At 68.2% G+C, this 110,800-nt stretch carries 114 protein-coding genes, 2 tRNA genes and 1 riboswitch (1 of these 117 cut by a window edge); of the genes, 37 read left to right on the forward strand and 79 right to left on the reverse strand.

Annotated elements, in window-relative coordinates; all coding sequences use genetic code 11:
* Positions 1–84 precede the first annotated feature (84 nt).
* Positions 85–1,458, reverse strand: coding sequence for a histidine--tRNA ligase (hisS, locus tag ACFQ0E_RS16845; RefSeq protein WP_386825829.1), 1,374 nt, complete (start codon positions 1,456–1,458; stop codon positions 85–87).
* 141 nt (positions 1,459–1,599) lie between these two features.
* Between hisS and ACFQ0E_RS16850 the strand changes: the two genes are divergently transcribed.
* Positions 1,600–1,676: transfer RNA gene (locus ACFQ0E_RS16850), tRNA-Pro, on the forward strand.
* A 55-nt stretch (positions 1,677–1,731) separates the two neighbouring features.
* Here the strand turns inward: ACFQ0E_RS16850 and ACFQ0E_RS16855 are convergent.
* From ACFQ0E_RS16855 to ACFQ0E_RS16955, 21 genes are all read right to left on the reverse strand, one after another.
* The gene (locus ACFQ0E_RS16855) at positions 1,732–2,460 is read right to left on the reverse strand and encodes an adenosylcobinamide-GDP ribazoletransferase (RefSeq protein WP_386826251.1); all 729 of its coding nucleotides are present in this window, start codon (positions 2,458–2,460) and stop codon (positions 1,732–1,734) included.
* Positions 2,457–3,023: a histidine phosphatase family protein gene (locus tag ACFQ0E_RS16860; RefSeq protein ID WP_386825831.1), complete on the reverse strand. Its 567-nt coding sequence runs from the start codon at positions 3,021–3,023 to the stop codon at positions 2,457–2,459. The genes ACFQ0E_RS16855 and ACFQ0E_RS16860 overlap by 4 nt, the downstream gene beginning before the upstream one ends.
* Positions 3,020–4,105, reverse strand: coding sequence for a nicotinate-nucleotide--dimethylbenzimidazole phosphoribosyltransferase (cobT, locus tag ACFQ0E_RS16865; protein WP_386825833.1), 1,086 nt, complete (start codon positions 4,103–4,105; stop codon positions 3,020–3,022). Before cobT ends, ACFQ0E_RS16860 begins: the two co-directional genes overlap by 4 nt.
* Entirely contained in the window at positions 4,102–4,635 is a 534-nt protein-coding gene (cobU, locus tag ACFQ0E_RS16870; RefSeq protein ID WP_386825835.1) for a bifunctional adenosylcobinamide kinase/adenosylcobinamide-phosphate guanylyltransferase, read from the reverse strand. Before cobU ends, cobT begins: the two co-directional genes overlap by 4 nt.
* On the reverse strand, positions 4,623–6,107 hold the full coding sequence (locus ACFQ0E_RS16875; protein WP_386825837.1) for a cobyric acid synthase: 1,485 nt from the start codon (positions 6,105–6,107) through the stop codon (positions 4,623–4,625). Before ACFQ0E_RS16875 ends, cobU begins: the two co-directional genes overlap by 13 nt.
* Before the next feature lie 4 nt (positions 6,108–6,111).
* Positions 6,112–7,110, reverse strand: a complete 999-nt coding sequence (cobD, locus tag ACFQ0E_RS16880; RefSeq protein WP_386825839.1) for a threonine-phosphate decarboxylase CobD — start codon at positions 7,108–7,110, stop codon at positions 6,112–6,114.
* Positions 7,103–8,050 carry an adenosylcobinamide-phosphate synthase CbiB gene (cbiB, locus tag ACFQ0E_RS16885; RefSeq protein WP_386825841.1) on the reverse strand — a complete coding sequence of 316 codons (948 nt, stop codon included), beginning with the start codon at positions 8,048–8,050 and terminating at the stop codon, positions 7,103–7,105. The genes cobD and cbiB overlap by 8 nt, the downstream gene beginning before the upstream one ends.
* Positions 8,051–8,063: 13 nt before the next feature.
* Positions 8,064–9,356, reverse strand: coding sequence for a cobyrinate a,c-diamide synthase (locus tag ACFQ0E_RS16890; protein ID WP_386826253.1), 1,293 nt, complete (start codon positions 9,354–9,356; stop codon positions 8,064–8,066).
* Positions 9,357–9,361: 5 nt separating this feature from the next.
* On the reverse strand, positions 9,362–10,000 hold the full coding sequence (gene cobO, locus ACFQ0E_RS16895; RefSeq protein WP_386825843.1) for a cob(I)yrinic acid a,c-diamide adenosyltransferase: 639 nt from the start codon (positions 9,998–10,000) through the stop codon (positions 9,362–9,364).
* Positions 9,997–10,593 carry a hypothetical protein gene (locus ACFQ0E_RS16900; protein ID WP_386825844.1) on the reverse strand — a complete coding sequence of 199 codons (597 nt, stop codon included), beginning with the start codon at positions 10,591–10,593 and terminating at the stop codon, positions 9,997–9,999. The genes cobO and ACFQ0E_RS16900 overlap by 4 nt, the downstream gene beginning before the upstream one ends.
* A 37-nt stretch (positions 10,594–10,630) precedes the next feature.
* Positions 10,631–12,571, reverse strand: a complete 1,941-nt coding sequence (gene btuB, locus ACFQ0E_RS16905; RefSeq protein ID WP_386825846.1) for a TonB-dependent vitamin B12 receptor — start codon at positions 12,569–12,571, stop codon at positions 10,631–10,633.
* Positions 12,572–12,617: 46 nt separating this feature from the next.
* A riboswitch (cobalamin riboswitch) is annotated at positions 12,618–12,865 on the reverse strand.
* A gap of 84 nt (positions 12,866–12,949) precedes the next feature.
* Positions 12,950–14,230, reverse strand: a complete 1,281-nt coding sequence (locus tag ACFQ0E_RS16910) for a glutamate-5-semialdehyde dehydrogenase (protein ID WP_386825848.1) — start codon at positions 14,228–14,230, stop codon at positions 12,950–12,952.
* Positions 14,223–15,386, reverse strand: a complete 1,164-nt coding sequence (gene proB, locus ACFQ0E_RS16915; protein ID WP_386825850.1) for a glutamate 5-kinase — start codon at positions 15,384–15,386, stop codon at positions 14,223–14,225. The genes ACFQ0E_RS16910 and proB overlap by 8 nt, the downstream gene beginning before the upstream one ends.
* A gap of 5 nt (positions 15,387–15,391) precedes the next feature.
* A complete protein-coding gene (gene argH / locus ACFQ0E_RS16920; protein ID WP_386825852.1) occupies positions 15,392–16,678 on the reverse strand; it encodes an argininosuccinate lyase in 1,287 nt (428 codons plus the stop codon).
* A gap of 15 nt (positions 16,679–16,693) precedes the next feature.
* Positions 16,694–17,662 carry an N-acetyl-gamma-glutamyl-phosphate reductase gene (argC, locus tag ACFQ0E_RS16925; RefSeq protein WP_386825854.1) on the reverse strand — a complete coding sequence of 323 codons (969 nt, stop codon included), beginning with the start codon at positions 17,660–17,662 and terminating at the stop codon, positions 16,694–16,696.
* Positions 17,655–18,257: a GNAT family N-acetyltransferase gene (locus ACFQ0E_RS16930; protein WP_386825855.1), complete on the reverse strand. Its 603-nt coding sequence runs from the start codon at positions 18,255–18,257 to the stop codon at positions 17,655–17,657. Before ACFQ0E_RS16930 ends, argC begins: the two co-directional genes overlap by 8 nt.
* A gap of 3 nt (positions 18,258–18,260) precedes the next feature.
* Positions 18,261–19,628 (reverse strand): acetylglutamate kinase, encoded by a 1,368-nt coding sequence (locus tag ACFQ0E_RS16935; RefSeq protein ID WP_386825857.1) that lies wholly within the window; start codon positions 19,626–19,628, stop codon positions 18,261–18,263.
* A complete protein-coding gene (locus ACFQ0E_RS16940) occupies positions 19,625–20,725 on the reverse strand; it encodes an acetylornithine deacetylase (protein WP_386826254.1) in 1,101 nt (366 codons plus the stop codon). The genes ACFQ0E_RS16935 and ACFQ0E_RS16940 overlap by 4 nt, the downstream gene beginning before the upstream one ends.
* A 16-nt stretch (positions 20,726–20,741) precedes the next feature.
* A complete protein-coding gene (locus ACFQ0E_RS16945) occupies positions 20,742–21,944 on the reverse strand; it encodes an argininosuccinate synthase (protein ID WP_386825859.1) in 1,203 nt (400 codons plus the stop codon).
* A 26-nt stretch (positions 21,945–21,970) separates the two neighbouring features.
* Entirely contained in the window at positions 21,971–22,975 is a 1,005-nt protein-coding gene (locus ACFQ0E_RS16950; RefSeq protein ID WP_386825861.1) for an N-acetylornithine carbamoyltransferase, read from the reverse strand.
* 469 nt (positions 22,976–23,444) lie between these two features.
* Positions 23,445–23,834, reverse strand: coding sequence for a hypothetical protein (locus tag ACFQ0E_RS16955; RefSeq protein ID WP_386825863.1), 390 nt, complete (start codon positions 23,832–23,834; stop codon positions 23,445–23,447).
* A 114-nt stretch (positions 23,835–23,948) separates the two neighbouring features.
* Between ACFQ0E_RS16955 and cysS the strand changes: the two genes are divergently transcribed.
* The 3 genes from cysS to ACFQ0E_RS16970 all read left to right on the forward strand — a co-directional run bounded on the left by cysS (position 23,949) and on the right by ACFQ0E_RS16970 (position 27,257).
* On the forward strand, positions 23,949–25,373 hold the full coding sequence (gene cysS, locus ACFQ0E_RS16960) for a cysteine--tRNA ligase (RefSeq protein WP_386825865.1): 1,425 nt from the start codon (positions 23,949–23,951) through the stop codon (positions 25,371–25,373).
* A 105-nt stretch (positions 25,374–25,478) separates the two neighbouring features.
* Positions 25,479–25,928: a SufE family protein gene (locus ACFQ0E_RS16965; RefSeq protein WP_386825866.1), complete on the forward strand. Its 450-nt coding sequence runs from the start codon at positions 25,479–25,481 to the stop codon at positions 25,926–25,928.
* A gap of 12 nt (positions 25,929–25,940) precedes the next feature.
* Positions 25,941–27,257 carry an MFS transporter gene (locus ACFQ0E_RS16970; RefSeq protein WP_386825868.1) on the forward strand — a complete coding sequence of 439 codons (1,317 nt, stop codon included), beginning with the start codon at positions 25,941–25,943 and terminating at the stop codon, positions 27,255–27,257.
* Positions 27,258–27,280: 23 nt separating this feature from the next.
* Here the strand turns inward: ACFQ0E_RS16970 and ACFQ0E_RS16975 are convergent, their stop codons facing one another.
* Together ACFQ0E_RS16975 and dksA are read right to left on the reverse strand one after the other, a co-directional pair.
* A complete protein-coding gene (locus tag ACFQ0E_RS16975) occupies positions 27,281–27,982 on the reverse strand; it encodes a hypothetical protein (RefSeq protein WP_386825870.1) in 702 nt (233 codons plus the stop codon).
* Positions 27,983–28,067: 85 nt separating this feature from the next.
* Complete coding sequence (gene dksA / locus ACFQ0E_RS16980; RefSeq protein ID WP_386825871.1) at positions 28,068–29,138, reverse strand: RNA polymerase-binding protein DksA; 1,071 nt, start codon at positions 29,136–29,138, stop codon at positions 28,068–28,070.
* A gap of 137 nt (positions 29,139–29,275) precedes the next feature.
* Here dksA and yidD point away from each other — a divergent pair, with 137 nt between their 5' ends.
* The 3 genes from yidD to ACFQ0E_RS16995 are packed head-to-tail and all read left to right on the forward strand — an operon-like array spanning position 29,276 to position 31,772.
* Positions 29,276–29,539: a membrane protein insertion efficiency factor YidD gene (gene yidD / locus ACFQ0E_RS16985; RefSeq protein WP_386825873.1), complete on the forward strand. Its 264-nt coding sequence runs from the start codon at positions 29,276–29,278 to the stop codon at positions 29,537–29,539.
* A complete protein-coding gene (locus tag ACFQ0E_RS16990; RefSeq protein WP_386825875.1) occupies positions 29,536–30,891 on the forward strand; it encodes a dihydroorotase in 1,356 nt (451 codons plus the stop codon). The genes yidD and ACFQ0E_RS16990 overlap by 4 nt, the downstream gene beginning before the upstream one ends.
* Positions 30,891–31,772 (forward strand): M23 family metallopeptidase, encoded by an 882-nt coding sequence (locus ACFQ0E_RS16995; protein ID WP_386825877.1) that lies wholly within the window; start codon positions 30,891–30,893, stop codon positions 31,770–31,772. The genes ACFQ0E_RS16990 and ACFQ0E_RS16995 overlap by 1 nt, the downstream gene beginning before the upstream one ends.
* A 13-nt stretch (positions 31,773–31,785) precedes the next feature.
* Here the strand turns inward: ACFQ0E_RS16995 and ACFQ0E_RS17000 are convergent, their stop codons facing one another.
* Both ACFQ0E_RS17000 and ACFQ0E_RS17005 read right to left on the reverse strand, forming a co-directional pair.
* Positions 31,786–32,259 carry a hypothetical protein gene (locus ACFQ0E_RS17000; protein WP_386825879.1) on the reverse strand — a complete coding sequence of 158 codons (474 nt, stop codon included), beginning with the start codon at positions 32,257–32,259 and terminating at the stop codon, positions 31,786–31,788.
* A gap of 8 nt (positions 32,260–32,267) precedes the next feature.
* Complete coding sequence (locus ACFQ0E_RS17005) at positions 32,268–32,825, reverse strand: RNA polymerase sigma factor (protein WP_386825881.1); 558 nt, start codon at positions 32,823–32,825, stop codon at positions 32,268–32,270.
* A 156-nt stretch (positions 32,826–32,981) separates the two neighbouring features.
* On the opposite strand from ACFQ0E_RS17005, the gene ACFQ0E_RS17010 reads away from it, so the two are divergent.
* Both ACFQ0E_RS17010 and ACFQ0E_RS17015 read left to right on the forward strand, forming a co-directional pair.
* Positions 32,982–33,311, forward strand: a complete 330-nt coding sequence (locus ACFQ0E_RS17010; protein WP_386825883.1) for a hypothetical protein — start codon at positions 32,982–32,984, stop codon at positions 33,309–33,311.
* 95 nt (positions 33,312–33,406) lie between these two features.
* Positions 33,407–34,537 (forward strand): serine hydrolase domain-containing protein, encoded by a 1,131-nt coding sequence (locus tag ACFQ0E_RS17015; RefSeq protein ID WP_386825884.1) that lies wholly within the window; start codon positions 33,407–33,409, stop codon positions 34,535–34,537.
* A gap of 36 nt (positions 34,538–34,573) precedes the next feature.
* Here the strand turns inward: ACFQ0E_RS17015 and folE2 are convergent, their stop codons facing one another.
* The 7 genes from folE2 to efp all read right to left on the reverse strand — a co-directional run bounded on the left by folE2 (position 34,574) and on the right by efp (position 40,409).
* The gene (folE2, locus tag ACFQ0E_RS17020; RefSeq protein ID WP_386825886.1) at positions 34,574–35,506 is read right to left on the reverse strand and encodes a GTP cyclohydrolase FolE2; all 933 of its coding nucleotides are present in this window, start codon (positions 35,504–35,506) and stop codon (positions 34,574–34,576) included.
* Positions 35,507–35,620: 114 nt separating this feature from the next.
* Positions 35,621–36,295: a phytoene/squalene synthase family protein gene (locus ACFQ0E_RS17025; RefSeq protein WP_386825888.1), complete on the reverse strand. Its 675-nt coding sequence runs from the start codon at positions 36,293–36,295 to the stop codon at positions 35,621–35,623.
* Entirely contained in the window at positions 36,292–36,984 is a 693-nt protein-coding gene (gph, locus tag ACFQ0E_RS17030) for a phosphoglycolate phosphatase (protein WP_386825889.1), read from the reverse strand. Before gph ends, ACFQ0E_RS17025 begins: the two co-directional genes overlap by 4 nt.
* A 105-nt stretch (positions 36,985–37,089) precedes the next feature.
* Positions 37,090–37,803, reverse strand: coding sequence for a bifunctional 2-polyprenyl-6-hydroxyphenol methylase/3-demethylubiquinol 3-O-methyltransferase UbiG (gene ubiG / locus ACFQ0E_RS17035; protein ID WP_386825891.1), 714 nt, complete (start codon positions 37,801–37,803; stop codon positions 37,090–37,092).
* Positions 37,804–37,860: 57 nt separating this feature from the next.
* Positions 37,861–39,219 (reverse strand): TRZ/ATZ family hydrolase, encoded by a 1,359-nt coding sequence (locus tag ACFQ0E_RS17040; RefSeq protein WP_386826256.1) that lies wholly within the window; start codon positions 39,217–39,219, stop codon positions 37,861–37,863.
* A gap of 51 nt (positions 39,220–39,270) precedes the next feature.
* A complete protein-coding gene (locus tag ACFQ0E_RS17045) occupies positions 39,271–39,633 on the reverse strand; it encodes a hypothetical protein (protein ID WP_386825893.1) in 363 nt (120 codons plus the stop codon).
* A 209-nt stretch (positions 39,634–39,842) separates the two neighbouring features.
* Positions 39,843–40,409, reverse strand: a complete 567-nt coding sequence (efp, locus tag ACFQ0E_RS17050; RefSeq protein ID WP_386825895.1) for an elongation factor P — start codon at positions 40,407–40,409, stop codon at positions 39,843–39,845.
* 125 nt (positions 40,410–40,534) lie between these two features.
* Here efp and epmB point away from each other — a divergent pair, with 125 nt between their 5' ends.
* Positions 40,535–41,581: an EF-P beta-lysylation protein EpmB gene (gene epmB / locus ACFQ0E_RS17055; protein WP_386825896.1), complete on the forward strand. Its 1,047-nt coding sequence runs from the start codon at positions 40,535–40,537 to the stop codon at positions 41,579–41,581.
* A 117-nt stretch (positions 41,582–41,698) separates the two neighbouring features.
* On the forward strand, positions 41,699–43,783 hold the full coding sequence (locus tag ACFQ0E_RS17060; protein ID WP_386825898.1) for an EAL domain-containing response regulator: 2,085 nt from the start codon (positions 41,699–41,701) through the stop codon (positions 43,781–43,783).
* A gap of 73 nt (positions 43,784–43,856) precedes the next feature.
* Here the strand turns inward: ACFQ0E_RS17060 and htpX are convergent, their stop codons facing one another.
* Positions 43,857–44,759 carry a protease HtpX gene (gene htpX / locus ACFQ0E_RS17065; RefSeq protein ID WP_386825900.1) on the reverse strand — a complete coding sequence of 301 codons (903 nt, stop codon included), beginning with the start codon at positions 44,757–44,759 and terminating at the stop codon, positions 43,857–43,859.
* Between the two features lie 135 nt (positions 44,760–44,894).
* Between htpX and gluQRS the strand changes: the two genes are divergently transcribed.
* The 5 genes from gluQRS (at position 44,895) to ACFQ0E_RS17090 (ending at position 48,447) form a co-directional block, all read left to right on the forward strand.
* Entirely contained in the window at positions 44,895–45,806 is a 912-nt protein-coding gene (gluQRS, locus tag ACFQ0E_RS17070) for a tRNA glutamyl-Q(34) synthetase GluQRS (protein ID WP_386825902.1), read from the forward strand.
* Between the two features lie 72 nt (positions 45,807–45,878).
* Positions 45,879–46,619 (forward strand): beta-ketoacyl-ACP reductase, encoded by a 741-nt coding sequence (gene phbB, locus ACFQ0E_RS17075; protein WP_386825904.1) that lies wholly within the window; start codon positions 45,879–45,881, stop codon positions 46,617–46,619.
* A 248-nt stretch (positions 46,620–46,867) separates the two neighbouring features.
* Complete coding sequence (gene phaR / locus ACFQ0E_RS17080; RefSeq protein WP_386825906.1) at positions 46,868–47,368, forward strand: polyhydroxyalkanoate synthesis repressor PhaR; 501 nt, start codon at positions 46,868–46,870, stop codon at positions 47,366–47,368.
* Positions 47,369–47,474: 106 nt separating this feature from the next.
* On the forward strand, positions 47,475–48,215 hold the full coding sequence (gene phbB, locus ACFQ0E_RS17085; RefSeq protein ID WP_386825908.1) for an acetoacetyl-CoA reductase: 741 nt from the start codon (positions 47,475–47,477) through the stop codon (positions 48,213–48,215).
* A gap of 61 nt (positions 48,216–48,276) precedes the next feature.
* The gene (locus ACFQ0E_RS17090; protein ID WP_171008453.1) at positions 48,277–48,447 is read left to right on the forward strand and encodes a hypothetical protein; all 171 of its coding nucleotides are present in this window, start codon (positions 48,277–48,279) and stop codon (positions 48,445–48,447) included.
* A 103-nt stretch (positions 48,448–48,550) separates the two neighbouring features.
* On the opposite strand, the gene ACFQ0E_RS17095 is transcribed toward ACFQ0E_RS17090, so the two are convergent.
* Positions 48,551–49,777, reverse strand: coding sequence for a PQQ-dependent sugar dehydrogenase (locus tag ACFQ0E_RS17095; protein WP_386826258.1), 1,227 nt, complete (start codon positions 49,775–49,777; stop codon positions 48,551–48,553).
* 251 nt (positions 49,778–50,028) lie between these two features.
* On the opposite strand from ACFQ0E_RS17095, the gene ACFQ0E_RS17100 reads away from it, so the two are divergent.
* Complete coding sequence (locus tag ACFQ0E_RS17100) at positions 50,029–50,730, forward strand: tellurite resistance TerB family protein (RefSeq protein ID WP_386825910.1); 702 nt, start codon at positions 50,029–50,031, stop codon at positions 50,728–50,730.
* Between the two features lie 115 nt (positions 50,731–50,845).
* Here the strand turns inward: ACFQ0E_RS17100 and ACFQ0E_RS17105 are convergent, their stop codons facing one another.
* From ACFQ0E_RS17105 to ACFQ0E_RS17130, 6 genes are read right to left on the reverse strand one after another with little or no spacing between them, the layout of a single operon-like run.
* Positions 50,846–51,301 (reverse strand): type IV pilin protein, encoded by a 456-nt coding sequence (locus ACFQ0E_RS17105; RefSeq protein ID WP_386825912.1) that lies wholly within the window; start codon positions 51,299–51,301, stop codon positions 50,846–50,848.
* Between the two features lie 2 nt (positions 51,302–51,303).
* Positions 51,304–54,594: a pilus assembly protein gene (locus ACFQ0E_RS17110; protein ID WP_386825914.1), complete on the reverse strand. Its 3,291-nt coding sequence runs from the start codon at positions 54,592–54,594 to the stop codon at positions 51,304–51,306.
* A gap of 15 nt (positions 54,595–54,609) precedes the next feature.
* Positions 54,610–55,131, reverse strand: coding sequence for a pilus assembly PilX family protein (locus ACFQ0E_RS17115; RefSeq protein WP_386825916.1), 522 nt, complete (start codon positions 55,129–55,131; stop codon positions 54,610–54,612).
* On the reverse strand, positions 55,128–56,189 hold the full coding sequence (locus ACFQ0E_RS17120; protein WP_386825918.1) for a PilW family protein: 1,062 nt from the start codon (positions 56,187–56,189) through the stop codon (positions 55,128–55,130). The genes ACFQ0E_RS17115 and ACFQ0E_RS17120 overlap by 4 nt, the downstream gene beginning before the upstream one ends.
* The gene (pilV, locus tag ACFQ0E_RS17125; protein ID WP_386825920.1) at positions 56,186–56,671 is read right to left on the reverse strand and encodes a type IV pilus modification protein PilV; all 486 of its coding nucleotides are present in this window, start codon (positions 56,669–56,671) and stop codon (positions 56,186–56,188) included. The genes ACFQ0E_RS17120 and pilV overlap by 4 nt, the downstream gene beginning before the upstream one ends.
* Positions 56,671–57,270, reverse strand: coding sequence for a GspH/FimT family pseudopilin (locus ACFQ0E_RS17130; RefSeq protein WP_386825922.1), 600 nt, complete (start codon positions 57,268–57,270; stop codon positions 56,671–56,673). Before ACFQ0E_RS17130 ends, pilV begins: the two co-directional genes overlap by 1 nt.
* A gap of 167 nt (positions 57,271–57,437) precedes the next feature.
* Here ACFQ0E_RS17130 and ACFQ0E_RS17135 point away from each other — a divergent pair, with 167 nt between their 5' ends.
* A complete protein-coding gene (locus tag ACFQ0E_RS17135; RefSeq protein ID WP_386825924.1) occupies positions 57,438–58,502 on the forward strand; it encodes a sensor histidine kinase in 1,065 nt (354 codons plus the stop codon).
* 33 nt (positions 58,503–58,535) lie between these two features.
* Here the strand turns inward: ACFQ0E_RS17135 and ppnN are convergent, their stop codons facing one another.
* From ppnN to grxD, 5 genes are all read right to left on the reverse strand, one after another.
* Complete coding sequence (gene ppnN, locus ACFQ0E_RS17140) at positions 58,536–59,918, reverse strand: nucleotide 5'-monophosphate nucleosidase PpnN (RefSeq protein WP_386825926.1); 1,383 nt, start codon at positions 59,916–59,918, stop codon at positions 58,536–58,538.
* A gap of 177 nt (positions 59,919–60,095) precedes the next feature.
* Positions 60,096–63,539 carry a TonB-dependent receptor gene (locus ACFQ0E_RS17145; RefSeq protein WP_386825927.1) on the reverse strand — a complete coding sequence of 1,148 codons (3,444 nt, stop codon included), beginning with the start codon at positions 63,537–63,539 and terminating at the stop codon, positions 60,096–60,098.
* A gap of 357 nt (positions 63,540–63,896) precedes the next feature.
* Positions 63,897–64,484: a MarC family protein gene (locus tag ACFQ0E_RS17150; protein WP_386825929.1), complete on the reverse strand. Its 588-nt coding sequence runs from the start codon at positions 64,482–64,484 to the stop codon at positions 63,897–63,899.
* Between the two features lie 22 nt (positions 64,485–64,506).
* Positions 64,507–65,259 carry an SDR family NAD(P)-dependent oxidoreductase gene (locus ACFQ0E_RS17155; RefSeq protein WP_386825931.1) on the reverse strand — a complete coding sequence of 251 codons (753 nt, stop codon included), beginning with the start codon at positions 65,257–65,259 and terminating at the stop codon, positions 64,507–64,509.
* Positions 65,259–65,579, reverse strand: coding sequence for a Grx4 family monothiol glutaredoxin (grxD, locus tag ACFQ0E_RS17160; RefSeq protein ID WP_137852820.1), 321 nt, complete (start codon positions 65,577–65,579; stop codon positions 65,259–65,261). Before grxD ends, ACFQ0E_RS17155 begins: the two co-directional genes overlap by 1 nt.
* 137 nt (positions 65,580–65,716) lie before the next feature.
* Here grxD and sodB point away from each other — a divergent pair, with 137 nt between their 5' ends.
* A complete protein-coding gene (gene sodB, locus ACFQ0E_RS17165; protein WP_386825933.1) occupies positions 65,717–66,295 on the forward strand; it encodes a superoxide dismutase [Fe] in 579 nt (192 codons plus the stop codon).
* 173 nt (positions 66,296–66,468) lie between these two features.
* Entirely contained in the window at positions 66,469–66,885 is a 417-nt protein-coding gene (locus ACFQ0E_RS17170) for a hypothetical protein (protein ID WP_386825934.1), read from the forward strand.
* A 79-nt stretch (positions 66,886–66,964) separates the two neighbouring features.
* On the opposite strand, the gene ACFQ0E_RS17175 is transcribed toward ACFQ0E_RS17170, so the two are convergent.
* Positions 66,965–68,107 (reverse strand): 5-(carboxyamino)imidazole ribonucleotide synthase, encoded by a 1,143-nt coding sequence (locus ACFQ0E_RS17175; protein ID WP_386825935.1) that lies wholly within the window; start codon positions 68,105–68,107, stop codon positions 66,965–66,967.
* A gap of 43 nt (positions 68,108–68,150) precedes the next feature.
* On the reverse strand, positions 68,151–68,654 hold the full coding sequence (gene purE / locus ACFQ0E_RS17180; protein ID WP_386826260.1) for a 5-(carboxyamino)imidazole ribonucleotide mutase: 504 nt from the start codon (positions 68,652–68,654) through the stop codon (positions 68,151–68,153).
* A 75-nt stretch (positions 68,655–68,729) separates the two neighbouring features.
* Here purE and ACFQ0E_RS17185 point away from each other — a divergent pair, with 75 nt between their 5' ends.
* Together ACFQ0E_RS17185 and nadC are read left to right on the forward strand one after the other, a co-directional pair.
* A complete protein-coding gene (locus ACFQ0E_RS17185; protein ID WP_386825936.1) occupies positions 68,730–68,990 on the forward strand; it encodes a Trm112 family protein in 261 nt (86 codons plus the stop codon).
* On the forward strand, positions 68,987–69,856 hold the full coding sequence (nadC, locus tag ACFQ0E_RS17190) for a carboxylating nicotinate-nucleotide diphosphorylase (RefSeq protein ID WP_386825938.1): 870 nt from the start codon (positions 68,987–68,989) through the stop codon (positions 69,854–69,856). The genes ACFQ0E_RS17185 and nadC overlap by 4 nt, the downstream gene beginning before the upstream one ends.
* Before the next feature lie 36 nt (positions 69,857–69,892).
* Here the strand turns inward: nadC and ACFQ0E_RS17195 are convergent, their stop codons facing one another.
* The gene (locus ACFQ0E_RS17195) at positions 69,893–70,171 is read right to left on the reverse strand and encodes a cytoplasmic protein (RefSeq protein WP_386825940.1); all 279 of its coding nucleotides are present in this window, start codon (positions 70,169–70,171) and stop codon (positions 69,893–69,895) included.
* A 1-nt stretch (position 70,172) separates the two neighbouring features.
* Positions 70,173–70,928 carry an FHA domain-containing protein gene (locus ACFQ0E_RS17200; RefSeq protein ID WP_386825942.1) on the reverse strand — a complete coding sequence of 252 codons (756 nt, stop codon included), beginning with the start codon at positions 70,926–70,928 and terminating at the stop codon, positions 70,173–70,175.
* Between the two features lie 147 nt (positions 70,929–71,075).
* Between ACFQ0E_RS17200 and ACFQ0E_RS17205 the strand changes: the two genes are divergently transcribed.
* Positions 71,076–71,420, forward strand: a complete 345-nt coding sequence (locus ACFQ0E_RS17205; protein ID WP_386825943.1) for a DUF3301 domain-containing protein — start codon at positions 71,076–71,078, stop codon at positions 71,418–71,420.
* A gap of 10 nt (positions 71,421–71,430) precedes the next feature.
* On the opposite strand, the gene ACFQ0E_RS17210 is transcribed toward ACFQ0E_RS17205, so the two are convergent.
* The 6 genes from ACFQ0E_RS17210 to ACFQ0E_RS17235 all read right to left on the reverse strand — a co-directional run bounded on the left by ACFQ0E_RS17210 (position 71,431) and on the right by ACFQ0E_RS17235 (position 76,475).
* Entirely contained in the window at positions 71,431–71,874 is a 444-nt protein-coding gene (locus ACFQ0E_RS17210; protein WP_386825944.1) for a ClpXP protease specificity-enhancing factor, read from the reverse strand.
* 47 nt (positions 71,875–71,921) lie between these two features.
* Positions 71,922–72,539 carry a glutathione S-transferase N-terminal domain-containing protein gene (locus ACFQ0E_RS17215; RefSeq protein ID WP_137852829.1) on the reverse strand — a complete coding sequence of 206 codons (618 nt, stop codon included), beginning with the start codon at positions 72,537–72,539 and terminating at the stop codon, positions 71,922–71,924.
* A gap of 94 nt (positions 72,540–72,633) precedes the next feature.
* Positions 72,634–73,425 carry a cytochrome c1 gene (locus ACFQ0E_RS17220; protein WP_386826261.1) on the reverse strand — a complete coding sequence of 264 codons (792 nt, stop codon included), beginning with the start codon at positions 73,423–73,425 and terminating at the stop codon, positions 72,634–72,636.
* A 22-nt stretch (positions 73,426–73,447) separates the two neighbouring features.
* Positions 73,448–74,707, reverse strand: a complete 1,260-nt coding sequence (locus ACFQ0E_RS17225; protein WP_386825946.1) for a cytochrome b — start codon at positions 74,705–74,707, stop codon at positions 73,448–73,450.
* A gap of 3 nt (positions 74,708–74,710) precedes the next feature.
* A complete protein-coding gene (gene petA / locus ACFQ0E_RS17230; protein WP_386825948.1) occupies positions 74,711–75,346 on the reverse strand; it encodes a ubiquinol-cytochrome c reductase iron-sulfur subunit in 636 nt (211 codons plus the stop codon).
* Positions 75,347–75,572: 226 nt separating this feature from the next.
* Positions 75,573–76,475, reverse strand: a complete 903-nt coding sequence (locus tag ACFQ0E_RS17235; RefSeq protein WP_386825950.1) for a transglycosylase SLT domain-containing protein — start codon at positions 76,473–76,475, stop codon at positions 75,573–75,575.
* Between the two features lie 154 nt (positions 76,476–76,629).
* Between ACFQ0E_RS17235 and miaB the strand changes: the two genes are divergently transcribed.
* From miaB to ACFQ0E_RS17265, 6 genes are all read left to right on the forward strand, one after another.
* Positions 76,630–78,021 (forward strand): tRNA (N6-isopentenyl adenosine(37)-C2)-methylthiotransferase MiaB, encoded by a 1,392-nt coding sequence (gene miaB / locus ACFQ0E_RS17240; RefSeq protein ID WP_386825951.1) that lies wholly within the window; start codon positions 76,630–76,632, stop codon positions 78,019–78,021.
* Positions 78,022–78,797: 776 nt separating this feature from the next.
* Positions 78,798–81,128 (forward strand): glycosyl hydrolase family 18 protein, encoded by a 2,331-nt coding sequence (locus ACFQ0E_RS17245; protein ID WP_386825953.1) that lies wholly within the window; start codon positions 78,798–78,800, stop codon positions 81,126–81,128.
* A gap of 409 nt (positions 81,129–81,537) precedes the next feature.
* Positions 81,538–82,563, forward strand: coding sequence for a PhoH family protein (locus tag ACFQ0E_RS17250; protein WP_386825955.1), 1,026 nt, complete (start codon positions 81,538–81,540; stop codon positions 82,561–82,563).
* Entirely contained in the window at positions 82,560–83,051 is a 492-nt protein-coding gene (gene ybeY, locus ACFQ0E_RS17255) for an rRNA maturation RNase YbeY (protein ID WP_386825957.1), read from the forward strand. The genes ACFQ0E_RS17250 and ybeY overlap by 4 nt, the downstream gene beginning before the upstream one ends.
* 166 nt (positions 83,052–83,217) lie before the next feature.
* Entirely contained in the window at positions 83,218–84,120 is a 903-nt protein-coding gene (locus ACFQ0E_RS17260; RefSeq protein WP_386825959.1) for an HlyC/CorC family transporter, read from the forward strand.
* A complete protein-coding gene (locus ACFQ0E_RS17265; RefSeq protein WP_386825960.1) occupies positions 84,110–85,357 on the forward strand; it encodes a lipoprotein N-acyltransferase Lnb domain-containing protein in 1,248 nt (415 codons plus the stop codon). Before ACFQ0E_RS17260 ends, ACFQ0E_RS17265 begins: the two co-directional genes overlap by 11 nt.
* A gap of 175 nt (positions 85,358–85,532) precedes the next feature.
* Here the strand turns inward: ACFQ0E_RS17265 and ACFQ0E_RS17270 are convergent, their stop codons facing one another.
* The 8 genes from ACFQ0E_RS17270 to rsmD form a co-directional block, all read right to left on the reverse strand.
* Positions 85,533–85,931: an MAPEG family protein gene (locus tag ACFQ0E_RS17270; protein WP_386825961.1), complete on the reverse strand. Its 399-nt coding sequence runs from the start codon at positions 85,929–85,931 to the stop codon at positions 85,533–85,535.
* Between the two features lie 30 nt (positions 85,932–85,961).
* The gene (locus ACFQ0E_RS17275; protein WP_386825962.1) at positions 85,962–86,513 is read right to left on the reverse strand and encodes a DUF4166 domain-containing protein; all 552 of its coding nucleotides are present in this window, start codon (positions 86,511–86,513) and stop codon (positions 85,962–85,964) included.
* Entirely contained in the window at positions 86,510–87,400 is an 891-nt protein-coding gene (locus ACFQ0E_RS17280) for an MBL fold metallo-hydrolase (RefSeq protein WP_386825964.1), read from the reverse strand. Before ACFQ0E_RS17280 ends, ACFQ0E_RS17275 begins: the two co-directional genes overlap by 4 nt.
* A gap of 47 nt (positions 87,401–87,447) precedes the next feature.
* Positions 87,448–89,211, reverse strand: a complete 1,764-nt coding sequence (ggt, locus tag ACFQ0E_RS17285; RefSeq protein ID WP_386825966.1) for a gamma-glutamyltransferase — start codon at positions 89,209–89,211, stop codon at positions 87,448–87,450.
* Entirely contained in the window at positions 89,208–89,462 is a 255-nt protein-coding gene (locus ACFQ0E_RS17290; protein ID WP_137852842.1) for a YfhL family 4Fe-4S dicluster ferredoxin, read from the reverse strand. The genes ggt and ACFQ0E_RS17290 overlap by 4 nt, the downstream gene beginning before the upstream one ends.
* 104 nt (positions 89,463–89,566) lie before the next feature.
* The gene (locus ACFQ0E_RS17295; protein WP_386825968.1) at positions 89,567–90,058 is read right to left on the reverse strand and encodes a hypothetical protein; all 492 of its coding nucleotides are present in this window, start codon (positions 90,056–90,058) and stop codon (positions 89,567–89,569) included.
* 169 nt (positions 90,059–90,227) lie between these two features.
* Entirely contained in the window at positions 90,228–90,731 is a 504-nt protein-coding gene (gene coaD / locus ACFQ0E_RS17300; protein ID WP_386826263.1) for a pantetheine-phosphate adenylyltransferase, read from the reverse strand.
* Between the two features lie 81 nt (positions 90,732–90,812).
* The gene (gene rsmD / locus ACFQ0E_RS17305) at positions 90,813–91,421 is read right to left on the reverse strand and encodes a 16S rRNA (guanine(966)-N(2))-methyltransferase RsmD (RefSeq protein ID WP_386825970.1); all 609 of its coding nucleotides are present in this window, start codon (positions 91,419–91,421) and stop codon (positions 90,813–90,815) included.
* A gap of 35 nt (positions 91,422–91,456) precedes the next feature.
* Here rsmD and ftsY point away from each other — a divergent pair, with 35 nt between their 5' ends.
* Genes ftsY through ACFQ0E_RS17325 form a run of 4 tightly spaced genes read left to right on the forward strand, consistent with a single transcriptional unit; the run spans position 91,457 to position 95,388 of the window.
* Positions 91,457–92,650 carry a signal recognition particle-docking protein FtsY gene (ftsY, locus tag ACFQ0E_RS17310; protein WP_386825972.1) on the forward strand — a complete coding sequence of 398 codons (1,194 nt, stop codon included), beginning with the start codon at positions 91,457–91,459 and terminating at the stop codon, positions 92,648–92,650.
* Positions 92,647–93,918 carry a hypothetical protein gene (locus tag ACFQ0E_RS17315; RefSeq protein WP_386825974.1) on the forward strand — a complete coding sequence of 424 codons (1,272 nt, stop codon included), beginning with the start codon at positions 92,647–92,649 and terminating at the stop codon, positions 93,916–93,918. Before ftsY ends, ACFQ0E_RS17315 begins: the two co-directional genes overlap by 4 nt.
* The gene (gene mutY, locus ACFQ0E_RS17320) at positions 93,915–95,096 is read left to right on the forward strand and encodes an A/G-specific adenine glycosylase (RefSeq protein WP_386825975.1); all 1,182 of its coding nucleotides are present in this window, start codon (positions 93,915–93,917) and stop codon (positions 95,094–95,096) included. The genes ACFQ0E_RS17315 and mutY overlap by 4 nt, the downstream gene beginning before the upstream one ends.
* 13 nt (positions 95,097–95,109) lie before the next feature.
* Positions 95,110–95,388, forward strand: a complete 279-nt coding sequence (locus tag ACFQ0E_RS17325) for an oxidative damage protection protein (RefSeq protein WP_386825977.1) — start codon at positions 95,110–95,112, stop codon at positions 95,386–95,388.
* A 2-nt stretch (positions 95,389–95,390) separates the two neighbouring features.
* Here ACFQ0E_RS17325 and ACFQ0E_RS17330 read toward each other — a convergent pair whose 3' ends face one another.
* Entirely contained in the window at positions 95,391–95,873 is a 483-nt protein-coding gene (locus ACFQ0E_RS17330; RefSeq protein WP_386825979.1) for a DUF6491 family protein, read from the reverse strand.
* 146 nt (positions 95,874–96,019) lie between these two features.
* Here ACFQ0E_RS17330 and ACFQ0E_RS17335 point away from each other — a divergent pair.
* Together ACFQ0E_RS17335 and ACFQ0E_RS17340 are read left to right on the forward strand one after the other, a co-directional pair.
* A tRNA-Phe gene (locus ACFQ0E_RS17335) sits at positions 96,020–96,095 on the forward strand.
* Between the two features lie 135 nt (positions 96,096–96,230).
* A complete protein-coding gene (locus ACFQ0E_RS17340) occupies positions 96,231–96,575 on the forward strand; it encodes a RidA family protein (protein ID WP_386825981.1) in 345 nt (114 codons plus the stop codon).
* A 98-nt stretch (positions 96,576–96,673) separates the two neighbouring features.
* Here ACFQ0E_RS17340 and ACFQ0E_RS17345 read toward each other — a convergent pair whose 3' ends face one another.
* The 13 genes from ACFQ0E_RS17345 to ACFQ0E_RS17405 all read right to left on the reverse strand — a co-directional run bounded on the left by ACFQ0E_RS17345 (position 96,674) and on the right by ACFQ0E_RS17405 (position 108,008).
* Positions 96,674–97,036: a PilZ domain-containing protein gene (locus tag ACFQ0E_RS17345; RefSeq protein ID WP_386826265.1), complete on the reverse strand. Its 363-nt coding sequence runs from the start codon at positions 97,034–97,036 to the stop codon at positions 96,674–96,676.
* Between the two features lie 2 nt (positions 97,037–97,038).
* Positions 97,039–98,079, reverse strand: coding sequence for a DNA polymerase III subunit delta' (locus ACFQ0E_RS17350; protein ID WP_386825982.1), 1,041 nt, complete (start codon positions 98,077–98,079; stop codon positions 97,039–97,041).
* Between the two features lie 208 nt (positions 98,080–98,287).
* Positions 98,288–98,950 (reverse strand): dTMP kinase, encoded by a 663-nt coding sequence (gene tmk / locus ACFQ0E_RS17355; protein WP_386825984.1) that lies wholly within the window; start codon positions 98,948–98,950, stop codon positions 98,288–98,290.
* Positions 98,947–100,005, reverse strand: coding sequence for an endolytic transglycosylase MltG (gene mltG / locus ACFQ0E_RS17360; protein ID WP_386825986.1), 1,059 nt, complete (start codon positions 100,003–100,005; stop codon positions 98,947–98,949). The genes tmk and mltG overlap by 4 nt, the downstream gene beginning before the upstream one ends.
* Complete coding sequence (pabC, locus tag ACFQ0E_RS17365) at positions 100,002–100,829, reverse strand: aminodeoxychorismate lyase (protein WP_386825988.1); 828 nt, start codon at positions 100,827–100,829, stop codon at positions 100,002–100,004. The genes mltG and pabC overlap by 4 nt, the downstream gene beginning before the upstream one ends.
* Before the next feature lie 41 nt (positions 100,830–100,870).
* Positions 100,871–102,247 (reverse strand): aminodeoxychorismate synthase component I, encoded by a 1,377-nt coding sequence (locus tag ACFQ0E_RS17370; protein ID WP_386825990.1) that lies wholly within the window; start codon positions 102,245–102,247, stop codon positions 100,871–100,873.
* Between the two features lie 40 nt (positions 102,248–102,287).
* Positions 102,288–103,526: a beta-ketoacyl-ACP synthase II gene (gene fabF / locus ACFQ0E_RS17375; RefSeq protein WP_386825992.1), complete on the reverse strand. Its 1,239-nt coding sequence runs from the start codon at positions 103,524–103,526 to the stop codon at positions 102,288–102,290.
* 150 nt (positions 103,527–103,676) lie between these two features.
* Positions 103,677–103,913 carry an acyl carrier protein gene (gene acpP / locus ACFQ0E_RS17380; RefSeq protein WP_386825994.1) on the reverse strand — a complete coding sequence of 79 codons (237 nt, stop codon included), beginning with the start codon at positions 103,911–103,913 and terminating at the stop codon, positions 103,677–103,679.
* Between the two features lie 132 nt (positions 103,914–104,045).
* Positions 104,046–104,792 (reverse strand): 3-oxoacyl-ACP reductase FabG, encoded by a 747-nt coding sequence (gene fabG, locus ACFQ0E_RS17385; protein ID WP_386826267.1) that lies wholly within the window; start codon positions 104,790–104,792, stop codon positions 104,046–104,048.
* A gap of 67 nt (positions 104,793–104,859) precedes the next feature.
* Positions 104,860–105,816: an ACP S-malonyltransferase gene (fabD, locus tag ACFQ0E_RS17390; protein ID WP_386825995.1), complete on the reverse strand. Its 957-nt coding sequence runs from the start codon at positions 105,814–105,816 to the stop codon at positions 104,860–104,862.
* Between the two features lie 207 nt (positions 105,817–106,023).
* Complete coding sequence (locus tag ACFQ0E_RS17395) at positions 106,024–107,034, reverse strand: beta-ketoacyl-ACP synthase III (RefSeq protein ID WP_137852854.1); 1,011 nt, start codon at positions 107,032–107,034, stop codon at positions 106,024–106,026.
* 179 nt (positions 107,035–107,213) lie between these two features.
* The gene (rpmF, locus tag ACFQ0E_RS17400) at positions 107,214–107,408 is read right to left on the reverse strand and encodes a 50S ribosomal protein L32 (protein WP_386825998.1); all 195 of its coding nucleotides are present in this window, start codon (positions 107,406–107,408) and stop codon (positions 107,214–107,216) included.
* An 84-nt stretch (positions 107,409–107,492) separates the two neighbouring features.
* Positions 107,493–108,008, reverse strand: a complete 516-nt coding sequence (locus tag ACFQ0E_RS17405) for a YceD family protein (RefSeq protein WP_386826000.1) — start codon at positions 108,006–108,008, stop codon at positions 107,493–107,495.
* Positions 108,009–108,128: 120 nt separating this feature from the next.
* On the opposite strand from ACFQ0E_RS17405, the gene ACFQ0E_RS17410 reads away from it, so the two are divergent.
* Together ACFQ0E_RS17410 and ACFQ0E_RS17415 are read left to right on the forward strand one after the other, a co-directional pair.
* Positions 108,129–108,506, forward strand: coding sequence for a hypothetical protein (locus tag ACFQ0E_RS17410; RefSeq protein WP_386826002.1), 378 nt, complete (start codon positions 108,129–108,131; stop codon positions 108,504–108,506).
* A gap of 24 nt (positions 108,507–108,530) precedes the next feature.
* Positions 108,531–109,109, forward strand: coding sequence for a Maf family protein (locus ACFQ0E_RS17415; RefSeq protein WP_386826004.1), 579 nt, complete (start codon positions 108,531–108,533; stop codon positions 109,107–109,109).
* 124 nt (positions 109,110–109,233) lie between these two features.
* Here the strand turns inward: ACFQ0E_RS17415 and ACFQ0E_RS17420 are convergent, their stop codons facing one another.
* A protein-coding gene (locus tag ACFQ0E_RS17420; protein ID WP_386826006.1) for an ArnT family glycosyltransferase crosses the window boundary here: on the reverse strand, positions 109,234–110,800 show its 3' portion. The gene runs 320 nt beyond the window's last position; the window shows 1,567 of its 1,887 coding nt (coding positions 321–1,887); the start codon falls outside the window, past its right edge; the stop codon is at positions 109,234–109,236.

Below are 110,800 nucleotides of genomic sequence, written 5' to 3' on the forward strand. Positions count from 1 at the left end.
CGACGCGAGTCGCGACAGACCATCGGAACGGCGTCGCGACTTGCGTCGCTCCCACGAGCGGGCCCGAGACCGGATGATCCGGGCTCAGGACAGCGCGCGCAGCTGCTCGCGCTCGACCAGCAGGGTCCGGGCCAGCTCGGCCTCGGCGACCTCGAACTGCTCGCCGCGACGCAGGTCCTTCACCGCGACCACGCCCTTGGCCGCCTCGTCCTCGCCACGGATGACCACGAAGCGGATGCCGGCCTTGTTGGCGTACTCCATCTGCTTCCTGAACTTGCGGGGCTCCAGCTGGGTTTCGACGTTCAGGCCGGCCGCACGCAGGCGCTGCGACAGCGCCAGCGCGGCGTCCAGGCCGGCCTCGTCCATCAGCGAGACCAGCACGTCGACCGAGCTCTCGGCAACGTCCACCAGGCCCGCCTCGCGCAGCTGCCAGAACAGGCGGGTCAGGCCGATCGAGATGCCCACGCCGGGCAGCTTCGACTTGGTGTAGTGACTGGCGAGGTTCTCATAACGGCCGCCGGAGCAGATCGAACCGATCTCCGGGTTCGCGTTCAGCGTGGTCTCGTAGACGATGCCGGTGTAGTAGTCCAGCCCGCGTGCGATCGACAGGTTCAGCGCGAAGCGGCTGTCGGCCACGCCCAAGGCGCGGAGCTGGCGAAGCACGTCGCGCAGCTCGTCGCGGCCTTCCTCGAACAGCGGCGTGCCCGCACCCAGCGCGTCCAGCGCGGCCTGCGCCGCGTCGTGGCCGACCGCGCGCACCCGCGAGAAGGCCAGCAGGGTGTCGGCGACCTCGCCCGACAGACCGAAGCTCTCGCCCACCAGGGTCTCGCGCACCGCCGCCTCGCCGCGCTTGTCGAGCTTGTCGATCTCGCGCAGCACCGCGACCTGGCGCTCGCCCTCGCCGATACCCTGCCCCTCGAAGAAGCCGCGCAGCAGCTTGCGGTGGTTGAACTGGATGGTGAATTCGCCGATCGCCAGCGCCTCGAACACCGACGCGATCACCGCCGGCAGCTCGGCGTCGTAGCGCGTGCTCAGCGCGTCCTTGCCGATCACGTCGATGTCGCACTGGTAGAACTCGCGGAAGCGGCCGCGCTGCGCGCGCTCGCCGCGATAGACGCGCTGCATCTGGTAGCGGCGGAACGGGAACACCAGGTCGTGCTCGTGCTCGGCCACGTAGCGCGCCAGCGGCACGGTCAGGTCGAAGCGCATCGCCATCTCGGGCAGGCCGTCGGTCCCCTTGTCGAGCGAACCGGTCGACTGCATGAAATAGACCTGGCGCTCGGTCTCGCCGCCGGTCTTGGTCAGCAGCACCTCGGTCAGCTCCATCACCGGCGTCTCCACCGGCAGGAACCCGTACCGTTCGAAGGTGCGGCGGATGGTGTCCAGCATGCGCTGGAAGGCGATCTGCTCGCGCGGCAGCAGTTCGAGGACGCCGGGCGGGGTACGCGGCTTGATCAAGGGTGACTCCGGGGCCTGAAGCGGATGCCATCAGTGTAGCCGGAGCCCGGCCGGCCCGGCTCCGTCCCGCCGATCCACAGCCCATTCCGCCTGCCCTCTTGCCTAAGCCCGACACCCTCCTTACAATGCGCGGCTCGGCATCGGGGTGTAGCTCAGTCTGGTAGAGCGCTACGTTCGGGACGTAGAGGTCGCAGGTTCGAATCCTGTCTCCCCGACCAAATGATTCCGCGAAAAGGCCATCCGCAAGGGTGGCCTTTTCGTTTGCGCGGCGTCTCAGCCCGCGTATGCCAGCGCAACCAGCACGGCGGCCTCGACCAGCTCCGCCAGCGCACCGGCGGTGTCGCCGGTGAAGCCACCGAGTCGGCGCAGGCAGGCGCGGCGCCACAGCACGAAGACGACGAGCGCGGCCGCGAGCGCGCACAGGCCCGGCAGGCCGCAGGCGATGCAGGCCGCGACGGCGCACAACAGCGCGAATACGCAGGCGCCACGCGGCGCGTCCTTCAGCGCGCTGCCGAGTCCGCCGCTGCGGACATAGGGCGTGGTGACGAACGCGGCGGTCAGCGCCGACCGCGCAAGCAGCGGCGACAGCCACAGCAGCCACGCATTCTCGGCAGACAGGCTCGCCAGCGCGGCGGACTTGAGCAGCAGCAGGGACACGATCGCGGTCACACCGGCGGGGCCGCTGCGCGGATCCTTCATGATCGCCAATGTGCGCGCGCGGTCGCCGAACCCACCGACCCAGGCATCGGCGCTGTCGGCGAGGCCATCGAGATGCAGGCCACCGGTCAGCACAACCCAGGCGAGCAGCGTCAGCGCAGCGGACAGCAGCGCGTGTTCGCGTGGCAGCACGAGAAACAGGCCGGTCAGCAGCGCGCCGACGACGAGGCCGACCGTCGGATACCAGGCCAGCGATGTGCGCTGCGCCCGCGCGTCGTCGAACACGCGCGACGGCACCGGGATGCGGGTCAGAAAGCCCAACGCGACCAGCAGAGCGCGCATCAGATCGCGTCCGCGATGCGAACGGGCCACCGCAAGCGATGCAGCGAAGCATGCGGCACGTCGATGCCGGCCATGTCTCCGAAACCGCGCTGCTCGGCGACGCAGCGCAGCAGGCGGATCGCGCCGCCATGGGTCACGACCAGCACCCGCTTGCCGGCGAAGGTCGTCGCGATGTCGTCGATCACCGCGCACAGCCGCGTGCGGAAGGCTTCAAAGGTCTCGCCGCCCGGCGGCGGATGCGCGACCGGGTCGCGCCAGAAGCGCCCGAGCGCGTCACCGTCGATCTCGGCCAGCGTCTCCATCGACACGCCCTGCCAGCGACCGAAGTGGTATTCGACGAGTCGCGCATCCTCGTGCAGCGGCAGACCGCGCTGCGACGCGAGCTCGCGCGCGAACGCGGCGCAGCGCTGCAGCGTCGAGGCGACCACGACCTCCCACGCACCACCATCGACCGCCGCACGCAGCTGCGCCCAGCCGATGTCGGTCAGCGGATCGTCGAGCTGGCCGCGATAACTGCGTTGTCCGGTGTCGCCGTGACGCAGGAGATCGATGATGGCGGCGCTCACGACACCGACTCCGCAGGTATTTCAGCGGACGACGCGGTCTTCTCAGACACCCCCGCCTGCGCGAACGTCGCCATCCCGGCATGGAGCGCGCAGGCCATGCGCAGCAACGGCACCGCGACGGCGGCCCCGCTGCCTTCGCCGAGGCGCAGGCCGAGGTCGAGCAGCGGGTCGGCATCGAGCGCGTCGAGCAGGCGGGCGTGGCCGCGCTCGTGCGAGCGATGCGCGAACAGCAGCCAGTCGCGCACCGAGGGATTCATGCGCACCGCAGCGAGCGCAGCGGCGGTGACGATGAAGCCGTCGACCAGGACCGGCAGGCGCGCCTGCGCGGCGGCGATGCAGGCTCCGGCGAGCGCGGCAATCTCGAAGCCGCCGAGTCGGCACAGCAGCTCGATCGGCTCGACCGCATCGGCATGTCGTCGCAAGGCGCGCTCGATCACCGCGATCTTGCGCGCAATGCCGGCATCGTCGAGGCCCGTGCCCGCGCCCGCCAAGGTACGCGGTAATTCGCCGAGCAGCGCGCAAGCCAGCGCGGTCGCGGACGTGGTGTTGGCGATGCCCATCTCGCCGCCGATGAACAGGTCGGCGCCGGCCGCGCGTGCCTGCGCGACGCGCTCGGCACCGATGCGCAGCGCGGTCTCGCACTGCGCGCGAGTCATCGCCGGCGCATGGCAAAAGTTCGCCGTGGACGGCGCGATGATCGCGCGCAGCACGCCGTCGATCTGGCCGGGATCGTTGACCGTACCGAGGTTCACCACGTCCAGCGTCGCACCCAGCGTGCGCGCGAGCACGCTGATCGCCGCGCCGCCACCGGCGAAATTGCGCACCATCTCACCGGTGACCGCCTGCGGAAATGCCGACACGCCCTCCTCGGCGACGCCGTGGTCGGCAGCGAACACGCTGATCCAGGCGCGGTCGACCTGCGGACACGCCCTGCCCTGCCACGCAGCCAGTTGCCCGACGAGCGATTCGAGTCGACCGAGCGATCCCGGCGGCTTGGTCAGCGTCTGCTGACGGGCATGCGCGGCCTCGGCCGCCTGTCGATCCAGTGTGGCGGCGGGCCAAGCCCACCAGTGCGTGTTCATGGCGATGCTCCGTCGAGTGAACCCTTGAGCGCGATGGGCAAGCCGGCGGTGACGAACAGCACGCGTTCGCACTGCGTCGCGATGGCCTGGTGCAGGCGACCGGCCTCGTCGACGAAGCGGCGACTGAGCGCGCCCATCGGCACGATGCCGAGGCCGACTTCGTTGCTGACCAGCAGCAGTTCACCGGGCAACGCCGGGAGGGCGTCAAGCAGCGCATCGCGCTCGCGTTCGAAACGCGCGGGCTCGGGATCGATCAGGAGATTGCTGAGCCAGAGGGTCAGGCAGTCGACCAGCAGGCAGCGATCCTCGCGCGCGTGCAGGCGCAGCGTTTCGGCCAGCGCCAGCGGCTCCTCAACGCAGGACCAGTGCGCAGGGCGTCGTTCGCGATGGTGCACGATGCGGTCGCGCATTTCGTCGTCATGTGCCTGCGCGGTGGCGATATAGACCACCTGGCGACCGGAATCACCGGCGAGACGTTCGGCCAGTGCGCTCTTGCCCGAGCGGGCGCCGCCGAGGATCAGGGTGCGCATGCGCCTGCCTCCAATCCGAACCTGCGATCGAGCAGGTCGTGGCGCAGGTGCGCGTCGATGGCATCGGCGAGGCGCTCGATCGAGGCTTCGCGCAGCGCATGCACGTCGATCGCCTCGGCATCGCGCAATCCCGCCCAGTGCAACAAGGCCGCCTGCGCCTGCGGGTCGTCGAACACGCCGTGCAGGTAGGTGGCGAGGATCGATCCGTCCTCCGAGATCGCGCCGTCGCCGCGTCCGTCTTCGAGCAGGCTGGACGGCCGCGACAGCGCCGGCCCGGTGCTGACGCCACAATGGATCTCGTAGCCACGCACGCGCGCGCCACCCAGCGCGGCGGTGAGGCGACCTTCGACATTGCGCAACTGCTTGCGCGGCGCGAGCGTGGTCTCGAAGTCGAGCCAGCCGAATCCCTCGCTCGACCCCGCCGGGCCTTCGATGCCGTCGGGATCGTGCACGGCGCGACCGAGCATCTGCAGTCCACCGCAGATGCCGATGAGTTTCCCGCCGTAGCGCAGGTGACGAGCGATCTCCGCTTCCCAGCCGTTCTCGCGCAGCCAGGCCAGGTCGGCACGCGTGGTCTTGCTGCCGGGCAGCACGATGAGGTCGCAGGGCGGCGGCGTTTCGCCGGGACCGACATAGGTGCATTCGACCTGCGGATGCTGGCGCAGTGCGTCGAAATCGGTGTGGTTGCTGATCCGCGGCAGCGCCGGAACCACGACGCGGAGGCGCGCGCCGGTCTTGCTGTCCCTGCTTCGCGGCAAGGCGTCCTCGGCTTCGAGACACAGGCCATGCAGGTAAGGCAGGACGCCGAGCACGGGCTTGCCGGTCTGCGCTTCCAGCCAGTCCAGGCCCGGCTGCAGCAGGGCAAGGTCGCCGCGGAAGCGGTTGATGACGAAGCCGACCACGCGTGCGCGCTCGCTGTCGGACAGCAGCGCGAGCGTGCCGACCAGATGCGCGAACGAACCGCCGCGGTCGATGTCGACGACCAGGAGTACCGGGCAGTCCACCGCTTCGGCATAGCCCATGTTCGCGATGTCGTTGGCGCGCAGGTTGATCTCGGCCGGACTACCGGCGCCTTCGACCACGACCACCTCGTACTGCGCACAGAGCCGTGCATGCGAAGCGAGCACCGCGTCCATCGCAATGCGCTTGTAGTCGTGGTAGGCCGTGGCATCGAGCTGCGCCACCGGGTGACCGTGGACGATCACCTGCGCGCCGATGTCGCTGCTGGGCTTGAGCAGGATCGGGTTGAAGTCGGTGTGCGGCGGCAGCCCGCAGGCCTGCGCCTGCACCGCCTGCGCACGACCGATCTCGCCGCCGTCGATCGTCACGGCCGAGTTCAGCGCCATGTTCTGCGGCTTGAACGGCGCCACGCGCACGCCGCGCCGGTGCAGCCAGCGACACAGCGCCGCCACCAGGGTACTCTTGCCGGCATCGGAGGTACAGCCCTGCACCATCAGCACGCGGGCATTCATCGCGTCACCATCGTTTCACCATTGGCATTGCCTCGGTCAATGCGGCATCGAGCCGCGCGAAACCCGCATCGTCCGGCGGCAGCCCGAAGCGCAGGCTCGCCGGATCGTCGAAACGACGCACGAGGATGCCGCGCGTCGCCAGCGCCTCGTGCAGCGCGTGCGCGTCGGCATGTCGCCACCACTGGAAGAAGTCGCAGCCGGCAGTCGGCACGACGCCATGCGCGGCGAGCGTGACCTGCAGGCGCTGCCCGGCCTCGTGCAACCATGCACGCGCCCTCGCCTGCCAGCCGACATCCGCCAACGCGGCGCGCAACGCATGGCGCGTCGGCCCGCTCAGGGTCCACGGACCGAGCCGCTCGCGCATCGCGTCGAGCAGTGCTGGTGCGGCGCAGACGAAGCCCGCACGCGCGCCGGCCAGACCGAAGAACTTGCCGACCGAACGCAACACGACCAGCCCGTCGAGTTCGGTGTGAGTACACAGACTGCGCTCCGGCTCGACATCGATGAAGGCTTCGTCCACGACCAGCCAGCCACCGTTCGCGACCAGCGCAGCATGCAATGCGAGCAGATCGACGGGATCGAAACGCTCGCCGCCGGGATTGTTCGGATGGATCAAAACGATCACGTCGAAACGCGAGGCCGAGGCGAGCAAGTCATCCACCGGCAGGGTCTCGACCACGTGTCTCTCGCGCCGCCACGCATGCGCATGTTCCGCGTAGCCGGGCGCGATCACGCCGACACGCGAACGCGGGCGCAGCTGCGGCAAGGCCTGGATCGCCGCCTGCGTGCCGGCGACGGGCAGCAGATGCGGCGCGCCGTAGTAGCCGCGCGCGACTTCGACGAGGCCGTCGTCGTCCTCCGGCAGGGGATGCCAGGCCGAGGCCGGGATCGGCGGCACCGGCCACGCGAAAGGACTGATACCGGTCGACAGATCGAGCCAGTCCGCTGCGGGAATGCCGTATTGCCGCGCCGCGCGCAGCAGGCGTCCGCCATGTTCAAGCATGCCAATCGCCTCCGATCCATGATGTGGCACACGCAGCGATCACCGCGACGCACAGCCACAGCCACACGCCACGACGGACCAGTCGCAGCGCAGCGACGACAGCATCGGCATCCGCTGCATCGCCCTCGCCCAGCACGGGACGGTCTTCCCAGTGGCCGTGATACGGCGCAGGACCGCCCAGCCGCACGCCGATCGCGCCCGCGCCTGCAGACATCACCGGACCTGCGTTTGGGCTGTCCCACAGTGGCGCCTGTCTGCACCAGCAGCGCAGCGCGCGCCGCGTGTCGCCGAGCACGGCGTAGGTCAACGCCGTCAGCCGCGCGGGGATGTAGTTGAGGCCATCATCGATGCGCGCGGCGGCCCAGCCGAAGCGTTCGTGGCGCAGCGTGCGATAGCCCCACATCGCGTCCAGCGTGTTCGCGAGGCGATACAGCACCACGCCCGGCGCACCGAGCACGGCGAACCAGAACAGCGCGCCGAACACCGCGTCGGCGCCGTTTTCGAGCACCGATTCCGTCGCCGCTGCGGCGACCTGCGAGGCATCCAGGACCTGCGTGTCGCGGCTGACCATGCGTCCGACCATCGCGCGCGCAAGGTCGAGATCGCCGGCACGCAGCGGCGCTTCGACCGCGCGGGCATGCTCGCCGAGGCTGCGATGGCCGATGGCGAGATAGAGCATCACCGTCGAGAACACCATGGCCGCCCACGCGGACCACATCGCCAGCAGATGCACGAGGCCTGTGGTGATTGTGACCGCCGGCAGCACCGCAACACACCAGGCGACGACGCCACGCAGGCGCGCATCGCGATGCAGTCCGCGTTCGATGGCCTGCGCCACGCGCCCGAAACCGACCAGCGGATGCGCGCGGCGCGGCTCGCCGAGCCAGGCATCGAGGCCAATCCCGGCGAGCATGCCTGCTGCGATGCTGACGACACTCATGGCAGATCGCACTTCACAGGAACAGTCGCACCGCCGCATCGGGCGCGGACGGAAAGTAGACGTGGACGAAACTCGCTGTCATCCGCTGGTCGCGATACACCGCTTCCGTGCTGTGGCCACCGTTGGGATTGCGGGCGACGGCGAGGGGTTCGGCGTCCACACGGGCCTGGCCGAAATGGAAGGTGTGACCACGCAGCCTGCCTTCGGGCAGGTCGATTTCCTGCAGGCCCAATGCGACCAGCCGCGTCTGCAGCGCCGCATCGCCATGCAGAAGGCCGGCCATCGGTGCACGCGCGCCGTCGCGATCCGCCAGCGAATCCAGCGAGAATAGTAAGCCGCCGCATTCGGCGAGCAAAGGCTTGCCGGCATCGCGATGCGCGCGCAGCGCGGCGTGCAGGTCGTGGCGATTCGACAGTGCGTCGAGATGCAGCTCGGGATAGCCACCGGGCAGCCACACCGCATCGCATTGCGGCATCGGGTCGCCAGCCAACGGCGAGAAGAATGCAAGCTCGGCACCGGCTTCACGGAGCAGGTCGAGGTTCGCGGGATAGAGGAAGCAGAACGCAGCATCGCGCGCGATCGCGATGCGCCGCCCCTGCAGCAGCGGCGGCACCGGCAGGCGCACTGCAGGCGAAAATGGGACCGGGGGCGGCAGCGCGGTCGAGGCATGCGCCGCCCAGGCATCGGCGAGCGCATCGAGGCGGGCATCGAGATCGGACAGCTCCGCGGCGGCGACGAGGCCGAGATGACGCTCCGGCAACGACAGCTGCGCATCGCGCGGCAAGGCACCCAGCCAGTGCAGATCGTCAGGCAGGCTGTCGCGCAGCAGGGTCGCGTGATACGCACCGCCGATGCGGTTCGCGGCCACGCCATGCACGACAAGACCTTCGCGGTAGCGCGCCAGGCCGGTCGCCAGCGCGCCGAAAGTCTGCGCCATCGCCGAACCGTCGATCACCGCAAGCACCGGCAGCCCCAACGTCTGGGCGAGATCGGCGCTGGACGGCGCGCCGTCGAACAGGCCCATCACGCCTTCGACGAGGATCAGGTCTGCCTCGCCCGCCGCGTCGTACAGGCGCGCACGCACATCGTCCTCGCCGCACATCCACAGGTCGAGCTGATGCACCGGCGCGCCGCTGGCGCGTTCGAGGATCATCGGGTCGAGGAAGTCCGGCCCGGTCTTGAACACACGGACGCGGCGGCCCTCTCGCGTGTGCCAGCGCGCAAGCGCGGCGGTGACGCTGGTCTTGCCCTGCCCGGAAGCGGGCGCGGAGACCAGCAGCGCCGGACAATGGCGAATCCCGGTCATCATTTTCACAGCTCGATCCCCTTCTGCGCCTGGATGCCCGCCTTGAACGCATGCTTGACCAGACGCATCTCGGTCACGGTGTCGGCGACCTCGACCAGCGCATCCGGTGCACCACGCCCCGTGATCACCACGTGCTGGCGTTCCGGTCGCGCGGACAGCGCAGCGACCACCGCATCGACCGACACGTAGTCCTTGTTGAGCGCGATGTTCAGTTCGTCGAGCAGGACGAAGTCGTAGCCGGGATCGGCGAGCATGCGCGCGGCGACATCCCATGCAGCGGAAGCGGCGGCGATGTCGCGCGTGCGGTCCTGCGTCTCCCAGGTGAAGCCTTCGCCCATCACGTGATAGTCGAGCACGGCATCCGCGCCTTCGATGAAACGACGGAAAAACGCTTCTTCGCCGGTCGAGAAGCTGCCCTTGATGAACTGCACGACGCCGCAGCGCAAGCCGTGACCCAGCGAGCGCGCGAGCATGCCGAAGCCCGACGAGCTCTTGCCCTTGCCGTTGCCGGTGTTCACCACCACCACACCGCGATCGATCGTGGCCCGCGCGATCCGGCGGTCGACCAGCGCCTTCTTGCGCTGCGCGCGCTCGCGGTAGTGCTCATCCTCGGTCAGGCCGAGGCGTTCCGAACCGCGACTCATGCGCCGATGGCCCTGCGGCCAGTGCGCGCACCCAGCAGGTACACGGCCAGCGCCTGGAGCGACAGCGCGACGACCACGTAGGCCATCGTCGTGCGCACGAACAGCGGCCCCCATTGCAGGAAACGCGCGGCGTACTCGGCGAAGTGCGGCTGCGCGTAACGCCCGCCGAACCAGTAGAACGCGCCGTTGGAGATCGCGAAGGACAGCGTGGCCGCGAGCAGCGCCACGCCGACCGTGCGCAGCATCGCCTTCGGTTCGACGGCGTGGCGCGAGGCGATCATCCTGCCGCCGTACCACAGCACGGCATAGGCTGGGAGCAGCGCGGCGTACGAGGGCGTGATGCAGTAGTCGCTGACCCCGGCGAAGCCGACCGCGACCATGTCGATGACGACCGCGAGCGCCATCAGCGCAGCGAAGCGCAGATGGTCGCCGACATTGCCTGCGGACAGGAACAGGCCACCGAGGAAGAACAGCGCCATCGAGGCATCCGGCAGATGCAGGACATCGCCGAAGTGGTGATAACGCGTGGCGACCATGAACGCGGCGAAGACGGCGAACAGGGCATGGCGTGCGGGACGTGGCAGGACGTTCATCGGTGACCTCGTGTCAGGATGGAAAGGACGGACCCGCTTAGCGGGCGCCGGGGGCATGGCGCAGCGCGAGCAGCCAGTGGCGGCCCGGCTGCGGGTAGAACTCGGCGGTTTCATAGCGCCTGTTGAACACGTTGCCTGCGGTGAGCTGCACCGACCAGTCGCGCGCGAAGGCGACACCGATGCGCAGGTCGACCAGGCCGTAGCCATCCAGTCGACGCGTATTGGCGAGGTTCTCGTAGCGTTTTCCTGCACCGCTCACGCTGGCGCCGAGGCTGACGCGGTCGAAACGGCGATCGATGTCGAGACGCCCGCTGCGCGTCGGGCGGCGCGGCAGAAGCTGGCCCCGGCTGGCGTTGTCGCCATCCGCGCGCGGGTCCAGCCAGGTCGCGCTTCCGCGCAGGTCCCAGTCGGCGACGCGCAGTTCGCCGACCGCCTCGACGCCGAGGATGCGCGCGCGATCGATGTTGTTCGGTCCGGGCGTCGGGCGCAGGTCGGCGTCGTAGGCGATCAGGTCGTCGATGCGCGTCTCGAAGGCATTGAGCGACCAGTTGCCGGCCGCATGCTCACCGCGCAGGCCGACTTCGAGGCTGCGCGCATGCTCGGGCTGCAATGCAGGATTGCCGTAGCCGGGGAAGTACAGTTCATTGAAGGTCGGCGCCTTGTACGCCGTGCCGTAGCGCGCACTGAGGTGCAGTGCGTCGCCGATCGTCCAGCCCCACAGCGCGCTGCCGGTGGTCACGCCGCCGAACTGGCTGTCCTCGTCGCGACGCAGGCTGGCCTGCAGCGACTGCGCGTCGAAATCCTGCTGCCATTGCGCGAACAGGCCGCGATTGATGCGGCCGTCGCGGGCATAGCGCGTGCTGCTTTCGACATGGTCCGCCTGCCAGTCGAAGCCGAACGTGAGCAGCGCGGCGCCGAGCGTGGCGTCGGCCTGCAGCGTGGCCATGCGCCGATGGGTGTCGAACGTCGACGCATAGGCGTCGTTGCGATAGTTGTCGCTGAGGTCGTCGCTGCGCGCCAGGCTGAGGGCGATGCGCAGCGCATCGGTCGATGCGTAGCGCAGCCGTCCACCGACGGTCTGCTGCACGGTATCCGAAAGATTGCTCGCGGTGCCGTCGTATTCGTTGCGGCCTTCGGCGCGGAACACACGGGCCTCGGCGTCCCAGCGTTCGCCGAAGCGCCAGCCGCCCTGCACCACCAAGGCATCGTTGCGATAACCGTCGAGATCGGGGTCGAAGCCGCGCGGGCCGCGATAGGCATTGATGCCGTCGGTGCGACCATGCGAGGCATTGATGGCGTACCAGCCGCCCTGCGCCGCGTCGCCGACACGGCCACCGAAGCCCAGCGTCGCGCGCTGCGTATGCTCGCTGCCGGCGGCGAGGGTGAATGACGGCATGGCGCTGCCCTGCGGGCGACGCGTGAAGATCTGGATCACGCCGCCCAGCGCCTCGGAACCGTAGAGGCTGGAGAACGGACCGCGCACGATCTCGATGCGTTCGATCTGCTCGGGCGGAATGTCCTGCAGCGACGCACCGCCGCTGGTGGCCGAGCCAAGCCTGATGCCGTCGACCAACACCAGCACATGGTCGGATTCGGTCCCACGCAGGAAGAGCGAGGTCGCCTTGCCTTCACCGCCATTGTTGGCGAGCGCGATGCCTGCGCGACCGGCAAGCAGGGCCTGCAGCGAAGGCGGCTGCAGGCGGTCGATCTCGGCGCGATCGATCACGGTGATCGCGGCGAGCGTCTGGTCCTGGGTGCGCGCGGTGCGCGAGGCGGTGACGACGATGCGGTCGAGTGCGTCGTCATCGTCCGGAGCGGCATCAGCCGCGAGGACAGGCATGGGAGGGAAGACGAACGACGACAGCAGGACCACCGCCAGGACATGGCGGCTTCGGGGGATGAACGAACGCACTGGATGACTCCTTGACCGCGCCGACCCGCGCGGACCTGTGGAAACCAACACACAGGCAGGACACATCTGGCCATCGCGCACGCAGCGCGACCACCATGACATCGCCCGCCGCATGTCACGTCGCTCCAAGGCCGGTCTCCGGGCTTGCGAGCGAAGGCGGCGTCCGGTACTCCGGATGTCCACGCTTCCGGCTTCGCGCCTTCCCGTGCGCATGCACAGTGGCTGTCTGCGAAGCCTTGTCTCGCCTACCGTTGCGGGGGCAGCTCCGGAATTGCAGCGCATGCAGGCATGACGCGGCGCACCGGATTCCCGTTTCAACCCCCGGACAGGCCGGCGGTCACCTCAGGCGAATCTAGTGTAACAGCATGTTGCGGCGCGATCGCAGCCTGGCATCGACGACGTTCGCATCGGGCATACGCACGCGAATGGCATGCGCATGCGATCTCAGTTGCGCAGGTTGCGCGTCTGTCCGCTGCCGCGCACCACGAAGCGTTCGATGGTGAGAGACTCCGCACCCATCGGGCCGTAGGCATGCAGGCGCGTGGTCGAGATGCCGATCTCCGCGCCGAGACCGAGTTCGCCACCGTCGGAGAAGCGCGACGAGGCATTGACCATCACCACCGCACTGCGCAGTGCATGCACGAAACGAGCGGCGGCAGCCTCGTCGCGCGTGGCGATGACTTCTGTATGGTCCGAGCCATGGCGGCGGATGTGCGCGATCGCGTCGTCGAGCGTATCGACCACGCGCACCGCGAGGATGAGATCGAGGAATTCCGCATCCCAGTCTTCGTCGCTGGCCGGCACCGCGCCGGGCATCCGCGCCATCGCGCGCGCGTCCGCACGCAGCTGCACATCGCGCGCCGACAGCATCGCCGCCGCGCGCGGCAGGAAGGCGTCGGCGACATCGGCATGCACCAGCAGGGTTTCCAGCGCATTGCAGACGCCAGGGCGCGACACCTTGCCGTCGAGCAGCAGGTCCAGCGCCAGGTCGAGGTCGGCGTCGGCATCGGCGTAGAGATGGCAGACGCCCTTGTAGTGCTTGATCACCGGCACGCGCGCATGTTCGGCGACGAAGCGGATCAGCCCTTCACCGCCGCGCGGGATCGCGAGATCGACGATGTCGTTGAGCCGCAGCAGCTCGACCATCGTTTCGCGGCGCAGGTCATCGACCAGGGTCAGCGCGGCTTCGGGAATCCCGTGATCGCGGAGGGCGCGCTTCAGGGCACCGGCAATCGCGACATTCGAGCGCACCGCCTCCGAGCCGCCGCGCAGGATCACGCCGTTGCCGGCCTTCAGGCACAGCGCAGCGGCATCGGCGGTCACGTTCGGCCGCGCCTCGTAGATCATCGCCACTACGCCCAGGGGCACGCGCACGCGCGCGATCTCGATGCCGTTCGGCCGCGTCTCGCGGCGCGTGACCATGCCGACCGGATCGGGCAGGTCCGCGACCTCGCGCAATGCGTTGGCGATGCCCGCGAGTCGCTGCCGATCGAGCTTCAGGCGATCGAGCATCGCACCAGCCGTGCCCTTGGCCTCGGCCGCACGCAGGTCTTCGGCGTTGGCGACGAGGATCGCCTCGGCATCGGCGTCGAGCGCATCGCCCATCGCACGCAGGAGGTCGTTCTTGGCTTCGGTCGACAGCGCGGCCACCGCCTGCGCGGCCTCGCGGCAGGCCAGCGCCTGACGGCGGATGTCGGACGAGGATTCGTCGGCGAGATCAGACATCGGAGCCTTCCTGTGCAGGTATGTCCAGCAGCGACAGATCGTCGCGGTGGAGGATGGAGTCGCCGTAGTTGTAGCCGAGCACGGCGTCGATCTCGTGCGATCGCTTGCGCGCGAGGCGGCGGATGTCGGCGGAGGAGTACTGGGTGACGCCGCGCGCGATCGGCTGCGGCGCGCCTTGCATGCGCACTTCGACCAGATCACCGCGGCGGAACTCGCCTTCTGCACCGACCACGCCGATCGGCAGCAGCGAGGCGCCCTTGCCGCGCAGTGCGGCGACGGCACCGGCATCGACCAGGATCGCGCCCGGCTGCGCAGGCGCATGGCGCAGCCAGTGCTTGCGCGCGGCGATGCGACTGCGGCCCGCGACGAGGCGCGTGCCGGTCAGGCGGTCTTCGCCCAGCGCATGCGCGACCTGTGCGCGCGTGCCGTTGAACAGCACGGTGTCGATGCCTGCCGCGCCGGCGCGCTGCGCGGCGAGGATCTTGGTGCGCATGCCGCCGGTGCCAACGCTGGAACCGGCGCCTCCGGCCATGGCGAGGATGTCGTCGCCGGGGTCGGTCACCAGCGGCATGGGCTTCGCATCCGGATTGCCGCGCGGATCACGGTCGTACAGGCCGTCGATGTCGGTGGCGAGGAACAGCACGTCGGCATCGATCAGCGTCGCGACGATCGCGCCGAGGGTGTCGTTGTCGCCGAGCTTCAATTCGTCGACCGACACCGTGTCGTTCTCGTTGACGATCGGCAGCGCGCCGCAGCGCAGCAGTTCGTCGAGCGTGGCGCGGGCGTTGAGGTAGCGACGCCGATCGCGCACGTCGTCATGGGTCAGCAGCACCTGCGCCACCGGCCGCGCGAACAGCCCCTGCCAGAAGCCCATCAGCTTGGCCTGGCCCAGCGCGGCCAGCGCCTGGCGTTCGGCCATCGCCGCGCCGGGGTGCGGCTTCGCATGCAGGACGCCGCGCCCGGCGGCGACCGCGCCGGACGACACGATCACCACCTCGCGCCCCCGCGCATGGCAGGCATGCACGAAGGCGGCGAGATGCACGGCATGGTGCGGCGACAGACCGCCGGTCGCGGACAGCAGGCTGCTGCCGACCTTGAGCACGGCGCGCTTCCAAGCGGGCAGGGTCTGTTCCTCGAATGTAGCGCGCGTGCCCATGACCGTTACTCCGTTCGCAGTCGCGCGCGCAGCGCATCGAGGCGCAGCCCGGCGGCGGCGCCGGGCGAGACACGCGCCTGCAGGCTGGCGTCGGGATCGCCTTCGGCCCAGCGTGCCGGATCAGCCGCCTGCTTGTAAGCCTCGCGGAACGGCAGGCCCTCGCGTGCGAGGTCGACGGCGAGGTCGGTGGCGTACATCGACGGATCGAGCGCGGCGCGCATTGCTTCGGGCTTCCATTCCAGGTTGCGCAGCAGGTCGGGCAGCAGTTCCAGTGCACCGAGACCGCGACCGAAGGCATGCACGATCGCGCCCTTGCTGAACTGCAGGTCGCGGTGATAGCCCGAAGGCAGCGACAGCAGCTGTTCGATCTCGGTGCGTGCAGCGGCGGCGCTGGCGTAGGTCGCGCGCATCAGCTCGATCACATCGGGGTTGCGCTTGTTCGGCATGATCGAGCTGCCGGTAGTGTACTGCGAGGGCAGCGCGACGAAGGCGTACTCGGCGCTGGTGAACAGGCTGAGGTCCCAGGCCAGCCGACGCAGGTCGAGCAGCGCGGAGGACAGCGCCTCGATCGCGGCCATCTCGAACTTGCCGCGCGACAGCTGCGCATAGGTCGCGGACACCTGCAGCCGGCCGAAACCGAGCGCCTGCGTGGTGTGGTCGCGATCCAGCGGCAGGTTCACGCCGTAGCCGGCGGCGCTGCCGAGCGGATTGGCATCGACCCAGGCCAGGGTGTCGCGCGCGCGATGCGCGTCATCGATGAACCCTTCCGCCCAGGCCGCCCACCACATGCCGAGCGAGGACACCACCGCGCGCTGCAGGTGGGTGTAGCCCGGCAGCGGCACGGCAGCCTCGGCTTCGGCGCGGGCCAGTGCGACCTCGGCGGCCTCGACGCAGAGCGCCTGCATGCGCGCGAGGCGATCCTTCAGCCACAGCCGCGTCGCGACCAGGATCTGGTCGTTGCGGCTGCGCCCGGTGTGGATCCTGCGACCGGCGTCGCCGAGGCGTTCGACCAGGCGCGACTCGATCGCGGAATGGCAGTCCTCGTAGCGCTCGTCGAGCACGAAGGCACCGCTTTGCCAATCGTCGGCCAGCGCATCGAGTTCGACGCGAATGCCTGCGAGTTCATCGGCCCCGAGGATGCCGATGCGCAGCAGGCCCTCGGCGTGCGCGAGGCTGGCCTGGATGTCGAACAGGAAGAACTCGCGATCGAGGATCACGTCCTCGCCGGCGAGGAAATGCTGGATGCGTGCATCGACCTTGACGCCGGGTTTCTGCCAGAGGAGTTCGGACATGTGAAGTTCCTTGCGTCAGGAGGCGGCGACGAGCGGGATCCCCGTCGTCTCGGCAAGCCCGAAGGCCAAGTTGAGGTTCTGCAGCGCCTGCGTCGCCGCGCCCTTGAGCAGGTTGTCCTCGGTCGACACCACCACCAGCCGTCGACCGTCGTCGGACAGCGCGAAACCGCCGATCTCGACGTGATGCCGGCCGGCGATGCGGCTGACCCAGGGCGCCTCGTCGAGCACGCGCACCAGCGGCTCGTCGGCGTAGGCGTCGCGATAGATCGCCACGACCTGGTCGCGGGTCATTGGCGCGGACAGGTGCAGGTTCGCGGTGATGGTGAGGCCGCGGAAATGCGGCGCGACATGCGGCATGAACTCGATCGCATGGCCGAGCTGGCGCGTGACCTCGCGCTCGTGGATGTGCCCGGTGAGCGCGTACGGCATCAGGTTGTCGCGCAGCTTGTCCGGGTCGTTCTTGTCCGAAGGCGTGGTGCCAGCACCGGAATAGCCCGAGACGCCGAAGCATTGCACCGCACCGTCGAGATGTGCGCGCATCGGCGCCACCGCCAACTGCATCGCGGTCGCATAGCAGCCGGGATTGCTGATCCGGCGCTGGCCGGCGTAGCGATCACGCGTCAGCTCGGGCAAGCCGTAGTACCAGCCGTCCTCGAAGCGGTAATCCGCAGAGAGATCGATGATGACCGGGTCGGCACCGGCGGCATCGAACGCGGCCACGCAATCGGCGGCCTTGCCGTTGGGCAGCGCCAGGACCACGGCATCGGCACCGAGCGTCGGCAGTTCGGCGTTGGTCGGGGACGTGTAGCGCAGGTCGCCCTTGTAGGCATCGCTGTGATCGACGACACGCTGGCCGGCGAGTTCGCGCGAACCAACGTAGGCGAGCGTGAAGCGCGGATGCGTCGCGAACAAGCGGATCAGTTCGGCGCCGACATGGCCGCGTGCGCCGACGATGCCGACGCGGATGGGGGAGGAATCAGACATTCGGGTGACTCTCGAGTTTGCGCCGGAGGACATCCGCCAGCGCCGGCCATTCATGCCGCAGGATCGAAAAGACGTGGGTATCGCGCAGGGTGCCGTCGCGATGACGGCGATGCGCACGCAACACGCCGTCGCGCTTGGCGCCGAGGCGAAGAATGGCGGTCTGCGAGCGGATGTTCTCGTGACTGGTCTCGAACACCACGGCCTCGCAGTTCCAGGAAGCGAACGCATGATCGACCAGCAGCAGCTTGGCTTCGGTATTCAGCCCGGTGCGCTGCGTGCGCACCGCGTACCAGGTGTAGCCGATGCTGACCCGGGGAATGCTGCGGTCGATATCGTAGAACCGCGTGCTGCCGACGATGTCGCCATCGGCGTCGCGGACCACGAATGGCAGCGCGACGCCGGCATCGCGCTGTGCGAGCGCATCGGCGATGTAGGCCTCGGCATCACCTTCGGCTGGACCCGGCACGCTGGTGTAGCGCAGCGTCCACAGCGCGCCATCGGCCGCCGCCGCGCGCAGGCCATCGGCATGCGCTGCGTCGAGCGGCGACAGCGACACATGCCTGCCTGCGAGCGTCGGCGTTGCCCAGATCGTCATCGCTCAGCCTTCCAGCGTCGCCGGGCGCTGCCGGCAGTGGTCGAGACAGCTGCGGATCAGCTCGTTGCCGGCGCCGTCCAGATCGCCGAGGCCGTACCAGTACGCGCGCCACGTCGTCTGCTTCACGCTGCCATCGGCTTCCGCGTCGTAGAAGGCATTGACCGGATTGCCCAGGCGAGAGCGCCAGAACAACCGTGGCTGCGCATCGCGCATCAGCTGCCAGACCGCGCGACCGAGACCTTCGCCCTGTGCTTCGTCGAGGACCGCGAACTTGTCGAGGTACGGCACCCCGCCCTCTTCGGTCAGGATCACCGCTGCACGGTAGTTCTCGCTGACGTACGCGCGATGCAGGCGGGTGCGCGCGAAATAGTCGTCGACCAGCCTGCGGCCGAAAGCGGAATCGATCAGGTCGCGCAGTCGATCGAGATCGAGTTCGTCCCACGACGCCGCCTGCAGCACGCGTTCGCCGCGCCGCACCAGCGTGCCCGAGCCCTTGTGCGTGAACAGTTCCTTCGCCAGTTCGTCGGGTCGGGTGATCGACACCGACGAAGCCAGAGGGAGCGCATCGAGCAGCTGCTTGATCTGCTCGATCTTCACGCGCATGCCGCCGTTGATCCACGGCTGGTCCATGAGGGTGTCGTATTCGGTCGACAGGTTGATCGAATCGATCACCCTGCCGTCGCCGTCGAGCAGGCCGCCGGTGCCGGTGAGGAAGACGATCTTGTACGGCTGCAGCACCTGCACCAGTTCGTTCGCCGCGAAGTCCGCATTGACGTTGAGGATCTGGCCGCCGACGGTCTCGCCGAGGCTGGCGATCACCGGGATCGAGCCTGCCTGCAGGCAGGCGTGGATCGGCGCGAGATCGACGCGCTTGACCTCACCGACCAGGCCGTAGGCGTCGCGATCCAGATAGTCGGCTTCGAACACACCGCTGACGATCGAGGTGGCGCGCGCGTCCTGCGCCTGCAGGGCCTCGACGAGCTTGAGGTTCTGCGCATGGAACACGCGGCGCACGATCGCCAGCGCCTGCGGCGTGGTCACGCGCAGGCCGTTGATCGTCTGCTTGACGATGCCTGCGGCAGACAACTCTTCGTCGAGCTGCGGACCGGCGCCGTGGATGACGATTGGGGTGAGGCCGACATCCTGCAGGAAGGCCAGCGACGAGGTCAGCGCATCGAGGTCGTCACGCAGCACTGCGCCGCCGACCTTGACCACGGCGAAGCGCGCGGCGTCGAGCTGCGAGAAACGCTTGAGGTACTGCGAGATCTCCTTGGCACCGGCCATGCTCGACAGCAGGCGGACGATGGTCTGCCGGGTCTGGGGATCGTGGACCTTGTGGTCGAGTCCACCGCTTTTCAGGATCGGAGTCATGGCGCAGCGGTTCCGTCGAGGATGCGGACGATCGACGCGGTGTAGCGTTCGAGCTGGTCGAGCGCGACCCATTCGTCGGCAGTATGCGCCTGGGCGATATCGCCCGGGCCGTAGACGAAGGCGGTGAGGCCGGCGGCCGAGAACAGCGAGGCTTCGGTCCAGAAATCAACGGCGTTGCCGATCGGCAGGCCGAGTTCGTCGGCCAGGTCGCGCGCCAGCAGGCGGCGGAATTCGGCATCGGCGACATCGCCGGCCGGCAGCGGCGGACCGCGGAACGTCTCCTGGTACGACGCGAGGGTGCCGGCGGCGCTGCAGCCGGCGAAGCGCGCATGCAGGTCGTCGATGTCGTGCGAAGGCAGCGGGCGGAAGCCGAAGCGGACCTCGGCGCTCGGCGCGATCACGTTCGCCTTGATGCCGCCTTCGACCTTGCCGATGTTGAAACGCAGGCCGGTGAGGCCACCGAAGCGGCGATGCGATTCGCTCTCGACCAGCTCCAGCGCCTTCGCGCCCCAGCGCATCGCATGGTGCAGCGCATTGCTCTGCAGGGCATTCACGCCGGAGGCATGGCCGGCGACGCCGCGGAACGTCATCAGCACCGATCCGATGCCGCGATGCGCGAGCACCGCTTCGCACTGGGTGGGTTCGGCGATGATCGCCTCGGTGAACCCGTGGTCGCTGGCGAGGAACGCAGCGATGCAGCGAGGATCGTTCGCTTCCTCGTCGGTCGAGAACAGGAACGCCGCGTCGCCGGTCGTGCGCTGCGCGGCCACGATGAGCCCCGCCGCCGCGCCCTTGATGTCGCAGGCGCCCAGGCCGATCGCCCGACCGTCCGCGACGCGCAGCGCCAGGGGATCGGCGCTCCACGCCTCGGACGACGGCACGGTGTCGAGATGGACGTTGAACACGCGGGTCGGCGCGCCGCGCACGGCGAGCAGCGACACCGCACCGGCGCCGTGGTCGGTCACGGTGCAGGCGAAGCCGGGCAGCTGCGCCTGCAGGTAGTCGAAGATGCCGCCCGACGGCGAGATCTCGCGCGGCGGATTGCGGGTGTCGAAGGACACCAGGGCTTCGAGGTGCCTGAGGATGTCGTCGAGCATGTCGGTCGCCATCACCTTACTTTCCGCCATTCACTTCAGCCCACAGCGTGCTGCTCATGCCGAACAGCTTGATGAAGCCTTCCGCCTCCTCGACGCCCCAGTCGGCCGACTGCGCGTAGGTCGCGCCCTTGGCATTGAGGATGTGCGGCGAGCGCAGGGCGACGGCATCGACGCGCGCACCGCGCGTTTCCAGCACCACTTCGCCGTTCACCGTGGCCTGCGACGAGGCGAGGAAGGCTTCGAGGTCGGTCTTCAGCGGGTCGTGCCAGAAGCCTTCGTAGACCAGCTCGACCCACTTGCGCGCGACTTCGGGCTTGAAGCGGTTCTGCTGCTTGGTCAGCACCGCTTCCTCCAGCGCGCGATGCGCTGCGAGCAGCGCGACCAGGCCCGGCGCTTCGTACACGATGCGGCCCTTGAGGCCGATGGTGGTGTCGCCGGTGTACATGCCGCGACCCACACCGTAAGGCGCGAACAGCGCGTTCAACTTCGCGAGAACCTGCGCACCCGGCATCTCGACGCCGTCGATCGCCACCGCTTCACCGTTGGCGAAACGCACGGACACCTGCAGCGCCTGTTCCGGCCACTCCGCGCGCGGCGCGCACCAGCCACGCGCGCCTTCGCCCGGCGCTTCCCACTTGTCGATCTCGCCGCCGGACAGGGTCACGCCCAGGAGGTTCTCGTTGATCGTGTAGCTCTTCTGCTTGGCGCGCACGCCGAAGCCGCGCTCCTCCAGGTACGCCTGCTCGTAGGCGCGGGTCTGGGTGTGTTCCTTCTGGATTTCGCGGATCGGCGCGACGATGCGGTAGTCGCCGCTCGCCTTCACCGCGAGGTCGAAGCGCACCTGGTCGTTGCCCATGCCGGTGCAGCCATGCGCGATGGCGTTCGTGCCCAGTTCCTTCGCGCGCGCCAGCGTCGCATCCACGATCAGGTAGCGATCCGACACCAGCAGCGGATACTGGCCCTGGTAGGCCTCGCCGGCCTGGACGAACGGCTTGACGAAGCCGTTCCACAGCGCCGGACCACCGTCGATGGTCACGTGCGATGCGACGCCCAGCTCCTGCGCGCGCGCCTCGATGTAGGCGCGCTCGTCTGCATCGACGCCGCCGGTGTCGGCGAACACGGTGTGGACGTTCCAGCCCTTTTCCTTCAGGTACGGGACGCAGAAGCTGGTGTCGAGGCCGCCGGAAAAGGCGAGGACGATGTCGTTGGACTGGTGCATGGCGGGGGTTCCGAGGGGAAGGGAATTCATTGGTTCGCGAGCGCGGCCATCACGGCCTTCTGCACATGCAGGCGGTTCTCGGCTTCGTTCACCGCGATGCAGTACGGCGCGTCCATCACTGCGTCCGTGGCCTTGACGTTGCGGCGCAGCGGCAGGCAGTGCGAGAACACGCCGTTGTTGGTCAGCGCCATCTTGCGTTCGTCGACGATGAAGTGCTTGTACTGGTCGCGGATCGGCTTTTCCGGCTCCCAGTTGCCGAAGAACGGCAGCGCGCCCCAGCTCTTGGCGTAGACGATGTCGGCACCGGCATAGGCGCTGTCGATGTCGTGGCTCACGGTCAGCGAACCGCCGTTCTCGGCGACGTTCTGCTCAGCCCAGCCCATGTAGCGCTCATCGAGGATGTAGTCCGGCGTCGGGCACAGCAGGGTCACGTCCATGCCCATGCGCGTGGCGATGGTCAGCGCGGAGTTCGCGACGGCGGTGTTCAGCGCCTTCGGGTGATAGGTCCAGGTCAGCACGTACTTCCTGCCGCGCAGGTCCGACGTGCCGAAATGCTCCTGCAGCGCCAGCGCATGCGCCAGCTCCTGGCAGGGATGGGTGATCGTCTCCATGTTGATCACCGGCACCGTCGCGTATTTCGCGAAGGCGGTCAGCACCTTGTCCTGGCGATCGCTGGCCCAGTCGACGAACTTCGGGAAGGCGCGCACGCCGATCAGATCGACGTAGCGGCTGAGCACCTTGGCGACTTCGGCGATGTGCTCCTCGGTCTCGCCGTCCATGACCGTGCCCAGGTCGAATTCGATCGGCCAAGCGTCCTTGCCGGGCTGAAGCACCACCGCGTGCCCGCCGAGATGGAAGGCGCCCAGCTCGAAGCTGGTGCGGGTGCGCATCGACGGATTGAAGAACACCAGGGCGATGCTCTTGCCCTTGAGCTGGTCGCCCAGTTTGTGGCGCTTGAACCGGGCGGCCTCCGCGAGTACGGCGTCGAGTTCGGCGCGGCTCCAGTCCTGGGTGTTCAAGAAGTGCTTCATGGGCGGTCTCGGTGGGGGGCGCGGTCTGCGCGAGGATGGCGGGGAGAGGTTGCGGAATGTCGAGCGGGACGGGCGAAAGGCAAAAGAAAAGGCCCGGCGGGAGCCGGGCCTGATCGGTGGATTCTTGTGGTCGTTGCGGCAACGACGAAGCTCCGGATCACCCAGCTGGCGTGTGGGGTTCCGGTCGGCGCGCGCGCGAGGTCATGCCGGAGGCCATCCGGGCACTGGTCGTCGCAAGCGGCTGGGCGCCGAAGAAGGAGCAGGTGTTCATAGGGCGCGCATGCTCGCACGGGTGGCCCGGCATCGCAAGCATCGGGCGACGGACGCGTATCGCGGCCCGATCACTGCCGATTCGTGGCATTCATCGCAATTTCGGCATGGATACGCGGTATCGAACGGACACCAGGCCCGGCTCGGGCAACAAAGCCGAGGGCTCATGACGATCCCTCATGGCCCCATGCCCGAGGACTCAGCGACGCTCGCCGGGCGGGATGTCGGGGGTGACGGTGATCCGGACCCGCAGGCGCTTGCCGGGATCGATGGGCAGGCGCGAGCGGTAGGTGACGCCGCGATGGATGTAATCGACGTCGTAGGCCACCGGCCGCTGGAACTCCTTCTGCACCCGCACGGGGCGGCACAGCCGGGCCGCCGCCCCCACTTCCGATGCCGGTTCGCAGCGCTCTTCGACGGCCTGGGCGCGCAGCGTCTGGTAAACCGGCTGCACGCGCAGGACCTGGGCGTATTCGGTGCGGACGTTCGACGCCTGCGACGCGACCTTGTCCTCGGCATGCGCGGCGGACAGCGCGATGAGCGAGGAGAGGCAGGCGCAGCGGAGGAGGACGGAGGGGATCGGGCGCATGAGCCAGCCAGTGTAGAGCCTCGGGCCGGCCGATGTCGCCGCCACGCTGAATGGCCGCTGTCGTGCAGGGAGTGCAACGGCTAGAATCGGGTCAATCCCACGCACGCGTTCACGATGAGCCTGCATCTCTACAACAGCCTGACCCGCCGGGTCGAGGCGTTCGAACCCCTCGACCCCGCCGCAGGCCCGACCCTGTATGTCTGCGGCCCGACGGTCTACAACTACGTGCACATCGGCAACGCCCGGGGCCCGGTGGTGTTCGGGGTACTGGCCGCCCTGCTCCGCCGCCGCTACGGAAAGCTGCGCTACGCCCGCAACATCACCGACGTTGACGACAAGATCAATGCCGCCGCGATGGAACAGGGCGTGCCGATCTCGACGATCACCGATAAGTTCGCAGCGGCCTACCGCGACGACATGGCGATGCTGGGCGTGAGCGGCGACTTCGCCCCGGACATCGAGCCCGCCGCGACCGCGCACATCCCGCACATGATCGCGATGATCCAGCGCCTGATCGACCAGGGTCATGCCTACGCCGCCGAGGGCCACGTGCTGTTCGCGGTGGACAGCTTCCCGGAGTACGGCAAGCTCTCGCGCCGCGATCCCGAGGAAATGCTCGCCGGCGCACGCGTCGAAGTCGCCCCGTACAAGCGCAACCCGGGCGACTTCGTGCTGTGGAAACCCTCGACCGAGGGCCTGCCCGGCTGGGAGTCGCCGTGGAGCGTCGGCCGCCCCGGCTGGCACATCGAATGCTCGGCGATGGCCGAGGCCCATCTGGGCGAGACCATCGACATCCACGCCGGCGGCGTCGACCTGCAGTTCCCGCACCACGAGAACGAAGTCGCGCAGAGCGAGTGCACGCACAAGCACGCCGACGGCAGCCACAAGACCTTCGCGCGCTGGTGGATGCACAACGGCATGCTGAACTTCGGCGGCGCCAAGATGGCGAAGTCGGTCGGCAACATCCAGCGCGTGCACGACCTCGTGCGCGAGCAGCCGCCGGAAGCCCTGCGCTATGCCCTGCTCTCGGCGCACTACCGTCAGCCGCTGGAGTGGTCGGACGCGCTGATCGAGCAGTCGATCAAGACGCTGGATCGGTTGTACGGAACGTTGCGGGAACTGGGTGCGTACGAGGTGGAGCCTAAGATTCCGGTCGCAGTCGAAGCTGCACTGGACGATGATCTGAATACGCCCGCAGCGCTGGCTGCGCTCGCCGCTGACGCGAGCTTTGCCCGTCATGTCCTTGCAAATACTCCGGGTGGACTGGGCCAAGCTGAACATTCTGATCTGGCAAACGCGAAGGCAAATATCCTTGGTGCCGGCCTCGCTCTCGGCCTGCTGCAGCAGTCGCACGAAGCCTGGTTCGCGCGCGGCGCGTCCGGTGACGACGACGCGCGCATCCAGGCGCTGGTCGACGAGCGCAACGAAGCCAAGAAGAACCGCGACTTCGCCCGCTCCGACGCCATCCGCAAACAGCTCGCCGACGAAGGCATCCTGCTGGAGGACACGCCGCAGGGGGTGCGTTGGAAGCGCGCCTGATCCGCGCGCCACGGACGGCAGCCCTCCGGCCGCACAGCGGACGGAACGCTCTCATGCAACCACGCCATGAGTCGCGGCTCGCGCCGCTCCTACAATAAGCGACCGATGACCACCTTCCCCCTCGAACCTACCGCCGCCGCCGCCCAGGACACCATCCGCGAGGAATTCGCGTTCTTCGGCGACTGGTCCGAGCGCTACCAGTACCTGATCGATCTCGGCCGCAAGCTGCCGCCGATGGACGAGGCGCTGAAGACAGAAGAGCACCGCCTGCACGGCTGCCAGTCGATGGTGTGGATCGCCGTGTCCGGCGATGCGGCGAAGCTGGATTTCACCGCCGCCAGCGACTCGGCGATCGTCTCCGGCCTGGTCTATCTCGCCCTGCGCGTCTATTCGGGGCGCAGCGCGGACGAGATCCTCGCCACCGAGACCACCTACATCGCTGACATCGGCCTGGCCAAGCACCTGTCGCCCACTCGCAGCAACGGCCTGGCCGCGCTGCTGGCCTTCATCAAGGCCCGCGCCGCCGACGCGGCCGCCGCACGCGTCACGCACTGAGCCGCCGCGCGCATGTACGCGAGCGAGGCCGACGACACCGCCAGCCCATCACTTCCCGGCGCATCGCCGCTGCGGCATCCCGCCTTCGTGCGGCTGATGGCCTACCGCCTGCTGACGGTCGTCTCGTACCAGATCGTCGCGGTGACCGTCGGCTGGCACGTCTACACCCTCACCGGCGACCCGTGGAAGCTCGGCCTGCTCGGCCTGGCGGAAGTGCTGCCGTTCTTCTGCGTGGCGCCGTTCGCCGGCTACCTGGTCGACCACCTGCCGAAGCGACGGCTCGGCGTGATCGCGTGCCTGGGCCTGGCGATCACCCCGCTGCTGCTGATCCCGGTCGCCGCCGGCTGGCTGTTCGCCGACGCCGCCGACAGCGGTCCGCGCCTGGTGCTGATCTACGGCGCGATCGTGTTCACCGGCATGGTCCGCGCCTTCCTCGGCCCGGTCTACAACACCCTGTTCGCCTGCGTGCTGCCGCGCGACCAGTTCGCGCGAGCATCGAGTGTCGGCGCGGTGGTGTTCCAGGGCGCGCTGGTGCTCGGCCCGGTGATCGGCACCGGGGCGATCTGGCTGGCCAAGCACCTCGGTGGTTACGGCGAAGGGTCGGTGGGCCCGAACGCATGGTCCTACGCGCTCGGCGCGATCGCGGCGCTGGCCGCAACGGTGGCGATCGCGACGCTGCGCACTACCGAGCCGGCGCTGTCGCACGAACGCACGCCGATCTTCGCCAGCATCGGCGAGGGCCTGCGCTTCGTGTTCCGCACCCCGGTGATGCTCGGCGCGATGGCGCTGGATATGTTCGCGGTGCTGTTCGGCGGCGCAGTGTCGCTGGCGCCGGCCTTCAGCAAGGACATCCTCAACGCCGGCGAAATGGGCCTGGGCCTGCTGCGCAGCGCCCCAGCCACCGGCGCCGTGCTGGTCGGCCTGTGGCTGGCGCGCAAACCGATCCAGCAGCATGCCGGACGCTTCCTGCTCGGCTCGGTCGCCGGCTTCGGCTTGTGCATCATCGGCTTCGGCCTGTCGGAAACCCTGTGGCTGTCGGTGCTGCTGATGCTGCTCTCGGGCATGTTCGACGGCGTGTCGGTGGTGCTGCGCTCGACGATCATGCAGCTCGCCACGCCCGACCACATGCGCGGCCGGGTGTCGTCGATCAACAGCATCTTCATCAGCTCGTCGAACGAACTCGGCGCGTTCTACGCCGGCTCGATGGCCCGCCTGCTCGGTCTCGCCCACGCCGTGGTGCTCGGCGGCTGCGTCACCCTCGGCGTGGTCGCGCTCACCGCGCTGAAGGCGCCGACGCTGCGGCGCTTAAATTTAAATGACCTTCAGTGACGTAAGAATGCTCAATTAACTGACTAAAATTTGATACTGCCATCCATGAGCATTTTTGAAATAAACAACTCTGCAAACACAGGGCTTGATCCGAGAATTCGCATGAGTTCGTGCGTTGGAATAGCCTCACCCGACGATTGCCTTGAGATCAGCTGAACCAGCTCTGGCGATTTCATTGCCTCCATGATTATCTTCAATTCTAGAGGCTTATCGTCTTTTCCATAGCTTGGAAATTCGAAGTTCGTCAACTTAGCCATTTCTAGAAAATGGTTATCTGGCTTCTGCGAATTTCCTTCCATAAAGGAAAATTGCTCACCAAGCCTTGTAGCCAAAGCCTTCAATCCACTTGCAGTGTTGTCATATTCGACATATCTGAGGTGAGCGATATCAAATGGGATTTTAGGGCCAGACGAATCCCTAATAATTATCGTCCCCGGCTTGCTCGCATGCCTCAACCCAAGCTCATAGAAGACATTCGGATTCGGATATGTGACATCTGCAATGACATACCGAGAATGCATAATTCTAGTAACTATATCTGTTGTAATCGTACCTGGCGCAGAAACCTCATCGGCCCGTATAACATCCAATGAAGGCCTGGCTTTTTTAATTGCTTCTTTAATCAAATCATCGTAGCGCGACTTCAACTCAGCGCTGGAGATACGCTGACCAGAATAATCTTGGTCGCCTATCGCCATGATTACAAAGCAACTGTTATCGGACATAAAAAATCCTTTTTCATTGACCATATACCTACGGATCTCATTTGAGAAAAGGCCCCGCAAATGCGAGGCCTTAATCCCTGTCAAATCAATCGCCCTGCTGCTTCTGCAGGTGTTCCCAGCGTTCCTGTTCGTCGATCGTGCGCTCGGCGGTGAGGCGGGCCTCCAGGCGATGCAGGCCGATTTCCTCGCCGGAGTCGACGCTGTAGCCGTATTCGCCGGAGTCGACGCGCTTGAGCGTGCTGTCGATCTTGCCGATCAGCTTGCGGTAGCGGTCGCGGGTGCGCAGTTCCAGCGAGTTCTCGGTCTCGCGGGTGGCGCGTTCGGCGTCGTCGCCGACATCGCGCACTTCGTCCTTGAGGTTCTCGATGGTCTGCTTCGACTCCTCGATCAGCTCGGCGCGCCACTGCAGCAGGCGCTGGCGGAAGTACTCCAGCTGCAGGGGGCTCATGTACTCCTCGTCCGCGCTGGGCTTGTAGCCCTGGGGGACGATCGGACGGCCGGTGGCTTCGTCGGTCTTGTAGGGCACGACCTTGTACTCCGTCTTGGGCGTCGGCGAGACCGGGCGCGAGGCCACGGCCACCGCGACCTTGCCGGCAGCCGGACGGGGCGTCACGGCGGGGACGGCGGTCTGGGTCGGCTTGCTCGGGGCGGAGGCCTTCACCGCAGCCTTGGGCGCCTCGGCCTTGGCCGGGGCCGCAGGCTTGGCGGCCGCGGGCTTGGCGGCGGGCGCCGAAGCTTCGGCCTTCGGGGCCGCAGGCTTGGCTTCGACCTTGCTCGGCGGCTTGGGCGCGGGCGACTTCATCGCCGGAGCCTTGGCAGGCGCCTTGGCGGGGGCCGGAGCCGGAGCCTTCGCAGGCGCCTTGGCCGGCGCAGCCTTGGCGGCCGGGGCGGGCTTCGGCGCAGGCTTGGCGACGGCCTTGGTCGGGGCAGGTTTCGCCACGGCCTTCGCGGCCGGCTTGGCGGCGGGCTTCGCTGCAGGCTTGGCGGCGGACACGGCCTTCTTCGCCGCCGGCTTCGCGGCAGGCTTGGCTGCGGCCTTGGCGGGCGCCTTCGCAGCCGGCTTGGCGGCGGGCTTGGCCGCAGTCTTCTTCGCGGCCGCCTTGGCGGGTTGCTTGGTGGCCTTCGCGGCCTTCTTCACGGGTTTTTTCACTGCCACGTCGGAGAATCCTTCGTATCTTCCCTTGAGGCGGGAAAGCGGGGTGTTATACCCTGCCGGGACTGCAGCGGCAACCTCGTTTTCGTACGAGGATGACGCACTGGTTGCCCCGCTCGCTTTCCCGCTGGATCAAATCCTTGATCGACCGTCTGCTGATCGTCGCACTCCGCTTCTACAAACGCTGGGTGAGTCCCATGCTGGGCCAGCGATGCCGCTTCGTTCCGACCTGCTCAGAGTACTCGATGACCGCCATCGAGCGCTTCGGTGCGGTTCATGGAAGCTGGCTCACGGTGCGACGGCTGGCCCGCTGCCACCCCCTCTGTCCCGGCGGCCACGACCCGGTGCCCGAGCGCCCCGCCGCCGACTCCTCCCGCAACGACCGCCCATCGAGCCGCCCATGACCGCCCACGCCCCCACCCTGATCGTCAACGCCCGCCTCGTCAACGAAGGCCGCGAGTTCGACGGCGACCTGCGCTTCGCCGACGGACGGATCACCGAAATCGGCACAGGCCTGGCCGCGCGCGCGGGCGAGACCGTGATCGACGCCGCCGGCCGCCGCCTGCTGCCGGGCATGATCGACGACCAGGTGCACTTCCGCGAGCCGGGTCTGGAGCACAAGGGCGACCTGGCCACCGAGTCGGCCGCCGCCGTGGCCGGGGGCCTGACCAGCTTCATGGAAATGCCCAACACCAGCCCGCCGACCCTGGACCGCGCGGCGCTGGACGACAAGTACCGCCGCGCCGCCGGCCGGGCCCGGGCGAACTACGCTTTCTACATGGGCACCAGCACCGGCAACATCGACGACATCCGCGCGATCGACCCGCTGACCACGCCGGGCGTGAAGATCTTCATGGGCGCATCGACCGGCAACATGCTAGTGGATGACCCGGACGTCCTGGACGCGGTGTTCCGGGACGCGCCGACACCGATCATCACGCACTGCGAAGACACGCCGATGATCGACGCGGAACTGGCGAAGTACCGCGAGAAGTACGGCGACGACATTCCGGTCGAGTTCCACGGCGAGATCCGCAACCGCGCCGCCTGCATCAAGTCGACCGAGCTGGCGATCTCGCTGGCGCGCAAGCACGACGCCCGCCTGCACGTGCTGCACATCTCCACCGCCGACGAACTGGCGCTTTTCGAGCGCGGCCCGCTGATCCGCCCGGACGGCAGCCGCAAGCGCATCACCGCCGAGACCTGCGTGCACTTCCTGCGCTTCGACAGTCGCGATTACGCCACACTCGGCAACTTCATCAAGTGCAACCCCGCGATCAAGGACGCCTCGGACCGCGAAGCGATCATCCGCGCGCTGGCCGACGACGTGATCGACGTACTGGCGACCGACCACGCCCCTCATACGCTCGAAGAGAAGCAGAACCCCTACCTGCGCGCGCCCAGCGGCCTGCCGCTGGTGCAGTTCGCGCTGAACGCGGCGCTGGAATGCGTGCACGAAGGCCATTTCTCGACGGCGCACGTCGTGCAGAAGTTCGCCCATGCGCCGGCGCAGTTGTTCGACGTGAAGGAACGCGGCTTCCTGCGCGAGGGCTACCATGCCGACCTGGTGCTGATCGACGACACGCCGTTCACCGTCGAACGCTCGCAGGTGCTGTCGAAGTGCGGCTGGTCGCCGTTCGAGGGCCGGACCTTCCGCTCGCGGATCGCTTCGACCTGGGTCAACGGCCACCTCGCCTGGGACGGCACGCACCTGGTCGGCGAACCGCGCGGCATGCGCCTGGCGTTCGACCGCTGATGCGTCGTCTCGTCCTGCTGCTCGCACCGCTCGCGCTCGCCGCCTGCGGCACCGCCACCACCGTGCGCGAAGTGCCCACGTCGTCGATGGCAGGCACGATGCAGCCGGTGGCGGTGCGGCTGCCGTCGCGCGGGCAGCAGGGCGCACTGGTGATCGGCCAGACCGATCCCGCCGCGATCGTCACCCATGCCGGCAGGACGCTGCGGGTGTCGCCGAACGGACGTTTCGTGTTCGGCATCGGCCGCGATGCGACCGGCGAGGCGGTCGTGTCCATCGCCTCGCCCGGCTTCCAGTCCCGCGAACGCCGGATCGCCATCGATCCACGCGACTGGCCGGTCGAACGCATCGACGGCGTGCCGCCCTCGACCGTCGATCCGCCGCCGGAGATCGCCGCACGCATCGAACGCGAGCAGGCTGCAGTCTCGGCGATGCGCAGCCGCGACGACGCACGCGAGGATTTCGCGCAGCCCTTCATCTGGCCCGTCGAAGGCCGGATCAGTGGTCGCTTCGGCAACCAGCGCGTCTACAACGGTGTGCCGAAGGCTCCGCATTCGGGCATGGACATCGCGGCGGCGAACGGCACGCCGGTGAAGGCGCCCGCCGCCGGCATCGTCACCTTCGCCGCGCCGGATCTCTACCTCACCGGCGGCACGGTGCTGATCGACCACGGCGCGGGCGTCAGCTCGAACTTCCTGCACCTCTCACGGATCGACGTGAAGGTCGGCGACCACGTCGAGCAGGGTCAGGTGTTCGCAGCGGTCGGCGCGACCGGGCGCTCGACCGGGCCGCACCTGCACTGGGGCATGAACTGGTTCTCGACGCGGGTCGATCCGCTGCTGGTGCTGGAAGCGTCGGGCGCGGTGGTGCCGGCAGCGCCCTGATCTCTCGCGTCTGTCATCGACGCATTCCGCGCCACGCCCCCACCTGCAGCACGGACACGATCGCAGCGCAGCCAAGTCCCGCCAGCAGCCACGGGCTGCCCAGCACGCCCGCGACCGCCGGCGCCGCCAGCCATGCGGACAGTTCGTCGCGGAACACGAGCGCCGCGACCGCGATCGCGCCGCCATAACCCAGTGCGAACGCCCAGCGCAGCCTTCGGATGAATCGCGCGTCGGCACGCCGGCGCTCCGCGACCAGCGCCGCGATCCGCTGCGCCTGCGCATACGCGAAATTACTCGGCAACGAATCCTGCGGCTCGCGGTCGAGCGCGCGCGCGATCAACCGATAGCGCAGGGCGCGCGCGTCGCCGTCCGGCGGATCACACTGCCGATGCGCCGCGCGGGCGCCTTCCTGCAGCCGCCATTCGCGTGCGTGCACCGCGTCGGCATCGAGGTCATCGCGGGCTTCAGCCTTCGGGTCGTCGGGCAAGGCGTTCATCAGGTTGCTCCGGTTTCGAGCCGCTCGCGCAGCTTCAAGCGCGCGCGGAACAGATGGCTCTTGATGGTGCCGACCGGCAGCGCGGTGATCTGCGCGATCTCCGGAATCGGCACGTCGTCGAGGTGATGGAGGGTCAGCAGCATGCGCGGCAGCGGCGGCAGGGTCTCGATGGCGTCGTGCAGCCGCCGCGCGGCGGCTGCATCGTCGCAGGCGGCGACGTAGTCGAAGGTCTCGACCTGGTCCTCGGCCGTCAGCAGGGCTTCGTCGCTGCGCAGCTCGGCGTCGAGCGCGATCCTGCGCCGCTCCAGGTGGCGCAGCGCGATCGAATACGCCACCCGGCCGATCCAGTGCTTGAGCGGGCAATCGTGCCGATACTGGTGCAGGTTCTGGTACACGCGCAGGAAGGTGTCCTGGCACAGGTCGCGGGCGTCGTCGGCATCGCGCACCAGGCGATGCACGATGTGCCAACACAGCCCCTGGTATTCGCCCACGAGTCGCTCGAACGCACCCGGCGCTCCGGCGAGGACGGCTTCGACGAGGGCGCGATCGGGATGCATGCGGGTCCGGGCAGTGACTCCATCCTAGATACGCGAGCGGGGCGACCGGTTGCAAACCGAGCGATCGCAACCTGGCAGCGCAATCCGACTGCAACCGCTTCGCCCCTTCGCGTGTCCTGTGTGGAAACGGGCAAGTCGCCCGCCCCGGAACCGCTCATGGAACTGAAGCAGATCATCGTCCCGCTGGCCCTGTTCGTCTGCATCACCTACGCCTTCCGCGTGCTGGTCGACGCCGTCATGCGCTACCGCATGCTGCGCGAGCCCGGCACCGAGGACCTGCTGCGCTCGATCCTGCAGGGCGAGCAGGCGGAACGCCGCCTGTCTTCGCTGCGCTGGGGCCTGCTCGCGACCTTCCTCGCGACCGGCTTCGCGATCATCGACCTGCTCGGCCTGCGCGAGGTCACGCCCGGCGCGATCGGCATCCTGCTCGCCGCCACCGGACTGAGCCAGCTGCTGTACTTCGCGCTCACCCGCGATCGCCGCTGACGCGCGGCACCACCTCGATCGACGACACCCCGGCGCGCCGCGCCGGACGCCCCCGCCTTGCCGGACGATTCGTCGGCACCCACACCGGAACACCCATGCACACCCGGACCGCCTACCTGCCCACCCTGTTCGGCTTCGCGCTCGGCGCGCTGGCCATGCACGCCTGCGCCTCGCCGCTTGCGGGTCTTGCCGAAGCGAAGCACGCGCCTGCCCAAGCCACGCCCGCCGCATTGCAGCGCCTCGATGGCCTCGTGCCGCGACTGCTCGCCGAAAAACGCATCGCCAGCGTCTCGATCGCGCGGATCGAGGACGGTCGCGTGTCCTTCGTTGCCACGTGGGGCGAAGCGAGGCCGGGTGTACCGGCGACGCCGGCCACGCTCTACAACATCGCATCGATGACCAAGCCCCTGTCCGCCGAAGTCGTGCTGCGGCTGGTCGCGCGCGGCGAGGTGTCGCTGGACGAATCGATGGCGAAGCACTGGGTGGATCCGGATCTCGCCGACGACCCGCGTCGCGACGCGCTGACCCCGCGCATCGCCTTGAGCCATCGCACCGGCTTCCCGAACTGGCGCGACGGCACGCTGCGCTTCGAGCGCACGCCCGGCGAAGCCTTCGGCTATTCCGGCGAAGGCTTCGAATACATGGCGCGCTTCGTCGAGAAGAAGACCGGCACGCCTTTCGAGACCCTGGCCGAGCGGCTGGTGTTCGCGCCGAGCGGCATGGCCGAAACCGCGTACACGCGACGCCCGTGGTTCGAGGGCCGCATCGCCCTGCCGCACGATCCCGAGGGCCGGCCGCTGGCGCCGCAGATCGCCACGCGCTACATCGCTTCGGACGACGTGTTCTCGACACCGCGCGACTATGCGCGCTTCCTGATCGGCCTGATCGAACGACAGGGTGTCGACGAGACGACCGCAGGCGAACGCTCGCGCATCCAGACCGATCGACGCGCCGAGCTGTGCGCGTCGCCACGCGAGGCGACCTGCCCGGACGAAGTCGGGTTCGGCCTGGGCTGGGAATCGTTCCTGATCGACGGCCGCCGCTACCTGATGCACACCGGCATGGACGAGGGCACGTTCACGCTCGGCTACGTCTCGCCGGATGCGCGCGAGGGCACCGTGATCTTCACCAACAGCCGCAACGGCCCGCAGGCGGTGCTGCCGATCATCGATGCGATCGGCCGGGATCCCGCGTTCGTGGACTGGCTGCGCAAGCTCGCAGGCTGAGTCCACCCATCGAACCAGCAGGTTGAACCAGCGGACTCAGCCGACCGCGCGGCCCTTGCCCGAGACCTGCGCCACCGCGTCGTGCGGATGCAGGCTCTCGAAGTGCGAGACGCGGACATCGAAGCGCTGCACGCGTTCGTCGTCGGCGAGCGCGGCGGCGACGCGACGCGCGGCGTCCTCGCAGAACATCAGGTTCTCGGCGTTCAGTCGTGCGAAGGCCTGTTCGTCCTCGCGCTTCACTGCGGTCTGCACCGGCGTGCCCAGCGCGGCTTCGGCACGATCGATCAGGTCGGCGATCGGCAGTTCGTCGAACGCGGGCTGCAGGTCGATGCGGATTTCGGCGGTGCTGCGCTGCGCGTGCGGCGTGGCGGCGAGGCCGCGCTCGGACGCCAGCCAGTCGCGCACCACCTGCGTGGACAGCGGGTGCGCGGCGGCGAAATCCTCGGCGAAGCGCTGCGCATTGAGCTGGCGCGACAGTGCGGCAGAGGCCGGACAGGTGCTGGAATAGTCGATCGCGTACGACAGCGACAGGGTCATGTGGCCATCGGCCAGCAGCGCGTCGATTTCGACCGGATAGCGCTTCCAGCCGGCGTTGTCGGTGGCCAGCGCACGGCGCTTGAGCATCTGGTCGAAGCGCAGCACGAGTCGCGCGGACGAGGACAGCGTGCCCTGGGAATCCAGGCACTCCTGCAGCACGCGGCGCAGACGGGCGGGCGTGAGCACCTCTTCGACCAGACTGTCCTGCAGGCGCAGGTAGAGACGGGACATGTGGATGCCGCGGGCGTCGGCGTCGCGCAGGTCGACGAAAACATCGACCGAGGCGGGCACCTGCAGGCTGTCGCCAGCATCGCCGCGAATACGCAGCGGCAGTGCGATGCGGCGCATGCCGACCCAGTCGAGCGGTCGGGCGGCGGCGGCGGCGTCGCCGGCCACATCGGGCAAGGGATGGTGTTGCGGTCGCGGCGTCACGGGTGGGGTCCGGACTACGGAAAGGAGCGCCATTGTACCCGCGCCCCTCCGGCCCGGCCGGCAATCAGGACCGGAACGGTCTGTTTTGAAGCGGAACCCGCCACAACACGCAGATCAAGCCGCCCGCCAGCTCCGCCACAGCGCGGCCAGCGGGGGCAACGCGGTGATGTCGCCCAATCGGGCAAGGCGTCGCAGGCGGCCGGCGGTCAGGGCATCGTGGATGCGGCGCGGACGCGTTCCGGCGCGGGTGGCGGGCTGCGCGGCGAGCGCGCCGGCCCATTCGCGGGCGCGGCCGGCGGTGCCGTCGTCCTCGCGATGCCACAGCGCATGCGCAGCGAGGATCGAGAACGCATCGCCCTGCCCGGCCTGTCCTGCGAACAGCACCGCTTCGCAGGCGGCGATCGCGTCGGCGAACGGCTTCAGCGCAGCGCGCGCGTCGTTCGGCGATGCCCAGGCGCGCAGCGGTTCGCGGACAGACGCCAGCGCGGCAAGCGCCTCGGCCAACGCGGGCCACGGCGCCGGCTGCTTCTGCAGCAAGCGGCCCAGCGGATGCCGGCGCAGGCCCTTCGACCAGCCGCGCAGTTCCTCCTGCCACCAGCCGAGCTTGGCCGTGCCGGGCGTCGGGTCCTCGCCCGCCCAGGCGGCGTCGGTCCATTCCTGGAGCAGCGCGAACCAGGCTTCGACCAGCGGGCGCTGCGGCTCGGGCACGAACACCTGGGCGATGCGCCATTCCGGCCAGCGCCCGCGCCACTTGTCGAGGAAGTCGTCGAGATCGGTCGTGTCGGTCATGCGGGGAGCGCGGCTGGCGCCAGCGGCCAGGCGGTCGGATCGAGCAGCGTCTTCGGGTCTTCGATCATCACGTCGCCGTTCCACGCAACCGGATCGTCCTCGGCGAGGCGATAGCCCCACAGCGCCACGATCGACGGCATGCCGGCCGCGCGCGCGGCGACGATGTCGCGCTCGTCGTCACCGACGTAGACGATCGATTCCGGCGCGATGCCGATGACCTCGGCCGAATGCAGCAGCGGCAGCGGATGCGGCTTGCGCTCGTCCAGCGAATCGCCGCCGATCAGCACGCCACAGCGATCGGCCCAGCCGAGCATCGGGATCAGCGGCTCGGCGAGGTAATAAGGCTTGTTGGTGACGATGCCCCAGCGCACGCCGTCGGCTTCCAGCGCGTCGAGCATCTCGGCGATGCCGTCGAACAGCGTGCAGTGCTTGCCGAGTTCACGCTCGTAGGTGTCCAGGAAAGGCTTCACCATCGATTCGCGCGTCGCTTCGTCGAAATGGCCCCAGGTGGCGCGGATCATCGCCCGCGCGCCCTTGGACACGTGCGGACGCAGGTCGGCCAGCGGCATCGGCGATTCGCCGCGCTCGGCGCGCATCAGGTTGATCGCCGCGACCATGTCCGGCGCGCTGTCGAGCAGGGTGCCGTCGAGGTCGAAGAGCACGCCACGGGGAAAACGGGTCTGGGTCAAGCGAGTTGCCTCATGGTGGGTGTAGAGCGGAGCTTGCTCCGCTCAATGCACAGGATCTTCATTCGCAGCGGAGCAAGCTCCGCTCTACAAGAGCACACGGCAGGTTCACGGCTTCAGCGCGCAGGCCAGGTAGTTCACGTCGGTCCGCTTTCCGACGCGCGCGCTGTGGCGCAGCGGGTCGTAGTACAGGCCGCTGACGTCCTCCAGCAAGAAGCCGGCCTCGCGCAGCCACGCGCCGAGTTCCGACGGCCTGATGAAGTCACGGTACTGGTGCGTGCCCTTGGGCAGCATGCGCGCGATGTACTCGGCGCCGACGATCGCCAGCGCGAACGCGGCGGGCGTGCGGTTGAGCGTGGACACGAACAGGCGTCCGCCGGGCTTGAGCAGGGTCGCGCAGGCGGCGATGATCGAACCGGGATCGGGCACGTGCTCCAGCATTTCCATGCATGTCACCACGTCGAAAGTGCCGGGCGCTTCGGCCGCGAGCGCTTCGACCGGGGACAGCCGGTAATCGACCTTCACGCCCGATTCGAGCCCGTGCAGCCTCGCGACCTTGATCAGGTCAGGCGCCAGGTCGATCGCGGTCACCTCCGCGCCCTCGCGCGCCAGCGCCTCGCTGAGCAGGCCCGCGCCGCAGCCCACGTCGAGCGCGCGCACGCCGCGCAGCGGCACGCGGTCGCGCACGTAGCCGAGCCGCGCGGGATTGAGCGCATGCAGCGGCTTCTGCGGGCCTTCCGGGTCCCACCAGCGGTTGGCCAGCGCGTTGAACTTGTCGAGTTCGACCTGACTGAAGTTGTCGGTGTGTGTTGCGGTCGTCATGCGATCACCGTTGCGTTTTGATTCTTGTCACCCCGAGCGCAGCGAGGGATGACAGGACTAATGCGAAATCCCGCCGATCCGATCCCGCCACTGCTTCGCATTGGCGAGGATCGCGTCGAGATCCATGTCGACGAGGAGGCGCTCGCGCAGCTTCGGCTTGCCGGCGATCCACACGTCGGTGACCTGATAGCGGCCGGTGGCGTAGACCAGCTGCGACAGCACGTGATGCAGCGGCTGGGTTTCCAGCGCGGCGAGATCGACGACGACGAGGTCGGCCTGCTTGCCGGCTTCGATCGAGCCGATGCGGTCATCGAGACCCATCGCCTTCGCGCCGCCCAGCGTCGCGGCGCGCAGCGCGCTGAAGGCATCCAGCGCGGCGGCATCCTCGGCCACGGCCTTGGCCAGCAACGCGGCGGTGCGCGTCTCGCCGAACATGTCGAGGTCGTTGTTGCTGGCGCAGCCATCGGTGCCGATCGCAACGTTGACGCCGGCTTTCTGCAGCTTGCCGACCGGGCAGAAGCCCGAGGCGAGCTTGAGGTTGGATTCGGGGCAATGCGCCACGCTGACGCCACGCTCCGCGCACAGTGCGATCTCGGCGTCGGTGAGCTGGGTCATGTGCACCGCGATCAGGCGGTCGTTGACCAGACCGAGGCGGTCGAGGCGCGCGAGCGGGCGCTGGCCATGTTTCTTCTGAGATTCGGCGACTTCCTGCGCAGTCTCGTGGGTGTGCAGATGGACCGGGATGTCGAGCTGGTCGGCGAGCATGCGGATGCGCTCGAAGCTGGCATCAGACACCGTGTACGGCGCGTGCGGCGCGAAGGTCGTCGACACCAGCGCGTCGTGGCGCCACTGATCGAACACCTCGCAGGCGCGGTCGAAATATTCGTCGTCGCTTTTCGCCCAGGCGGTCGGGAAATCGATCACCGGCAGGCCGACGCGGGCGCGGAAACCGAAGCGCCGGTAGGTCGCCGCCTGCACGTCGGGGAAGAAGTAGTTCTCGTTGCAGCAGGTGGTGCCGCCGCGCAGCATCTCGGCGATGGCCAGGGTGACGCCGTCGGCGACGTACTCGGGGCCCATGATCGCGCCCTCGACCGGCCAGATATGCTCCTGCAGCCAGCGCATCAGCGGCATGTCGTCGGCGACGCCGCGCATCAGGGTCATCGGGTTGTGGGTGTGGGCATTGACCAGGCCGGGGATGAGCGCGCCATCCGGCCGGGACACGGTTTCCTTCGGCGCGAACCGGGCGCGGGCCTCGGCGATCGGCAGCACGGCGACGATCACGTCGTCGCGGATCGCCACCGCGTGGTCCTGGAGCACGACCCCGGGGCGGTCCATCGGGACCACGTGGCCGGCCTCGATCAGCAGGTGGCAGGGTTCGGGGATGGTGGAATCGGTGGGCCGGGCCGTCCCGGTCATGGTCTCGTCGGTCATGGCGACATTGTCGCATTCCCGGCGGGCCGGTGGGTTTCAGGCCGGGGGCGGTGGATCGCCCGGCACCCGATCCCGGCCGCAGGCGACGCAGAGCTTGGCCCGGGGCGTGCGCAGGGGTTTGCCGCAGTGGGTGCAGGGTGGGCCGTAGTCCGCGATGCGGTGGTGCCAGATGGCTTCTGGCTTCGGGGACACGGATCCGGTAAGCGACTGGTACATCTCGGAAGCTGCCCAGTACATCCGTGGAATCGGCACGTCGGAAAGCGCGACGCCATGCTGCTGGCGGTACCGCTGAATGTTCTCGATGGCGCCATCGAGTAACGGCGCCAATTGCGCCCATTCCGCCTCGTCGAGCATCGGCAGCACCATGTCGCAGCGCCAGCAGTAGAGGTTCCGGGGCATAAGGCCTCCTGATCGAAGGTCGATTGCAGGAGCGACGCGAGTCGCGACGATTGCTCGACAAGAAACAAAGCTCGCGGCTGAAGCCGCTCCTACAAGAACAGCAAAAGCAGAAGCCCGCCTTGTGGCGGGCTTCCTGAGAGCTGGACCCTCGCCTTCGCGAGGGTGATTGATTCATCACGAGGTCCGCTGCGCGGACCTCTATGAATCAATCACTTCACGCGCGAGACGTATTCGCCGGAGCGGGTGTCGACCTTGATGGTCTCTTCCTGGGCCACGAACAGCGGCACGCGGACCACGGCGCCGGTTTCGAGGGTGGCGGGCTTGCCGCCGGTGCCGGCGGTGTCGCCCTTCACGCCGGGGTCGGTCTCGACGATCTTCAGTTCCACGAAGTTCGGCGGCTGGACGTTGATCGGGCTGCCGTTCCACAGAGTGACCACGCAGGCTTCCTCGCCCTTGAGCCACTTCTCGGCGCCGCCCATGCCGGCCTTGTCGGCCTGCACCTGCTCGAACGACTCCTGGTTCATGAAGTGCCAGTACTCGCCGTCGCTGTAGAGGTACTGCATGTCGGTGTCGACGACGTCGGCCACTTCGAGCGAGTCGGTCGCCTTCATCGTCAGTTCGACCACGCGGCCGGACTTGATGTTGCGGTACTTGATGCGGGTGAAGGCCTGGCCCTTGCCCGGCTTGACGTATTCGGTTTCGGTGATGACGCAGGGGTCGTTGTTGACCAGGATCTTCTGTCCGGTCTTGACGTCGTTCATGCCCAGGCTGGCCATGGGGTGCTCCTGATGAGGGTCTTCTGAGGGTCCGCCCGGAGCGGAAAGGCCACCGGACGCTAGACTATGGGGCTTGGCCCCGGGAACGCCGGTGCGTCCCAACGAACGGCCCGACTGAACTCCCTATGATACCCGCAGCCCCCCTCCCGACGCAGCCCGCCCCCGCGAACGGGGCCGACTGGAAGCGCCTGTGGCGCGACGCCGTCCGCGATCCGGCCGAACTCCTGGCCCTCCTCGGCCTGGACGGCCGGGTTCCCGGGGTCTCCGCCGGGGCCGCCGACCAGTTCGCCCTGCGCGTGCCGCGCGGCTTCGTGGCCCGGATGCGCCACGGCGACCCCCACGACCCCCTGCTCCGCCAGGTGCTGCCGCTGGACGAGGAACTGCGGCCGATGCCCGGCTTCGGCCTGGACGCCGTCGGCGACGGCGCCGCGAAGGCCGGCCGGGGGGTGATCCACAAGTACCGGGGGCGGGCGCTGCTGATCGCCACCGGCAGCTGCGCGGTGAACTGCCGCTACTGCTTCCGCCGCCACTTCCCCTACGGCGAGGAAACCGCCGCCGCCGGGCAGTGGGCCGAGGCGGTCGAGGCGATCCGCGCCGACGCCAGCCTGGACGAGGTCATCCTCTCCGGTGGCGACCCGCTGTCGCTGTCGAACGACAAGGTGGCCGAACTGACCGATCGGCTGGCCGGCATCCCGCACCTGCGTCGCCTGCGCATCCACACCCGCCTGCCGGTGGTCCTGCCCGAACGCGTCGACGCCGGCCTGGCCGCCTGGCTGTGCGCCCTGCCCTGGCCGGTGGTCGTGGTCCTGCACGCGAACCATGCCAACGAATTCGACGCCTCGGTCGACGCCGCCCTCGCCCGCCTGCGCGCCGCCGGCGCGACCCTGCTCAACCAGGCCGTGCTGCTGCGAGGGGTCAACGACAGCGTCGACGCCCTCGCTGCGCTGTCCGAACGCGGCTTCGCCGCCGGCGTGCTGCCCTACTACCTGCACCAGCTCGACCGGGTGCAGGGCGCCGCGCATTTCGAAGTGCCGGACGACGAGGCCCTCCACCTGCATGCAGCGTTAATGGGCCGCGTGTCAGGCTATCTGGTCCCGAAGCTGGTCCGCGAAGTGGCCGGCGACCCGGGCAAGCGACCGTTGTCGGGGACCCCGCCGTTGCCGCAAGCTTAGAGACCGACGCTGCGGCCATGGGGGGATGTCCGTCGGCGCCGGGGACTTCCGTCCCATCCGCTGTCGCTGCATCCGTTCCACCACCTTTGCCTTCCTTGCCCCTCCGGAGATTTCCGCATGTCGAAACGCCAGGACCCCGCACTGCGTCTGATGCTGGTCGATGACAGTGCCGAGGAGGCGGAAGGCATCGTGAGCGGGCTGCGCAACGCCGGCATCGCCGTGCGGCCGGTCAGGCCGCTGAACAAGGAGGAGCTTGGCGCGGCCCTGATGGGCCAACCGGTCGACCTGATCCTGGCCGGCCACCCCTGCCAGTCGGTGCCGCTGAAGGATGTGGAGCAGCAGGTCACCGCGAGCGGCAAGGACATCCCGCTGGTGGCGGTAGTCGAACAGGTCGACACCGACAGCTTCTCCGAACTGCTCGACGGCATCGTCCGCGCCCTTGCGCTGCGCCACAAGCCGCCGCAGATCCTGGCCACGGTCCGCCGCGAATGGGCCGACCTGGAGGCCCGCCGCGCCCAGCGCCGGCTCGAAACCCAGGTGCGCGAGACCGAGCGCCGTTGCGACTCGCTGATCGAATCCTCGCGCGAACCGATCGCCTATGTGCACGAAGGCATGCACATCCGCGCCAACAGCGCCTACCTCGAAATGTTCGGCTACGACTCCTTCGAGGACATCGAGGGCATGTCCCTGCTCGACCTCGTCGCACCCAGGCATGTCGACGGCTTCAAGCAGCTGCTCAAGAGCATGAGCAAGGGCGAATCGCCGCCGGCGCGCTACGAGCTGGAAGCGCGCGACATCGAAGGCAACGCCTTCCCCGCGGTCATGGAATTCACCCTGGCCCAGTACGAAGGCGAGCCCTGCCAGCAGGTGATCTTCCGCCGCCAGGAAGCCGCGGTGGATCCGGAACTGGCGCGCAAGGTGGAGGAACTGCGCCAGCTCGACCAGGCCACCGGCCTGCTCAATCGCCCGACCTTCCTGCATGCGCTGGAGGATGCCGTGTCGGATGCCGCGCAGAACGGCACCCAGCACGGCCTGCTGATGGTCGAACCGGACCACTACCAGCGCCTGCTCAACGAGATCGGCCTGCACTCGGCCGACACCATCATGGCCGCCATCGCCGAACGCCTGCGCAGCGAGATCGGCGACGCCGCGATCGCCGCGCGCTTCTCGGAGCACACCCTCGCCGTGCTGGTCCGCAACAGCGATCATGCCGCGACCGAAACCCTCGCGACGCGGATCTGCAACACTTTCGCCGCCGAGGTGTTCGCCATCGGCGAACGCTCGGGCGTGATCACCGCCAGCATCGGCGGCGTGCAGATCAGCCAGAAGAACGCCAGCGTCAGCCAGATCCTCGCCAAGGCCACCACCGGCGTGCAGTCGGCGGCCGGCGTCGGCGGCAACCGCTTCGAGCTCTTCGACCCCAACGCGATGGACCGCGCCGAAGCCGAACGCATCCAGGCCTGGGTGCAGCGCCTGCGCGACGCGCTCGACCACAAGCGCTTCGTCCTGCACTTCCAGCCGGTCATCAACTTGCAGGGCGACAACCACCCGGTGTACGACACCTTCCTGCGCCTGGACGGCGGCGACGGCGAACTGGTCTCGCCCACCGCCTTCATCCAGATCGCCGAAGAGCACGGCATGCTGGAGGAGATCGACCGTTACGTGGTCGCGCGCGCGATCGAGCTGATCGCCCAGCGCGAGCACGCCGGCAAGCCGGTGACCCTGCTGGTGAAGGTCTCGCAGGCCTCGCTGCAGAACGACGCGCTGACCACGCTGATCGGCGAACAGCTGGCGATGCGCGGCGCCTCCGGCGAATACCTCGCGCTGCAGCTGCAGGAAGCCAAGGTGTTCACCCACCTGCACGCCGTGCAGCAGTTCGCCGCGACCATCAACGGCTTCGGCTGCCGCCTCGGCCTGGAACAGTTCGGCGCGGGCCTCGATTCGTTCCAGCTGCTCACCCACGTGCAGCCGCAGCTGGTCAAGATCGACCGCAGCTTTATCGAGGACATCCCGAAGAACAACGAGAGCCAGCAGCGCGTGCGCGAGATCGCGCAGAAGGCGCGCGACCTGGACATCCTCACCATCGCCGAGTTCGTGCAGGACGCGGCGAGCATGTCGATCCTGTTCTCGGCGGGCGTGGATTACGTCGAAGGCCACTTCCTGGCCACGGCCGGACCCGAGATGAACTACGACTTCGAGTAAGCGCCGTTCGTATCGCGTACAAACAAGAAGCCCGCCTTCCGGCGGGCTTCTTCGTTTCCGGGATGGAAACAAATCAGAACATCTGCTGCGGCACGCCCTGCGGTGCGCCTTCCAGCCGGCGCAGGGCCTCGATGCGCTCTTCCAGCGGCGGGTGGCTGAGGAACAGCTTGCGCAGGCCGTGGCCGACGCCACCGGAAATCCCGAACGCCTGCACCTGCTTGGGCAGCGTGCTCGCGCCGTAGGTGTGCGACAGGCGCTGCAGCGCGGCGATCATCTTGCCGCGACCGGCCAGGCGGGCGCCGCCGGCATCGGCGCGGAACTCGCGCCAGCGCGAGAACCACATCGCGATCATGCTCGCGAACAGGCCGAACACGAGTTCCAGGACGAACACCGTGACGAAGTAGCCGATGCCGACGCTGCCCTCCTCGCGGTCGGGATTGAGGAAGCCGTCGACCACGCGGCCGACGATGCGGGCCAGGATGATGACGAAGGTGTTCAGCACGCCCTGGATCAGGGCCATGGTCACCATGTCGCCGTTCGCGACGTGGCTGACTTCATGAGCCAGCACCGCTTCGGCTTCGTCCCGGTCCATCGCACGCAACAGGCCTGTGGACACCGCGACCAGCGCGTTGTTGCGGTTGGCGCCGGTGGCGAAGGCATTGATCTCCGGCGCCTCGTAGATGGCGACCTCGGGCATGCCGATGCCGGCGGCCTGCGCCTGGCGTTCGACGGTCGAGAGCAGCCAGCGCTCGACTTCGTTGCGCGGCTGGGTAATGACGTAGGCGCCGGTGGTCTTCTTCGCGATCCACTTGGACATCAGCAGCGAGATGATCGAGCCACCGAAACCGAGGATGACGGCCATGACCAGCAGCCCGCCGTTGGTGCGCGGGTCGATGCCGAACACGGACATGACCACGCTGAGCAGCAGCAGGACGGCGAGATTGGTGGCGAGGAACAGGGCGATGCGCTTGAACATGACGGAACCCGATGATGGATCGCGCCCGGACGGCGCGGCTTGGCAAGTAAGCTATGGCAGGGCCCGTCGCTTTCAAGACATCGACGCGATCGCGCCAAAATCCGCAGACGGACCATTCAGCCCGCAGATATCTCGATGACAGCGCCCGCGATCCATTACAGAGGCCGCTTCGCCCCCTCGCCGACCGGCCCGCTGCACCTGGGCTCGCTGGTCGCCGCCCTGGGCAGCTGGCTGATGGCCCGCCACGCCGGCGGCGAATGGTGGATCCGCATCGAAGACCTGGACCCGCCCCGCGAGGTCCCGGGCGCGGCGGACGCGCAGGTGCGCACGCTGTCGGGCTTCGGGCTGGTGTCCGACGCGCCGATCGTGCGCCAGAGCGACCGCCACGCACTGTACGAGGCCGCGCTGGCGCGCCTGCTCGATGCCGGACTCGCCTTCGCCTGCCACTGCAGCCGCACCGACCTGGCCGAGACGGGCGGCATCCATCGCGCCTGCCGGCCGGGCCGGCATCGCGACACGCCGGCGATCCGCCTGCGCGTGCCCGACGACGCCCGGGTCGGGTTCGAGGACGCGATCCAGGGCCGGTTCGAGCAGGACGTGGCGCGCGAGGTCGGCGACGTGGTGCTGCGTCGCGCCGACGGCTACTGGGCCTACCAGCTTGCGGTGGTAGTGGACGACGCCGACCAGGGCATCACCGATGTGGTGCGCGGCGCCGACCTGCTGGACTCCACGCCGCGGCAGATCCTGCTGCAGCGTGCGCTGGGCCTGCCCACGCCGCGCTACGCGCACCTGCCGCTGGTCTTGGACGAGGCCGGGCACAAGCTCTCGAAGTCATTGGCCGCACTGCCGGTCGATGCGGACGACCCGATGCCTGCGCTGCGCCTCGCGTGGTCCGCGCTCGGGCAGCCCGCGGGCGCGCTGCGCGGTATCGACGGGATCGACAGGGTGCTTGCGCACGCCGTCGCGGAATTCGAACCGGGCTTGATCCAGCGCAAGCCGAACGCGGTCGCCGCACTGCACAATTGCGCTGCAACACAACGTGCATAGAATCGACTCGAACAGGTCGCCGGATCGTCATCGACACGCGGCGCCTGCCCTTCACCGGACGGAGAACCCTACATGACTTCACGCGTCGCACTCGTCACCGGCGGCACCGGCGGCATCGGCACCGCCATCTGCAAGCGCTTGGCCGACATGGGCCACAAGGTCGCCACCAACTACCGCAACGAGGAAAAGGCGAAGGCGTGGCAGGCCCAGCTCAAGTCGCAGGGCTACGACATCGCGCTGGCGAAGGGCGACGTGACCTCGGCCGAGGAAGCCGAGGCGATGGTGCGCGAAGTCGAGCGCACGCTCGGCCCGGTGGAGATCCTGGTCAACAACGCCGGCATCACCCGCGACGGCACCTTCCACAAGATGAGCGCCCAGCAGTGGCAGGACGTGATCAACACCAACCTCAACTCGGTGTTCAACGTCACCCGACCGGTCATCGAGGGCATGCGCGACCGCAAGTGGGGCCGCGTCATCCAGATCAGCTCGATCAACGGTCTGAAGGGCCAGTATGGCCAGGCCAACTACGCCGCCGCGAAGGCCGGCATGCACGGCTTCACCATTTCGCTGGCCCGCGAGAACGCCAAGCTCGGCGTCACCGTCAACACCATCTCGCCCGGTTACATCGCCACCGACATGGTCATGGCCGTGCCGGAGGAAGTCCGCGCCAAGATCGTGGCCGACATCCCGACCGGCCGCCTCGGCACCCCGGAAGAGATCGCCTACGGCGTGGCCTTCCTCGCCGCCGAGGAAGCCGGCTGGATCACCGGCTCGAACCTCGACATCAACGGCGGCCACCACATGGGCTGGTGACAGGCCGCCTCGAACCGCCAGGCCTCTGCGCCGGGCGGGGTCGGCGCACAGGCACTTTTCGACGACACGGCCCGGCCATGCGCCGGGCCGTGTCCTGTCCGGCGCAATTTCCGCGATATCAATCACTTGGCTTTCGTGTGGCGATCACAACATGGGCCGCCGAACGGCGCCCTCTGGCCGACGAGTTGCAAGTGGCCATCGGCTGGGCCATGCTCAGCCGACATAACTCCAATTAGAGCAAGGGCTCCATGGCAGCTTCGCGGATCATCAAGAAATACCCGAACCGCCGCCTTTACGACACCAAGATCTCCAGCTACATCACGATCGAAGACGTACGCCAGCTGATCGTCGATGGCGAGGATTTCGAGGTTCGCGATGCAAAATCGGGGGAAGACCTGACGCGTCAGGTCCTGTTGCAGATCATCGCCGAGCACAAGCAGGACGGCGAACCCATGCTGTCGACCCAGCTCCTGAGCCAGATCATCCGTTTCTACGGGGATTCGCTGCAGGGCTTCATGGGCAACTATCTCGAACGCTCGATGCAGGTGTTCCTGGACCAGCAGCAGCAGTTCCGCCAGCAGATGGGCGGACTCATCGGCCAGACGCCCTGGACGATGATGAACCAGCTGACCGAGCGCAACCTCGAGATGTGGCGCGAGTTCCAGCACAACCTTACCGGCGGCGGCCTCGGCCGCAGCCCGACGACCCGCCCCCGCGACAAGACCGGTACCGGCGGGCAGGACGACTGAGCTTTCCATTTCACGATGCCGCGCGGCCCGTCCGCGCGGCATTGTCGTGCATGGCGCCCGCCAGGCCGGATCCGTCCGGCGAGGGCGCGGACGCAGGGGAATCGACATGAACCAACGCATCGCCGTCGTCACCGGCGGCATCGGCGGGCTGGGCACCGCCATCTGCATTGCCCTGGCGCAGGCCGGGCGCCGCGTCATCGCCGCCGACCTCGGCGCGCGCACCGAACGCATCGCCGAGTTCCAGCGCGAGACCGCAGGGCTGGACATCCGTTTCGAGCCGGTCGACGTCACCGATTTCGAGTCATGCGGCGCGCTCGCGCGCAGGATCGAAGCCGAGCACGGATCGATCGACATCCTCGTCAATGCCGCCGGCATCACCCGCGACACCACGCTGCGCAAGATGGAACCGTCGCAGTGGGACGCGGTGATGCGGGTGAACCTCGACAGCGTGTTCAACCTCTGCCGGCACATCATCGACGGCATGACCACGCGCGGCTTCGGGCGCATCGTCAACATCAGCTCCGTGAACGGCCAGACCGGCCAGTTCGGCCAGGCCAACTACTCCGCCGCGAAGGCGGGCATGCACGGTTTCACGATGGCACTGGCCCGCGAGGTCGCGCGCAAGGGCGTGACCGTGAATTCGGTGTCGCCCGGCTACTGCGAGACCGCGATGGTGATGGCCATTCCCGAGGACATCCGCGCCGGCATCGTCGACAAGGTGCCGGTGGGCCGCCTGGGCAAGCCGTCGGAAATCGCGCGTACCGTCGAGTTCCTCACCGCCGACGACGCAGGCTTCATCACCGGCGCCAACATCCCGGTCAATGGCGGACTGTTCATCGGCTTCTGAACCGACGATCATTCCGCGATCGCTCTTCCTTTCGTTCTTCGCACGCACCAGGGTCGCCCGCATGAAACTCACGCCCCCCAGCTTCCCGTCCTGGCTGTTCGCCGTGCTGTTCGGCGCTGCAGGCATCGCCGGCAAGTACGGCTTCTTCGCCGCCGCCGCACCGCACGCCTTCGTGCTGGTGATGATCGCCTTCCTGATCCTGCTCGCCGCGACCCTGTTCGCGGGGCTGTGAGCCGCACGCTGTCATCCCGAGCAACGCGAGGGACCTGCTGTTCGTCGTTCGACGTTTGAAAGCAGGTCCCTCGCGTTGCTCGGGATGACAGGTTTCTTTTCCGTTACATCGGCACCGGCGTGAGCTTCACCAGACGTCCGCCGGCGCCATCTTCCAGAATCCAGATCGCACCGTCCGGCCCCTGCTCCACTTCGCGGATGCGGCGGCCCATGGCGTAGCGGCCCGCTTCGCGCGCGGTGTTGCCGTCGAAGCGCACGCGGATCAGCGCCTGCGAGGCGAGTCCGCCGATGAAGCCGTCGCCCCGGAAATAGGGGAACAGGTTGCCCGAGTAGATGATGAAACCCGCGGGCGCGATGGTCGTCCGCCAGGCCACTTCCGGTGCGTTGAGATCCGGGCGCGTAACGTGGTCGGGGATGTCGACGCCGTCGTAGTGGTTGCCGTCGGACACCACCGGCCAGCCGTAGTTGGTGCCGCGCTCGATCAGGTTGAGCTCGTCGCCGCCGGCCGGGCCCATCTCGTGCACCCACAGCTTGCCCGCGCCGTCGAAGGCGATGCCCAGCATGTTGCGATGGCCCAGCGTCCAGGTCTGCGCGGGCACGCCGCCCTGCGCGAAGAACGGGTTGTCGCTCGGCGTGCTGCCGTCGTCGTTGAGACGCACCAGCTTGCCGAGGCTGCTGGCCATGTCCTGCGCCGGCGTCATCTTCTGGCGATCGCTGGAGGTGATCCACAGCTTGCCGTCGGCGCCAAAGACGATGCGGTGGCCGTAGTGGCCCTCGCCGGTGACCTTGGGTGTCTGTCGCCAGATCACCTGCGGCGTGCCCAGGCTGCCACCGCCGTTCGCGTCCAGGGTGAGCTGCGCGCGCACCACGGTCGCGCCACGCGTGCTGTTCGGGCCCGCCTCGGCATAGCTGAGGTAGACGTAGCGGTTGCTCGCGAACTGCGGATGCAGCACGACGTCGCCGAAACCGCCCTGCCCGCCGTACTGCACGGTCGGCGCGCCGGTGATCGTGCCGGCAGTCTTCGTTGCCGGGTCGAACAGGCGCAGCTGGCCCTGCTTCTCGGTCACCAGCAGGCGACCATCGGGCAGGAAGGTCATCGCCCACGGCTCGCTGAAGGTCGCGAACGGGGTGCTGACGAACGGCTGGCTCGGCACCGCCTGGGGCCGGTTCGGGCCGCCTGTGATGCGCGGCTTGTCGGCGGCGGGCGCGGTCGGTGCAGGCGCGGTGGTCTGCGGACGGGTCTTGTCGGGACGGCGCTTGTCGGTCGTGAGCTTGGCGCCGTCGGCACCGACGGTGCCGCTGCAGGCGATCAGCACGAAGGACACGGACAGGACGAGGGCACGGGGAATGGCGGGGGTCGAGATGGGCATCGGGGGCTGCCTCCTGAGCGGGTGGAGTGTGTTGTAACCGAACGCATGGACGACTGCCGTGACCATCTTGGCAGGCCGGAGCCGTCATCCTGCCCCCGACAAGGCGTGCATACCTGAACACGGCGTCCGTTTCCATGACCTCCGGGGCATTGAAGCGGACCGCAACCGGCCGCATAGGGGATAGTCACATTCCCCGGACCGGAGTCCCGCGCATGAACACCCACGGCTTTCTCGACCAGCTGCTCAAGACCGCCCAGCAGAGCCTCGGCGGCGGCATGGAAAGCCTCACCGGCAGCAAGGACGTGAAAGGCGCCGTCGGCGGCCCCTTCGGCAAGGGCGCCCTGGTCGGCGGCGCGCTGGGCCTGCTGCTGGGCAACCGCAAGGCGCGCAAGATGGGCGGCAAGGTGGCGGTCTACGGTGGCCTGGCCGCGCTCGGCGTGATGGCCTACAAGGCCTACGGCGAATACCAGAAGCAGAAAAGCGGCACCGGCACCGGCACCGTCGCCGGCAGCATGCCCGCCACGCCGCCGGCCGCCCTGCCCCCACCCGATGCCGAAAACCATAGCCAGGCGATCCTCAAGGCCCTGATCGCCGCCGCCAAGGCCGACGGCCATGTCGACGATCGCGAACGCGAACTGATCGAAGGCGAATTCCGCCGCATCGACGCCGACCCGCAGACCCAGCAGTGGCTGCACGCCGAACTGCAGAAGCCGCTCGATCCCGCCGAGATCGCCCGCGCCGCCACCACACCCGAACTGGCGTCCGAGATGTACCTCGCCAGCCTGCTCGCCGCCGACGAACAGAACTTCATGGAACGCGCCTACCTTGACGAACTCGCCCGCCAGCTGAAGATCGACGACGCGCTGAAGGCGAAGCTGGAACAGCAGTTGCGGGATGCGGAAGGCGTGGGCTGAGGACCGCCTGCCGCCCTTTCGCCGGAGTCACGGATCATCCTGGTCCGCGACTTTGGCCAGGAACGAAAAAACCCGCTCTCGCGAGCGGGTTTTTTCGTGTCCGGAGCCGCGTCGGTCACCAGCAGTAATCGACCGTCTCGCTGCCTGTCTTTTCCTTCACGCCCTGGTTGTTGATCGACATCGTGCCGCAGTAGGTATCCACGGTGGCCTGGCGACCCTGCGGCACCGCGCGGAGACGGTAGGCGGTCCGCGTGGCGGCGCCATCGAAGGCGACCTGGTAGTGACGGGTCACATCCTGCCCGGCCTGGCACTGCGGCAACGCGACCGCCACACCCGCCATGGTCTGGTCGTAACGCAGGTTGGTCGTATAGAAGCGCTCCATGAACTGCTGCATTTCCAGCAGGCAGCCCTTGGCAGCTTCGCGACGCGTCTTGACCACGTGGTTCTGGTAGGCGGGATACGCGATGGCCGCGAGGACCGAGATGATCAGCACGACGATGATCATCTCGACCAGGGTGAAGCCCTGGACACGACGCGCGGAGCGGGAGGCATGTGAACGATGGGAGATCATGGTCAGTTCCGTACGATTTCGCGCCAGGAGATGCGCCCGCTGAAGTAACCCTGCGGTACCGGCACGCTGGCCGGGCCGAGGGCGCCGTTGACGATGCATTGTCCATCCACGCACACCGGGTCCGTCAACAGGCCCACGCCAGGATCGAAGGAGCCGACGAAGGTGCCGGTGCCGGGACCGCCGCCGAGCAGGTCGTTGCTGAAGTTGCCGTCGAAGTTGGTGTCGAAGAAACCCGCGCGGATCGAGGTACCGGTGTAGGCGTCGATCGCGTTCAGGTAACCGCGTCCCGGCGTACAGGGATTGCTGGTATTCGGGATCACGCTCGACGCGACGAGCACATCGCGGATGATCTGCGGTTCGCCGATCATGCGCTCGCCTTCGCGGGTGTTGCCCGGCGGCAGGTCGAGATCGACGTACCAGCCCTTGCTGTTGGCCGGCAACGCGGCATTCGGCTCGAACGCACGGCGCTTGGTCGCCTCGTCGTAGAGCGCGATGTTGCGCGAGGTCAGATCGGTGCGGCGCAGGGAGCCGGTGTTGCTGTCGGAATCCTTGATGCCGTACCAGGTCTGCAGCGTGTCATCGAGCAGGTCGTTGGTGGTCAGCAGGCGACCCGTGCCGAAGAACACCCAGCGATCCTCGGACACCGGATCGAAGGAAATGGTCACGCCGCCGGTGATGGGCTGCGTGAAGCCGCTGGTCGGCGCGTAAAGCGGGCGGTTGTTGGCGACGCGCCACTGGTTGTTGTTGCTGTTGGAGAGGTCGAACTTCCAGACGTTGCCGCGCAGGTCGCCGGCGTACACGTAGTCGACCGTGCCATCGCCGTTCTCGTCCCAGCCGTTCGGCGCCGACAGGCCATTCGGGCCGGTGCCGCCAGCGGGGGCTTCGATTTCGGCGAGCTTGGCGCCGGTGCGCACGTCGAAGACGAACAGCACGGCCTTGTCGCTGCTGCTGTTGATGCCGTTGGCGACCACGAGACCGACGCTGCCGTCGTTGAGCCGCGTGATGAACGGCGCGCCGAGCACCTGGCCCAGGTTCGCCTCGGTGGCCCCGGTTTTCTCCCAGAGCACCTTGGTCTGGTCGAAGGTGACGGGATTGGTGATATCCAGCGCATACAACCCGCGGCCGCCGCGACCGAGCGAGCCGACCAGCACCGTCTGCGACGCGAAGTGGCGCTTCGTCGATGCAACGAGCGGGCCGTCCACGTAGAACTTGTGGTTGTACGACGGATCGGCGTATTCCTTGAGCTTGTTGAAATCCTGGCCATTCGGCACGTAGGCGAAGCGCTCGACGCCCGTCGATGCATCGAAGGCATGCAGCATGCCGTCGTTGGCGCCGATGTACACCGTGTCCACCGTCGTCGAGGTCTTCACGTAGACCGGCGAGCTGTTGACGATGTCGCCCAGCAGGCTCTGGCGATTGCGCAGCGTGCCGCCGACATTGATGACTTCCTCGCGGCTGCGGTCGCCGCGGATGTAGTCGGCGATGGCCGGCGTGAGCACGCCCTGCTGCGTGCTGGTCGGGAACGTGGCACCCGTCGTGCCGTTGTGGGTGAAGATGCGGCGCGTCGTCCAGGTCGGGATGGTGGCATTCCAGCTGGCGACATTGCCGACGCCGGCATTCGTCACCGGATAGGCGCTGAGTTCGCCGTACCACTTGCCGGTGAAGTAGCGGGCGATGAACACCTTCACGCCGGCGGTGGTCGAGCTGCCGGCCACGGACGCGTTGGAGCCCGTGCCGCGACGCGAGGCGATCGCGCGCAGGGCGCTGCCCAGACCATCGACGAACTGGTCCGGATTACCCGCGCTGACGAAGGCGCCACGGCCGTTGACGGCGGCATGGAACAGGTCATCGATGCGCTCGGCGTCTTCGCTGTCGTTCGGGTTCGGCCAGGCCACGCTCTGGTTGTTGCGCACGCGGGTCATGGTGCTTTCGACATCCAGCGTGCCGCGCAGGCCGATGGAGATGCCGAAGGTCACCATGTGCTGCCAGAACGCCGGATTGGACACCGACGAGGGCACCGTATTGGTCAGGTCCGTGCGCAGGTCGCGCTTCCAGTAATGCATCGCGACATCGGCCAGCGTGTTGTTCCAGGCGTCGCTGAACGGTGCGGCTGCGGTGTAGGTGTAGGGCGGACCATCGGGACGCGAGATCGCGGTGCCGTTGCTGCCATCGGCATTACCCATCGCTGCCACAGGGGCCTGACCTTCGGTGTTCCAGAAACCGTCGGTGGTCAGGATGGTGAAGTTCTGGCGGCACTCGTACTGGCTGGTCGTGGCCTGCGGGCCCCATGGGCCGCCGGTGCCGGTTTCTTCGTAGTACTGACCGGCACGGATCAAAGCCGCCTTGAGCGGGGTACCGTTGCTGGCAGTGGCGTCGAACAGGCGATCGAACCACGTGTTGCGATTGGCATTCCGGAAGAGGCCGTTGTCGGTGCCGACCGGGATTCGATACTCGTCACGCTGCCAGATCGTGGTGAAACCGACGCGATAGGCGTTGTCCGCATTGAAGATGCTGGTGTCGTTGAAAGCGTAGCTGACGCCCGCTTTCGCGACCTTGGTCCGGGTCCGGTGGTAGGTGTACCAGTTCGCGAAGTTGATCTTTTCCTGCGCGACATTGCGGGTCACGCCGCTGGGCCAGGTGAAGCTCGTGACGGTGGTGCAGTTGCCCGTCGTCGAAAAGTTGCGATTGGTGGCATTCCAGGTGCAGCGCTGGGCGCTGCCATTGGTCAGGAACGTGTAGCGGGTGTAGAGACGCGCATCGTTCAGTGCACCGGTGGTCGGCGGCACATAGAAGGTCTGCACCTGACCGTTGAGGTTCGAGGTGCCAGTGAGATGGGTGTTGCTGGTCGACACCGAGTCGTAGCTTTCGTCGGCCATGTAGGTGCCATCGGCACGCTGCCAGCCGCGATAGGTCTGGTTCGGGTTGTAGTAGAGCGTGTTGGTGATGTAGTTCTGGTCGTACATCGCGTCGAGCGCTGTGCTGTTCGACCCGTAATCGCTGTCCTTCGTCCGATTGTCGCCGGTCGCATCCGCGACGACGTTGCCACCATCGCGCACCAGGCTGCTGATGGTCGGGTTGTACATGTAGCGCCAGGCCATCGAACCCGAGTCATCGAGGATGAACCAGATGTTCGGCGGCACGCCGTTGTTGGCCTGCATCGGGGTGTCCGGCAGGGTGATGCCGGCGTGTACCGGCAGACCGAGCAGGGTCGCCATGCAGGCGAACAGGGGCGTCAGCCACTTCGTGGCGGAGGTGCTCCGGCGGACGCGGGACGTATGGGTGCGGGAAGTCATCTCGGCATCTCTCGGTTATTTGCCGGCGTACATGCCCTGCAGGATGACCGAGGCTCGGCCGTCCTGCGCGCTGCGCGAAGTCACGCGGAAGCGTGGGGTCTCGCACTGCGGGCTGCGCTTGTTTTCGGGGAGGGCATCGCATTTGGGCCAGTTGACGCCGAGGCCCATGTTCTCGATGAAGAACTGCGGCGGATCCATGCTCGCATCGACGACGGTGCCGGTACGCCAGGCCATGCCGGGATCGAGCCAGCGTTCGGTCGCCGCCGGATCGGGCGTACCGCACAGGCCATTGACGCAGCCGCTGCCCGGAAAGGCGGGCTGCGGATCGAGCAGCGCCTCGGCTTCGCGAAGACCGGCTTCGGCCACCTGGAACGCCATGCCGCGATCGAGGAGGTTCGCGGTCATGCGCTCCTCCAGGATGGTGCCACGCAGGCTCGCCAGGCCCAGCAGGGTCATCAGGAGCAGCAGGATGAGCACGACGACGAGCGTCGCGCCGCGCTGGCTGTTGGACGAACGGGTGAAGGGACGGCGGATCATGGCAGACGATTCCGGAGCGTGGCGGTGTGGGCGATGGTGCGTTGCAGGCGGACATTGCCGACGCCGGCGCGATCGGTGCTGGCGACGTTCAGCGCGATGCGCACGGCGGTGACCTCGGCCCAGCGCGCGGGCGGAACGAGCGATGCATCGACATACGCGCCCGCACCCGAGAGCAGATACTGCAGCTGCATGTTCTCGACGCCCTCGGCGATTTCCTGGTTGGTCGTCACCGCACCACCCGCGCCGTTGTTGCCCAGCGAGACGCGGAACAGCGAGTTCGTGCCGTTGCGGTTGCGGCCGATGTACCAGCGCACGGCGTGCAGGCGGGCGATGGTGGCATTGGCGCCGTAGGTGTAAGGCGTGCCGAGCGCATCCGGGCACGACTTGGGCGGCGGGTAGCCCAGGCCCTTGGTGCAGTTGCCCGGCGTCGCGGTGTTGCCGGTGTTATGCACCACCACTTCATTGGTGCCCGGCTGCGCGTTGGTCACCTGGAACAGGGTCATCTGGCGGTTGTCACAGACGATCGCGATGTCCGAATCGTCCAGGACGTGATTCGCAGTGTTGAGCTGGAACTGCGCGGCACTGGGGTTGTGATTGACCACGGTCACGCCGCTGGAGTTGTCGCCCGACATGACATCGACGGCATCGGTACCCGCGATGCGGTTGCCGACGCCGGTGCCGAAGGCGGTCCCCGGCGAGGCGACGCCGCCTTCGTAGCCGGTGATGCCGCGATTCCAGTTCGCCCACCAGTCGGCCGTGGGGTTGAGCACGTTCACGAACAGCAGGTTCTTGCCGCAGGGATTGCCGCCGGCTTCGCGGATGTCGCGGGCCATCAGCTCGTAGGCCATGCGGCTGTTTTCCTGCACGCGGCCCAGGCCTTCGGTGGCGCGGTAGGTCTGGCGGTTCGAGATGAAGATGGCGCCGGCGCTGACCACGACCAGCAGGCCGAGCATCAGCGCGATCATCAGCTCGATCAGGCTGAAGCCGCGAACGCCCGAGGCCGTGCGGAAACCCGCCCGGGATGTGCGCTGACGGCGATGGGAAGTCGTTCGGCTCATATGCGGGACGTCGTCGAGAAGGAATAGGTCTGTGCGGAAGCGCCGCCCGCACGCGAGTCGTCCCAGCGCACCAGGATGGTGCAGGTGGGTCCGTCGCAGCGCACCTGGCCGCAGGCGGTGGGGCCGAGGTTGTCCTGGATGGTCTGGATCCACTGCCGCTGGTCGTTCGCGGTGATGGATCCGCCGCCCGGCACCGCGCAGGTGAGCGGCATGTTGTAGGCCCCGCCGCGCGCCGCATCGGCGTTCGCGCGCATGGCGTCGAAGATCGAATAGATGTGGATGACGCTCTGGCTGCGCTCCAGCGAGCTCTGGCTGTTGCGCAGCGCGGTCGCCTGCAGCGCGGCCACGCCGAGCAGGCCGATGGCCAGCACCAGCACGGCGACGAGCACCTCGATCAGGCCGACACCCCGGGCATGGGCGGCGGTACGCGGCGCGCGACGGCGACCGGAGGCGATGCGGGAGGAATTCGGTCGAGTACCCATCAGATGTTTCCTGGAGCGGGACAGGTGTTGCCGGCGGCATCGACCGGCGCCTTCACGCCGACGCGGCCGCCGAGGGTGATGGCGATGTCGCGGGCATTGGTCTCCGGCTGGTTCACCGGGAGGCAGATGCGCAGGTTGGCCTCCAGCAGGGCGTTGTCGTTGTAGGCCAGGCCATCGGCGCGGAACACCACGCGATTGTTGGGGATGTTGCTGCTGGCAAGGACCACCAGCGGTCCCTCGAAGGTGCCGGTGCGCATGATCTCGCCGGCATCGGGGATGTTGTTGCGGTTGAAATCCGTGAACACGATCCAGCCGCGCCAGGGCGAACCATTCCTGCAGGTCGTGGAATCGATGCTTTCGCACAGCACGGTGCGGACATTGCGGCGGATCGCCTCGCTGCGCGCGATCTGGAAGGCCGCCACTGCTTCGTTCGCGGCGCCGGTCAGGCGGTTGCCGTTGGTCATGGTGGAAAACAACGGGATGCCGATGCCGATCACCACCGCCAGGACACCCAGCGTGACCATCAGCTCGATCAGGGTGAAGCCATGGCTGGCGCGATGCCCCCCGGGTGCGGGACTCTTTCGACGGATGATGCCCATCTGACCTCCGAACGTGATGGAGGGAGGATAGGCGGGCCCTCGGGTAGTCGCCAGCGCATCGCCCGCCACCGCCGATGGGCGGCCGGCACCGTGGCATGAGCGGCACCGCTGCCAAGCGCCCGTGCATCCTCTGCACCGAAGCCTGTGACGCAGGGCATGATGGCGGCATGACGCAGCCCGCACGCCCCCCTGCCCCGGCAACCGCTCCCGCGCCCACCCACGCCTCCTCCCCGCTCGATGCGCTCTGGCAGGGCGGCGTGGTGATCTGGGTCGTGCTGGCAGCGGAAGGCCTGGCCGCCATCCTCACGCTGGCCTCCGACGAACCCGAGGGCCGCTGGATCCGTTTCGGCCTGCTCTCGCTGATGGTGCTCTGGGTCTGCCTGCTCACGCTCGGCGGGCTTTACCTGCTGCGTTCGCGGCTGCGCAACGCCAAGCCGCTGTTCATCGCCTACTTCACGGTCGCGCTGCTGTTGCTGAGCGGGATCGGCGTGATGGTGGCGAGCAACCTGGTGCTGGGCGAGCTGTGGCGGGTCCCGGAACACCAGCGCAGCGACACCTACCTGCGTACGGCAGGCATCACGCTGATCGTCAGCCTGCTGGCGCTGGCGGCGTTCCAGAACCACTGGCGCGCACGCCAGTTCGCGGTGCGCGCCAAACAGGCGGAACTGGCTGCCCTGCAGGCCCGCGTGCGTCCGCATTTCCTGTTCAACACCCTCAACACCGGCGCGGCGCTGGTCCACAACCGGCCGGACGACGCCGAAAAGCTGTTGCTGGACCTGGCAGATCTGTTCCGCGCGGCGCTGGCCGGCCCACGTGAAATCCCGCTGCGCGAAGAGATCGCCCTGATCGAGCGCTACCTGGAAATCGAGGCGCTGCGCTTCCGCGACCGCCTGCGAGTGCGCTGGCGCATGCCCGTACCGATGCCGGAGATCATGGTGCCGTCGCTGTCGCTGCAGCCGCTGGTCGAGAACGCGATCAAGCACGGCATCGAGCGCATCCCCGGCGGCGGCGACATCGACATCGAGGTCGAGGCGCGCGACGACAGCGTGATCGTGGTGATCGACAACCCGATGCCGGACGCGCGCGCGGCCGGCGAGAGCCGCGGCCACAACGTCGGCCTGCCCTCCTCGCTGGCGCAGATCGAGGCGTCCACCGAAGGCCGGGGCGGCGTGGACGTGCGCTCCGCCGACGGCCGCTTCACGGTGACCGTACGGCTGCCGGCGGCGCGCTGAGCGCCGCCGGCTGGCCGTCTATTTCGATCGACCTCAGGCCACCACCTCGTAGCACGGGCGGTACGCGCCCGAGATCTTCATGCGCCGCTGTTCGACGAAGGCGCGCAGCAGGGCGTCGAGGGATTGCATCATGTCGGTATCGCCGTGGATCTTGAACGGGCCGAATTCCTCGATGCGGCGCATGCCGTCTTCCTTCACGTTGCCGGCGACGATGCCCGAGAACGCACGGCGCAGGTCCGCAGCGAGCTCGGCCGGCTTGCGGCCGTGGTGCAGGTCCAGCGCCGCCATCGCTTCATGGGTCGGCACGAACGGCTGCTGGAACGCCAGCGGGATCTCCAGCGACCAGTTGAAGAAGAACGAATCCTTCTCGACGATGCGGTTCTCGCGCACCTTGCGGATGCCGCTCGCCATCTTCTTCGCGACCTTCGCCGGATCGGCGACGATGATCTCGTAGCGCGAGGTCGCGACCTCGCCGAGGGTGAGGCGCAGGAACTTGTCGATCTGCTCGAAATACGGCGCCGACGCTGCCGGACCAGTGAGGATGAGCGGGAACGGCAGGTTCGCGTTCTCTTCCTGCAGCAGGATGCCGAGCAGGTAGAGGATTTCCTCGGCGGTGCCGACGCCGCCCGGGAAGACGATGATGCCGTGGCCCATGCGGACGAAGGCTTCGAGACGCTTCTCGATGTCCGGCATGATCACCAGGTGATTGACGATCGGGTTCGGCGACTCCGCCGCGATGATGCCCGGCTCGGTGATGCCGATGTAGCGCATGCGGCGATGGCGCTGCTTGGCATGCGCGATCGTCGCCCCCTTCATCGGCCCCTTCATCGCGCCCGGGCCGCAGCCGGTGCAGATGTCCAGGCCGCGCAGGCCCAGCTCGTAGCCGACCTGCTTGGTGTAGAGGTATTCGTCACGGTTGATCGAATGGCCGCCCCAGCAGACCACCAGGTTCGGGTCGATCGGGTGCAGGATCCGTGCATTGCGCAGCAGGCCGAACACCGCGTCGGTGATGCCTTCGGACGAGACCAGGTTGCGCGGGCCGCCTTCACGCAGCTCGATCGCCGTGTACGCGAGGTCGCGCACCACCGCGAACAGCAGCTCCGCGACACCGCGGATGATCTCGCCGTCGACGAAGGCCGTGGCCGGCGCCTTCACCAGCTCGATCCGGACGCCGCGATCCTGCTGCAGCACCTGGATGTCGAAATCGGGATACAGCTCGCGCGCCGCGCGCGGGTCGTCCGACGCGCTGCCGCTGGTCAGCACCGCCAGCGCGCAGCGGCGCAGCAGTTCGTGCATGCCGCCGCTCGACGCGTCGCGCAGGCGCGCGACCTCGTCGCGTGACAGGACGTCGAGCGCACCGCGCGGGTAGATGTGCGCATCGACGGTGGGGAGGATGGAAACAGTCTCGTGGGTCATCGTTCGTATCGTCGTCTTCGTTGTGTGCCCGTGGACTTTATCGCAGGAAAACGGCGATGGACAGCGCCCTGTCCGCCCCGGAAAACCAGGGCTCGCAAACGACGACGGCCGGGGATTCCCCGGCCGTCGTACATACCACGTCGACGCCTTGGCGGCGCCGCGGATGCAGGCATCCGATCAGAACATGTACTTCAGGGTCAGCTGGGCGGCCCACTGCGACTCGCCGCGCTGCTGGCGGGTCACGTAGTCCTCGACTTCACCGTTGACGCCGTAGATGTAGCGGCCGTTGGCGTCCAGACCCTGGTAGTTCACGAAGCTGCGCGCCAGGCCACCCTGCGCCTGGAAGGCGATCTCGTCGATGCGACCCCAGTCCTTGTTCAGCAGATTGCCGAAGTTGAGGATGTCGAGCGCCAGGAGGATCTTGTTGCCCTTGAAGAAGCCCGGGAATTCCTGGCTGATGCGCACGTCGAAGTTGTGCACCCAGTCGCCGTACGAGCTGTTGCGCTCGACCACGCCGCCGGCATAGCGGTTCAGGCCGTTGGCGTTCGCGATCTGCCAGAACAGCGCTTCTTCGTCGGCGGCGCTGCCGCTGGCGTTGACGTCGCGGAACACCACTTCGCCCGAGCCGGCGCGGGTCGGGATGTACATCAGGTCGTTGGTGATGCCGTCGCCGTTGAGGTCGTTGTTGTAGATCCAGCTGTACGGCTTGCCCTTGCGGCCTTCATAGAACACGCCGACCGTGGTCTTGTTGTCGCCGAAGAACTTGTGCTCCCAGTTCAGCTGGCCGGTGAAGCGGTCGCGGATCATGTAGGCCGAATTCGCGGCGACTTCCTCGTTCGGGTTGTACACCGCCACCGAGTTCCAGTTCGAGTTCGACACCGAGGAGGTCAGCGGGCTGACTTCCTTGGCGCGGGTGTAGGAATAACCCAGGCCCCAGCGCCAGTCATCCATGAAATGGCCCTGCAGCGACAGGGTCAGGTTGTCGCCGTAGCCCTTGCCGGTGCGCTCGGCGACCAGCACGTTGGCGAAGTTGGCGTTGCTGAGCGCGCGGTTGCGGAAGCCGGTGCAGGCACCGTTGGTGATGTTCGAACCGTTGGCGTTCCAGCAGGCGCCGTTGTAACCCTGCGGCGTGTAGTACAGGTTGCGGCCGTCGCTGCCCTGGCGGGTCGGATTACCGAGGTTCAGGTGCTTGTAGTAGATGCCGTCCTGCACTTCGGTCCGGATGTACTCGATGCCGGCGGTCATGTTCCACCACGGCAGCTCGTGTTCGAACGCGATGTTCGCCTTCCACACCGAGGGCTGGGCGAGGTCGGGCGAGAGGAAGTCGACGTTGGCCGCAGGCGTGGTGCCGGCGAAGCTGGTCGGCTGCGCGTTGGTGTTCGGCGTGAACAGGCCGTCGGTGGTCGGGCAGGCAGCGAAACCGGCGATGCCGCAGCCGATCACGCGGGTGGCGATACCGGTGTTGGAGTACGGGTTCGACAGCCACACGTTGGCGGCGGCGCCTTCGAACAGGCCGATGCCGCCGCGCAGCTGCATGGCGCGCTCGGTCGAGAAGGTGTAGTTGAAGCCCAGGCGCGGCTGGAACAGGCTGTCGCCGTCGAGCGTGACGTCGTTGCGCAGGCCGAAACCGCCGGTGGCGCGGGTGACCGTGCCGTTCTGCGGCGTGGTCGAACCGGTCAGCGTGCCCGGCACGACGGCCGCGGCGGCGGCGGCGTTGAACAGCGGCTTCTGGGCCATGCCCTTGCGGTCGACGCGGATGCCGGCGGTGATGGTCAGGTTCTCGTTGACCGCCCAGGTGTCCTGCAGGAACAGGCCGAGGTTCTGGTAGTCCCACTCGGCCACGCCGTCGCCGAGGGTGAAGCCGGGGGCGCCGACCTGGACCGAGTAGCTGGTCGGACGACCGCGGCGGAAGTTCTCGAGCACGGCCGCTTCGTTCTGCGCACGCGTGGCGGTGTTGCAGGTCAGCGCACCGGCCTGGAACTGGTAGAAACCGGCCGCACCGTTGATGCAGGCGAAGGTGTAGTTGCCCTTGGTGTCCTGCAGGAACGCGTTGTAGACGGTGTTGTCGTCGTAGTCGGCGCCGAACTTCACGGTGTGGTCGCCGAGGAACAGCGTACCGGCGGCGTAGAAGTTCCAGGTCTCGGTGGACAGGTCGTTGAAGTGACGGCTGCGCTCCGTACCGAAGACCAGGCCGGCCGAGGTGCTGGCGACGGCCGGCGAACCGGCGGGCAGCGCGCCCGCGAAGTTCAGGCGGATCTGCGGCAGGTCGGAATTGTTGATCGGCGTGCTGACGTAGTCGCGGTACGAGGCCTTGAACTCGGTCGAGAACGTGTCGTTCCAGTCGGAGAAGAATTCACCGACGTAGGTCTCGATCACCTTCTCTTGGTTGTACCAGTGCGAGCTCAGCGAGATCGCGTTGTTGAAGAAGGTCGGATAGATCGGATCGGTCTGCTCGGTCTTGCTCCAGCGCAGGCTGGCGCGGTGGCGCTCGCCGATGTTGGCATCGAGCTTGAGCAGGGCGTCGGTGACTTCGAGCTCGGCGCCGGAGGCTTCGGTCGAACCGATGTCGACGCTGTAGTTCGTGCTGGCGATGTTCTGCGCGCCGGTGATGGCGCTCTGCGTGATCGCCACGTTGGTGCGGGCGCTGCCCAGCGGGCCGAATTCAGGCGTGCTGCGCGTGCTGGTCAGCTCTTCGTAGGCGGCGAAGAAGAACAGGCGGTCCTTCAGCAGCGGGCCGCCGAAGGTGAAGCCCTTGGTGTCTTCCTCGAACTCCGGTGCATCGAAGTAGGCGCCGGTGGTGCGGTTGAAACGGCGACCGGCGCCGCGGTCGTCGCGATAGATGTAGTACACCGAACCCTTGAAGTCGTTGGTGCCCGACTTGGTCACGGCGTTGATGTTCGCGCCGGTGTAGCCCTTCTGGGTGACGTCGTAGTTCGAGATGTTGACCTGCACCGACTGGATGGCGTCGATCGAGATCGGCTGCTTGGCGGTCGGCAGGTTGTTGGCTTCCAGGCCGAAGGTGTCGTTGGTCGCGACGCCGTCGATGGTGATCGAGTTGTAGCGCGAGTTCTGGCCGCCGGCGGAGATTTCGCCGCGCTCCTTGTCGGTCTGCGAGATGCGCGGATCGAAGCGCACGTAGTCCTGCAGGTTGCGCTGGACCGAGGCGTAGTTGTCGAGATCGGCGCGGCTGATCGCGGTGCCGGCGCCCATCTTGTCGGAGCTGAAGATCTGCGGGCCGGCGGTGCCGGTCACGCGGATGGCGTCGAGTTCTGCGCTGCCGATCGAGATGTCGATCTGCGAGGTCTGGTCGAGGGCGAGGTAGATGTCGCTCTCGGTCTGGGTACCGGCGCCTTCCTTGTTCGCGGTGACCTTGTACGGACCGCCGACGCGCAGGCCGCGGGCGTTGTAGCGGCCGTTGGCATCGGTGACCGCACGGCTGACCGTGCCCGACTCGGTGTGGACGATCGTGACTTCAGCGCCGGCGACGGGCTGACCATCGGATCCGAGCACCTGTCCGCCGATCGCGGCGGTGGTGTTCTGGGCGAAAGCCGGCGCCGCGGCGAGCGCGACGATCAGCCCGATCGACAGTTTGGAGAGTCGGAGACGGTTGGTGTGGTTCATTGTTCTTGGCCTCGGTGGAGAACGATGCGGAAACGATGCAGAAATGTCGTGGCGTACGGCAGACCGCCGGCGCATGAAGCACAGCGATCACAGCGTGGGGAAGACCTGACCGGTTCCGGGTGGCATGCGCGACGACATGCGCACCGGTACGGGTTAAGGATAGGTTAACACGATAACGAACGGGAATGACAGGCAAATGACAGCGAATGAAACCGTAAGCCATTGAAATCATTGGCTGAACAGTGTTCATGCATCACTTGAATGTCACGCCGCAATCATTTCTGCGACCAGTATGCGGCCCGGCCGGGACCCCGAAACGGGCTCCAATGCGGGCTCGGACGCGGGCCCGGTCGCCCTTCAGCCGGCGAGGAAGGCAGCGACGCCGTCCATCAGCATCTGCACCGAGATCGCGACCAGCAGCATGCCCATCAGGCGTTCGAGCGCGGTGAGCACGCGCATGCCGAGCCACTTGTAGAGATAGGTCGCGGAAAACAGGATAGCGGCCGTCGCGGCCCAGGCGATGACCAGCGCGAGGCTCCAGTCGCCCAGTCGCGCGGGGTCCTTGCTGCCCATCAGGATCACCGCCGCCATGCCCGACGGGCCGGCCACCAGCGGGATGGCCATCGGCACGATGAAGGGCTCGCCGTCGGGAATCTCGCCCATCAGGCCTTCCGGCGGCGGGAAGATCATGCGGATGCCGATCAGGAACAGCACGATGCCGCCGGCGATCGACACCGACTCCTGGCGGAGGTGCATCAGTTCGAGTGCGTACTTGCCGCACCACAAAAAGGCCATCAGCACGCCGAGCGCGATGAGCAGTTCGCGCGCGAGCACGATGCGCTGACGGCGCGGCGGCAGACTGCGCAGCATGCTGAGGAAGACCGGGACATTGCCCAGCGGATCGAGGATCAGGAACAGCAGCAGTGCAGCCGATGCGATCGTCATCGATCCACTCCCGTGGCGGAGATCAAATGGAGAAAGGTGCCCAGACCTGACCGCGACGGTCGATGCCGGCGGCGGACAACAGGTGGACGCATGCAGGAGCGACCTCTGCGGCGGCGCGCGCCTGCGGTTCGGCATCCTCGACGAAGGCCTTCGAACGCAGGGTCGTGCGCATCGGCCCCGGAGCGAGGCCCGCGACGCGCACCGGCGAATTCGCCAGTTCGGCGTGCAGGGTACCGACCAGCGCGGCGAGCGCCGACTGCGCGACGCCATAGGCGCCCCAGTAGGCACCGCCCTGCCCTGCTGCGCCATCGATGGCGAACACGACGGAGGCATCCTCCGCGCTGCGCATCAGCGGCAGGCAGGCCTGGGTCAGCCACCAGCGCGCGGTGAGGTTGACGTGGATCGAGCGTGCGAAATCAGCCGGATCGGTGTTTTCCAGCGGCGTGAGGCCGCCGAAATGCGCGGCGCAGTGCAGGACGCCGTCGAGACGGCCCAACCCGTCGCCGATGCGCTCGGCCATCTCGGCGTAGTCGTCGGGCGTAGCGCCTTCCAGGTCGAGCGGATACAGCAGGGCTTCGCCGCCGGCGCGCACGATGGCGTCGTGCACGCGGTTGAGCTTGGGCACCTTGCGGCCGAGCAGGACCACGGTCGCACCGGCGTCCGCGCAGGCCAGCGCGGAGGCGTGGCCCAGCGCGCCGTGCGCGCCGACCACGAGCACCACGCGTCCCGACAGGGCGCGCGGCGCGGCGGCCTCGATGGCGAACGCCTGCGACATCAGGCCTTCTGCGCCTCGGCGATCATGCGCGCCAGTTCGCCGGATTCGTAGAGTTCCAGCGTGATGTCGCAGCCGCCGATCAGTTCGCCGTTGATGAACAGCTGCGGGAAGGTCGGCCAGTTGGAGAAGCGCGGCAGGTTGGCGCGCACTTCGGGGTCTTCGAGCACGTTGACGCTGTGGAAGTCGCTCGCGCCGGCGAGCTTGAGCGCCTGCGAGGTCCGGCTGGAGAAGCCGCACATCGGGAACTGCGGCGTGCCCTTCATGAAGAGGACGATCGGATGGGATTCGATCTCGGACTGGATGCGTTCCAAAACCGGCATGGTCTGTCTCCTGGGGCTGTTCGGGCGGGAGCGGGGTTCGTCCGGCCGCCGTGGGGTTAGAATGGCCGCCCATTGTAAGCCTTCGCGCGACCCGGGGCCTGCCCGGCGCGCCCACCCCGCCTCAAGGAGCCCGCCCCATGGCCATCGAGCTGCCAGCCCTGCCCTACGACCGCACCGCCCTGGAACCGCACATCTCCGCGGAAACCATCGATTTCCATTACGGCAAGCACCACCAGACCTACGTCACCAACCTCAACAACATGATCGCCGGCACGGAGTTCGAGAACCTCTCGCTGGAGGAGATCGTCCGCAAGTCGCAGGGCGGCATGTTCAACAACGCCGCACAGGTGTGGAACCACACGTTCTACTGGAACTGCCTGAAGCCCAACGGTGGCGGCGCCCCGACCGGCAAGCTGGCCGATGCCATCAACGCCACGTTCGGCAGCTTCGACAAGTTCAAGGAAGAGTTCACCAAGACCTCGGTCGGCACCTTCGGTTCGGGCTGGGGCTGGCTGGTGCAGCGTCCGGACGGTTCGCTGGCCCTGGTGAGCACCTCCAACGCCGCCACGCCGCTGACCGGCGACGACACCCCGCTGCTGACCTGCGACGTGTGGGAACACGCCTACTACGTCGACTACCGCAACGCGCGTCCGAAGTACGTCGAAGCGTTCTGGAACCTGGTGAACTGGGACTTCGTCGCATCGCAGATGAAGTAAGCCCTGCATCGATACGCAACACCGAGAACGGCCGGGGAAACCCGGCCGTTCTCGTTTGCAACATTCAGCGAACCGACAGGCATCGAACCGCGAGGTGAACGCGGCAGATCAAACCGTCAACGATTCGACCTACCCAGGCATTCACCGGTGGCATTCCGCAACGGGAGTCCCCGATGACACGCACCGCCTCGATCCTCGCCGCCGCCCTCCTTGCCTTCACTGTCGCCGGCAGCGCCGCCGCGCGCGATCGCGACCACAACCCGCCCGGACCGCGCGGAGGCCCCGGCACGAACTGGGAAAACCCGCCGGGCTGGCGCGGCGGTCCCGGCACATCGCCGGATCGTCGCTACTACCGCCATCACGGCAAGCGCTACACGTTCGTCATCCGCGACGGCAGTTACTACTTCCACCCAGGCTATGGCTACTGGCATCCACGCTACGGCTTCTGGAACCAGGCGCGTCGCTGCTGGTTCGACAACGACCGCAATCCGCCGGGCCCGATCGGCGGACGCGGCACGAACTGGGAAAACCCGCCGGGCTGGCGCGGCGGTCCGGGCGCATCGCCGGATCGCTACGGGCGGTGTCGCTGAGCCCTGAACCCGCAGTCGCAGGTACCAACGAAAACGGCCGGGATATCCCGGCCGTTTTCCATTGCGATGACGCGCCGGCTCAGGAAGCGAGCACCGCCACCACTGGCGACACCTGCGCTTCGCGCCCCAGCGCCGCGCCGACGCGCGCAAGGGCTTCGGCGAGTTCGGCGGGCGTCTCCGCGCGCAGCGTGGCGTGGCCAACCTTGCGACCGGCGCGCGGTTCCTTGCCGTAATCGTGCCAGTGGCCGCCGGCTTCGCGCAGCACGCCACTGGCGTCGGGCATGGTGCCGATCCAGTTGAGCATGCAGGCGTGGCCAACCATGCGCGTGTCGCCGAGCGGCAGGCCCAGCACCGCGCGGAGGTGGTTCTGGAACTGCGAGGTCTCGCTGCCTTCGATCGTCCAGTGCCCGGAGTTGTGCACGCGGGGCGCGAGTTCGTTCGCAAGCAGCACGCCGTCGCGGCAGAACAGTTCGAGTGCGAACACGCCGACGTAATCCAGCGCATCGGCCAGCGCGCGCGCATGCGCGTAGGCGTGTTCGGCCATGTCCGCGTCCACGCGTGCGGGCGCGAGGCTAGCGGAGAGCACGCCGTCGACATGCCAGTTCTCGGTCAGCGGCCAGGCGCGGAATTCGCCGTCGCGACCACGCACGGCGACCACGCTCAGTTCACGATCGAACGGGACGAAGCCTTCGAGGATCAGCCCGACCGTGGCGGCCTGTGCGCCGAGCGCATCCCACGCAGCCTCGACATCGCCCGGCGTCTTGATCCGGAACTGGCCCTTGCCGTCGTAGCCGAGGCGGCGCGTCTTGAGGATGCAGGGCGTGCCGATCGCCGCGACCGCCGCGTCCAGCGCGGCGCGATCGGGGACGTCGGCGAAATCGGGTACGGGAATGCCGAGCTCGCGGAACAGGGTCTTCTCGGCCAGGCGGTCCTGGGCGATGCCCAGCGCGCGCGGATTCGGGAACACCGGGATGCGCGCACTCAGCCACTGCGCGGATTCGGCGGGCACGTTCTCGAAATCGAACGTGGCCACGTCCACCTGCGACGCGAATTCGGTCAGCGCGGACTCGTCGCGGTAATCGCCGACGATCAGCGGCGCGAACTGTCCTGCGCAGGCGTCGGCGACGGTGTCGAGGACGCGGAAACGCAGGCCGAGGGGTGCGCCGGAGAGCGCGAGCATGCGGGCCAGCTGCCCGCCTCCGAGAATGCCGACGGTGGTCATGGGGATCGTCTGTTGGGATCAATGCGCGAATCGGGTGCGCGGATCAGGTGCGCGGATCGTCGTTGTCGACGACATCCTGCGTCTGCTTGGCGCGGAAGGCGTCGAGCGCGGCGCCGATCGCGGGATATTCATGCGCGAGCATCGCGGCGGCGAACAGGCCGGCATTCGCGGCGCCGGCATTGCCGATGGCGAAGGTGCCGACCGGAATGCCTGCGGGCATCTGCACGATCGACAGCAGCGAATCCATGCCGTTGAGCGCCTTGCTCTGCACCGGCACGCCCAGCACCGGCACGGCGGTCTTCGAGGCGAGCATGCCCGGCAGGTGCGCCGCGCCGCCTGCGCCGGCGATGATCGCGCGCAGGCCGCGTGCATGCGCAGTGGCGGCGTAGTCGAACAGCACGTCCGGCGTGCGGTGCGCGGAGACCACGCGGACTTCGTGCGGCACGCCCAGGGCTTCGAGCCTGGCGACCGCGTGCTGCATGGTGTCCCAGTCGGAACGGGAGCCCATCACGACGCCTACCAGCGGCGCCTGCGTACCCTCGGGCATGGTTGACATGGTCGTCCCCCGGTTAAAAACGTATTCTAGCGGTCCCCGGCATTCCCGCGAACCACCCCGCCTCCCATGGACCGCAAGCTGCTCGATCTCCTGGTGTGCCCCTCTTCCCGGCAACCGCTCGCCCTGCTGGAGGCCGCCGGTCTCGAACAGCTCAACCGGGCCATCGCCGCCGGGCAGGTGAAGCGCAACGACGACAGCCCGCAGTCCGAGCCCTTGCGCGAAGCACTGGTCACCCGCGACCGCAGGACGGTGTACCGCGTCGACGACGGCATCCCCGTGCTGCTGGTCGAGGAAGGCATCGCCTTCGCCCAGGCGGACGCGGCGTGACGGACTGCCTCGCACCGCCAGCGGCCGAGGTCGTCGCGGCGAACGTCGCCGCAGCGCTGGCCGAGGATCTGGGCACGGGCGACGTCACCGCATCGCTGCTGCCCGACAGCCCCGACATCGCCTACCTGCTGTGCAAGGAAGACGCGGTGATCTGCGGCCGTCCGTGGTTCGACGCCTGCCACCGCGCGCTCGATCCCGAGGTCCGCATCGACTGGCGCATCGAGGAAGGCGAGCGCGTCGCGAAAGGCACGGTCATCGCCACCCTCGCCGGCCGCAGTCGTGCACTGGTCAGCGCCGAGCGCGCCTCGCTCAATTTCCTGCAGACCCTGAGCGGCACCGCCACGGTCACCGCGCAATACGTGGATGCCGTGCGCGGCACCGATGCGCGGATCCTCGACACCCGCAAGACCATCCCCGGCCTGCGTATCGCGCAGAAATACGCCGTGCGCGCCGGCGGCGGCATGAACCACCGCATCGCGCTGTACGACACGGTGATGCTCAAGGAAAACCATATCCGCGCCTACGGCTCGCTGACCGGCGCGGTCAACGCGTCCCGCGCGCAGCATCCGTCGCTGCCGCTGATCGTGGAAGTGGAAACGCTGGAACAACTGCGCGAGGCGCTGGACGCCGGCTGCACGCGGATTCTCATCGACGACTTCGACGCGGAGACACGGCGCCAAGCCGTGCGCATCGCGAAGTCCGCACCCTACGACGGACGCATCCCGCTGGAAGTGTCCGGCGGTGTCGACATGACCACGCTGCGCGCGATTGCCGAAGACGGCGTCGACTGCATCTCGATCGGCGCACTGACCAAGCATGTGCGCGCGATCGACCTGTCGCTGAAGCTGGGTCCGCCGCCGGGCTGACCCCGGCGCGTCAGGGTCCGCTGTCAGGTCCCGCTGTCATGCTCCGCTGAACCAGTACGCGCGCATCCGCGCGAGGAAGTCCTGGGTGATGGGATAGCCCGACGCGGAACCGATCACCGAGTCCACACCGCAGCGCGGGCACAGGGCAGTCTGGCCGACGCCCTTGTCGCACTCGTCAACCCATTCGTGGATGTCGCGCGGCTCGAACTCGCCGCAGCAGTAGAAACAGCCGCAGATATCGCTGCGCTGCAGTTCGTCGCGATGCAGGGACGATCGATCGTGCGCGCCCTTCAGTGACGGATCGTGGTGGCCCACGTCAGAGCAGGACCACCAGCACGACGGCGATCAGGACCACGGCGGCGACGATCCAGATCCACGGGGCGGGCGACTTGCCGGCGCTGGCGGATTCCGAAGTGGACATGCCTTCCTGGCCGAGCTCGAAGAGCTTGAAACGGAGGGTGTCGAAGCCGATCTCGTCGCCGGCCCGGGCCACGCTGCGCTGCACGCGCGTACCGTTGACGAAGCTGCCGTTGGTCGAGCCCAGGTCTTCGACGACCACGCCTTCGTTGGTCGGAATCAGCTTGGCGTGCTTGCGCGACAGGCTGGAATCCTCGACGCGCAGCTGGCATTCGGCGGCGCGCCCGATGACGGTGGCGCCGGTGAGCGGAAACGTGCGGCCGAGCATGCGTCCGTTCTGGGCGCGCAGCGCGTACTTGGGCAGCGCGGCACGCACGGTGGTGGTACCGACATCGTCGATCATCGGCACCGCAGGACGCGCGCCCGCCGGCGTGGTTTCCATGGCGACGATGCTGGCGGAGATCGGTCCGAAGCCGATCACGTCATCGGGGCGGAGCGAAATCAGGCCATCCACCGGCCGCTGGTTCACCGTGGTCGGCGCATCGCGCATGACCTTGAGCATCACGCCGTTGGCGGTGACATGCAGCTCGCCGTGCTGCGGCAGGATCCCCTCGCCGCGCAGGACGATATCGGCATCCGGCGCGGAGCCGACCCGCTTCACCCCCTGTTCGAGGAGATGCTGCGAGTGATCGGCGGCGAAAACGAGTTTCATCATGGATGGCGCTCCGGGGGGCGGGGATTGCATCGGCAACCGCATGGCCGCAGATTACATTCATCCTGCTTCTCGCGCCTTCCCCGCGTGCACCCAAACCCGGGCGTACGGACAGCATGGCGCAAACCAACAGAATATTAAGATTTCAAGATGCCGACTTTACTGATCCTGATGATTCTCGCTGCGATGTCGTTCGCATTCTGGAGCGCATCGCGGGCCGCCGCCGAGCGCGCCATCCACCTCGGCGGAGAGGCCTGTCGCGCCGCTGGCGTGCAGCTGATCGACCAGACCGTGCATGCCACCGGGCTGCGCCTGATCCGCCGCGAGGACGGCTGGCTGGGCTTCGAGCGCAGCTTCCGTTTCGAATACTCCGAGGACGGCATGGACCGGCACATCGCACGCCTGGTGCTGCGCGGGCATCGGCTGGTGTCCTTCAGCGGTCCGGTGCGGGCGACCGGCGTGGTCGATTTCCGCCAGCCGCCGCAGGACGGCTGAGCCGCCGGGATCATTTCACGATGCGCAGGTGGCCGCCGCGCTTCGGCGTCGGCGAAGCATCCCCGCCGCCATCGTCGTCGCCAGGCGGGTCGATCGCGTCGTCCAGCTCGGCTTCCACGCCTTCGGCATCCTCGGGCAGCGCCATCGCATGCCCGGTCTCGCGGGCGTAGATCAGCAGCACCGCCGACACAGGTACCCGGACCGGGTGGCTGACGCCGCCGAAGCGCGCCGTGAAGGTGATCAGGTCGTTGCCCATCTCCAGCCCGACGACCGCACGGTCGGCCACGTTCAGCACGACGCGGCCATCGCTGACCGCGAAGGCTGGCACCTGCACGCCCGGACGGGTGGCGTCGACCACGAGGTGCGGCGTCATGCCATTGTCCGCGATCCACGCGTGGAGCGCCCGGAGCAGGTAGGGGCGCTTGCTGGTCATGCGTGGCTGGCCGTCGTTCATCGGATTCAGTCTACTCCCGGGCGCGGCGATGGGCCGCTCCCGGCATTTCAGGCAGGCAGCGCGCGCAGGTTCCGTTCCTGATGGGTCAGGCTGCGGACGAAGCCGGGGTTGCGGAAAATGCGGTTGCCGTAGTCCTCGATCGCCTTGCCGTCCTTCGGCAGTGGCACGCCGAGCGAGTCGAGGCGCCAGATGATCGGCGCCATCGCGCAGTCGGCGAGGCTCATCTCGTTGTTGAGGAAGAACTTGCTGGCGCGGAACAGCGGCACTGCGGCGGTGAGCAGTTCCTTCAGGCGCTTGCGGCCCGCTTCGGCCTGCGGCTTGTTGCCGAACTGCACGGCCTGCACCTGCGGCACCCAGTCGTGCTCGATCCGCAGCATCGCCAGGCGCAGGCGCGCCCGGGACAGCGGATCGATCGGCATCAGCGGCGGATGCGGATAGCGCTCGTCGAGGTATTCGCTGACCACCGACGCGGCGTAGAGCACCAGGTCGCGTTCGACGAGGGTCGGCACCGAGTGGTAGGGATTCAGATCAATCAGGTCTTCGGGCGGATTCTGGGGGTCGACAGGCACCAGATCGTAGGACACGCCCTTGGCCGCGAGCACGAGGCGCACGCGATGGCACAGCACATCGTCGACGGAAGAAAACAGGGTCAGGGTATTGCGCATACGCAGACTCAGCCACCTTCAGAAAGACGAAGGGCGACCGGACGAGCCGGCCGCCCCGCGCGAGATGTCGTAGAGCGAGGGATGCGCGGCGTCATCAATGCACGTCGCGCCAGTATTCCTTTTTCAGCAACCACGCCAGCAGGGTGAAGAACGAGAGGAACAGGATCACCCACACGCCGGTGCTCTGCCGCTTGAGCGCGACCGGCTCGGCGGCGTATTCGAGGAACGCGGTGATGTCGCGGGCGGTCTGCGCGAACTGCTGCGCATCCTGCGTGCCCTTCTGCGAGACCACCAGTTCCTTGATGCACGCGCTTTCGGCCTCGGCGGTGCCGTGCGGGCAGCCCATGATCGGCTGACCTTTGTCGTCCTTCTTGCCGGTCGGTTCCTTCTTGGTGAAGACCGGGCGCTGGTTGCCCTGCATCTCCCACAGCGGATTCGGCATCGACACGTTCGGGAACAGCTTGTTGTTCCAGCCGAGCGGGCGCGATTCGTCCAGGTAGAAGGATTTCAGGTAGGTGTAGATCCAGTCGCTGCCGCGCACGCGTGCGATCAGGGTCAGGTCCGGCGGCGCCTTGCCGAACCACTTCTCGCCGCCCGCAGCCGGCATCGGCGAGATCACGTGCTCGCCGAACTTGGCGCCGGTGAAGTTCAGGCTGGACATCACCTGTTCTTCGGTCAGCCCCAGGTCGTCGGCGATGCGCGAGTAGCGCATGTACTTCAGCGAGTGGCAGGCGACGCAGTAGTTCATGTACAGCTGCGCGCCGCGCTGCAGCGAAGCGCGGTCTTCCAGGTCGGTGCCGGCCTGTTCGGTGTCGCCGCCGCTGGCGGCGTAGGCGGACACGGACAGCAGCAGCGCGGAGGCCGCGAACGCGAGACGCTTGAGCATGGAGATCTTCATCGTGGCTGGCTTAGTCATGCATCGTCACCCGTTCCGGGACCGGCTTCGTCTTGTCGATCTTGGTCCAGATCGGCATGGTGAGGAAGAACAGGAAGTAGAAGATGGTCAGGACGCGGCCGACGATGGTCTCGACCGGATCCGTACCCGGGCCGGCGCCGATCTTGCCCAGCCACACGAAGCTGATCGCGAAGCCGATGAGCATGGCCCACGACAGCGCGCCGCGCGAACGGTAGGACCTGACCTTGGCGCGATCGAGCCACGGCACCAGGAACAGGATCGCGATCGCCGCGAACATCACGATCACGCCGCCCAGCTTGTCCGGGACCACACGGAGCATCGCGTAGTAGGGCGTGTAGTACCACACCGGCTTGATGTGCGCCGGGGTGACCAGGCGGTTGGCTTCGGTGAAGTTGTCGTGTTCGAGGAACCAGCCGCCGAAGGCCGGCGCGAAGAACACGATGAAGGCACAGATCACCAGGAAGAAGCTGGCTCCGAAGATGTCCTTGACCGTGTAGTACGGGTGGAAGGGAATGCCATCGGTCGGCTTGTTCGGATCCCAGCGGTTGCCCTTCGGGCCCTTCTTGATGTCGACGCCTTCGGGGTTGTTCGAGCCGACTTCATGCAGCGCGCCCAGGTGCAGCACGACCAGCAGCAGCAGGACCAGCGGCAGCGCGATCACGTGCAGCGCGAAGAAGCGGTTGAGCGTGGCGTCGCTGGGCAGGTAGTCGCCCATGATCCACTCAGTCAGCGCGCCGCCGATGTACGGAATGGCGCCGAACAGCGAGATGATCACCTTCGCGCCCCAGAACGACATCTGGCCCCATGGCAGCACGTAGCCCAGGAAGGCTTCGGCCATCAGCACGAGGTAGATGAGCATGCCGAGGATCCACACCAGTTCGCGCGGCTTCTGGTACGAGCCGTACATCAGGCCGCGGAACATGTGCAGGTAGACCACGATGAAGAACATCGAGGCGCCAGTGCTGTGCATGTAGCGGATCAGCCAGCCCCACTCGACGTCGCGCATGATGTACTCGACCGAGGCGAAGGCTTCCGCGCCGCTCGGCTTGTAGTGCATCGTGAGGAAGATACCGGTGACGATCTGGTTGACCAGCACCAGCAGCGCGAGCGAACCGAAGTAGTACCAGAGGTTGAAGTTCTTCGGCGCGTAGTATTCCGACATGTGCTTGCGGTACGCCGGCATCAGGGCCGGCGCGCGCTCGTTCACCCAGTCAATCACGCCGTTGGCGGTACGCATCAGGACGTTGGACATGGATTACGCTCCCTGCGGATCGACGCCGATGACGAGGGTGTTGTCGTCGGCGAAATGGTGCGGCGGCACCGGGAGGTTGGTCGGCGCCGGGACGCCCTGGTACACGCGACCGGCCATGTCGAACTTCGACTTGTGGCAGGGGCAGAAGTAGCCGCCCTTCCATTCCGGATCGAACGGCTCGGGGCGGATCTCGGCCTTCATCTCCGGCGAGCAGCCCAGGTGGGTGCACAGGCCGACAAGGACCGAAATCTCCGGCTTGATCGAGCGGAATTCGTTGACCGCGTACTTGGGCTGCTGGTCCGGATTCATGGACTTGGGATCGCGCAGCGTGCCGTCGAGGCCCGGCAGGGCCTCCAGCACGGCCTTGGAGCGCTTGACGATCCAGATCGGCTGGCCGCGCCACTCGGCGGTGATGCGCTGGCCTTCGGTCAGGCTGCTGATGTCGACGGTCACCGGCGCGCCGGCGAGCTTCGCGCGGGCGCTGGGATTCCAGGACTTGATGAACGGTATGGCGGCACCTGCGACACCGACGGCACCCACCACGGCGGTGGACGCGGTCAGGAAGCGGCGACGCCCCGCATCAACCGGTTGCGCGCCGCCACCGTGGTGGTCGGACCCGCTCGAGACTTCTTTTGCCATCCGGCACTCCGCGAAACGTGGCTACGTGAATGTGGCTGCTTGCGATCGACCGACCTCGTCCCCGAAGCCGACCTGCAAAGACTCCGAAGTGTAACGGAACGCTGAATCCGCCGACAATCGTTATGGACTTTCCGATGACCATCCCCGCCTCCGGCCGGGGCGGAAAGGGCGACGCGGGTCTCAGCCGGGGGCTACCGCCCACCCGGACTCCGGCAGGCAGGGGGCGCTAGAGGACCCCGCGGTAGCGGTCGGCGAGCACGCGGACGCGCTGCACGTAGAGGCGGGTCTCGCTGTAGGGCGGCACGCCCTTGTAGCGGTCGACGGCGCCTTCGCCGGCGTTGTAGCCGGCGGCGGCCAGGGTCAGGTCGCCGTTGTAGCGCTTGAGCAGCCAGGCGAGGTACTGCACCCCGCCACGGATGTTCTGGCTGGCGTCGAAGGCGTTGCTCACCCCGAACCGGCGCGCGGTGGCGGGCATCAGCTGCATCAGCCCCTGGGCACCGACCCGGGAGAGCGCATTGGGGTTGAAGGAGGATTCTGCGTGGATGATCGCGCGGACGATGGCCTCGTCGACCCCGTGCTGCTGGGCGGCGGCGCGGATCTCGTTGGCATAGGCCACGGTGTTCAGGCGCAGGGTGCCGAAGTTGACCCCGGGCAGCGGCGCGCAGGCATAGCAGGTCTCGACGAAGCTGTAGGGGATCGTGCGCAGCGCGGTCGCGCCGACCACGCCCTTCGGCGGCTTACTGGTGTAGTGGCGGACGCCGTCCTTGATGTACGAGTAGACCTGCCCCTGCACGCGCCGGGTCGTGCCCTGGCGCGGCATCGGGGCCGGTGTCGGCGCGGCCGCGCCCGTGGCCGGCGCTGCGGACACGGCATCCGTGGCGGCAGGGGCCGGGGCGGACACAGGCACGGCGGTTGGCGCGGGCGGCGTCGCGGGCATTGCGCGCGCAGGGGCCGGCGATGGCGTGTAGCTGGTGACAGCCCGGCATTTCGCGCCAGGCACGCGCTTGCTCGCGTAGGTCAGGCCGCCATCCGGGCTTTCGCAACGGTATACGGTCCCTGCCCGGGCAGGCAGGGCGCAGGCCGCCGCCAGCAGGATGCCGAATGCGAGTATCGACTGGACCGGATGCATGGCGCGGAGTGTCTCCGGATTGTGAACGTTTGCCAAGTCCTTGATTGACAAAAGGACGATTGGTTCCCCGATGGGCTGCGAACGGCGTCGCGTAGACTATCCGGCCTTCCCGCCATCACCGGCCCGGCATCAGCGCCGCGCCCCGGAGACCGCCATGACCGACCTGCTTGCCGCCGATGCGGCCGCCCCCGCCGCTTCCGCCCCCTCGGCCGCCGGCCCGAAGAAGCTCTACATCCAGACCCACGGCTGCCAGATGAACGAGTACGACTCGGCGAAGATGGCCGAGGTACTGGGCGCCGAGGAAGGCATGGTGATGACGGAGAACGCCGAAGAAGCCGACGTGATCCTGATCAATACCTGCTCGATCCGCGAAAAGGCGCAGGAGAAGGTGTTCAGCCAGCTCGGCCGCTGGCGCCAGCTCAAGGGCGGCGAGCGGCCGGTGGTGATCGGCGTCGGCGGCTGCGTGGCCAGCCAGGAGGGCGAGGCGATCATCAAGCGCGCGCCCTTCGTCGATCTGGTCTTCGGGCCGCAGACCCTGCACCGCCTGCCCGAGCTGCTCCGCGCCAAGCGCGAGACCGGCAAGCCGCAGGTCGACATCAGTTTCCCGGAGATCGAGAAGTTCGATCGTCTGCCCGAGCCACGCGCCGAAGGCCCGACCGCTTTCGTCTCGATCATGGAAGGCTGCTCGAAGTACTGCTCGTTCTGCGTGGTGCCCTACACACGCGGCGAGGAGGTCAGCCGGCCGTTCGAGGACGTGCTGGTCGAGGTCGCCCAGCTCGCCGCCCAGGGCGTGCGCGAGGTCACCCTGCTCGGCCAGAACGTCAATGCTTACCGTGGTCCGTACGGAGACGGAGAGATCGCGGACTTGGGCCTGCTGATCCGCGCCGTGGCCGAGATCGACGGCATGGAGCGCATCCGCTTCACCACCTCGCATCCGCTGGAGTTCAGCGACTCGCTGATCGAGGCCTACCGCGACGTGCCGAAACTCGCGAATTTCCTGCACCTGCCGGTGCAGTCCGGCAGCGACCGCATCCTCAGCGCGATGAAGCGAGGCTACACCGCACTGGAATTCAAGCAGAAGATCCGCAAGCTGCGCGCGGTGCGTCCGGACATCTCGATCAGCTCGGACTTCATCGTCGGCTTCCCCGGCGAGACCGATGCGGACTTCGAGAAGACCATGAAGCTGATCGAGGACGTCGGCTTCGACCAGAGCTTCTCCTTCATCTATTCGCGACGCCCGGGCACGCCCGCCGCCGACCTGGAAGACACGGTCAGCGATGCAGAGAAGCACGCGCGTCTCTCGCGCCTGCAGGCCGCGATCAACGACAACGCGAAGCGCATCGCGCAGGCGATGGTGGGCACGACGCAGACCGTGCTGGTGGAAGGCCCCTCGAAGAAGGATCCGAACGAACTCGCCGGCCGCACCGAGAACATGCGCTTCGTGAATTTTCCGACGCCCACCGGCGCGAAACTGGTCGGCCAATTCGTCGATGTGCTCATCACCGATGCGATGAGCAATTCGCTGCGCGGCCGCCTCGCGGGCTGACGCACTGCGCAGCGGACTCCCCGCTGCGCCACCCAATCACTGCCCATCGCATTCGCGCCAGCGACGACTGCGACACTGCAGCGCACTGTCCACCAATGTCCTTCTGCAGCGCAACAACGACAGTCATCGGCCAGACATCGCAGCAATCGCGTTTTCATCGAGGAAAACCCCGGGTCATGCTGCGCGGAGATATCGGTTTTCCGCACGTTTTCGCATTGTGCGCTCGCACATGTCGAACACTTCTGCAGAGCGATTCACGATTTCTGTGAGCGATTGTGCATTGTCGCGCAATCGCTGTTGACAACGTTGTCACCATCTTCCAGCCTGTCCTCGACACGAGCAGGGAATCGACAGCGGCGCATGGCCGCATGCAGATGGCGCAAGACGGCGGCATGCAACAGACGGCACGAAGGCACCGCGCGGGACGATGACGAAAGCGTCCGCGCGGGCACGACGGTTCCGAACGGCAGGACCAGGGAGTGATCGCGATGCACGAATCCGTTTCCGGGCACTGATCCCGGACAGACATGGCCGGTGCCGGCGTCGTAACAGGACCCGGTACGGCATCCACTTCGATACGCAGCGACGGCGCGCACGAACGCGCCGCGGATGCGTTCGTCCAGGCGCGGACCCATCGCCGCGCAGACACATTCCGCGTCGACGCAACGACGCGGTGCGGGACGTTTTTGCGGTTTTCAGGGGGAATGGCGACCGGCCCCCGCCGGTCATCGCATTCAATCGGCCCGGGACATGGGCCGTCACATCGGAGCAAGACGATGCTTTACCCGTCCACAGGAAAGAAACTCGCACTGTCGTGCCTGTTCGCGCTCGCATGGAGTTCCAGCGCGTTCGCGCAGACCGTCAGCTGCAGCGGCGTCCCCGAATGGAACGCCAGCACGCAGTACAAGCCCGGCGACAAGCTGGTCTACCAGGGCCGCCTTTACGAAGCCCAGATCAACATCTGGAACGCACCGCCAACCTATTGCAGCAGCTGCGGCTGGTACAAGGATCTCGGCAGCTGCAGCATCGGCGGCAACCAGTCGCCGAGCGTGTCGCTCACCGCGCCGACGGCCGGCAGCAGCGTCGCTGCAGGTGCGAACATCGCCGTCAGCGCCAACGCCAGCGATGCCGACGGCAGCGTCGCACGCGTGGAATTCTTTCGCGGCACCATGTCGCTCGGCGTCGACACCAGCGCGCCCTACAGCGTGACCTGGAGCGGCGCAGCCGCCGGCAGCTATTCGCTCACCGCCGTCGCCACCGACAACCTCGGCGCCACCGCGACTTCGGCAGCGGTGTCGATCACCGTGCAGCCGCAGTCCGGCGATACGACACCGCCCAGCGTGCCCGCCGGCCTGGCCTCACCCTCGCAGACCAGCAACAGCATCTCGCTGAGCTGGAACGCGTCGACCGACAACGTCGGCGTCGCCGGCTACGACGTGTATCGCGGCGGTACGCTGATCGCCTCGCCCACCGGCACCAGCTATACCGCCACCGGGCTGGTGGCCTCCACCGCGTACAGCTTCCAGGTCCGCGCGCGCGACGCCGCCGGCAATGCGTCGGCGCTCAGTGCCGCATTGTCGGTCAGCACGCAGGCCAATCCGACCGACACCACCGCGCCGAGCGTGCCGGGCGGCCTGTCCTCGCCCTCGCAGACCAGCAACAGCATCGCGCTGAGCTGGAACGCGTCGACCGACAACGTCGGCGTCGCCGGTTACGACGTGTATCGCGGCGGCACGCTGATCGCCTCGCCCACCGGCACCAGCTACACGGCCACCGGGCTGTCGGCATCCACGTCGTACAGCTTCCAGGTGCGCGCACGCGATGCCGCCGGCAATGCGTCGGCGCTCAGCAGTGCGATCACGGTGAGCACGCAGGGCAACCCGCCCGGCGGGAGCAAGCGGATCATCGGCTACTTCGCGCAGTGGGGCATCTACGGCCGCAACTATCGCGTGAAGAACATCGACACCAGCGGCTCGGCAGCGAAGATCACGCACATCAACTACGCCTTCGGCAACGTGCGCAACAACCGCTGCGAAGTCGGCGAGACCATTCCGACCAACGAGCAGACCGGTGCCGGCGGCGATGCATTCGCCGACTACACCAAGGCGTTCAGCGCGGCCGAGAGCGTGAGCGGCGTAGCCGACACCTGGGACCAGAAGCTGCGTGGCAACTGGAACCAGCTCAAGCAGCTCAAGGCCAAGCACCCGAACATCAAGGTACTGATCTCGCTCGGTGGCTGGACCTGGTCGCGCGGCTTCGCAAGCGCGGCACGACCGGAAAACCGCCAGGCCTTCGTCGCCTCGTGCATCGATGCCTACATCAAGGGCAATCTGCCAGTCACCGACAATGCCGGTGGCCCGGGTGCTGCGCTTGGCGTGTTCGACGGCATCGACCTCGACTGGGAGTACCCGGTCGCCTGCGGCCTGAGCTGCGGTACGCCTGAGGACAATGCCAACTTCACGGCGCTGCTGGCCGAGTTCCGCCGCCAGCTCGACGCAGTGCGCCCCGGCCTGCTGCTGACCATCGCCGCCGGCGCCGGCATCGACAAGATCCGCGTCACCGACCCGGGCGCTTACCACCAGTACCTCGACTTCATCAACGTGATGACCTACGACTTCCACGGCACGTGGGAGCCGAAGACCAACCATCACACCGCCCTGTTCGCCTCGCCGCGCGATCCGTCCACCGGCGACCAGCGCTTCTACAACAGCAATGATGCGATCGAAGCCTTCCGCTCGCGCGGCGTGCCTGCGAGCAAGCTGACGCTGGGCATCGGCTTCTACGGACGTGGCTGGACCAACGTTCCCAACGGTGGCACCAACGGCCTCTACCAGAGCGGCACCGCAGCGCCCGGCACGTACGAAGCGGGCAATGAGGACTACAAGGTTCTGCGCAACCTCAACTGGCCGGTGTACACCGACAACGATGCCATGGCGACGTGGATCTACAACGGCACCACCTTCTGGAGCTTCGACACGCCGGCGATGATCCAGACCAAGATGAACTACGTGAAGGCGCAGGGCCTCGGCGGCGCGTTCTTCTGGGAGTTCAGCGGCGACGACGCGAACGGCACGCTCGCCAACGCGATCAAGACCGGTTTGCAGTAAGTCCCGCCCGCGATACCGCGACACACCGAACGCCCCGGCTTGCCGGGGCGTTCTTCATTTAGTGATGCTGCCCCGGCTTCCCGGGGCGTTCTTCTTTTCCGGCCATGCCGCCCCGGCAGTGGCCGCGCGCTTCTTTTTGCACGACCATCGCGCAGCCTGCCCACATTCATGTCCGGGCGCCCGGCGGGATGCCCGTCACGCCTGATCGGCGTATGATCCTGCCCCGACGCGGCCGACCCTCCAGGCCCTGCCGCGCCGCAACAGGCGGCCTCCGTGGCATCGCAACGCCCCTGTCTTCCACCGCCTCCGGATGCGCGGCTCAGCCCGCGCCTCACGACGCCCGGCCCACCAGGGCCACCACCTCCCGCGATGGCGCCCACCGGGCCCACGCGCTACCCTGAGACCCATCATGCAAACCCATGCTGCACACGCCCACAGCCGCGATTTCGCGCTGGACCCGGCCGATCCGGAACGCCTCGCCAACCTCGCCGGCCCCTTCGACGCCCACCTGCGCCAGATCGAACTCCGGCGCGGCGTGCAGATCGCGAACCGCGGCAACCTCTTCCGCGTCAGCGGCGACGACGAGTCGGCAGTCGCCGATGTCGAAAAACTGCTGCGCGCGCTCTACGACGAGGCCGCCGGCACCACCTTCGACGCACACGCCATCCACCTGCGCCTGGGCCCGGACGACGCATCGCCGCGGACCTCCGCCAATGCTGACTACCAGGCACAGGAGGTCGCGGTGAAGGTCAAGCGCGGCACCGTGCGCGGACGCGGTGCCAACCAGCAGAAATACCTGCACCTCATCGCCACCCACGACATCAATTTCGGCATCGGCCCGGCCGGCACCGGCAAGACCTTCCTCGCCGTGGCCATGGCGGTCGAAGCACTGAACTCCTCGCGGATCCAGCGCATCATCCTCGTGCGCCCGGCGGTGGAAGCAGGCGAGAAGCTCGGCTTCCTGCCCGGCGATCTCACCCAGAAGGTCGATCCCTACCTGCGTCCGCTGTACGACGCGCTGTACGAGATGCTCGGCGTCGAAAAGGTCGCGAAACTCCTGGAAAAGAACGTCATCGAGATTGCGCCGCTGGCCTACATGCGCGGACGCACGCTCAACGACGCGTTCGTGATCCTCGACGAAGCGCAGAACACCACCGTCGAGCAGATGAAGATGTTCCTCACCCGCCTCGGCTTCGGCAGCACCGCCGTGGTCACCGGCGACCTCAGCCAGATCGACCTGCCCAAGCACGTGAAATCCGGCCTGCGCGACGCCGTGGACGTGCTGCGCGAGGTCGAGGGCGTCAGCTTCACCTTCTTCGAGGCGCGCGACGTGGTCCGCCATCCGCTGGTGGCGAAGATCGTGCGGGCGTACGAGGCGAAGGCGGCGCATGACGCCCGAGCGAAGCAGAACAACAACACCGGCGACTCGACATGACCCAAGGCCCCACCCGTCTCGATGTCGCCGTCGGCTACGCCGCGCCACGTGCGGGCGTGCCGGCGGCGACGAGTTTCCGCCGCTGGGTCGCGGTCGCGCTGAAAGGGCGCATCCGCGAGGCCGACCTGGCGATCCGCATCGTCGACGAGGAGGAAGGTCGCGCGCTGAACCGGCACTACCGGGGCAAGGACTACGCGACGAATGTGCTCAGCTTCCCCGGCGACCTGCCCGAGGGCGTGAAGCTGCCCAAGGGCGTGACCATGCCGCTGATGGGCGACCTGGTGCTGTGCGCACCGGTGGTGGCGCGCGAGGCCGCCGAACAGGCCAAGCCCGTCGCGCACCACTACGCCCACCTCACCGTCCACGGCGTGCTGCACCTGCTGGGCATGGACCACCAGGACGAGCGCGAGGCCGAGTGCATGGAGCAGCTCGAGCGCGAGATCCTCGCCGAACTGGGCATCGAAGACCCCTACCGGGTCCTCGACTGACACCGTTGCCCCCCCGATGCCCCGCGCCCGCCCCCCGGAGCAGGACGCCAGGGCAATCAATGATTTGTCGTCGCCTGGCGCTCCGCAAAGACAGGCCGGCATGCGCCCCCAGCCCCGCTCCGCTACACTGGTCGCCCCGCCCCACCGGGGCGATGAACCCACTGCAATGCCCGAGGACGACAGTACCCGCACGCAGGACGGCGCCGCCAAGGCCGCCGACCCGACCCGTACCGACAGGAAAGTCGACAACCGCCATCGCTCCTGGCTTTCGCGCCTGAGCGCGGCCATTTCAGGCGAACCGGACAACCAGGAAGACCTGGTCGAGCTGCTGCGCGACGTGCAGGCCGACGGCGTGATCGACGCCGACACCCTGCGCATCATGGAAGGCGCTGTCTCCATTTCCGCCCTCACCGTCGGCGACATCATGGTGCCGCGCGCGCAGATGGTGGTGCTGCCGGTGGACGGCAAGTTCCTGTCGCTGATGCAGCAGGTGGTCGAATCCGGCCACTCGCGCTTCCCGGTGCATGGCGAGGACAAGGACGAGATCCTCGGCATCCTGCTCGCCAAGGACCTGCTGCGCGGCGTGGTCGCCGACAACGGCCCGGGCACGGTCCGCGAACTGCTTCGGCCGGCGGTGCTGGTGCCGGAAAGCAAGCGCCTGGACATCCTGCTGCGCGAGTTCCGCCAGTCGCGCAATCACATGGCGATCGTGATCGACGAATACGGCGGCGTCGGCGGCCTGGTGACCATCGAGGACGTGCTGGAGCAGATCGTCGGCGAGATCGACGACGAGCACGACGATGCAGAGGATCCGAACGCGCTGATCGCAGCGCAGGCCGACGGCCAGTACCTGGTCGACGCGCTCACCCCGATCTCCGACTTCAACACCCGCTTCGGCGCCGACTTCACCGACGACGAGTACGACACCATCGGCGGGCTGATCACCGCTGCGATCGGCCACCTGCCCGAAGCCGGCGAGGAACTGTCGCTGGGTCGCTTCGGTTTCCGCGTCGCACGCGCCGACGCACGCCGCCTGCACACGCTGCACGTGAGCGTGCATGGCGCCTGAGTCCCGGGTGGCCGCCGCGTCCATGCATGCGGCGGTCTTCGTCCGCGCCGCCGCGTTCGTCCTCATCGTCCTGTCCTGCTGGCTGTGCGGCTCACTGGCCGCGCAGGCCGCGCCGCGCATCGGCGTTGCGACGATGGCGCCGGGCGAGATCTTCTTCGAACGCTTCGGCCACAACGCGATCGTCGTGGTCGATGTCGCAGCCGACGGCAGCGTGCGCGGCGAGCCGATCTCCTACAACTTCGGCTACTTCGACATGGAGGAAGCCGGCTTCGTCGGCCGCTTCGTGAAGGGCGAGATGATGTACCTCCTCGTCGAACTGCCCTGGCGGCAGGACCTGCAGTACTACCTCGACAGCGGTCGCGGCGTCACGATCCAGTGGCTGGATCTGGACGACGCGCGCGCCACCGCGCTTGCGGCGGCCCTGGCCGAGAACGCCCGCCCGGAGAACGCCCGCTATCGCTACGACTATTTCGTCGACAACTGCGCCACGCGCGTGCGCGACGCCATCGACCGCGCGCTCGACGGCACGCTCAGGCCGCAGCTGGCGGTCCGCTCGCAGGGCAACACCTATCGTGGCGAAGCGGTGCGCCTGGCCTCGCCGGCGCCGTGGATGTGGCTGGGTTTCGACATCGCGCTCGGGCCGAGTTCCGACCTGCCGCTGTCGCGCTGGGAAGACGCCTACGTGCCGATGCGCTTGGCCGATGGCCTGCGCGACGCGCGCCTGCCCGACGGGCGGCCGCTGGTGCTGCGCGAGGAGCGCGTCGCACCGCATCGCATCGCCCCCGAACCGGCCGAATTCCCGCTGGTCTGGTGGCGCTGGCTGCTCGCCGGCCTGGGCGTGGTGCTGGCCTGGGCGTGGCTGGACGGACGCGCGAAGCGGACCTCCTCAGGCCTCGCGCTTGCCTTCTGGCTGGCCTGCGGCGTGCTGGGCGCGGTGATGCTGTGCGTCTGGCTGGGCACCGAGCACCGCTTCGGCTGGGCGAATCGCAACATCCTGCTGTTCTCGCCGCTGGCGCTGGCCCTGGTGCCGGGCGCATGGCGCCGGATGCGCGGGCGGTCGCCCGGCGCGTTGTTCCACTGGGCCGCGTTGGCCGTGGCGGTCGGCAGCGTGCTGGCCATGCTGCTGGGCTGGACAGAGCGCGTGCCGCAGGCGAATGCGCACTGGGTCGCGCTGCTGCTGCCGATCCACGCGCTGTGGGCGTGGATCGCGTGGCGAAGCAATCCGTCGAGGGATTGATCGTCCATTTCAACGCATGTGGTTCGCGCCGCTGAAAGAAGCGAACGCACGGTGCGAAATCGAGAGATCCGCTTGTCGTGGGAGCGACGCAAGTCGCGACATCCAGGCGTTACCGGGAGGCGGGTCGCGACTTGCGTCGCTCCCACAAACGCAGGGCTCGTCTCGCCGATACCTGTCAGCCCGCCAGCCAGCGCAGGCTCATGCCGACGCCGATCCCGGCCATGAGCACGAGGGCGCCCCAGGTCAGCAGGGTGCCCCAGAACCGTCCGAACGAGGTGCCCGCGCTGCGCGACAGGCCGATCGCATGCAGCACGCGTCCCAGCAACAGGGCGCCGCCGCAGATCCACAGCCACATCGCACCGAGGCCGGACAGCTCCAGCAGGCCGAGCAGGATCAGCGCCATCGGCACGTATTCGACGAAATTGGCGTGCGCCCGCATCTTCTTCATCAGCGGCTTGTCGCCGCCGTCGCCCAGGCCGATCTTCGCGCTGCGGCGATGCGCGACCACGCGCACTGCGAGCAGCAGCAGCAAGAGGACGTGGAGGGAAGCGAACAGCAGGGTGATCTTGGGCATGGGGCGTCCGTGAAGAGAGGGGAATCGCCCTCAGCATGCCATGCGCAGGTGGCCGCCCCAAGCCAGGATTTCACCCAGCAGCGGCAAGCGGATCGCGACATCGAACCGATAGTGTCCGTCTTCGATCCGCTTGCCTGCGTCCACTGCCGGGGCCAGCCACGCCGGCAGCGGGAGTCGCCACAGCCGGCAACCGATCTGCCGCCAGCGCCAGCCACCGCCATCGGTATCGACCATCAACCGGAGCTTCAATGGCCCGGCGCGTTCTTCCCAATGCCCATCGGGCCAGCGGCCGACCGGCCGGAACCACGACACCGCCTCCTGTCCGTCGCCGAAGCGCCGGGCCCAGCGCAGCACGCCGTCCACATGCCGGATGTCGACCACCAATCGCTGTTCCGGCGATGCGGGATCGATGCCGAGCCGGCGCAGCACGCGTCGTCCGATCGTGCCCGCAAGCCCGCGGCCGACGCGGAAGCTGACACGGCCTTCGAGCCGACCACCCTCGCGATGCAGCGACTGCAGCGATGGATGCAGACGCGCGAAGCCATCGCCGAACCAGGCTTCGACCGGCGTCGCGCCGCTCAAGCGTGCAGCGCCCTCGCCTGCAGCGCCGGCACCTCGTGGTCGGTGCCGTAGCGCCCCTTGTCGTCGCGCACCACGCGCGCCAGGGCGCAGTCGGGATCGTGGGTGAAGAACAGGTGCACGCCACGCGAGAGCTTGTCGTCGAGGAAGGCGCGCTTCTCGTCGATCAGCAGTTCGGGATTGCGGTCGTAACCCATGGTGATCGGGACGTGCACCCACGGCCGGCCCGGGATCAGGTCGGCGCAGAACACCACGCCGCCGTGGGCCTCTCCGTCGATGCTCTCCGGGCCGACGATCTCGGCCAGCATCAGCCCGGGCGTGTGGCCGTCGCTGTAGTGGAAACGCACGCTGTCGCCGAGCGCCGCGCAATGCGCGCCATCGACGATCTCCAGCCGGCCACTGGCTTCGAGCAGGCCCGGCAGTTCCGGAATGAAGCTGGCGCGGTCGCGCGGATGCGGCGCCAACGCACGTTCCCAGCAACCGCGACTGACCACGAAGGTGGCATTCGGGAACAGCAGTGACGGCGCCGCGCCTTCGCGCCAGGGCGCGAGCAGGCCGCCGGCATGGTCGAAGTGCAGGTGCGAGAGCACGACGACGTCGATGTCCTCGTGCGAGAAGCCCGCCGCTGCCAGCGAATCGAGAAGCACGTGGCGCTCCTCGACCACGCCGTAACGCTCGCGCAGCTTCGGTTCGAAGAACGCGCCGATGCCGGTCTCGAACAGCACGGCCTTGCCGTTCAGTGGCGAGGCCAGCAGCGCACGGCAGGCCAGTACGATGCGATTCTGCGCGTCGGGCGGCGACCACTTTTCCCACACCGCACGCGGCGCGTTGCCGAACATCGCGCCGCCGTCGAGCTTCTGCGAATTGCCGAGGAGTGACCAGAGTTTCATCGCGGATGCCTCCGTGGATGTCGCGAGCGGATCGTTGTGCAGGGAGATCAGGGCGCCGGCGAGGTGTTCACCACCGCCGCCTTGCCCACCGGATTGCGCGGATCGGTGCCGCCACGCAGCACGTTGGCGCGACGATCCCATTCCACGGTCTGCAGGTTGCCCCAGGCGTCGCTGGAGCGGCGGCCGGCGGGCGCTTCCTTCGGCGAGTTGACGGTGTGGCCCATCGCGCGCAGCGCGGCGACCACGTCGTCCGGCAGCGCGTCGCGCTCGATGCCGATCGCATCGGGCATCCACTGGTGGTGGAAGCGCGGCAGCGCTGCGACCGCCTGCGCGTCCAGGCCATCGGCATAGCCGAGGATGCCGAGCAACACCATGGTGATGATCCGGCTGCCGCCAGGCGTGCCGAGCACCGCCACACGGTCCTGCGACACCATGAAGGTCGGGGTCATCGAGCTGAGCATGCGCTTGCCCGGCTTCGGCGCGTTGGCGGCGTAGCCCATCACCCCGAACGCATTGGGCGTACCGGGCTTGAGCGCGAAATCGTCCATCTCGTTGTTGAGCAGCACGCCGGTGCCGGGCACGACCATGCCCGAGCCGAACAACAGGTTCACCGTCTGCGTGGCCGCGACGCGATTGCCTTCGGCGTCGATGATCGAGAAGTGCGTGGTCTCGTCGTCTTCCATCGGCGTCTGTTCGCCCGACAGCAGGTCGCTGGGCGTGGCCTTGCGCGGGTTGATCGTCGAGCGCTGGCCGGCGGCATAGTCGCGGCTCATCAGCTGGCGCACCGGGATCTTCACGAAATCCGGATCGCCGAGGAAGAAGGTGCGATCGCGGTAGGCGCGGCGCATCGCCTCGACGGTCAGGTGCACGCGCTCGGCCTGTGGCAGTTTCGCCAGGTCCCAGGGTTCGAGCATCTGCAGCATCTGGGCCAGCGCGATGCCGCCGGACGACGGCGGCGGCGAGGTGACGATCTGCCAGCCGTCGTATTCGAAACGCAGCGGCGCGCGCTCGCGGACGCGATAGCCGGCCAGTTCTTCGGCGGTCCAGCGCCCGCCCTCGGCCTTCACGCCGGCGAGCAGCTTCTTCGCCACCGGGCCGCGATAGAAACCGTCGAAGCCCTGCTCAGCCAGCAGTTCGAGCGTGCGCGCCAGGTCGGGCTGCCTGAGGATCTCGCCCTCTTCGGGCGCATCGCCATCGGCGAGGAACACCGCGCGCGTGCCCTTGTAGCGCTCCATCACGTCGCGACGGCTGGCGTAGCCCTTGGCGAACCTCGCGTAGACCGGGAAGCCCTCGCGCGCGATGCGGATCGCCGGCGCCAGCGACGCCTTCAGCGGCAGGCGGCCGTGGTTCGTGGCCAGGTGCACCAGCCCGGCAGGCAGGCCGGGAATGCCCGCCGACCACGGACCGTTCTCGGCGCGGTCGCGGTCGAAGCTGCCGTCTGGCTTGAGGTAGGCCTCCGGCGTGGCCGAGGCCGGCGCGATCTCGCGCGCATCGATGAAATGGTCCTGGCCGGTCTTCGCATCGTGCAGCAGGAAGAATCCGCCGCCGCCGATCCCCGAGGAGATCGGTTCGACCACCGACAGCACCGACGACACCGCGACTGCGGCATCGAAGGCGTTGCCACCCTGGCGCAGGATCTCCAGGCCGGCATCGGTGGCGAGGGCATGCGCACTCGCGATCGCGGCGCCGGGCGGGCGCGCGGCCGTTGCGGTATCGGGTGCCTGCGCGGCCTGCGCATTCGACGACAGGAGCGGCGACAGCAACAGCACCGAGGACAGCGCCGCATGCAGCGCCCAGCGAACGGTCTTCATGGCTCTTCCTTCTGCAGGCGCGCGAGCTTGGCCAGCAAGGCTTCGTGCGACTCGGGGAATTCGGGATCCGGATCGATGCATTCGACCGGACAGACGACGACGCACTGCGGTTCGTCGTAATGGCCGACGCACTCGGTGCAGCGCGCCGGGTCGATCACGTAGATGACTTCGCCCTGCGAGATGGCGCGGTTCGGGCAGGCCGGCTCGCAGACATCGCAGTTGACGCAGAGTTCGTTGATCTTCAGCGACATGGGGGCATCACGGGCTCGCCTGCGGAGGACTGCTTTCCGGCGGCTGGAAAGACGACGGGGACGCGATGGCGCGTCCCCGTCCGTCCGGGATCACCGAAGCGCGATCACTTGGCTTCGACGAAGATGTAGTTGATGCCCGATGCGGACACCGCCGTCTTCACACGCTCGTCGTCCTCGGCCTTGCCGATGAAGACCAGCTTCACGCCCTTGAGCTTGTCCGGCTTCACGTCGGCGAACGCGGCCACGATCATGTCGGCGGTCTTCGCCGAATTCGGCGACGCGAAGGCCAGCATGTTGCCCTTGAGGATGCCGCGCGAGACGTCGGACTTGGCCTTGTCGAGCAGACGGTCGTAGCTGCCCTGGAAGTCGGCGGACGCCTCGGACGGCAGCAGGTAGACGAACGGCGCGCTGGTCACGCCGTCCATGTGCCGGCCGACCACGTCGGTGACGTAGGCGCGCCAGGCGCTGGCGTCGTCGTTGACGGGTGCGCTGACCGGGGCCTTCTCCGCTGCCTTCGGGGCCTCCTCGGCCTTGTTGCAGGCCGCAAGCGGCAGCGCGAGGACGGCGATCATCAGCAGGCGTGCGATGGTGTTCATGAGTCGATCTCCCCTCTGGTGTGGTTCGTGGTGTGGTGGGGTGGAAAGCTGCGCGGCCCCGATGGGCCGTCCGCGCCGATTGTAGTGCACCGGGTCGAGCCCGGGGACGAGGGTTCCCCCGCCCGGCACATCCGGCAATCCGGCTTCCGCAATCCGAGGTCCGCCCCCGTCAGCGGCTCCACTCGGCCAGCAGCGCGCGGTTCACCGCAGGCGGCACGAAGCCCGACACGTCGCCGCCCAGGCGCGCGACTTCGCGCACCAGCGACGACGAAATGAAGCCGTACTGTTCGGCCGGGGTGAGGAACAGGGTCTCGACGTTGGGGATCAGGTGGCGGTTCATGCTCGCCAGCTGGAATTCGTATTCGAAGTCCGACACCGCGCGGAGACCACGCAGCAGTACGCCGGCGCCGATATCGCGGACGAAGTGGGCGAGCAGGCAGTCGAAACCGCGCACCTCGACGTTCGGGAAACGCGACAGCGAATCGCGCGCCAGGTCGACGCGCTGCGCCAGCGGCAGCGCCGGGCGCTTGCCCGGACTCTCGGCGACACCCACCACCAGTCGCTCGAACAGCGGCGCCGCGCGCTCGACCAGGTCGAGATGGCCATTGGTGATCGGGTCGAAGGTGCCGGGATAGACCGCGATCCGGGCGGCGGGAATGACGCTGGAATCCATGCTCATGGTGCGGGCGGGCATCGCTGGCGGGAGAGGCCCGGAGTGTAGCAGCGCACCCCGACCCGTCCGCGACCGTGTGGTTCAGGCGTCGCGACGGTATACGGCATATCGCACGTCGCGCGTCTTGCCTTCACGATGCGGCTGCCAGTCGGCGACGGGCGTCGCATCGGCCTCGTGCGGGGCCTCGACGTACAGCCAGGCATCGTCGGCCATCCGCGCCGCCACCGCGTCCAGCGCCGGCCGCCAGAGGTTCGCGGCGAACGGCGGGTCGACGAAGGCCAGGTCGAAGCCGCCGGGCGCATCGCGCAGCCAGGCCAGGGCATCGGCGCAGACCACCTGGACGCGGTCGCCGTCGGGCAGGCGCGCGGCGATCTGGCGCAGGTTCGCGGCCAGCGCCGGATCGCGCTCGACCAGCACCGCCTCGCGCGCGCCGCGCGACACCGCCTCCAGGCCCAGCGCGCCGCTGCCGGCGAACAGGTCGAGCACGCGCGCCCCGGGCAGGATCGGCTGCAGCCAGTTGAACAGGGTCTCGCGCACCCGGTCCGAGGTCGGCCGCAGCCCGGCCACGTCCGCCACCGGCAGCTTCGTGCCGCGCCAGTGCCCGCCGATGATGCGCACCGTCCCGGGCGTGGCGCCGGCTGGCGCGGATCGCCCGGAAGCGCGGGACGGCGGAGCGGAACGTCGGTTCATCGAGGGGCCGGAAGGGCGGGTGGTAAGATTCGGCATTGTCCAACACCTGCAGCGGTTCGCGCGCACCCGCGCCCCGCACCGCCTCCGAGGCCCCCTTCGCGATGATTTCCTTCTTCCGCCGCAAGAAGCCGGACGCGGCGCCCCCCACGGACTCCACGCCTCTCAGCCCCGCACCGGCGAATCCGCCGGAAGCCGCGCCGCTCGACCCGGTCATCGCCGTCGCCGCAGACATCCCGGTACAACCGACGCCCGAGCCTCCCGCGACGATCGAGCCTCCCGTCGATCCCTCTGCCGCCCTGCCCGCCGCCCCCGGCAAGCCCGGCTGGCGCGAGCGCCTGCGCAACAGCAGCTTCGCTCGCGCCTTCGGCGGCCTGTTCTCCGGCAACCCGCGCCTCGACGACGACCTGCTCGACGAGATCGAGACCGCCCTGCTCACCGCCGATGTCGGCGTGACCGCGACCACGCAGCTGGTCGAATCGCTGCGCAAGCGCATGAAGTCGCGCGAGTTCGCCGACGCCAACGCCCTGCTCGCCGCCTTGCGCGCCGACCTGATCGCGATGCTGCAGCCGGTGGCGAAACCCCTCGTCATCGCCGACGACAAGCCCTTCGTGATCCTCACAGTCGGCGTGAACGGCGTCGGCAAGACGACCACCATCGGCAAGCTCGCGCACCGCTTCAAGGCCGAAGGTCGCAGCCTGATGCTCGCCGCCGGCGACACCTTCCGCGCAGCTGCAGTCGCGCAGCTGCAGGCCTGGGGCGAGCGCAACGGCGTCGCCGTGGTCGCGCAGGGCCAGAACGCGGATGCCGCTTCGGTCGCGTTCGACGCACTGCAGGCCGCGAAGGCGCGCGGCACCGAAGTGCTCATCGCCGACACCGCCGGCCGTCTGCACACGCAGCAGGGCCTGATGGCCGAACTGGGCAAGATCAAGCGCGTGCTCGGCAAGATCGACGCATCCGCGCCGCAGGAAGTGCTGATGGTGATCGACGGCACCACCGGCCAGAACGCGCTCTCGCAGCTGCGCCAGTTCCATGCCGCCGCCGGCGTGACCGGACTGGTGGTGACCAAGCTCGACGGCACCGCCAAGGGCGGCGTGGTGTTCGCCCTGGCCCGCGAATTCGGCATTCCGATCCGCTTCGCCGGCATCGGCGAGCGTCAGGAAGACCTGCGCGTGTTCGACGCCGAAGCCTTCGTCGACGCCTTGCTGCCGGACGCGCTCGGCACCGCGTGAGCGACGCCGGCACCGCCTCGCCCGTAGCTCGGCGTCGCTGGCGGCGGCGCCTGCTCGTCCTCGGCGCGCTGCTGGCCGCGCTGTCGCTGCTCGTCACCTGGCTGCTGCAGCCGAAGCAGCTCGTCCCGCTGATCCTCGATCGCGCCGGCAAGGCGCTGTCGCTGGACATCTCCGCATCGCCCGATGCCGAAGCGCGCCTGCGCGGCACGCCGCAGCTGGTCGTGCGCGACTTCGTCGTGCGCGAACCCGGCGGCGACGCCGTACTGCTGCGCGCGAAACGCGTGCTGCTGTCGCTGCCATGGTCCAGCGTGCGCAGCGCCGGCAAGGATGTGGTGATCCAGCGCGTCGAAGTGGATGCGCCCGAAATTGATCTCGCTGCCGTGCGTGCGTGGCTGGCGAAACGCCCGCCGAGCGAGGAAACAAAGATCCCCGTGCTCCGCGACGGCCTGCGCGTCACCGACGGCCGCCTCGTCGACGGCACGCTGCGCGTCGAAGGCCTCGCGATCGACCTACCCTCGCTGCATGCGCAGCGCCGCGCGCACGCGCGCATCCGTGGCCGCGCGATCGATGGCACGCTGAACCTGCCCTTCGACCTGGTCGTGGCGATGAGTCGTCCTGCGAACAATGCGGGGATTGGCGTCGTCGGCACGCTCGCGTTCGAGGGCGACGACTGGCGCCTGCCCGCCACGATCAAGCTCTCCGGCCCGCTGCGCATCGGCGACGAGGGCATCGCGATGACGCCCGCCACGCTCGGCGCAGCGGCCCGCTACGAATCCGGCGAGACACGCCTGCCCTTCACGCTCGGCCTGCATGGCCCGCTGCGCATCGCCGACGGCACGGCCACGCTGTCGCCCGCCGGCGTCGCGCTGCGCGGCGACGATACGAGCCCCGTTCCGACCTTCGACGCGCACGGCGCGCTGTCGCTGGGCAAGCAGCTGATCCTCCGCCTCGACGGCACGTTGCCGCGCTGGCCCGAGGCTTGGCCGGCGCTGCCGCCGCCGATCTCCACGTCGACCTCGCCGCTGCCGTTCGCGCTGCGCTACGACGGCAGGACCGATCTGTCCGACACCACCGCACTGTCGCTGCGGCGAGACGCCATGGCCTTCGACAGCCGCTTCCGCCCCTACGCCGTGCTCGACTGGCTGGCGCAGGTCGGCGGCTCGCCGCTGCCGCCGCTCGATGGCACGCTGCGCGCGCCGCAGCTGGAGATCTCAGGCGCGACGCTGGAAGGCGTGGATGTCGCGATCGACGATGAAGGTGTCGAATGAGCGAGAAGCCATCGAAGCGAAAGGCCCCTCCTGTGGGAGCGACGCCAGTCGCGACAGCATCCCGCAAGCGCAAGAGCGACGCGACTGGCGTCGCTCCCACAACCACTGTCTCGTCCGCATTGGCGCCGCACTACGCCGATCGCCTGCTTGCCTGGTTCGACGTGTCCGGCCGCCACGACCTGCCCTGGCAGCATCCACGCACGCCATATCGCGTGTGGCTGTCGGAGATCATGCTGCAGCAGACCCAGGTTCGCGTGGTGATCCCGTATTTCGAGCGTTTCGTCGCCGCCCTGCCCGACCTGCCTGCACTCGCCGAAGCCTCGCAGGACGAGGTGATGGCGCTGTGGTCCGGCCTCGGCTACTACGCCCGTGCGCGCAACCTGCATGCAGCGGCGAAACGCTGCGTCGAACTGCACGGCGGCGACTTGCCGCGCGATCTCGACGCGCTGGTCGCGCTGCCCGGCATCGGTCGCAGCACCGCCGGTGCGATCCTGTCGCAGGCCTGGGGCGATCCCTTCCCGATCCTCGACGGCAACGTCAAACGCGTGCTCAGCCGGGTGTTCGGCGTCGAAGGCTGGCCGGGCCTGCCCGCGAACGAAAAGCGGCTGTGGTCGATCGCGGAATCGCTGCTGCCCGATGCGCGGCTCGCCGACTACACGCAGGCGCAGATGGACTTCGGTGCGACGCTCTGTACGCGCCACGATCCCGCCTGCGTGCTGTGTCCGCTGCAGGACGACTGCATCGCGCGTCGCGAGGGCCGTACCGACGAACTGCCGACGCCCAAGCCCGGCAAGCCGCTGCCCGAACGCTGGGCCGTCGTGCTGCTGCTGCGCGATGCAGAGGGCCGCGTACTGCTGCAGCGCCGGCCATCGACCGGCATCTGGGCCGCGCTGTGGTCGCTGCCGGAAGCGCCCGATCACGATGCCGCGCGTCACTGGTTCGATGCGCACATCGACGGCGACTACGACGACGCCACAACGCTGGACGATGTGCACCACGGATTCACGCACTACCGCCTGCTGATGCACCCGCGCGTGTGGCGAGGCGTCGCGCTGCGCGGGGCGATCGCGGACAATGCCGACGAGACACCGCCGCTGCGCTGGGTGTCGCGCGCCGAGTTCGACGCCCTGGGCATCCCCGCACCGGTCCGCACCCTGATCACACGCCCCCATTCCTGAGAGACACGAGCCGATGGCCCGCACCGTATTCTGCGAACACGAACAACGCGAAACCGATGGCCTGGATTTCCCGCCGTGGCCCGGCGAACTCGGCCAGCGCGTCTACACGCGCATCGGCAAGGGCGCCTGGCAGAAATGGCTGGTCCACCAGACGATGCTGATCAACGAAAACCGCCTCTCGCCTATGAACCCGGAGCACCGCAAGTTCCTGCAGGGCGAGATGGAGAAGTTCCTGTTCGGCGACGGCGCGGAGAAGCCCGCCGGCTACGTACCCGAAGCGCCTACGGCCTGAGATCAGCCACCGGAGGCCTGCGTCGGCGCAGGCTCGTCGGTGGCGCGGCGCATCTTGCGCTCCTCGCGCAGCCGCTTCTCGTCGGCACGCAGCGCCTTGACGTTCAAGGGACGGATTTCCCGGATCTGGCAGGTGCTCGGCCCGCCTGCGACACCGCGCACGTAGACCTGGTCGAAGCGCGCGCTGATCCGGCCACCGAAGCTGCGGATGCCGATGCTGTCGGCGAAGTCCAGACCGATGCACGGGCCGTGCACCTCGATCAGATACGCCTGGCTGGGGCGCGTCCACAGCGCGAAGGCCTTATCGCCCAAGGGCGTCCAGCCGCTGTAGCTGCCGAGATACTGGATGCTGTCGACCGGCTCGCCTGCATGGCTGCGGTACAGCGCGATGCGCTCGGCCTCACGGGCCGCGGGATCGGTGGCGCAGGCGGTCGAGGATGCGGCTGCGATCAGCACGAGCGAAAGGACGAGGGCGCGGGTCATCATGGCGGTCTCCGGGGGACGCGGATGTCGGTGTTCGTCCGCGATGATGCGCCTCCCCACCGGCGAGGCAAAGCACCCCCGCCGCACGATTCAGCACGGAGCCGGCTTGCTCTCCCCCGGATCACCCCGTATCATTGTCGGCTCAGCGTGGCCGGGTAGCTCAGTTGGTAGAGCAGGGGATTGAAAATCCCCGTGTCGGGGGTTCGATTCCCTCCCCGGCCACCACGCATTCCAAAGCCGCGCACTGCGCGGCTTTTTTCATGGGCGACACATCGCCTGGTGTCATGGACGCATCCCGCCGACGAACGCGCGTCGGCGCTGTGGCACCATCTGCAGCCCTCCCCCGCAGGAACCGATGCCATGATCCAACGCTTCGATGTCGGCGCACGCCTGTCCGAAATGGCGGTGCACGGAAACACGGTCTATCTCGCCGGCCAGATCGCCGATGACGCCAGTCAGGACATCCGCGGCCAGACCCGGCAGGTGCTCGACGCGATCGACGCGCTGCTCGCGCGGGCCGGCAGCGACCGCAGCAGGATTCTCATGGCCCAGATCTACCTCGCCGACCTGGCCGATTTCGCGGGCATGAACGAGATCTGGGACGCCTGGGTGCCCGCCGGCAACGCGCCGCCGCGCGCCACGGTGCAAGCCGCGCTCGCGAAGCCGGAGTGGAAGGTCGAGATCGTCGTGACCGCTGCGGTCTGATTGCGGTCCGGCGAAACGCGAAACGAAAAAGCCCCGCGAAGATCACGGGGCTTTTTCGTTTGCGCCGCCGCCGTGCATTGCGACACGGATGCGACACATCACATCGTATGCGTCGGCTTGTCCGAGTTGAGGATGCCGGCAAGGATCGCCTCGATCTTGCCCTTGATCGCATCGCCTTCGGGCGTCTCGGCGAACTGCACGCCGATGCCGGCGACGCGGTTGCCCTGCGCGCCTGCGGGCGTGACCCACGACACCTTGCCGGCGACCGGCAGGCGCTCGGTGGATTCGGGCAGGGTCAGGAGCAGGAAGACTTCGTCGCCGATGAAGTAGCGCTTGGGCGTTGGGACGAACACGCCGCCGCCCTTGAGGAAGGGCATGTAGGCCTGGAAGAGCGCGTTCTTGTCCTTCACCGCGAGCGAGAGGATGCCTTGGCGGGCACCGCCGGCGGCCGTGGGCTTCATGTTCATCGTCTGCCTCCAGAAGTCGTCTGCGATGCCCCGGCGCGCCACTGCGCGAGCAGTTCCACCAGCGCGAGGTCCGCGCGCACCGTGGTCCGCAGCAGGTCGCGGGTGCGGTTGGCGGCATCGAACCAGGTTGCGAGCGTGCGGATTCTCGACGGATCGGTCAAGCGCCCGGCTTCGGCGACGGCGAGGTCGGCGGCGTGGCGCAGGCGGAGGTCGAGGTCGCCGGCATCGACCCAGCGTTTGGCGGTCTCCATCGTCGAACGCTCGTTGCGCGCCACGGCCTGCAGGTCGGCGGCGACTTCGCGACGCATGGCCAAGCCACCGTCGCGCAGCCAGGCATCGGCCAGGCCGGGATGGCCGCGCGCGGCGTCGAGCGCTTCGCGCACGGCGCTGTCCGCGTGCCCCTGCGCGCGCAGCCAGGCCTCGGCTTCGTCGAGCGGCGGCAAGCGGAACTCCAGGCGCTGGCAGCGGCTGCGGATGGTCGCCGGCAGGCGCGCGGGGTTGGCGCTGATCAGCCACAGGTAGCGGCCGGGCTGCGGCTCTTCGAGCGTCTTCAGCAGCGCGTTGCAGGCGGCGTGGTTGATCGCGTCGGCCGGGTCGATGATGGTGACCTGCGAACGGCCGTACTGCGCGGTCAATGCGAGCTTTTCCGAGAGCTTGCGGATCTGCTCGATCACGATCTCGGTGCGCGGCTTGTCGGTCTTGTCGTTGACCTCGTGGCCGACCAGCAACAGATCGGGATGCCCGGCATGGCCGAATGGATGCGAGGGCGAGCCGTCGGGCCGCACTTCCAGCGGGTCGCGCTGCACGCGGTGCGCGAACAGCAGGCAGCCGCGACAACGTCCGCAGGCGTCCTCGCCCGGCGCACGGGCTTCGCACAGCAGGCGCCGCGCCAGGCGTTCGGCGAGCGCGCGCTTGCCCAGGTGTGCAGGACCGCAGAACAGCAGGCCATGGCCGAGGCGACCGCTGTCGAGCGCGGCAACGGCCTGGTCGTGGATGCGCTGCTGCCAAGGCGCGAGCGGGGGGAGTTCGAGGTTCATGCGCGAGCCTGCCTCGGGGATCCGGGCGAAAGCAAATCCCCCCTGCCCCCCTTTTGCAAAGGGGGGGAAGTCACGAGGTGCTTCGATCCTGTCGCAAGCTGCAACGACATCGCGCAGCGACGACGCACGCCCCCTTTGCAAAAGGGGGCCGACGTCCGCGCAGCGGTCGGCGCGGGGATTTGCGGTGGCGTCATGTGCGGCGTCAGGCTCATGCAAACCCGCCGCGATCGATGAACATGCGCAGGATCGCCACGGCGTCGCCGGCGACGACCGAGGCCGGCTGCGAGGCATCGATCACGCGCACGCGTGCGGGTTCGGCGCGGGCGCGGGCGAGGAAACCTGCACGCACGCGCTCGAAGAAATCGTCGCGCTCGCGTTCGATGCGATCCGGGTAGAGATCGCGCCCCAGCGTGCGCTCGCGGCCCTGCGACACGCCGAGGTCGAGCAGCAATGTCAGGCCGGGCCGGATGCCGACCACGCGGCGTTCGAGTTCGGCGATGAACGCGAGGTCGAGCCCGCGTCCGCCGCCCTGGTAGGCGTAGCTCGAATCGGTGAAGCGGTCGCTGATCACCCACGCGCCGCGCGCCAGCGCCGGCAGCACGGTCTCGCGCACGTGCTGCGCGCGCGAGGCGAACATCAGCAGCAGTTCGGTCTCGGCGGCGATGCGCTCGCCGTCGGGGTTGAGCAGCAATTCGCGGATGCGTTCGGCCAGCGGCGTGCCGCCGGGTTCGCGTGTGCTGACCACGTCGCGACCTTCGCGCAGCAGGGCGTCGCGCAGCGCGTTGAGCACGGTGGTCTTGCCCGCGCCCTCCCCGCCTTCGAGCGAGACGAAACGCGGATGCGTCGCGATGTCGTCGACGGCGTCGGTCATTGCGCCTGCGCCTGCTGCTGGCGGTAGCGCTGCAGGTACTGGGCCACGGCCGCCTGGTGCTCGCCATAGGTCCTGGTGAACACGTGGCGGCCGCTGCCGTCGCCCACGGCGACGAAGAACAGCGCGTCGCCGGGCGCGGGCTTCGCGGTGGCCTGCAGCGCGTCGCGGCCGGGCATGGCGATCGGCGTCGGCGGGAGTCCGTCGCGGGTGTAGGTGTTGTACGGCGTGTCGGTGCGCAGGTCGGCCTTGCGAATGTTGCCGGCGTAGCTGCTGCCCATGCCGTAGATCACGGTGGGATCCGTTTCCAGGCGCATCGGCACCTTCAGGCGACGGACGAACACGCCGGCGATCTGCGGGCGCTCGCTGGCGATGCCGGTTTCCTTCTCGACGATCGAGGCCAGCGTCTGCAGTTCGTACGGCGTGCGCAGCGGCAGGCCCTCGTCACGGCCGGCCCAGGCCTCGGCCACGGCCTTGTCCATCGCGGTCGCGGCGCGCTTGAGCACGTCGAGGTCGGTGTCGCTGCGGGTGTAGAGATAGGTTTCGGGCAGGAAACGGCCTTCGGGATGTTCGCCGCCGCGACCGAGCGCGCGCATCAGCGCGGCGTCGTCCATGTCGGCAGTGGTCTGCTTCAGCGGCGTGGCCTTGGCCAGCGCGGCGCGCAGGTCGCGGATGTTCCAGCCTTCGACGATCGTGAAGCGGTAGCTCAGCACCTTGCCGTCGCGCATGCGCTCCAGCAGCGTGCGCGGCGTCATGCCCGGTTCCAGCGCGTATTCACCGACCTGGATCTTGCCGGCCGCGCCGGTGGATTTCGCAAGCAGCCGCCAATGCAGCGCATCCACCTCGACGCCTTGCGCAGCGAGCGTGCGCAGCACCTTCGGCAGCGAGTCGCCGGGTTCGACCACCAGCGTCTCGCCCGCCTCGATCCCGGTCATCGGCGCATCGGCGAAACCGTCGTAGCGCTGCCAGGCGAAGAACGCGATCGCGCCGACGCCGAGCGCGAACACCAGTGCGATGAGCAGCACGATCTTGATGAGCCGCTTCAGGATGTGCTTCAAGCCCACGGGGAACCTCGATCGATGACGGGAAAGGCGGGATGCGCGTCGGCAAGGCGGCGCAGGGCCTCGCCGACGGCCGGATGCGGCGACCACGCATGGTCGCCCAGCCGGGCCACGGGCAGGATACCGCGCGCGGCGTTGCACAGGACCACGGCCTGCGCGGACAGCACATCGTCGGGCGTCAGCCGGTGTTCGGTGGCGTCGAGCGCAGGCAGCGCCCAGGCGCGGCAGACCCCGGCCACGCCGCAGCGGTCGATCGGCGGCGTCCACCAGCGGCCGTCGCGCAGGACGAAGACATTGGCGGCGGTGGCGCAGACGACATCGCCGTCGGCATCGCGCATCAGGCCCTCGTCGATGCCGTCATCGGACCACTCCACGCGCGCCAGCACCTGTTCGAGCCGGTTGCAGTGCTTGATCCCGGCAAGCGCCGGCTGCGCCGCCAGGCGCAGGTCGCACCAGCGCAGCACCAGACCACCGGAGCGCGGCGCGGGCGGCAGTGGCGAAGCCGACACCAGCCACACCGGCGGCACGTCGCGCGGTGGCGCGTAACCGCGACCGCCACTGCCCCGGGTCAGGACGAGCTTGATGACGGCGTCGGAATGCGCATGCAGCAGGTCGCGCAGCGCCGCATCCAGTGCGGCGTCCGACGGCATCGCGATGCCCAATCTCGCTGCCCCACGCCTGAGCCGTTCGCGATGGGCGGACCACCACGGGATGACACCACCGACCGCGCGCATCGTCTCGAACACGCCGTCGCCGTAGGCCAGGCCTCGGCCGGCGGCGAGCACGGTGTCGATGTCGTCATCGACCGGCGCATCGCCCACGAAGACGCACGGGACGGACGGCGGGGTCCGCGACGGATGCGTCACGCGCCGACTCCCAGCGCCTTGAGCAGGCCGCGCGCCTTGGCGCGGGTTTCGTCGAGTTCGCGCTGCGGGTCGGAGTCGGCGACGATGCCGGCGCCGGTGCGGAAGCGCAGCGTGTCGCCTTCGACTTCGGCGCTGCGGATCAGGATGTTGAGGTCGAGGTCGCCGTCGCGGTTCAACCAGCCGAATGCGCCGGTATAGGCGCCGCGACCGGTATTTTCCAGCTCGGCGATGATCTGCATGCAGCGTACCTTCGGGCAGCCGGTGATCGTGCCGCCCGGGAACACCGCGCGGATCACGCCGCCGGGCGTGACCTCGGGCCGCAGGTGGCCGCGCACGTTGCTGACGATGTGGTGCACGTGCGAATAGCTTTCGACCGTCATCAGTTCGTCGACCTCGACGCTGCCCGGCGTGCAGACGCGGCCGAGGTCGTTGCGTTCGAGATCGATCAGCATCACGTGCTCGGCGCGTTCCTTCGGGTTGCCGACCAGTTCGCGGATGCGCGCGGCATCGTCGTCGCCGGGAAAGCGCGGACGCGTGCCGGCGATCGGCCGAGTCTCGACCACGTCGCCGCGCACCGACACCAGGCGCTCCGGCGAGGAGCTGACCACGGCCCAGGGGCGGCCGTCGGTTTCGCCCGCGAGCAGGCCGGCGAACGGCGCCGGGCTCGCCGCGCGCAGGCGGTCGTACAGCATCGCAGGATCCAGTGCGTCGTCGAAACGCGCACGCCAGGCGCGGGACAGGTTGACCTGGAAGATGTCGCCGGCCGCGAGGTAATCGAGGATGCGGCGCACGCCATCGGTGAAGGCCTCAGGCGCGTCGTCCTCGATCGCCAGCGGTGCGCGCCACACCGGCAGCGGCACGGGCGCCGGCGCGGCAAGGTCGACGACGATGGCATCGAGCAGCGCCTCGTGGCCGGTTTCGGCGATGGCGAAGCACTCGCCGGTGACGTGGTCGCGCAGCACCGCAGCCGGGCAGCGCATCGCCAGCGCGACGGGGAGCGTGCCTGGGGCCTGCGGCAATCGCAGCACCGGCTCGACCTGCGCCGCGAGTTCGTAGGCGAGGAACAGCGCCCAACCGCCACGGAACGGCCAGCGCGGCTCCTCCCGTGGCACGCGCAGCGCCTGCCATGCGTGGTCGAGCGCGGCGAGGAAATCCTGACCGACGACATCGCCGCCGGCATCGCGCACGCTGCCGTCGCGATCCAGCCGCAGGGACGCACCATCGGCGACCAGCAGCATGTCCCAACGGCCGAGCGCATGCCCGGCGACCAGCGACGACGACGTGGACTGCAGCAGCAGCGGATAGCGCGCCGGCGCCTGCCGGTGCAGGCGCAGCAGATCGCAATCCGCAGGCAAGGCGCGGGTGACGATCATGCGCGGGACCCTCGAAACGTGGAGAAGGCGGGTATCGCGGTCAGATGCGGCCGAACACGAGCGAGCCGTTGGTGCCGCCGAAGCCGAAGCCGTTCGACACCACCACGTCGACCTTCGCCTCGCGCGCCACGTTCGGCACGTAGTCGAGGTCGCAGCCTTCGCTGGGGTTTTCGAGGTTGATCGTCGGCGGGATGACGCCGGTGTGCAGCGCCATCACCGAGAAGATCGCCTCCACGCCGCCGGCCGCGCCGAGCAGATGGCCGGTCATCGACTTGGTCGAGGACACCATCGTCTTGTAGGCGTGGTCGCCGAGCGTGCGCTTGATCGCCATCGTCTCGGCGAGGTCGCCCAGCGGCGTGGACGTGCCATGCGCGTTGAGGTAGCCGATGCGGTCGACGCTGACGCCGGCGTCGCGGATCGCTGCGGTCATGCAGCGCGCTGCGCCCTCGCCGTCCTCGCTGGGCGCGGTCATGTGGAAGGCGTCGGAGCTGGCACCGAAGCCGATCAGCTCGCAGTAGATGCGCGCGCCGCGCGCCTTCGCGTATTCGTATTCCTCCAGCACGAGGATGCCGGCGCCATCGCCGAGCACGAAGCCGTCGCGTTCGGTATCCCAGGGACGCGAGGCGCGCTCGGGATCGTCGTTGCGCGTGGACATCGCCTTCATCGCGCAGAAGCCGCCCATCGCGCTGGGCGTGGAGCCGCGCTCGGCGCCGCCGGCGATCATCACGTCGGCATCGCCGTACTGGATCAGCCGCATCGCCACGCCGATCGAATGATTCGAGGTCGCGCAGGCGGACACGGCGGAGAAATTGGGGCCCTTGGCGCCGGTCATCAGCGAGACCTGGCCGGGCAGCATGTTGATGATGGTGCTGGGCACGTAGAACGGCGACACCTTGCGCGGGCCGCCTTCGTGCAGCTTGATGGTCTGCTGCTCGATGCCGAGCAGGCCGCCGATGCCCGAACCGATCACCGCGCCGATGCGGTCGGCGTTGGCGTCGTCGATCTCCAGGCCGGCATCGCGGATGGCCATGAAACTCGCGGCGACGCCGTAATGGATGAACTCATCCATCTTCTTGGCGTCCTTGGCGGAAATCCACGGCGACGAGTCGAAATCCTTGACCTGGCCCACGATGCGGGTGGTCATCGCGGACGCGTCGAAATGGGTGACCGGACCGATGCCGGAGCGCCCGTTGACGATGCCGTCCCAGCTGCTGGCGAGGTCATTGCCCAGCGGCGACACGATGCCCATACCGGTGACGACGACTCGACGCTTCGACATGCTTTGATCCTCACTGCTCGCCCGACGACGACGATGACACGCACCGCCATGCACGGGACGTTTGTTGACGTCTGGCCAAAACGCGCAGGGCCGCGATGCGGCCCCGGCGTGCGCCCGGGCGTGCGGCCCGGGCCTGGGTACGAGACCCGATTACTTGACGTGGGCCTTGATGTAATCGATGGCGGCCTGCACGGTGCCGATCTTCTCGGCCTCTTCGTCCGGAATCTCGCACTCGAACTCTTCTTCGAGGGCCATCACCAGCTCGACGGTGTCGAGCGAGTCCGCGCCGAGATCGTCGACGAACGATGCGCTGTTGGTGACTTCCTCTTCCTTGACGCCAAGCTGTTCGACCACGATTTTCTTGACGCGTTCTTCGATGCTGCTCATGAGTGTTGTACTCCGGAAGGATTGTTGCGGTGGATAGTGTAAGGGAAAGCCGAGCCCGAGGTGGGGCGCGGCCGTTCTTTTCGATTCAATGACTTAGCGTCGAGCCCCCTGATCGACCGGCGCGCGCCGGGCTCAAGGCATGTACATGCCGCCATTGACGTGGAGGGTTTCGCCGGTGATGTAGGCACCCGTGGGACCGGCGAGGAAAGCGACCGCATTGGCGATGTCGGCGGCGTCGCCAAGGCGGCCGAGCGCGATCTGACCCAGGAGGGCTTCGCGCGCCGCATCGGGCAGCGCACGGGTCATGTCGGTGTCGATGAAACCAGGCGCCACGACATTCACGGTGATGCCGCGCGAACCGATCTCCTTCGCCAGCGACTTGCTGAACGCGATGATCCCGGCCTTGGCGGCAGCGTAGTTGGTCTGCCCCGGGTTGCCGGTGACGCCGACGACCGAGGCGATGCTGATGATGCGGCCCTTGCGCGCCTTCATCATCCCGCGCATCACCGCCTTGCTGGTGCGGTAGACGCTGGTGAGGTTGGTCTGCAGGATCGAATCCCACTCCTCGTCCTTCATCCGCATCAGCAGGTTGTCGCGGGTGATGCCGGCATTGTTGACGAGGATCGAGATCGCGCCGAATTCCTTCGCGATCGCGTCCACCAGCGCCTCGACCTCGGCGCCGTTGGCCACGTCGAGCTTGCGGCCGTGGCCGCCCAGCGGCGCCAGGCGCTCGCCGATGGCCTGCGCGCCGGCGTCGGAGGTCGCGGTGCCGATGACGGTCGCGCCCTGCGCGGCCAGCAGGTCGGCGATCGCAGCGCCGATGCCCCGGCTGGCGCCGGTCACGAGTGCGATGTCGCCTTGCAGCGGCTTGGTGTTCATGGTGTCGATGCTCATGTCGGAAACGGTGGGGGACGCGATGAGGTCGGCGCGACGGACGCGCCGTGGCTCATCGCCAGGCGTCGAGTGCGGCCTCGAAATCGCCGACGGCGCCCAGCGCGCGGTTTTCGATCGTCTTGTCGATGCGCTTGTTGAGGCCGCCCAGCACCTTGCCCGGGCCGCACTCGGCGATGCGGGTCACGCCGCGCGCGGCCAGCGCCTGCACGCAGCCGGTCCACTGCACCGGCAGGTAGAGCTGGCGCACCAGCGCATCGCGGATGGCCTGGATGCCGTCATGCACTTCGGCATCAACGTTCTGCACGACCGGGATCGACGGCGCGCGCCAGTCCAGGCCATGCATGGCCTCGGCGAGGCGATTGGCGGCATCGCGCATGAGCGGCGTATGCGAGGGCACGCTGACCGCGAGGCGGGTCACCATGCGCGCACCGCCTGCCTTGAGCAGTTCGCTGGCGCGGTCGACGGCCTCGGCGTGGCCGCCGATGACGATCTGCCCGGGGGAATTGAAGTTGGCGGGGACCACGATGCCGGTGCCCGAGGCTTCGACGCAGGCCTCGGCGACCACGGCGTCGTCCAGGCCGATCACGGCCGCCATCGCGCCACTGCCTTCCGGCGAGGCGTCCTGCATCAGCTGGCCGCGGATGCGCACCAGGTGCGCGGCCTCGCGCAGCGACAACGCGCCGGCGGCGACCAGGGCGCTGTACTCGCCCAGGCTGTGTCCGGCCAGCACGACCGGCGTGGCACCGCCCTGCGACTGCCACAGCCGCCACACGGCGACGCCGGCGGCGAGCAGCGCCGGCTGGGTGAACTCGGTGCGGTTGAGCAGTTCCACCGGGCCGCCCTGCGACAGCGCCCAGAGGTCGGTGCCGGCGCCGTCGGAGGCTTCCTCGAAGGTGTCGCGGACCAGTCCATGGCGCTCGGACAGCTCGGCCAGCATGCCGACGGACTGGGAACCCTGTCCGGGAAACACGAAGGCCAGTGTCGGATCGGTCGGGGCGACTGCAGTCACGCGGGGGTCCAGCTCGAAACGGGACGGGGATGATAAGGTCGAAAGCCCCGGTCTGTCTGTACGACGGCGTATGCCGGCAGGCGGGGATCGGCACGCGCGGACGGGTTGCGGGGAGGCGGAAACGACAAGGGCCCGCCGATTGGCGAGCCCCTGCTGTCCTGTCTTTTGTCGTGTCGGATGCGCGCGTCGCGCGGACGCGGCCGGGGATCAGTAGCGCAGCAGCGCCGATCCCCAGGTGAAACCGCCGCCGAAAGCCTCCAGCAATAGCAGCTGGCCGCGCTGCACCTTGCCCGAACGCACGGCCAGGTCGAGGGCCAGCGGCACCGAGCCGGCCGAGGTGTTGCCATGCTTGTCGACGGTAACGATCACGCGCTCCATCGGCATATCCAGGCGCTTGGCCGTGGCCTCGATGATGCGCAGGTTGGCCTGGTGCGGGATCAGCCAGTCGATGTCGTGGCGATCGAGGTTGTTGGCTTCGAGCGTCTCCTCGACCACCGAGTCCAGCGCCTTGACCGCATGCTTGAACACTTCGTTGCCGGTCATCAGCACGCGCACGCCGGCATTGGGCTCGTCCGGCTTGAAACCGGCCGAGACGCCGACCGGGTTCCACAGCAGCTCCTTCTTGCCGCCGTCGGCGTGCAGATGGGTGCTGAGCACGCCGGTCTCTTCGTCGGCCTTCAGCACCACTGCGCCGGCGCCGTCGCCGAACAGCACGCAGGTGCCGCGATCGTTCCAGTCCAGCATGCGCGTCAGGGTTTCCGCACCGATCACCAGCGCCGTCTTCACCGCGCCGGAGCGGATGAACTTGTCGGCGACGGTCAGCGCGTAGATGAAGCCCGAGCAGGCGGCGTTCACGTCGAACGCGGCGCAGCCCTCGGCACCGAGACGGTGCTGGATGAGGCAGGCCGTGGACGGGAAGATCAGGTCGGGCGTGGTCGTGCCGACGACGATGAGTTCGAGCTCGGACGGCTGCACGCCGGCGGCTTCGAGCGCACGCAGGGCGGCCTGATAGCCCAGTTCGGAGGTGGTTTCCTCCGCGGAGGCGACGTGCCGCTGGCGGATGCCGGTGCGGGTCGCGATCCACTCGTCGCTGGTGTCGACGATCTTCGCCAGATCGTCGTTGGTGACGACCTTGGCCGGCAGGTGGCTGCCGGTGCCCGCGATGCGCGCGTACACCTGCCTGCTGGAAGCCTGCGGGTTGGATCCGGGTGTGTTCATGTCCGCCCTGTCACGCCTGTCGAGTCAGTGCACCGACGCCCGCGCACTCCAGCGCGACGACGGTGACGATCCTGTCCGAACGCGCCAAACCGGACGCGTGCACCACAAACGAGCGCGCCGCACGAACGGGAGTCGCGCGGCACGGATTGTCGCTGTCGGCGCCGAAGCGCCGCGTGCGATCACTCTTCGTCGGCGATCTTGACCTTCGGCGCGATGACCTGGCGGCCGCGGTAGTAGCCGTCCTTGGTGATGTGGTGGCGCAGGTGGATCTCGCCCGAGGTCGGATCGGTGGCGAGCTGCTTGGCGGTCAGCGCATCGTGCGAACGACGCTGGCCACGACGGGACGGGGTGACGCGGGATTTCTGCACAGCCATGGAAATTGCTCCAACGTGATACGCAATCGTGTGAAAAGTGGCGGAACGCGGCGCGAACGCGCGTTCCCGTGACTTTGGTTCAACTCAGGTTTTCTTGAGCGCCGCCAGCGCCGCGAACGGGTTGGCGACCGCTTCTTCTTCCGCCGTCGCGGCCCAGTCGCGCTCGACCGCTTCGCTGCCCGGCATGGCCGGCACCAGCGGCACGGCGAGGATCAACTCGTCCTCGACCAGGTCCGCCGGCCGCATCGCGCCGTCGGCGTCGACTTCAAGCGCTTCGTAGCCTTCCGGCAGAGACGCATCGACGGTGTCGTCGCTGGCGTCGCGCACGAGGGCGAAGCGCTGGTCGATGACGACCGGAAACACGAATCGCTGCAACGTGCGCTGGCAGACCAGCGGCAGATCGGCATCGACGCGCAAGGCCACGAACGGCACCTGCAGCACGTCGTGACCGAATTCGAGGGCGAAGCGAGCTTCTCCTTCGGTATCGGCCAGCAGATCGCGGAGGCGGGGCATCGCGGCCAGCGGCAGGCGTCCGTCGAAACAGCGCCGCGCTGCCACCATGCGCCAAGCGTCCAGTACGTCGGGCACTTCAGCGGACATAAGACGCGAAATGGTAGGGGCCGGGGGTGCCCCTGTCAAACCATGGGGACGCCCGGACGCATGATTTGCCCCCGGCGGCGGCTGGCGGCAGACTGTCCTCCCCGTCTCCGGGCCAGTCGCGTGACCGCCTTCTCCTTTCCCGTCGTCAGTGCCGTGTTCACGATCGTGATCGTGGGCGGTCTGGGCCTGATCTGGTGGATGTCCCGCCGCACCGATCCCCGCCAGCGCGCCGTGACCGAGCTGCTGGACGCCGCCGATGCGCTCGAATCCCGCCTGCGTACCGCCCGTGCCGAGATCGAATCGATCACCGGGGGCGAGGACGAGACCGTCCGCACCGCCCTGCAGGAAATGCTGCGCCAGCGCCTGTGGCTGCAGCAGCACGGGTCGACCGCCTCGCTGCGCAAGCTCCAGGACATGCGCGCTTCGCTGGACCAGGCCCGAAACCGGATCGACCAGCAGCTCACCCTGGTGCAGCAGGCCCGCGGCCCGCAGACCTGACCCGACCTTTCGCCCGCTTCCGCCATGCCACGACTGATCCTCGCCTCGACCTCGACCTACCGTCGCACCCTGCTCGAACGCCTCGGCCTGCCCTTCGACACCGTGCGCCCCGACGTCGACGAGACACCGCTTTCCGACGAGACACCGCAGGCCCTGGCCGTGCGCCTGGCGCGGGCGAAGGCCGAGGCGGTGCTCAACCCGGGCCAGCCGGACCTGTGGGCGATCGGCTCCGACCAGGTGGCCGAACTCGACGAGGAGCCGCTGGGCAAGCCCGGCAGCGCGGCGCGCGCCGAGGCGCAGCTGCGGGCGATGTCGGGCCGCGAGGTGCGGTTCCTGACAGCCGTGTGCCTGGCCGGCCCGGGCGGCCGCCGGCTGGAGGCGCTGGACGTGACCACCGTGCACTTCCGGCCGCTGTCCAATGGCGAGATCGCCCGTTACGTCGACCGCGAGCGCCCGCTGGACTGCGCCGGCAGCTTCAAGTCCGAGGGTCTGGGCATCGCCCTGTTCGAGGCGATCGAGAACCGCGACCCGACCGCGCTGGTCGGTCTGCCGCTGATCGCCACCGCCCGCCTGCTGCGCGAAGCGGGGTTCGTGGCGCCCTGATCGCGCGGCCCGGGGCTCGCTCCGCTGCGCTGATCACGAACTTCTCGCGTAGAGCGGAGCTTGCTCCGCTCGTTCTTCCCGGGCAAAGCATGAGCGGAGGAAGCTCCGCTCTACAAGGGAGGCATCACCGCAGTTCGATCACCTGCGACGGCCAGTCCTCGACGCTGCCGTCGCGGCCGTGCAGACGCAGGCCGAGGCGGTAGCGGCCGGGCGGGCGGTCGCCGAGGTCGAGCCAGACATCGAAGCCGACATTCGGCTGCTGCGGGTCGGTGGAGCCGCCTTCGCGCCATTTCGACCAGAAGCCGACGACCTCCGGGCGGGCGATGCCGTAGACCGCCTTCGAGACCACCTGGCCGTCGACCAGCGCCTCGACCTTCCTCAGCCCGACGCCGTCCTTGAAGGCCCAGCCGCGCAGTTCGAAGCGGCGGGAGACGGACCCATGGCCGGCGGGCAGATCGATCCAGGCCATCGCCGGGGTCGTGCACGTGCCGGCGGCGCGGCGCGGCGGCAGACGGAACAGCAGGAAGCGCTGACGGCCGTGGTCGATGTGCAGCACGCGCGGCGGCGGCAGCGGGCCGACCATGGCGCAGAGGTCGTGATAGCGGCGTAGCAGCTGGCGGTATCCGACATCGCTGGCGCCGACGACCAGCAGCACCGGCGCCTCGCCGAGCGTGGCGCGGTCGCGCACCAGCAGGTTCCAAAGGACGAGCTGCGGCGCGCGGCCATGATGGGCGTTGAGCGGATGGTCCAGGACCGGGATGCGCGCGTCGTCGAGCGCGAAGCCCAGCTCGGCGCCGATCTTGAAGTTGTCGGCGAGCAGGCGGGTGCCCGGTGGCATCGCCGCGCGCTCGGCCCGGACCGCCTCGGCCAGCACGTCCCAGCCGGCGAAATTCGATGGATAGGCCTTGCCGTCGGCCAGACGCTCGCGCAGCGAGGGTGTGGCGGCCACGGCGTAGTAGCCGAGACCGGCCACCAGCCCGAGACCGGCCAGTCCCCAGGCCAGGCGACGCCACGCCGGCCGCCAGCCGGCGAGCACCGGCGCGGCCAGAGGCAGCAGGGCCAGGTAGGCCGGCAGCGGCCAATGGAAGCTGACGCGCTCGCTGTCGGCGAAAAAACCGAGCAGGAAGAAGCCACCGAACACGGCCACACCCGACAGCGCGAGGTAGCGCACGCCGGCCATGCGGTCGACGCGCAGCCCGTCGATGCCACCGCGCAGGAGCGCGAGCAGCAGCAGCGGACTGGCGAAGGCGGCCTGCACCAGCAGGAACTGGACACCGTCGGGATGGAAGGCCCAGGGATGGCGCTCGACCAGCTGGAAACGAAGCCCGGCATCGGCGTTGGCGAGGTTCCACGACAGCAGCGGCAGCCACGCCAGCGCACCGATGGCCACGGCGCCCCAGACCCGGGCGTCGCGCAGCGCCGTGCGGCCTTCGCGCAGCCACAGCAGGGCGAGGAAACCGACGCCGATCACCGCAACGAAGCGGTAGTGGGTCAATCCGCCGATCGCCAGACCCGCTGCGAGCAGGCCGGCCCCGGTCCAGTCGACGCCGCGCAGCAGTCGCGTGCCGGCGTCGAGACAGAGCACCGTCGCCAGCGCCAGCGGCACGTCGGGCAGACCCAGCACGCCCAGCGTGCCGAGCAGCGGCAGGAGCACGGCGAGCGACCCGGCCTGCCATGCCAGGTCGGGCGAG

It is taken from the genome of Lysobacter brunescens, from assembly GCF_042677005.1.
Lineage (GTDB): Bacteria > Pseudomonadota > Gammaproteobacteria > Xanthomonadales > Xanthomonadaceae > Lysobacter_I > Lysobacter_I brunescens.

Coding starts and splice junctions, on each gene's coding strand:
- ACFQ0E_RS17175 (WP_386825935.1), bottom strand. CDS start 68,107: ATGACCACCGTCGGCATTCTCGGAGGCGGGCAGCTGGCCCGCATGCTC.
- phbB (WP_386825904.1), top strand. CDS start 45,879: ATGACTTCACGCGTCGCACTCGTCACCGGCGGCACCGGCGGCATCGGC.
- ACFQ0E_RS17235 (WP_386825950.1), bottom strand. CDS start 76,475: ATGCATCCGGTCCAGTCGATACTCGCATTCGGCATCCTGCTGGCGGCG.
- ACFQ0E_RS16945 (WP_386825859.1), bottom strand. CDS start 21,944: ATGCACCAGTCCAACGACATCGTCCTCGCCTTTTCCGGCGGCCTCGAC.
- ACFQ0E_RS17040 (WP_386826256.1), bottom strand. CDS start 39,219: ATGACCGGGACGGCCCGGCCCACCGATTCCACCATCCCCGAACCCTGC.
- ACFQ0E_RS16975 (WP_386825870.1), bottom strand. CDS start 27,982: ATGTCCGATAACAGTTGCTTTGTAATCATGGCGATAGGCGACCAAGAT.
- argC (WP_386825854.1), bottom strand. CDS start 17,662: ATGTCTGATTCCTCCCCCATCCGCGTCGGCATCGTCGGCGCACGCGGC.
- ACFQ0E_RS17260 (WP_386825959.1), top strand. CDS start 83,218: ATGCCCGAGGACGACAGTACCCGCACGCAGGACGGCGCCGCCAAGGCC.
- ACFQ0E_RS17340 (WP_386825981.1), top strand. CDS start 96,231: ATGATCCAACGCTTCGATGTCGGCGCACGCCTGTCCGAAATGGCGGTG.
- ACFQ0E_RS17060 (WP_386825898.1), top strand. CDS start 41,699: ATGTCGAAACGCCAGGACCCCGCACTGCGTCTGATGCTGGTCGATGAC.
- ACFQ0E_RS17265 (WP_386825960.1), top strand. CDS start 84,110: ATGGCGCCTGAGTCCCGGGTGGCCGCCGCGTCCATGCATGCGGCGGTC.
- ACFQ0E_RS17325 (WP_386825977.1), top strand. CDS start 95,110: ATGGCCCGCACCGTATTCTGCGAACACGAACAACGCGAAACCGATGGC.
- ACFQ0E_RS17145 (WP_386825927.1), bottom strand. CDS start 63,539: ATGAACCACACCAACCGTCTCCGACTCTCCAAACTGTCGATCGGGCTG.
- ACFQ0E_RS17415 (WP_386826004.1), top strand. CDS start 108,531: ATGCCACGACTGATCCTCGCCTCGACCTCGACCTACCGTCGCACCCTG.
- ggt (WP_386825966.1), bottom strand. CDS start 89,211: ATGAAGACCGTTCGCTGGGCGCTGCATGCGGCGCTGTCCTCGGTGCTG.
- ybeY (WP_386825957.1), top strand. CDS start 82,560: ATGACCCAAGGCCCCACCCGTCTCGATGTCGCCGTCGGCTACGCCGCG.
- ACFQ0E_RS17405 (WP_386826000.1), bottom strand. CDS start 108,008: ATGTCCGCTGAAGTGCCCGACGTACTGGACGCTTGGCGCATGGTGGCA.
- ACFQ0E_RS17010 (WP_386825883.1), top strand. CDS start 32,982: ATGGAACTGAAGCAGATCATCGTCCCGCTGGCCCTGTTCGTCTGCATC.
- rpmF (WP_386825998.1), bottom strand. CDS start 107,408: ATGGCTGTGCAGAAATCCCGCGTCACCCCGTCCCGTCGTGGCCAGCGT.
- ACFQ0E_RS17155 (WP_386825931.1), bottom strand. CDS start 65,259: ATGTCGCAGGCGTTCGCCATCGAGGCCGCCGCGCCGCGCGCCCTGTCG.
- gluQRS (WP_386825902.1), top strand. CDS start 44,895: ATGACAGCGCCCGCGATCCATTACAGAGGCCGCTTCGCCCCCTCGCCG.
- ACFQ0E_RS17025 (WP_386825888.1), bottom strand. CDS start 36,295: ATGACCGACACGACCGATCTCGACGACTTCCTCGACAAGTGGCGCGGG.
- ACFQ0E_RS16890 (WP_386826253.1), bottom strand. CDS start 9,356: ATGACCGGGATTCGCCATTGTCCGGCGCTGCTGGTCTCCGCGCCCGCT.
- ACFQ0E_RS17185 (WP_386825936.1), top strand. CDS start 68,730: ATGGACCGCAAGCTGCTCGATCTCCTGGTGTGCCCCTCTTCCCGGCAA.
- acpP (WP_386825994.1), bottom strand. CDS start 103,913: ATGAGCAGCATCGAAGAACGCGTCAAGAAAATCGTGGTCGAACAGCTT.
- rsmD (WP_386825970.1), bottom strand. CDS start 91,421: ATGAACCGACGTTCCGCTCCGCCGTCCCGCGCTTCCGGGCGATCCGCG.
- ACFQ0E_RS17345 (WP_386826265.1), bottom strand. CDS start 97,036: ATGAAGCCCACGGCCGCCGGCGGTGCCCGCCAAGGCATCCTCTCGCTC.
- ACFQ0E_RS16955 (WP_386825863.1), bottom strand. CDS start 23,834: ATGCGCCCGATCCCCTCCGTCCTCCTCCGCTGCGCCTGCCTCTCCTCG.
- sodB (WP_386825933.1), top strand. CDS start 65,717: ATGGCCATCGAGCTGCCAGCCCTGCCCTACGACCGCACCGCCCTGGAA.
- purE (WP_386826260.1), bottom strand. CDS start 68,654: ATGCCCGAGGGTACGCAGGCGCCGCTGGTAGGCGTCGTGATGGGCTCC.
- ACFQ0E_RS17150 (WP_386825929.1), bottom strand. CDS start 64,484: ATGACGATCGCATCGGCTGCACTGCTGCTGTTCCTGATCCTCGATCCG.
- htpX (WP_386825900.1), bottom strand. CDS start 44,759: ATGTTCAAGCGCATCGCCCTGTTCCTCGCCACCAATCTCGCCGTCCTG.
- argH (WP_386825852.1), bottom strand. CDS start 16,678: ATGTCCGAACTCCTCTGGCAGAAACCCGGCGTCAAGGTCGATGCACGC.
- ACFQ0E_RS17205 (WP_386825943.1), top strand. CDS start 71,076: ATGCCGACTTTACTGATCCTGATGATTCTCGCTGCGATGTCGTTCGCA.
- ACFQ0E_RS17395 (WP_137852854.1), bottom strand. CDS start 107,034: ATGAACACACCCGGATCCAACCCGCAGGCTTCCAGCAGGCAGGTGTAC.
- ACFQ0E_RS16930 (WP_386825855.1), bottom strand. CDS start 18,257: ATGACGATCTGGGCAACGCCGACGCTCGCAGGCAGGCATGTGTCGCTG.
- ACFQ0E_RS17105 (WP_386825912.1), bottom strand. CDS start 51,301: ATGATCTCCCATCGTTCACATGCCTCCCGCTCCGCGCGTCGTGTCCAG.
- cbiB (WP_386825841.1), bottom strand. CDS start 8,050: ATGAGTGTCGTCAGCATCGCAGCAGGCATGCTCGCCGGGATTGGCCTC.
- phbB (WP_386825908.1), top strand. CDS start 47,475: ATGAACCAACGCATCGCCGTCGTCACCGGCGGCATCGGCGGGCTGGGC.
- cobO (WP_386825843.1), bottom strand. CDS start 10,000: ATGAGTCGCGGTTCGGAACGCCTCGGCCTGACCGAGGATGAGCACTAC.
- ACFQ0E_RS17245 (WP_386825953.1), top strand. CDS start 78,798: ATGCTTTACCCGTCCACAGGAAAGAAACTCGCACTGTCGTGCCTGTTC.
- ACFQ0E_RS17115 (WP_386825916.1), bottom strand. CDS start 55,131: ATGATCCGCCGTCCCTTCACCCGTTCGTCCAACAGCCAGCGCGGCGCG.
- ACFQ0E_RS17120 (WP_386825918.1), bottom strand. CDS start 56,189: ATGAGCCGAACGACTTCCCATCGCCGTCAGCGCACATCCCGGGCGGGT.
- mutY (WP_386825975.1), top strand. CDS start 93,915: ATGAGCGAGAAGCCATCGAAGCGAAAGGCCCCTCCTGTGGGAGCGACG.
- btuB (WP_386825846.1), bottom strand. CDS start 12,571: ATGTGTCCTGCCTGTGTGTTGGTTTCCACAGGTCCGCGCGGGTCGGCG.
- cobD (WP_386825839.1), bottom strand. CDS start 7,110: ATGCTTGAACATGGCGGACGCCTGCTGCGCGCGGCGCGGCAATACGGC.
- ACFQ0E_RS17045 (WP_386825893.1), bottom strand. CDS start 39,633: ATGCCCCGGAACCTCTACTGCTGGCGCTGCGACATGGTGCTGCCGATG.
- ACFQ0E_RS17290 (WP_137852842.1), bottom strand. CDS start 89,462: ATGTCGCTGAAGATCAACGAACTCTGCGTCAACTGCGATGTCTGCGAG.
- cobT (WP_386825833.1), bottom strand. CDS start 4,105: ATGAACACGCACTGGTGGGCTTGGCCCGCCGCCACACTGGATCGACAG.
- ppnN (WP_386825926.1), bottom strand. CDS start 59,918: ATGACCCACGAGACTGTTTCCATCCTCCCCACCGTCGATGCGCACATC.
- fabG (WP_386826267.1), bottom strand. CDS start 104,792: ATGAACACCAAGCCGCTGCAAGGCGACATCGCACTCGTGACCGGCGCC.
- ACFQ0E_RS16940 (WP_386826254.1), bottom strand. CDS start 20,725: ATGCTCGACGACATCCTCAGGCACCTCGAAGCCCTGGTGTCCTTCGAC.
- efp (WP_386825895.1), bottom strand. CDS start 40,409: ATGGCCAGCCTGGGCATGAACGACGTCAAGACCGGACAGAAGATCCTG.
- ACFQ0E_RS17005 (WP_386825881.1), bottom strand. CDS start 32,825: ATGCATCCCGATCGCGCCCTCGTCGAAGCCGTCCTCGCCGGAGCGCCG.
- ACFQ0E_RS17250 (WP_386825955.1), top strand. CDS start 81,538: ATGCAAACCCATGCTGCACACGCCCACAGCCGCGATTTCGCGCTGGAC.
- ACFQ0E_RS17015 (WP_386825884.1), top strand. CDS start 33,407: ATGCACACCCGGACCGCCTACCTGCCCACCCTGTTCGGCTTCGCGCTC.
- ACFQ0E_RS16900 (WP_386825844.1), bottom strand. CDS start 10,593: ATGAACGTCCTGCCACGTCCCGCACGCCATGCCCTGTTCGCCGTCTTC.
- phaR (WP_386825906.1), top strand. CDS start 46,868: ATGGCAGCTTCGCGGATCATCAAGAAATACCCGAACCGCCGCCTTTAC.
- ACFQ0E_RS17330 (WP_386825979.1), bottom strand. CDS start 95,873: ATGATGACCCGCGCCCTCGTCCTTTCGCTCGTGCTGATCGCAGCCGCA.
- ACFQ0E_RS17220 (WP_386826261.1), bottom strand. CDS start 73,425: ATGCTCAAGCGTCTCGCGTTCGCGGCCTCCGCGCTGCTGCTGTCCGTG.
- pilV (WP_386825920.1), bottom strand. CDS start 56,671: ATGGGTACTCGACCGAATTCCTCCCGCATCGCCTCCGGTCGCCGTCGC.
- ACFQ0E_RS16950 (WP_386825861.1), bottom strand. CDS start 22,975: ATGAAGCACTTCTTGAACACCCAGGACTGGAGCCGCGCCGAACTCGAC.
- cobU (WP_386825835.1), bottom strand. CDS start 4,635: ATGCGCACCCTGATCCTCGGCGGCGCCCGCTCGGGCAAGAGCGCACTG.
- fabF (WP_386825992.1), bottom strand. CDS start 103,526: ATGTCGAAGCGTCGAGTCGTCGTCACCGGTATGGGCATCGTGTCGCCG.
- petA (WP_386825948.1), bottom strand. CDS start 75,346: ATGGCAAAAGAAGTCTCGAGCGGGTCCGACCACCACGGTGGCGGCGCG.
- ACFQ0E_RS16935 (WP_386825857.1), bottom strand. CDS start 19,628: ATGACTCCGATCCTGAAAAGCGGTGGACTCGACCACAAGGTCCACGAT.
- ACFQ0E_RS17210 (WP_386825944.1), bottom strand. CDS start 71,874: ATGAACGACGGCCAGCCACGCATGACCAGCAAGCGCCCCTACCTGCTC.
- epmB (WP_386825896.1), top strand. CDS start 40,535: ATGATACCCGCAGCCCCCCTCCCGACGCAGCCCGCCCCCGCGAACGGG.
- ACFQ0E_RS17350 (WP_386825982.1), bottom strand. CDS start 98,079: ATGAACCTCGAACTCCCCCCGCTCGCGCCTTGGCAGCAGCGCATCCAC.
- ACFQ0E_RS17225 (WP_386825946.1), bottom strand. CDS start 74,707: ATGTCCAACGTCCTGATGCGTACCGCCAACGGCGTGATTGACTGGGTG.
- ACFQ0E_RS16995 (WP_386825877.1), top strand. CDS start 30,891: ATGCGTCGTCTCGTCCTGCTGCTCGCACCGCTCGCGCTCGCCGCCTGC.
- ACFQ0E_RS17270 (WP_386825961.1), bottom strand. CDS start 85,931: ATGCCCAAGATCACCCTGCTGTTCGCTTCCCTCCACGTCCTCTTGCTG.
- grxD (WP_137852820.1), bottom strand. CDS start 65,579: ATGCCGGTTTTGGAACGCATCCAGTCCGAGATCGAATCCCATCCGATC.
- ubiG (WP_386825891.1), bottom strand. CDS start 37,803: ATGACGACCGCAACACACACCGACAACTTCAGTCAGGTCGAACTCGAC.
- tmk (WP_386825984.1), bottom strand. CDS start 98,950: ATGACCGACGCCGTCGACGACATCGCGACGCATCCGCGTTTCGTCTCG.
- ACFQ0E_RS17110 (WP_386825914.1), bottom strand. CDS start 54,594: ATGACTTCCCGCACCCATACGTCCCGCGTCCGCCGGAGCACCTCCGCC.
- ACFQ0E_RS16970 (WP_386825868.1), top strand. CDS start 25,941: ATGTACGCGAGCGAGGCCGACGACACCGCCAGCCCATCACTTCCCGGC.
- ACFQ0E_RS16965 (WP_386825866.1), top strand. CDS start 25,479: ATGACCACCTTCCCCCTCGAACCTACCGCCGCCGCCGCCCAGGACACC.
- cysS (WP_386825865.1), top strand. CDS start 23,949: ATGAGCCTGCATCTCTACAACAGCCTGACCCGCCGGGTCGAGGCGTTC.
- ACFQ0E_RS16910 (WP_386825848.1), bottom strand. CDS start 14,230: ATGTCTGATCTCGCCGACGAATCCTCGTCCGACATCCGCCGTCAGGCG.
- coaD (WP_386826263.1), bottom strand. CDS start 90,731: ATGGATTCCAGCGTCATTCCCGCCGCCCGGATCGCGGTCTATCCCGGC.
- ACFQ0E_RS17135 (WP_386825924.1), top strand. CDS start 57,438: ATGACGCAGCCCGCACGCCCCCCTGCCCCGGCAACCGCTCCCGCGCCC.
- ACFQ0E_RS17280 (WP_386825964.1), bottom strand. CDS start 87,400: ATGAAACTCTGGTCACTCCTCGGCAATTCGCAGAAGCTCGACGGCGGC.
- ACFQ0E_RS17215 (WP_137852829.1), bottom strand. CDS start 72,539: ATGCGCAATACCCTGACCCTGTTTTCTTCCGTCGACGATGTGCTGTGC.
- ACFQ0E_RS16990 (WP_386825875.1), top strand. CDS start 29,536: ATGACCGCCCACGCCCCCACCCTGATCGTCAACGCCCGCCTCGTCAAC.
- ACFQ0E_RS17090 (WP_171008453.1), top strand. CDS start 48,277: ATGAAACTCACGCCCCCCAGCTTCCCGTCCTGGCTGTTCGCCGTGCTG.
- ACFQ0E_RS17170 (WP_386825934.1), top strand. CDS start 66,469: ATGACACGCACCGCCTCGATCCTCGCCGCCGCCCTCCTTGCCTTCACT.
- ACFQ0E_RS17100 (WP_386825910.1), top strand. CDS start 50,029: ATGAACACCCACGGCTTTCTCGACCAGCTGCTCAAGACCGCCCAGCAG.
- proB (WP_386825850.1), bottom strand. CDS start 15,386: ATGGGCACGCGCGCTACATTCGAGGAACAGACCCTGCCCGCTTGGAAG.
- ACFQ0E_RS17130 (WP_386825922.1), bottom strand. CDS start 57,270: ATGGGCATCATCCGTCGAAAGAGTCCCGCACCCGGGGGGCATCGCGCC.
- ACFQ0E_RS17200 (WP_386825942.1), bottom strand. CDS start 70,928: ATGATGAAACTCGTTTTCGCCGCCGATCACTCGCAGCATCTCCTCGAA.
- miaB (WP_386825951.1), top strand. CDS start 76,630: ATGACCGACCTGCTTGCCGCCGATGCGGCCGCCCCCGCCGCTTCCGCC.
- ACFQ0E_RS17295 (WP_386825968.1), bottom strand. CDS start 90,058: ATGAACACCATCGCACGCCTGCTGATGATCGCCGTCCTCGCGCTGCCG.
- ACFQ0E_RS16875 (WP_386825837.1), bottom strand. CDS start 6,107: ATGAATGCCCGCGTGCTGATGGTGCAGGGCTGTACCTCCGATGCCGGC.
- ACFQ0E_RS17370 (WP_386825990.1), bottom strand. CDS start 102,247: ATGATCGTCACCCGCGCCTTGCCTGCGGATTGCGATCTGCTGCGCCTG.